This is a genomic window from Pseudomonas sp. MC6, assembly GCF_054790575.1.
In genome coordinates this window covers 5,557,142-5,672,484 of sequence record NZ_CP186504.1, presented here as the reverse complement: position 1 = coordinate 5,672,484, position 115,343 = coordinate 5,557,142, and the positions used below count along the sequence as shown (strand labels likewise).

95 protein-coding genes and 1 tRNA gene (2 of these 96 running past the window's edge) are annotated in these 115,343 nt (G+C 59.8%); 56 read left to right on the top strand and 40 right to left on the bottom strand.

Translation table 11 applies throughout. The annotated features are described in order from the left end of the window. A protein-coding gene (gene tsaD, locus ACOYXE_RS25380) for a tRNA (adenosine(37)-N6)-threonylcarbamoyltransferase complex transferase subunit TsaD (RefSeq protein ID WP_405122763.1) crosses the window boundary here: on the bottom strand, positions 1 to 672 show its 5' portion. It extends 354 nt beyond the left edge of the window; only the first 672 of its 1,026 coding nucleotides appear in the window; its start codon is at positions 670 to 672; its stop codon lies beyond the left edge, outside the window. A 199-nt stretch (positions 673 to 871) separates the two neighbouring features. Between tsaD and rpsU the strand changes: the two genes are divergently transcribed. The 16 genes from rpsU (at position 872) to ACOYXE_RS25300 (ending at position 21,685) form a co-directional block, all read left to right on the top strand. Next, positions 872 to 1,087 carry a 30S ribosomal protein S21 gene (rpsU, locus tag ACOYXE_RS25375; protein WP_002551877.1) on the top strand — a complete coding sequence of 72 codons (216 nt, stop codon included), beginning with the start codon at positions 872 to 874 and terminating at the stop codon, positions 1,085 to 1,087. Between the two features lie 486 nt (positions 1,088 to 1,573). Continuing rightward, positions 1,574 to 3,538 (top strand): DNA primase, encoded by a 1,965-nt coding sequence (dnaG, locus tag ACOYXE_RS25370; RefSeq protein ID WP_160059658.1) that lies wholly within the window; start codon positions 1,574 to 1,576, stop codon positions 3,536 to 3,538. Positions 3,539 to 3,605: 67 nt separating this feature from the next. Continuing rightward, entirely contained in the window at positions 3,606 to 5,450 is a 1,845-nt protein-coding gene (gene rpoD, locus ACOYXE_RS25365) for an RNA polymerase sigma factor RpoD (RefSeq protein WP_077574775.1), read from the top strand. A 126-nt stretch (positions 5,451 to 5,576) separates the two neighbouring features. Beyond that, positions 5,577 to 9,323, top strand: a complete 3,747-nt coding sequence (locus ACOYXE_RS25360; protein ID WP_160059659.1) for a bifunctional diguanylate cyclase/phosphodiesterase — start codon at positions 5,577 to 5,579, stop codon at positions 9,321 to 9,323. Positions 9,324 to 9,338: 15 nt separating this feature from the next. Then, positions 9,339 to 9,415 (top strand) — tRNA-Ile (locus ACOYXE_RS25355). 147 nt (positions 9,416 to 9,562) lie between these two features. Next, complete coding sequence (locus ACOYXE_RS25350) at positions 9,563 to 10,642, top strand: acyltransferase family protein (RefSeq protein WP_460926808.1); 1,080 nt, start codon at positions 9,563 to 9,565, stop codon at positions 10,640 to 10,642. A gap of 118 nt (positions 10,643 to 10,760) precedes the next feature. Further along, positions 10,761 to 11,222 carry an Lrp/AsnC family transcriptional regulator gene (locus ACOYXE_RS25345; RefSeq protein ID WP_160059661.1) on the top strand — a complete coding sequence of 154 codons (462 nt, stop codon included), beginning with the start codon at positions 10,761 to 10,763 and terminating at the stop codon, positions 11,220 to 11,222. A gap of 222 nt (positions 11,223 to 11,444) precedes the next feature. Then, positions 11,445 to 13,127, top strand: coding sequence for a flavin monoamine oxidase family protein (locus ACOYXE_RS25340; RefSeq protein WP_064388224.1), 1,683 nt, complete (start codon positions 11,445 to 11,447; stop codon positions 13,125 to 13,127). Between the two features lie 12 nt (positions 13,128 to 13,139). Continuing rightward, a complete protein-coding gene (locus ACOYXE_RS25335; RefSeq protein ID WP_160059662.1) occupies positions 13,140 to 13,934 on the top strand; it encodes a carbon-nitrogen hydrolase family protein in 795 nt (264 codons plus the stop codon). A gap of 38 nt (positions 13,935 to 13,972) precedes the next feature. Next, positions 13,973 to 16,387 (top strand): pyrroloquinoline quinone biosynthesis protein PqqF, encoded by a 2,415-nt coding sequence (gene pqqF, locus ACOYXE_RS25330; RefSeq protein WP_160059663.1) that lies wholly within the window; start codon positions 13,973 to 13,975, stop codon positions 16,385 to 16,387. A gap of 156 nt (positions 16,388 to 16,543) precedes the next feature. Continuing rightward, complete coding sequence (gene pqqA, locus ACOYXE_RS25325) at positions 16,544 to 16,618, top strand: pyrroloquinoline quinone precursor peptide PqqA (RefSeq protein WP_003422658.1); 75 nt, start codon at positions 16,544 to 16,546, stop codon at positions 16,616 to 16,618. An 81-nt stretch (positions 16,619 to 16,699) separates the two neighbouring features. Then, positions 16,700 to 17,611, top strand: coding sequence for a pyrroloquinoline quinone biosynthesis protein PqqB (pqqB, locus tag ACOYXE_RS25320; protein ID WP_160059664.1), 912 nt, complete (start codon positions 16,700 to 16,702; stop codon positions 17,609 to 17,611). Positions 17,612 to 17,751: 140 nt separating this feature from the next. Beyond that, positions 17,752 to 18,504: a pyrroloquinoline-quinone synthase PqqC gene (gene pqqC / locus ACOYXE_RS25315; protein ID WP_093429953.1), complete on the top strand. Its 753-nt coding sequence runs from the start codon at positions 17,752 to 17,754 to the stop codon at positions 18,502 to 18,504. After that, complete coding sequence (gene pqqD, locus ACOYXE_RS25310; protein WP_007910068.1) at positions 18,501 to 18,776, top strand: pyrroloquinoline quinone biosynthesis peptide chaperone PqqD; 276 nt, start codon at positions 18,501 to 18,503, stop codon at positions 18,774 to 18,776. Before pqqC ends, pqqD begins: the two co-directional genes overlap by 4 nt. Further along, on the top strand, positions 18,769 to 19,908 hold the full coding sequence (gene pqqE, locus ACOYXE_RS25305; RefSeq protein ID WP_228759287.1) for a pyrroloquinoline quinone biosynthesis protein PqqE: 1,140 nt from the start codon (positions 18,769 to 18,771) through the stop codon (positions 19,906 to 19,908). The genes pqqD and pqqE overlap by 8 nt, the downstream gene beginning before the upstream one ends. Further along, the gene (locus ACOYXE_RS25300) at positions 19,874 to 21,685 is read left to right on the top strand and encodes a S9 family peptidase (RefSeq protein ID WP_460926807.1); all 1,812 of its coding nucleotides are present in this window, start codon (positions 19,874 to 19,876) and stop codon (positions 21,683 to 21,685) included. The genes pqqE and ACOYXE_RS25300 overlap by 35 nt, the downstream gene beginning before the upstream one ends. Positions 21,686 to 21,796: 111 nt before the next feature. Here the strand turns inward: ACOYXE_RS25300 and ACOYXE_RS25295 are convergent, their stop codons facing one another. Both ACOYXE_RS25295 and ACOYXE_RS25290 read right to left on the bottom strand, forming a co-directional pair. Continuing rightward, a complete protein-coding gene (locus tag ACOYXE_RS25295; protein WP_003228885.1) occupies positions 21,797 to 21,955 on the bottom strand; it encodes a YqaE/Pmp3 family membrane protein in 159 nt (52 codons plus the stop codon). Positions 21,956 to 22,149: 194 nt separating this feature from the next. After that, positions 22,150 to 23,433: an aspartate aminotransferase family protein gene (locus tag ACOYXE_RS25290; RefSeq protein WP_160059668.1), complete on the bottom strand. Its 1,284-nt coding sequence runs from the start codon at positions 23,431 to 23,433 to the stop codon at positions 22,150 to 22,152. 169 nt (positions 23,434 to 23,602) lie between these two features. Between ACOYXE_RS25290 and ACOYXE_RS25285 the strand changes: the two genes are divergently transcribed. Continuing rightward, positions 23,603 to 24,517 (top strand): LysR family transcriptional regulator, encoded by a 915-nt coding sequence (locus tag ACOYXE_RS25285; RefSeq protein WP_077574788.1) that lies wholly within the window; start codon positions 23,603 to 23,605, stop codon positions 24,515 to 24,517. A gap of 227 nt (positions 24,518 to 24,744) precedes the next feature. Here the strand turns inward: ACOYXE_RS25285 and ACOYXE_RS25280 are convergent, their stop codons facing one another. The 10 genes from ACOYXE_RS25280 to bioB all read right to left on the bottom strand — a co-directional run bounded on the left by ACOYXE_RS25280 (position 24,745) and on the right by bioB (position 37,281). Next, positions 24,745 to 26,523: an acyl-CoA dehydrogenase C-terminal domain-containing protein gene (locus ACOYXE_RS25280; RefSeq protein ID WP_405122756.1), complete on the bottom strand. Its 1,779-nt coding sequence runs from the start codon at positions 26,521 to 26,523 to the stop codon at positions 24,745 to 24,747. A 211-nt stretch (positions 26,524 to 26,734) separates the two neighbouring features. Beyond that, the gene (locus tag ACOYXE_RS25275) at positions 26,735 to 28,531 is read right to left on the bottom strand and encodes an acyl-CoA dehydrogenase C-terminal domain-containing protein (RefSeq protein ID WP_460926806.1); all 1,797 of its coding nucleotides are present in this window, start codon (positions 28,529 to 28,531) and stop codon (positions 26,735 to 26,737) included. Between the two features lie 90 nt (positions 28,532 to 28,621). Then, positions 28,622 to 29,911: a GGDEF domain-containing protein gene (locus tag ACOYXE_RS25270; RefSeq protein WP_095050296.1), complete on the bottom strand. Its 1,290-nt coding sequence runs from the start codon at positions 29,909 to 29,911 to the stop codon at positions 28,622 to 28,624. Positions 29,912 to 30,210: 299 nt separating this feature from the next. Then, positions 30,211 to 32,016, bottom strand: coding sequence for a phenylacyl-CoA dehydrogenase (locus tag ACOYXE_RS25265; protein WP_077574793.1), 1,806 nt, complete (start codon positions 32,014 to 32,016; stop codon positions 30,211 to 30,213). Positions 32,017 to 32,291: 275 nt separating this feature from the next. Next, positions 32,292 to 32,588, bottom strand: a complete 297-nt coding sequence (locus tag ACOYXE_RS25260; RefSeq protein ID WP_160059671.1) for a pyrroloquinoline quinone biosynthesis protein PqqE — start codon at positions 32,586 to 32,588, stop codon at positions 32,292 to 32,294. Between the two features lie 107 nt (positions 32,589 to 32,695). After that, complete coding sequence (gene bioD, locus ACOYXE_RS25255; protein ID WP_460926805.1) at positions 32,696 to 33,376, bottom strand: dethiobiotin synthase; 681 nt, start codon at positions 33,374 to 33,376, stop codon at positions 32,696 to 32,698. Beyond that, a complete protein-coding gene (gene bioC / locus ACOYXE_RS25250; RefSeq protein WP_160059672.1) occupies positions 33,373 to 34,182 on the bottom strand; it encodes a malonyl-ACP O-methyltransferase BioC in 810 nt (269 codons plus the stop codon). The genes bioD and bioC overlap by 4 nt, the downstream gene beginning before the upstream one ends. Beyond that, positions 34,175 to 34,906, bottom strand: coding sequence for an alpha/beta fold hydrolase (locus ACOYXE_RS25245; RefSeq protein ID WP_160059673.1), 732 nt, complete (start codon positions 34,904 to 34,906; stop codon positions 34,175 to 34,177). Before ACOYXE_RS25245 ends, bioC begins: the two co-directional genes overlap by 8 nt. Continuing rightward, entirely contained in the window at positions 34,899 to 36,077 is a 1,179-nt protein-coding gene (bioF, locus tag ACOYXE_RS25240; RefSeq protein ID WP_137217376.1) for an 8-amino-7-oxononanoate synthase, read from the bottom strand. The genes ACOYXE_RS25245 and bioF overlap by 8 nt, the downstream gene beginning before the upstream one ends. A 148-nt stretch (positions 36,078 to 36,225) precedes the next feature. Next, positions 36,226 to 37,281: a biotin synthase BioB gene (bioB, locus tag ACOYXE_RS25235; RefSeq protein WP_460926804.1), complete on the bottom strand. Its 1,056-nt coding sequence runs from the start codon at positions 37,279 to 37,281 to the stop codon at positions 36,226 to 36,228. Between the two features lie 91 nt (positions 37,282 to 37,372). Between bioB and ACOYXE_RS25230 the strand changes: the two genes are divergently transcribed. The 5 genes from ACOYXE_RS25230 to rarD all read left to right on the top strand — a co-directional run bounded on the left by ACOYXE_RS25230 (position 37,373) and on the right by rarD (position 43,255). Further along, positions 37,373 to 38,107, top strand: coding sequence for a phosphoribosyltransferase family protein (locus ACOYXE_RS25230; protein ID WP_460926803.1), 735 nt, complete (start codon positions 37,373 to 37,375; stop codon positions 38,105 to 38,107). Between the two features lie 176 nt (positions 38,108 to 38,283). Next, positions 38,284 to 39,048: a TOBE domain-containing protein gene (locus ACOYXE_RS25225; protein ID WP_460926802.1), complete on the top strand. Its 765-nt coding sequence runs from the start codon at positions 38,284 to 38,286 to the stop codon at positions 39,046 to 39,048. Between the two features lie 70 nt (positions 39,049 to 39,118). Continuing rightward, the gene (locus ACOYXE_RS25220) at positions 39,119 to 41,020 is read left to right on the top strand and encodes a PhoX family protein (protein ID WP_160059677.1); all 1,902 of its coding nucleotides are present in this window, start codon (positions 39,119 to 39,121) and stop codon (positions 41,018 to 41,020) included. A 167-nt stretch (positions 41,021 to 41,187) separates the two neighbouring features. After that, the gene (locus ACOYXE_RS25215; RefSeq protein WP_016983182.1) at positions 41,188 to 42,162 is read left to right on the top strand and encodes a serine/threonine protein kinase; all 975 of its coding nucleotides are present in this window, start codon (positions 41,188 to 41,190) and stop codon (positions 42,160 to 42,162) included. Between the two features lie 205 nt (positions 42,163 to 42,367). Continuing rightward, entirely contained in the window at positions 42,368 to 43,255 is an 888-nt protein-coding gene (gene rarD / locus ACOYXE_RS25210) for an EamA family transporter RarD (RefSeq protein WP_160059678.1), read from the top strand. 223 nt (positions 43,256 to 43,478) lie between these two features. On the opposite strand, the gene ACOYXE_RS25205 is transcribed toward rarD, so the two are convergent. Then, a complete protein-coding gene (locus ACOYXE_RS25205) occupies positions 43,479 to 43,997 on the bottom strand; it encodes a glycine cleavage system transcriptional repressor (RefSeq protein ID WP_160059679.1) in 519 nt (172 codons plus the stop codon). A 504-nt stretch (positions 43,998 to 44,501) separates the two neighbouring features. On the opposite strand from ACOYXE_RS25205, the gene ACOYXE_RS25200 reads away from it, so the two are divergent. Continuing rightward, positions 44,502 to 46,679: a malate synthase G gene (locus tag ACOYXE_RS25200; protein ID WP_160059680.1), complete on the top strand. Its 2,178-nt coding sequence runs from the start codon at positions 44,502 to 44,504 to the stop codon at positions 46,677 to 46,679. A gap of 261 nt (positions 46,680 to 46,940) precedes the next feature. On the opposite strand, the gene ACOYXE_RS25195 is transcribed toward ACOYXE_RS25200, so the two are convergent. After that, the gene (locus ACOYXE_RS25195; protein ID WP_160059681.1) at positions 46,941 to 47,387 is read right to left on the bottom strand and encodes a response regulator; all 447 of its coding nucleotides are present in this window, start codon (positions 47,385 to 47,387) and stop codon (positions 46,941 to 46,943) included. A 258-nt stretch (positions 47,388 to 47,645) separates the two neighbouring features. On the opposite strand from ACOYXE_RS25195, the gene ACOYXE_RS25190 reads away from it, so the two are divergent. From ACOYXE_RS25190 to ACOYXE_RS25155, 8 genes are all read left to right on the top strand, one after another. Then, entirely contained in the window at positions 47,646 to 49,580 is a 1,935-nt protein-coding gene (locus ACOYXE_RS25190; RefSeq protein WP_342794316.1) for a putative nucleotidyltransferase substrate binding domain-containing protein, read from the top strand. After that, positions 49,577 to 50,284 carry a 3'-5' exonuclease gene (locus tag ACOYXE_RS25185; RefSeq protein ID WP_460926801.1) on the top strand — a complete coding sequence of 236 codons (708 nt, stop codon included), beginning with the start codon at positions 49,577 to 49,579 and terminating at the stop codon, positions 50,282 to 50,284. The genes ACOYXE_RS25190 and ACOYXE_RS25185 overlap by 4 nt, the downstream gene beginning before the upstream one ends. Positions 50,285 to 50,643: 359 nt before the next feature. Beyond that, a complete protein-coding gene (locus ACOYXE_RS25180) occupies positions 50,644 to 51,120 on the top strand; it encodes an RNA polymerase sigma factor (protein ID WP_460929885.1) in 477 nt (158 codons plus the stop codon). Next, a complete protein-coding gene (locus ACOYXE_RS25175) occupies positions 51,117 to 52,091 on the top strand; it encodes a FecR domain-containing protein (protein ID WP_460926800.1) in 975 nt (324 codons plus the stop codon). Before ACOYXE_RS25180 ends, ACOYXE_RS25175 begins: the two co-directional genes overlap by 4 nt. Before the next feature lie 208 nt (positions 52,092 to 52,299). After that, a complete protein-coding gene (locus tag ACOYXE_RS25170; RefSeq protein ID WP_405122750.1) occupies positions 52,300 to 54,726 on the top strand; it encodes a TonB-dependent siderophore receptor in 2,427 nt (808 codons plus the stop codon). A gap of 74 nt (positions 54,727 to 54,800) precedes the next feature. Continuing rightward, a complete protein-coding gene (locus ACOYXE_RS25165) occupies positions 54,801 to 55,931 on the top strand; it encodes a PepSY-associated TM helix domain-containing protein (RefSeq protein ID WP_460926799.1) in 1,131 nt (376 codons plus the stop codon). Then, positions 55,928 to 56,107 (top strand): hypothetical protein, encoded by a 180-nt coding sequence (locus ACOYXE_RS25160; RefSeq protein WP_160059688.1) that lies wholly within the window; start codon positions 55,928 to 55,930, stop codon positions 56,105 to 56,107. Before ACOYXE_RS25165 ends, ACOYXE_RS25160 begins: the two co-directional genes overlap by 4 nt. 196 nt (positions 56,108 to 56,303) lie before the next feature. Continuing rightward, on the top strand, positions 56,304 to 56,933 hold the full coding sequence (locus tag ACOYXE_RS25155) for a glutathione S-transferase (RefSeq protein ID WP_160059689.1): 630 nt from the start codon (positions 56,304 to 56,306) through the stop codon (positions 56,931 to 56,933). A 199-nt stretch (positions 56,934 to 57,132) separates the two neighbouring features. Here ACOYXE_RS25155 and creD read toward each other — a convergent pair whose 3' ends face one another. From creD to rloA2, 4 genes are all read right to left on the bottom strand, one after another. Then, positions 57,133 to 58,503: a cell envelope integrity protein CreD gene (creD, locus tag ACOYXE_RS25150; RefSeq protein WP_460926798.1), complete on the bottom strand. Its 1,371-nt coding sequence runs from the start codon at positions 58,501 to 58,503 to the stop codon at positions 57,133 to 57,135. 169 nt (positions 58,504 to 58,672) lie between these two features. Then, a complete protein-coding gene (creC, locus tag ACOYXE_RS25145; protein WP_460926797.1) occupies positions 58,673 to 60,091 on the bottom strand; it encodes a two-component system sensor histidine kinase CreC in 1,419 nt (472 codons plus the stop codon). Then, entirely contained in the window at positions 60,091 to 60,771 is a 681-nt protein-coding gene (gene creB, locus ACOYXE_RS25140; RefSeq protein ID WP_160059692.1) for a two-component system response regulator CreB, read from the bottom strand. The genes creC and creB overlap by 1 nt, the downstream gene beginning before the upstream one ends. A gap of 73 nt (positions 60,772 to 60,844) precedes the next feature. Further along, a complete protein-coding gene (gene rloA2 / locus ACOYXE_RS25135; RefSeq protein ID WP_007909997.1) occupies positions 60,845 to 61,348 on the bottom strand; it encodes a retropepsin-like aspartic peptidase RloA2 in 504 nt (167 codons plus the stop codon). Positions 61,349 to 61,654: 306 nt separating this feature from the next. Between rloA2 and ACOYXE_RS25130 the strand changes: the two genes are divergently transcribed. After that, positions 61,655 to 62,542, top strand: coding sequence for an acyltransferase (locus ACOYXE_RS25130; protein WP_160059693.1), 888 nt, complete (start codon positions 61,655 to 61,657; stop codon positions 62,540 to 62,542). Between the two features lies 1 nt (position 62,543). On the opposite strand, the gene ACOYXE_RS25125 is transcribed toward ACOYXE_RS25130, so the two are convergent. Next, positions 62,544 to 63,101, bottom strand: coding sequence for a DUF2780 domain-containing protein (locus ACOYXE_RS25125; RefSeq protein WP_160059694.1), 558 nt, complete (start codon positions 63,099 to 63,101; stop codon positions 62,544 to 62,546). A gap of 149 nt (positions 63,102 to 63,250) precedes the next feature. Between ACOYXE_RS25125 and ACOYXE_RS25120 the strand changes: the two genes are divergently transcribed. Together ACOYXE_RS25120 and ACOYXE_RS25115 are read left to right on the top strand one after the other, a co-directional pair. Continuing rightward, complete coding sequence (locus ACOYXE_RS25120) at positions 63,251 to 63,886, top strand: RNA polymerase sigma factor (protein ID WP_405122748.1); 636 nt, start codon at positions 63,251 to 63,253, stop codon at positions 63,884 to 63,886. Then, complete coding sequence (locus tag ACOYXE_RS25115; RefSeq protein WP_405122747.1) at positions 63,883 to 64,557, top strand: anti-sigma factor; 675 nt, start codon at positions 63,883 to 63,885, stop codon at positions 64,555 to 64,557. The genes ACOYXE_RS25120 and ACOYXE_RS25115 overlap by 4 nt, the downstream gene beginning before the upstream one ends. Positions 64,558 to 64,823: 266 nt before the next feature. Here the strand turns inward: ACOYXE_RS25115 and fdhA are convergent, their stop codons facing one another. The 8 genes from fdhA to ACOYXE_RS25075 form a co-directional block, all read right to left on the bottom strand. Continuing rightward, positions 64,824 to 66,023, bottom strand: coding sequence for a formaldehyde dehydrogenase, glutathione-independent (fdhA, locus tag ACOYXE_RS25110; RefSeq protein ID WP_093429915.1), 1,200 nt, complete (start codon positions 66,021 to 66,023; stop codon positions 64,824 to 64,826). Between the two features lie 175 nt (positions 66,024 to 66,198). Then, positions 66,199 to 67,056: a formyltetrahydrofolate deformylase gene (gene purU / locus ACOYXE_RS25105; protein WP_405122746.1), complete on the bottom strand. Its 858-nt coding sequence runs from the start codon at positions 67,054 to 67,056 to the stop codon at positions 66,199 to 66,201. 216 nt (positions 67,057 to 67,272) lie between these two features. Beyond that, positions 67,273 to 67,905, bottom strand: coding sequence for a sarcosine oxidase subunit gamma (locus tag ACOYXE_RS25100; protein ID WP_160059697.1), 633 nt, complete (start codon positions 67,903 to 67,905; stop codon positions 67,273 to 67,275). A 160-nt stretch (positions 67,906 to 68,065) separates the two neighbouring features. Continuing rightward, positions 68,066 to 71,083: a sarcosine oxidase subunit alpha gene (locus ACOYXE_RS25095; RefSeq protein ID WP_160059698.1), complete on the bottom strand. Its 3,018-nt coding sequence runs from the start codon at positions 71,081 to 71,083 to the stop codon at positions 68,066 to 68,068. After that, positions 71,080 to 71,409, bottom strand: a complete 330-nt coding sequence (locus tag ACOYXE_RS25090; protein WP_007913119.1) for a sarcosine oxidase subunit delta — start codon at positions 71,407 to 71,409, stop codon at positions 71,080 to 71,082. Before ACOYXE_RS25090 ends, ACOYXE_RS25095 begins: the two co-directional genes overlap by 4 nt. A gap of 14 nt (positions 71,410 to 71,423) precedes the next feature. After that, positions 71,424 to 72,674 carry a sarcosine oxidase subunit beta gene (locus ACOYXE_RS25085; protein ID WP_003206307.1) on the bottom strand — a complete coding sequence of 417 codons (1,251 nt, stop codon included), beginning with the start codon at positions 72,672 to 72,674 and terminating at the stop codon, positions 71,424 to 71,426. A 20-nt stretch (positions 72,675 to 72,694) separates the two neighbouring features. Next, positions 72,695 to 73,948, bottom strand: a complete 1,254-nt coding sequence (locus tag ACOYXE_RS25080; protein WP_007913117.1) for a serine hydroxymethyltransferase — start codon at positions 73,946 to 73,948, stop codon at positions 72,695 to 72,697. A 272-nt stretch (positions 73,949 to 74,220) separates the two neighbouring features. Beyond that, the gene (locus ACOYXE_RS25075; RefSeq protein WP_460926796.1) at positions 74,221 to 74,931 is read right to left on the bottom strand and encodes a TraX family protein; all 711 of its coding nucleotides are present in this window, start codon (positions 74,929 to 74,931) and stop codon (positions 74,221 to 74,223) included. 126 nt (positions 74,932 to 75,057) lie between these two features. On the opposite strand from ACOYXE_RS25075, the gene ACOYXE_RS25070 reads away from it, so the two are divergent. Together ACOYXE_RS25070 and ACOYXE_RS25065 are read left to right on the top strand one after the other, a co-directional pair. Further along, positions 75,058 to 76,098, top strand: a complete 1,041-nt coding sequence (locus ACOYXE_RS25070) for a threonine aldolase family protein (RefSeq protein ID WP_016772826.1) — start codon at positions 75,058 to 75,060, stop codon at positions 76,096 to 76,098. A gap of 174 nt (positions 76,099 to 76,272) precedes the next feature. Continuing rightward, a complete protein-coding gene (locus ACOYXE_RS25065) occupies positions 76,273 to 77,097 on the top strand; it encodes an SDR family oxidoreductase (protein WP_160059701.1) in 825 nt (274 codons plus the stop codon). Positions 77,098 to 77,305: 208 nt separating this feature from the next. Here ACOYXE_RS25065 and gbcB read toward each other — a convergent pair whose 3' ends face one another. Further along, positions 77,306 to 78,406: a glycine-betaine demethylase subunit GbcB gene (gene gbcB, locus ACOYXE_RS25060; protein WP_160059702.1), complete on the bottom strand. Its 1,101-nt coding sequence runs from the start codon at positions 78,404 to 78,406 to the stop codon at positions 77,306 to 77,308. A 296-nt stretch (positions 78,407 to 78,702) separates the two neighbouring features. Here gbcB and gbcA point away from each other — a divergent pair, with 296 nt between their 5' ends. Next, positions 78,703 to 79,998 carry a glycine-betaine demethylase subunit GbcA gene (gene gbcA, locus ACOYXE_RS25055; protein WP_016986282.1) on the top strand — a complete coding sequence of 432 codons (1,296 nt, stop codon included), beginning with the start codon at positions 78,703 to 78,705 and terminating at the stop codon, positions 79,996 to 79,998. Between the two features lie 802 nt (positions 79,999 to 80,800). Here the strand turns inward: gbcA and etfB are convergent. The 6 genes from etfB to ACOYXE_RS25025 form a co-directional block, all read right to left on the bottom strand. Then, a complete protein-coding gene (etfB, locus tag ACOYXE_RS25050) occupies positions 80,801 to 81,571 on the bottom strand; it encodes an electron transfer flavoprotein subunit beta (RefSeq protein WP_077574827.1) in 771 nt (256 codons plus the stop codon). Positions 81,572 to 81,580: 9 nt separating this feature from the next. Then, positions 81,581 to 82,801: an electron transfer flavoprotein subunit alpha gene (gene etfA, locus ACOYXE_RS25045; RefSeq protein ID WP_460926795.1), complete on the bottom strand. Its 1,221-nt coding sequence runs from the start codon at positions 82,799 to 82,801 to the stop codon at positions 81,581 to 81,583. Then, a complete protein-coding gene (gene dgcB / locus ACOYXE_RS25040) occupies positions 82,801 to 84,750 on the bottom strand; it encodes a dimethylglycine demethylation protein DgcB (RefSeq protein ID WP_160059704.1) in 1,950 nt (649 codons plus the stop codon). The genes etfA and dgcB overlap by 1 nt, the downstream gene beginning before the upstream one ends. A 112-nt stretch (positions 84,751 to 84,862) precedes the next feature. Next, entirely contained in the window at positions 84,863 to 86,923 is a 2,061-nt protein-coding gene (dgcA, locus tag ACOYXE_RS25035) for a dimethylglycine demethylation protein DgcA (protein WP_016983627.1), read from the bottom strand. A 15-nt stretch (positions 86,924 to 86,938) separates the two neighbouring features. Then, complete coding sequence (locus tag ACOYXE_RS25030; RefSeq protein ID WP_005792152.1) at positions 86,939 to 87,469, bottom strand: DUF5943 domain-containing protein; 531 nt, start codon at positions 87,467 to 87,469, stop codon at positions 86,939 to 86,941. A gap of 107 nt (positions 87,470 to 87,576) precedes the next feature. Beyond that, positions 87,577 to 88,554 carry a dipeptidase gene (locus tag ACOYXE_RS25025; protein WP_160059705.1) on the bottom strand — a complete coding sequence of 326 codons (978 nt, stop codon included), beginning with the start codon at positions 88,552 to 88,554 and terminating at the stop codon, positions 87,577 to 87,579. A 234-nt stretch (positions 88,555 to 88,788) separates the two neighbouring features. Between ACOYXE_RS25025 and ACOYXE_RS25020 the strand changes: the two genes are divergently transcribed. The 3 genes from ACOYXE_RS25020 to ACOYXE_RS25010 all read left to right on the top strand — a co-directional run bounded on the left by ACOYXE_RS25020 (position 88,789) and on the right by ACOYXE_RS25010 (position 90,062). Next, the gene (locus ACOYXE_RS25020; RefSeq protein ID WP_223027360.1) at positions 88,789 to 89,190 is read left to right on the top strand and encodes a lysozyme inhibitor LprI family protein; all 402 of its coding nucleotides are present in this window, start codon (positions 88,789 to 88,791) and stop codon (positions 89,188 to 89,190) included. Positions 89,191 to 89,292: 102 nt separating this feature from the next. Then, positions 89,293 to 89,616 (top strand): helix-turn-helix domain-containing protein, encoded by a 324-nt coding sequence (locus ACOYXE_RS25015; protein WP_460926794.1) that lies wholly within the window; start codon positions 89,293 to 89,295, stop codon positions 89,614 to 89,616. Between the two features lie 29 nt (positions 89,617 to 89,645). Continuing rightward, a complete protein-coding gene (locus tag ACOYXE_RS25010; protein WP_460926793.1) occupies positions 89,646 to 90,062 on the top strand; it encodes a DUF3010 family protein in 417 nt (138 codons plus the stop codon). Between the two features lie 122 nt (positions 90,063 to 90,184). On the opposite strand, the gene ACOYXE_RS25005 is transcribed toward ACOYXE_RS25010, so the two are convergent. Further along, a complete protein-coding gene (locus ACOYXE_RS25005) occupies positions 90,185 to 91,129 on the bottom strand; it encodes a GlxA family transcriptional regulator (RefSeq protein WP_460926792.1) in 945 nt (314 codons plus the stop codon). Positions 91,130 to 91,321: 192 nt separating this feature from the next. Between ACOYXE_RS25005 and ACOYXE_RS25000 the strand changes: the two genes are divergently transcribed. The 6 genes from ACOYXE_RS25000 (at position 91,322) to ACOYXE_RS24975 (ending at position 96,881) form a co-directional block, all read left to right on the top strand. Then, positions 91,322 to 92,266: a choline ABC transporter substrate-binding protein gene (locus tag ACOYXE_RS25000; RefSeq protein ID WP_460926791.1), complete on the top strand. Its 945-nt coding sequence runs from the start codon at positions 91,322 to 91,324 to the stop codon at positions 92,264 to 92,266. Positions 92,267 to 92,374: 108 nt separating this feature from the next. Further along, positions 92,375 to 93,262 carry a beta-keto acid cleavage family enzyme gene (locus ACOYXE_RS24995; protein ID WP_460926790.1) on the top strand — a complete coding sequence of 296 codons (888 nt, stop codon included), beginning with the start codon at positions 92,375 to 92,377 and terminating at the stop codon, positions 93,260 to 93,262. A 152-nt stretch (positions 93,263 to 93,414) separates the two neighbouring features. Further along, entirely contained in the window at positions 93,415 to 94,380 is a 966-nt protein-coding gene (locus ACOYXE_RS24990; protein WP_160059710.1) for an L-carnitine dehydrogenase, read from the top strand. Between the two features lie 227 nt (positions 94,381 to 94,607). Beyond that, the gene (locus ACOYXE_RS24985; RefSeq protein WP_460926789.1) at positions 94,608 to 95,084 is read left to right on the top strand and encodes a thioesterase family protein; all 477 of its coding nucleotides are present in this window, start codon (positions 94,608 to 94,610) and stop codon (positions 95,082 to 95,084) included. Positions 95,085 to 95,108: 24 nt separating this feature from the next. Then, positions 95,109 to 96,272, top strand: coding sequence for a gamma-butyrobetaine dioxygenase (locus ACOYXE_RS24980; RefSeq protein ID WP_460926788.1), 1,164 nt, complete (start codon positions 95,109 to 95,111; stop codon positions 96,270 to 96,272). A gap of 345 nt (positions 96,273 to 96,617) precedes the next feature. After that, positions 96,618 to 96,881 (top strand): hypothetical protein, encoded by a 264-nt coding sequence (locus tag ACOYXE_RS24975; RefSeq protein WP_160059713.1) that lies wholly within the window; start codon positions 96,618 to 96,620, stop codon positions 96,879 to 96,881. Between the two features lie 88 nt (positions 96,882 to 96,969). Here the strand turns inward: ACOYXE_RS24975 and gbdR are convergent, their stop codons facing one another. Next, the gene (gene gbdR, locus ACOYXE_RS24970) at positions 96,970 to 98,073 is read right to left on the bottom strand and encodes a choline metabolism transcriptional regulator GbdR (protein ID WP_007949927.1); all 1,104 of its coding nucleotides are present in this window, start codon (positions 98,071 to 98,073) and stop codon (positions 96,970 to 96,972) included. A gap of 514 nt (positions 98,074 to 98,587) precedes the next feature. Next, on the bottom strand, positions 98,588 to 99,964 hold the full coding sequence (locus ACOYXE_RS24965) for an L-serine ammonia-lyase (RefSeq protein WP_460926787.1): 1,377 nt from the start codon (positions 99,962 to 99,964) through the stop codon (positions 98,588 to 98,590). A gap of 437 nt (positions 99,965 to 100,401) precedes the next feature. Between ACOYXE_RS24965 and ACOYXE_RS24960 the strand changes: the two genes are divergently transcribed. From ACOYXE_RS24960 to choV, 3 genes are all read left to right on the top strand, one after another. Then, entirely contained in the window at positions 100,402 to 101,346 is a 945-nt protein-coding gene (locus ACOYXE_RS24960; protein ID WP_064119194.1) for a choline ABC transporter substrate-binding protein, read from the top strand. A 66-nt stretch (positions 101,347 to 101,412) separates the two neighbouring features. Continuing rightward, complete coding sequence (gene choW, locus ACOYXE_RS24955; RefSeq protein ID WP_460926786.1) at positions 101,413 to 102,258, top strand: choline ABC transporter permease subunit; 846 nt, start codon at positions 101,413 to 101,415, stop codon at positions 102,256 to 102,258. Beyond that, positions 102,255 to 103,433 (top strand): choline ABC transporter ATP-binding protein, encoded by a 1,179-nt coding sequence (gene choV / locus ACOYXE_RS24950; RefSeq protein WP_064119193.1) that lies wholly within the window; start codon positions 102,255 to 102,257, stop codon positions 103,431 to 103,433. The genes choW and choV overlap by 4 nt, the downstream gene beginning before the upstream one ends. A gap of 240 nt (positions 103,434 to 103,673) precedes the next feature. Here the strand turns inward: choV and ACOYXE_RS24945 are convergent, their stop codons facing one another. Together ACOYXE_RS24945 and ACOYXE_RS24940 are read right to left on the bottom strand one after the other, a co-directional pair. Further along, positions 103,674 to 105,614 (bottom strand): BCCT family transporter, encoded by a 1,941-nt coding sequence (locus tag ACOYXE_RS24945; RefSeq protein ID WP_238785357.1) that lies wholly within the window; start codon positions 105,612 to 105,614, stop codon positions 103,674 to 103,676. 120 nt (positions 105,615 to 105,734) lie between these two features. Continuing rightward, positions 105,735 to 105,929, bottom strand: coding sequence for a hypothetical protein (locus tag ACOYXE_RS24940; RefSeq protein WP_160059716.1), 195 nt, complete (start codon positions 105,927 to 105,929; stop codon positions 105,735 to 105,737). Positions 105,930 to 106,100: 171 nt separating this feature from the next. Here ACOYXE_RS24940 and betI point away from each other — a divergent pair, with 171 nt between their 5' ends. From betI to dbpA, 7 genes are all read left to right on the top strand, one after another. Continuing rightward, the gene (gene betI, locus ACOYXE_RS24935) at positions 106,101 to 106,694 is read left to right on the top strand and encodes a transcriptional regulator BetI (RefSeq protein ID WP_007918292.1); all 594 of its coding nucleotides are present in this window, start codon (positions 106,101 to 106,103) and stop codon (positions 106,692 to 106,694) included. Between the two features lie 88 nt (positions 106,695 to 106,782). After that, on the top strand, positions 106,783 to 108,255 hold the full coding sequence (gene betB, locus ACOYXE_RS24930) for a betaine-aldehyde dehydrogenase (RefSeq protein ID WP_008085772.1): 1,473 nt from the start codon (positions 106,783 to 106,785) through the stop codon (positions 108,253 to 108,255). Positions 108,256 to 108,433: 178 nt separating this feature from the next. Then, positions 108,434 to 110,137, top strand: a complete 1,704-nt coding sequence (betA, locus tag ACOYXE_RS24925; RefSeq protein WP_460926785.1) for a choline dehydrogenase — start codon at positions 108,434 to 108,436, stop codon at positions 110,135 to 110,137. A 280-nt stretch (positions 110,138 to 110,417) separates the two neighbouring features. Continuing rightward, entirely contained in the window at positions 110,418 to 111,860 is a 1,443-nt protein-coding gene (locus ACOYXE_RS24920; protein ID WP_160059719.1) for a TldD/PmbA family protein, read from the top strand. Then, the gene (locus ACOYXE_RS24915) at positions 111,860 to 113,197 is read left to right on the top strand and encodes a TldD/PmbA family protein (protein ID WP_405122736.1); all 1,338 of its coding nucleotides are present in this window, start codon (positions 111,860 to 111,862) and stop codon (positions 113,195 to 113,197) included. The genes ACOYXE_RS24920 and ACOYXE_RS24915 overlap by 1 nt, the downstream gene beginning before the upstream one ends. A 153-nt stretch (positions 113,198 to 113,350) precedes the next feature. Next, complete coding sequence (gene mdtD, locus ACOYXE_RS24910; RefSeq protein WP_405122735.1) at positions 113,351 to 114,778, top strand: multidrug transporter subunit MdtD; 1,428 nt, start codon at positions 113,351 to 113,353, stop codon at positions 114,776 to 114,778. Between the two features lie 80 nt (positions 114,779 to 114,858). Further along, on the top strand, positions 114,859 to 115,343 hold the 5' portion of the coding sequence (gene dbpA / locus ACOYXE_RS24905; RefSeq protein ID WP_077574844.1) for an ATP-dependent RNA helicase DbpA. Its footprint extends 901 nt past the window's final position; the window shows 485 of its 1,386 coding nt (coding positions 1-485); the start codon lies at positions 114,859 to 114,861; its stop codon lies off the right edge, out of view.

Below are 115,343 nucleotides of genomic sequence, written 5' to 3'. Positions count from 1 at the left end.
CTGCTGCCAGGCGTTGAGAGCAGAGGTTTTCAGACCACTGAAGCTGAATTGCAGACCCGGACGATCACACATCGGACGCGGGAAGGTAAAACGTCCTGCGCCCCCCTTCTCGGCCAGTTTGGCGATTTCCGGGCCACCCGGATAATTGAGGCCCATCATTTTCGCGGTTTTGTCGAACGCTTCGCCGGCGGCATCGTCGAGCGTTTCGCCAAGCAGACTGTATTGACCGATGCCATCGACCTGAACCAGCTGCGTATGACCGCCGGAAACCAACAAAGCGACGAACGGGAATTCTGGCGGTTTCGGCTCCAGCATCGGCGCCAGCAAATGCCCTTCCATATGGTGCACACCGAGCGCCGGAATGCCCCAGGCAAAGGCCAGCGCCTGAGCACAGGAAGCACCGACCAGCAGCGCGCCAACAAGCCCAGGACCCGCGGTATAGGCGATCGCATCGATCTCGGTCGGCACGCAGTCCGCCTCGGCCAACACCTGACGAATCAAGGGCAGCATGCGCTTGACGTGGTCACGCGAGGCCAGTTCCGGCACCACGCCGCCATAGGCGCGGTGCAGGTCGATCTGGCTGAACAGCGCGTCAGCCAACAGGCCACGCTCACTGTCGTATAATGCGACGCCGGTTTCGTCGCAGGAGGTTTCTAATCCCAGTACTAGCATGGGTTTGCGCCTTGTTTAGGCTGAATTCGAAGGCGCGCATAATAGTCCCCGCGTGATGCCCCGACCAGCGGTTTTCGATCAGAGGCTTTGCATTCCGAGCGATGAGGGGTTAACATCCGCAACCCTTAAAAACCGACGTCTTCAAGTGCTCTTTTGCCGCGAGGATGTTGACCCCGGTAATGAATGAAGGTAGCTCTGGATGCCAGCCGTCAAAGTTAAAGAGAACGAACCCTTCGACGTAGCTCTGCGTCGTTTCAAGCGCTCCTGCGAAAAAGCCGGTGTACTGGCTGAAGTTCGTAGCCGCGAATTTTACGAGAAGCCAACTTCTGAGCGTAAGCGCAAAGCAGCAGCCGCTGTTAAGCGTCACGCCAAGAAAGTTCAGCGCGAACAGCGCCGCGCCGTTCGTCTGTACTAATACACAGACGTTCGTTGCAAGCTTCTTTGCCTAAGCCCGGCTCTCAGCCGGGCTAATGGCATTTGCGTAAAACGCTTGATGCTTCAACGTCGAAGCCGCACACGCGACCTAGACGAATCTGCTTCACACGTCAGACCTGGCTCTTTTGCCAGCGGTGCACGTCTTTTCTGACGAGCCTTTCAAGGCTACTGACGAGCACACCCACTGATTCCTCTTACGACGATCAGCCCAAGGCACCTGCATGCGTGCCCGCTTTATTGAGCTATCCGAGGCCCCTAACCGGCCGTCAGCGGATTCAGCGCAACACTTTCAAATAGTCGAAGACTGATGAGTACTAACGTCAGGGGATTTTCGGCAGATACACTTCCCGACAGCGATTACGCAGACGACACCGGTCGAGCCGCATATTTTGCGCGCTTCAAACAATGACCCGCGTCCGGCAGCCTTACGCATCGGACTTATTACAGCGCAGACGACGAGTACGCCATGGCCGGGCTGATTCCCCAGAGCTTCATTGACGACCTGCTGAACCGCACCGACATCGTCGATGTGGTCAGTTCGCGCGTGCAATTGAAGAAGGCCGGCAAGAACTACACCGCTTGTTGCCCGTTTCACAAAGAGAAAACCCCGTCTTTCAGCGTCAGCCCCGATAAGCAGTTCTATTACTGCTTCGGCTGCGGCGCCGGCGGCAATGCCCTCGGCTTTCTCATGGATCACGACAACCTGGATTTCCCCCAGGCCGTCGAAGATCTGGCGAAAGCCGCCGGCATGGAAATCCCTCGCGAAGAAAGCGGCCGCCCGCACAAACCGCGCCAGCCAACCGATTCGCCGCTGTATCCGCTACTCACCGCTGCCGCCGATTTTTACCGGCAAGCCCTCAAGAGCCATCCATCGCGCAAAGCTGCGGTGGATTACCTCAAGGGCCGCGGCCTGACTGGCGAGATCGCCCGGGATTTCGGGCTCGGCTTCGCGCCGCCCGGCTGGGACAACCTGTTCAAACATTTGAGCAGCGACACGCTTCAACAGAAAGCCATGATCGACGCCGGCCTGCTGATCGAGAACGCCGAAACCGGCAAACGCTATGACCGCTTCCGCGATCGCGTGATGTTCCCGATCCGCGACACCCGTGGGCGCATCATCGCCTTCGGCGGCCGCGTACTCGGCGACGACAAGCCCAAGTACCTGAACTCACCGGAAACCCCGGTATTCCATAAAGGTCAGGAACTCTACGGCCTTTATGAAGCACGCAAGAACAACCGTAACCTCGACGAAATCATCGTCGTCGAAGGCTATATGGACGTCATCGCCCTCGCTCAGCAAGGGCTGAAGAATGCCGTCGCGACGCTCGGCACCGCGACCAGCGAAGAACATTTGAAGCGTCTGTTCCGCGTAGTGCCGAACGTGCTGTTTTGCTTCGACGGCGACCAGGCCGGCCGCAACGCCGCATGGCGCGCACTGGAAGCAACGCTTTCAAGCCTGCAGGACGGGCGTCGTGCACGCTTTCTGTTTCTACCCGAAGGCGAAGACCCGGACACCTTGGTTCGTGCCGAAGGCACTGACGCATTCAAGGCCCGGATCAATCAGCACGCTCAGCCGTTGGCGGATTATTTCTTCCAGCAACTGACCGAAGAAGCCGACCCGCGCTCGCTTGAGGGCAAGGCGCACATGGCCACCCTTGCCGCACCGCTGATCGACAAAGTACCCGGGGCAAACCTGCGCATTCTGATGCGTCAGCGCCTGACCGAAATTACTGGCCTGAGCAGCGAGACCGTCAGTCAGCTAGCACAAAGTGCGCCGCAGGAAGCACCGCCCGCCTACGATCCGGGTATCGATTACGACGCGATGCCGGATTACAGCGACTACCATCAGCCGCAGGCACAAGACATGTATGTGCCGCAGCAGGAGTGGACGCCAAAGAAACCCGGCGCTGGCGGCAAGAAATGGGACAAGAAACCCTGGGACAAGAACGGCAAACGTGGTGAGCGCGGCCCATATGTACCACCCCGCACCGAAATCGCGGTCGAACCTCCAATATTTACCGCAATTCGCACCCTTATCCACCACCCCGATATGGCTGCCAAGGTTGAGAGCGCCGACCATTTTGCTAATGAGGCAAACAAGTATGCGCAACTACTGGTAGCCCTCATTGAGTCCTTGCAGAAAAATCCTCAGCTAAACTCATTTCAGTTGATGTCCAGATGGCACGGTACTGATCAGGGCCGCCTACTCAAGCAGCTCACGGAAAAGGAATGGTTAATTCAGGGGGATAACCTTGAACAACAGTTTTTAGACACCATTACTAAGATATCCGCTGGCCAAAACATACAAACTCTGGACGAGCTCATCAAAAAGGCGAGCGACCCAGCAATGACCGCGGAACAAAAAATGCAGATAGCAATCCAGATGCGCGACCTATTTTCCGCATCAAACCCGACCTCAACTGGCGCGTGAGGTCATAGCTCAGGTATAATCCTCGGCTTGTTTTTTGCCCGCCAAGACCTTCAGTGGATAGGGTGTTATGTCCGGAAAAGCGCAACAGCAGTCTCGTATTATTGAGTTGATCAAACTGGGTCGTGAGCAGAAGTATCTGACTTACGCCGAGGTCAACGACCACCTGCCCGAGGATATTTCAGATCCTGAGCAGGTGGAAGACATCATCCGCATGATTAACGACATGGGGATCCCCGTACACGAGAGTGCTCCGGATGCGGACGCCCTTATGTTGGCCGACGCCGATACCGACGAGGCCGCTGCGGAAGAAGCAGCAGCCGCGTTGGCAGCGGTGGAGACCGATATCGGTCGCACCACTGACCCAGTGCGCATGTACATGCGTGAAATGGGTACGGTCGAGCTTCTGACTCGTGAAGGCGAAATCGAAATCGCCAAGCGTATCGAAGAGGGCATCCGTGAAGTGATGAGCGCAATCGCGCACTTCCCTGGCACGGTTGACCACATTCTCTCCGAGTACACCCGCGTCACCACCGAAGGTGGTCGCCTGTCCGACGTCCTGAGCGGTTATATCGACCCGGACGACGGCATTGCGCCGCCAGCCGAAGTGCCGCCGCCTGTCGAAGCGAAAGTGGCGAAAGCCGACGACGAGACCGACGACGATGAAGCCGAATCTTCCGATGACGAAGAAGAAGCCGAAAGCGGTCCGGATCCGGTCATTGCTGCCCAGCGCTTTGGCGCCGTGGCTGATCAGATGGAAATCACCCGCAAGGCCCTGAAAAAGCACGGTCGCAACAACAAGGCAGCGATTGCCGAGTTGCTGGCACTGGCCGAGCTGTTCATGCCGATCAAACTGGTACCGAAGCAATTCGAAGGCCTGGTCGAGCGTGTTCGCGGTGCCCTGGATCGTCTGCGTCAGCAAGAGCGCGCGATCATGCAACTGTGTGTACGTGATGCACGTATGCCACGCGCCGATTTCCTGCGTCAGTTCCCGAGCAACGAAGTCGACGAAAGCTGGTCCGACGCCTTGGCCAAAGGCAAGAGCAAGTACGCCGAAGCCATTGGCCGCGTGCAGCCGGATATCATTCGTTGCCAGCAGAAACTGATCGCGCTGGAAACCGAAACCGGTCTGACCATCGCAGAAATCAAGGACATCAACCGTCGCATGTCGATCGGTGAGGCCAAGGCCCGCCGCGCGAAGAAAGAGATGGTTGAAGCCAACCTGCGTCTGGTTATCTCGATCGCCAAGAAATACACCAACCGCGGCCTACAATTCCTCGATCTGATCCAGGAAGGCAACATCGGCCTGATGAAAGCGGTGGACAAGTTCGAATACCGTCGTGGTTACAAGTTCTCGACTTATGCCACCTGGTGGATCCGTCAGGCGATCACTCGCTCGATCGCCGACCAGGCCCGCACCATCCGTATTCCGGTGCACATGATCGAGACGATCAACAAGCTCAACCGTATTTCCCGGCAGATGTTGCAGGAAATGGGTCGCGAACCGACCCCGGAAGAGCTGGGCGAACGCATGGAAATGCCTGAGGACAAGATCCGCAAGGTATTGAAGATCGCTAAAGAGCCGATCTCCATGGAAACCCCGATCGGTGATGACGAAGACTCCCACTTGGGTGACTTCATCGAAGACTCGACCATGCAGTCGCCAATCGATGTCGCCACTGTTGAGAGCCTGAAAGAAGCGACTCGCGAAGTGCTGTCTGGCCTCACTGCCCGTGAAGCCAAAGTACTGCGCATGCGTTTCGGTATCGACATGAACACCGACCACACGCTCGAAGAAGTGGGCAAACAGTTTGACGTAACGCGTGAGCGGATCCGTCAGATCGAAGCCAAGGCGCTGCGCAAGCTGCGCCACCCGACGCGAAGCGAGCATCTGCGCTCCTTCCTCGACGAGTGATACCAGAACCCCCGGCCCAGGCCGGGGGTTTTGTTTATATGGCAGATTAAATCCTTCGCAACACCCCTCCCCCGCATACCCCGTCTACACTCGAAACAATCATCCCCGAGCCATAACGAGAGCGTTATGCCCAGATTGGCGTCCGTGCTTTTTTTGCTGTCACTGATGATCTGGACCGCAACGGCTGACGCGCTGACTCTGACTGATGAAGAACGTAGCTGGCTGGCGGCTCACCCGGACTTGCGCCTGGGTGTAGATGCTTCGTGGCCGCCCTTTGAATTTCGCGACGACCAGAATCGCTATCAGGGCTTGGCGGCCGACTATATCGATGTGATTCGCCAACGCCTGGCGATCAAGTTGACCCCCATTGAGCCAGTGAGCTGGACGGTGGTGCTGGAGCAGGTCAAATCGGGCAAAATCGATCTTCTCCCCGGCATCATGTCCACCCCTGAGCGCCAGACCTACCTGTCGTTCACCCGCCCTTATCTTGATTTCCCGATTGTCATACTTGCCCACATCGGCGGCGCGCAACCGCGCAAGCTCGACGACTTGTACGGTTTGAAAATCGCCGTGGTGGAAAACTATGCACCCCACGAACTGCTGCGCACCCACCACCCCGATCTGAATCTGGTGGCCATGCCCAATGTCAGTTCGGCGCTGCAGGCGTTGGCGACCGACGAAGTGGACGCCGTGGTCGGCGACCTCGCTTCGAGTGTCTGGAGCCTGCGCCAGCTCAAGCTCGACGGCCTGTACGTCAGTGGCGAAACCCCGTATCGCTACCAACTGGCAATGGCCGTGCCCCGCGATAACAAGGTACTGGTGGGGATTCTCGACAAAGTGCTCGCGGACATGAGTCCTGATGAAATCAGCAGCATTCAGGAGCACTGGGTCGGTAACGTCCTTGATCATCGGACATTCTGGTCGGATCTGTTGATCTACGGTTTGCCGGGGCTGTTGCTACTGGTGACGATCCTCGCCGTGGTGATCCGTATCAACCGCCGCCTGAGCTCGGAAATCGCCCGACGCATCGACCTCGAACAGGAGCTGCGCAGCAGCGAATATCACTATCGCGGACTGGTCGAGAGCCTGTCAGCCATCGCCTGGGAAGCGCGGATGAGCGACTTCACCTACAGCTATGTCTCGCCCCACGCCGAAGACTTGCTCGGCTATCCACAATCGCACTGGTTGATCCCCGGCTTCTGGCACAACATCATTCACCCGGCGGATCTGACCCGTACGCAGAGTTACTGCAAAGAAGCCCTCAGCGAGGGCCGTGATCACATCGTCGACTATCGAGTGATCACCGCCGACGGTCGCTGCTTGTGGGTGCGCGACATCGTCAGCCTGATCGAACATGGCCATGAGCCTGTGATGCGCGGTTTGATGATCGACATCAGCGAAATCAAGCGCACTGAAGAAGCACTGCAGCTCTCGGAGCAAAAGTTCGCCTCGGTCTTCCAGCAGTGCCCGGACATTCTGGTGATTGCACGGCTGTCCGACGGTTGCCTGCTCGAGGTCAACGAAGCGTTTGAAGAACAGATCGGACTGAAAGCTGAAGAAGTGCTGGGGCAAACGGCGACCGACCTGAATATCTGGGGCATTCCCGGCGTCGGTCCGGGGCTGCTGCAGCGTTTGCAGGCGGGCAGTATTCGCAATCTGGAGATGCCCTTTCGCCGCAACAACGGCCAGTTGTTCACCGGCCTGATCTCCGCCGAACCCTTCGATCTGGACACCACGCCAGCCCTGGTGGTCGTTGTGCGTGACATCACCCAGCTCAAGGAAACCCAACAGCAACTGCAAACCTCCGAGGAGAAGTTCGCCAAAGCCTTCCATGCCTCACCGGACGGTTTGTTGTTGTCGCGCCAGAGCGATGGTTTGCTGCTGGAGGTCAACGAAGGTTTCAGTCGCATTACCGGTTTCAATAGCGCCATGTCGGTGGATCGTTCAGCGCTGGATCTGGGGATCTGGGTCAACCTCAACGAGCGCAAACAGATGCTCGATCTGTTGCATCGCGACGGCTTCGTCCGTGACTTCACCTGCCATATCCGCCGCAGTGACGGGCAGATTCGCCTCTGCGAAGTCTCCAGTCGTCCGCTGCCGATCGGCGAAGAAGACTGCATGCTGACCATCGCCCGGGACATAACCGAGCGCCATTTGATGCAGGAAAAACTGCAACAGGCCGCCACCGTGTTCGAAAGCACCGCTGAAGGCGTATTGATCACTGACACCCAACAGCACATCAGCGCGGTCAACCGAGCCTTTACCGAGATTACCGGTTACAGCGAAAGCGAAGCGCTCGGCCATACACCACGCTTGCTCGCCTCCGGCCTGCATGACAGTGCGTTCTACGCGGCAATGTGGCACCAGTTGACCGACGAAGGTCACTGGCAGGGCGAGATCTCCAACCGGCGCAAGAACGGCGAGTTGTACCCGAGCTGGCTGACCATCAGTGCTGTGCGCAACCGCGACAAGTTCATCACCCACTTTGTCGCGGTGTTTGCCGATATCTCCAGCCTCAAGCACGCACAGGCCAAGCTCGACTATCAGGCGCACCACGACCCACTTACCGGCCTGCCGAACCGCACGCTGTTCGAAAACCGTTTGTTGATGGCGTTGAACAGTCAGCAGGAAAACGGCGGTCAGGGCGCGGTGCTGTTTCTCGATCTCGACCGCTTCAAACACATCAATGACAGCCTCGGTCACCCGGTTGGCGACCTGCTGCTCAAGGGCATCGCCGTGCGCCTGAAAGAGCAACTGCGCGACATCGATACCGTGGCGCGTCTGGGCGGTGACGAATTCATCATTCTGCTGCCCGGCCTGCAACAGGCCAGTGATGCCGACAACATCGCCACCAAACTGCTCAATTGTTTCGGTGCGCCGTTCCAGGCTGGCGAACATGAGTTCTTCATCAGCGCCAGCATTGGCACAAGTCTCTATCCTCGGGACGGCTGCGACGTCGCCACGCTGGTGAAAAACGCCGACGCGGCGATGTACCGCTCCAAGGCCAAGGGCCGCAACCGCGTCGAGAGCTACACCCGCGACCTCACTGCCCAGGCCAGCGAGCGCATTGCACTTGAGCACGAACTGCGCCGGGCCATTGAACGGGATGAGTTGTTCCTCTACTACCAGCCGAAAATCAGCCTCGACGACCACCGCCTGGTCGGTGCTGAAGCGCTGATCCGCTGGCGTCACCCAACCTTCGGCGATGTACCGCCAGAACATTTCATTCCGCTGGCCGAAGAAAACGGCATGATCCTGCAAATCGGTGACTGGGTGCTCGAGACCGCGTGCCGGCAGATGTTCGAATGGAATCAGGTCTACGACAGCCTCGGCCCACTCTCGGTGAACCTCGCCGGCGCGCAACTGCGTCAACCAAATCTGCTCGGGCGCATCGAACAACTGCTCAACGACAACCGCCTGCAGCCGGATTTACTGCAACTGGAAATTACCGAGAATTTCATCATGAGTCAGGCCGAAGAGGCGCTGGCCGTGCTGCACCAGCTCAAACACCTCGGCGTACAACTAGCGATTGACGACTTTGGTACCGGTTATTCTTCGCTCAGTTACCTCAAACGCCTGCCGCTGGACATCCTCAAGATCGACCAGTCATTCGTCCGCGGACTGCCCGACGACCCCCATGACGCGGCCATTGTCCGGGCCATCATCGCGCTGGGACGGAGCATGCAATTCACCGTCATCGCCGAGGGCGTGGAAACCCAGGCCCAACAACAATTTCTCGCTGCCGAAGGCTGCGAACAGATCCAGGGCTACATCGTCAGCCTGCCGTTACCGCCGGAAGAATTCGCGGCAACGTTTCTTCGTGTAACCGTATCGGATTTTTCGGATAGCACAGCCGAGAAACCGTCGCTATAATCCGCGGCCTACTGAGGGCCTATAGCTCAGTTGGTTAGAGCAGAGGACTCATAATCCTTTGGTCCACGGTTCAAGTCCGTGTGGGCCCACCAAATACGAAAGCCGTGCTAAATGCGCGGCTTTCGCGTTTCTGGCGTTTGAAAGTAGCCAGCCCACCCCACGCTGTCATACTTGCGCCCGTGAAGTGTAACTTCCAGAATGCCAGCACAGGATGTCTTTCGGATTAGGGATAAATAACCGTGTACAAACTCTCCTCGCTACAAGCTGCCAGAGGACTGGCGGCGCTTTTTGTCGTAGCGTTTCACTCACTCTTCATCAATGCCAAATATGTGCAAGGCGAAAGCCTGTTACCGGAGCTATTTGTTTTTGGCCAAACCGGCGTGGATCTGTTTTTTGTCATCAGTGGTTTTGTGATGGTTCTGGCTTTTCGCAACAAGTTTGGTCTTAAAGGCCAAGTCGCTGGCTTTCTCAAAGGGCGATTCCTGCGAATTTATCCGACCTACTGGGTTTATTTTCTCGCCCTCTTCTTTGTCGCTCAGATCAAACCTGAACTGGTAGGTGGCTCCCAAAATGGGACTGTCGACATGACGTCATCATTTTTCCTGCTCCCGGATTCAGCGTTACCGCTATTAATGGTTGCCTGGTCGCTTATCCACGAAGTCTGGTTTTATCTGGTGTTTGCCTTGATTCTTATGCTGCCGGCCAAGTGGATGACCCATGCATTTGCGTTCTGGCTAATCACGATCATCGGCGTTTCGATCTTCACCCTTACGTCAGACAACCCCTATCTTCGAGTGATGTTCCATGAGTTCTCCATTGAGTTCATCTTCGGCGCCTTGGCCGGAATCGCATATCTGCGGCTTTCGCTGGTTACCTCACCGCCCCTTTTCAGCATTCTCCTGATGGTACTGGCTGGACTGGCCGGCCTCGTCTACGCACTTGCTTCAGACGTAGTCGGCGACGCCGATGTCATTCAATCGATAACCCTGGAGCGTGCATTTGCGATCGGTGGCGGTTACACGCTTTTACTGTTGGCATTTGCACTGCTGGAAGCAAAAGGTAAATGGATGGCATCCGGTCTGCTCAGATCGGTCGGGGATATGTCCTACTCGCTATACCTGTCGCATGTTCTGACACTCAGCGTGTGCGGGCGCCTCTGGGTCATGACGGGACTTAACGGTAACAGCGTCTGGCATGCGCTATTGTTCTGGGCGGTGTCCTACACTGCAGTGCTTGTGGTGGCTTACTTCAGTTATCAGTTGATAGAGCGCAAATTGTTGAATCTCTCGCACCACTTTCGACTGCCTGTACGCGCGTAAAAAAACCGCGCTTTTGCGCGTTTTTTTAGGTCTGAGTTCAGCTTCATCACCTGCAAGCGGTCCGCAGACTGAGCCTGTAACATGCGCAGGCCAACTATCCGCGCCAATGGAGCCGCCCTTGCCAGACATCCGCCCGCCCGTGCTCGATGAAATCGATCGTCAGTTGATCGCCGCCCTGCAGATCAATGCCCGTGAGAGCGTGGCCATGCTCGCCCGGCAATTGGGCATTGCGCGCACCACCGTGACGTCGCGTCTGGCGCGGCTGGAAAGGGCTAAAGTGATCACCGGTTATGGCGTACGCCTCGGCCAGCGAGTGGTCGACGGCGGCTTGCAAGCGTATGTCGGGATCAAGGTACAGCCACGCTCTGGCAAAGAGGTGCTACGCCGGTTGAGTGCAATGGCGCAGGTGCAGCAGTTGTGTGCGGTGAGTGGGGAGTTTGACTATGTCGCCTGGTTGCGTACGGATTCGCCGGAGCAACTGGATCAGTTGCTGGATCAGATTGGCGGAGTGGACGGGGTGGAGAAGACCACGACGTCGATCATTTTGAGTAGCAAGATTGATCGAGGGCAGCCGGTCTAAGATTTTGATCGGGCTTCTCCGGTGAATTCCAGTGCCTCTTCGCGAGCAGGCTCGCTCCCACATTTTGGTCGGTGTGCAGTCTAAAATCGTCATATTGATCGTTAATCTGGCAAAACGACGACAATTTGCGTCTTATTAACGTGTTCTACGCTCCCTAGAATGGCTGGCATCTTTTCCTATACTCAGACGCGCATCCGCGTCGGGTCGCCAGCAAGGTCAGCCATGAACAAGAACAATCGCCATCCTGCAGACGGTAAGAAGCCAGTCACCATTTTCGGCCCGGACTTTCCGTTCGCGTTCGACGACTGGATCGAACACCCGGCCGGTCTCGGCAGCATTCCTGAGCACAATCACGGCGCTGAAGTGGCGATCGTCGGCGCTGGAATCGCCGGGTTGGTAGCCGCATACGAGTTGATGAAACTCGGCTTGAAACCGGTGGTTTACGAAGCCTCGAAACTGGGTGGCCGTCTGCGCTCGCAGGCTTTCAACGGCACCGACGGCATCGTCGCTGAACTCGGTGGCATGCGCTTCCCGGTGTCCTCCACCGCGTTCTATCACTACGTCGACAAGCTCGGTCTGGAAACCAAACCGTTCCCGAACCCGTTGACGCCAGCCTCCGGCAGCACCGTGATCGACCTGGAAGGCAAAACCCATTACGCACAGAAGCTGGCGGATCTGCCTGCACTGTTTCAGGAAGTGGCTGACGCCTGGGCGGATGCGCTGGAGGCCGGTTCGCAATTCGCCGATATCCAGCAGGCTATTCGCGATCGCGATGTACCCCGTCTGAAAGAGCTGTGGAACACGCTGGTGCCGCTGTGGGATGACCGCACGTTTTATGACTTTGTCGCCACCTCGGAAGCCTTCGCCAAACTGTCGTTCCATCACCGCGAAGTGTTCGGTCAGGTTGGTTTCGGCACCGGCGGTTGGGACTCGGACTTCCCCAACTCGATGCTGGAAATCTTTCGCGTGGTGATGACCAACTGCGACGATCACCAACACCTCGTGGTCGGCGGCGTCGAGCAAGTGCCGCAGGGCATCTGGCGGCATGTGCCGGAACGCTGCGTGCACTGGCCCGAAGGCACCAGCCTGAAATCCCTGCACCGTGGCGCGCCGCGCTCCGGCGTGAAGAAAATCGCCCACGCGCCAGATGGCCGTTTCGCGGTCACCGACAACAACGGCGACACCCGCGAATACGCCGCCGTGCTGACCACTTGCCAGAGCTGGCTGCTGACCACGCAGATCGAATGCGACGAAAGCCTGTTTTCGCAGAAGATGTGGATGGCCCTGGACCGTACGCGCTACATGCAGTCGTCGAAAACATTCGTGATGGTCGACCGGCCATTCTGGAAGGACAAAGACCCGGAAACCGGCCGCGACCTGATGAGCATGACCCTCACCGATCGCCTGACCCGTGGCACGTATCTGTTCGACAACGGCGACGACAAGCCGGGCGTGATCTGCCTATCGTACTCGTGGATGAGTGACGCGCTGAAGATGCTCCCGCATCCGGTGGAAAAACGCGTCGAACTGGCGCTGAACGCGTTGAAAAAGATCTACCCGAAAGTCGACATCGCTGCACGGATCATCGGCGATCCGATCACCGTGTCGTGGGAAGCCGACCCGTACTTCCTTGGCGCCTTCAAAGGTGCCCTGCCCGGCCACTATCGCTACAACCAGCGCATGTACGCGCACTTCATGCAGGACGAGATGCCGGCCGAGCAGCGCGGGATTTTCATCGCCGGCGACGACGTTTCGTGGACTCCAGCATGGGTCGAAGGCGCAGTGCAGACGTCGCTCAACGCGGTGTGGGGGATCATGAAGCATTTCGGTGGCTCGACACATAAAGCGAACCCCGGCCCGGGTGATGTGTTCAAAGACATCGGCCCTATCGCCCTGCCCGAGTAAGAGGAATCCCTGATGCGTGTAGCCCTTTACCAATGTCCACCGCTGCCACTGGACCCCGCCACCAACCTGCAACGCTTGCATCAACTGGCGATGGAGGCCAAGGGCGCTGACCTGCTGGTGCTGCCGGAGATGTTCATGACTGGTTACAACATCGGCGCCGAAGCGGTCAGCACATTGGCCGAGGTCTACAACGGTGAATGGGCGCAGCAGATCGGACGAATCGCCAAAGCCGCAGGTTTGGCGATTGTTTACGGCTATCCGGAGCGCACTGCCGACGGGCAGATCTACAACGCCGTGCAGTTGATCGATTCGCACGGCGAGCGCCTGTGCAATTATCGCAAGACGCATCTTTTCGGCGATCTGGATCGTTCGATGTTCAGCCCCGGCGATGATCATTTCCCCATCGTCGAACTCAACGGCTGGAAACTCGGCTTCCTGATCTGTTACGACCTGGAGTTTCCGGAAAACACTCGCCGTCTGGCACTCGCCGGCGCCGAACTGATTCTGGTGCCGACGGCGAACATGATTCCGTTCGACTTCGTCGCCGATGTCACCGTGCGTTCGCGCGCCTTCGAAAACCAGTGCTATGTGGCCTACGCCAACTACTGCGGTCACGAAGGTGACATCCATTATTGCGGGCAAAGCAGCCTCGCCGCGCCTGATGGCAGCCGCACCGCTCAGGCCGGACTCGACGAAGCATTGATCATCGGAGAACTGGATCGCCAGCTAATGATCGATTCGCGCGCTGCCAATCGCTATCTCAGCGACCGCCGTCCGGAGCTTTACGCCGCGCTGAATCAGCGCTAATCCGCTAGCATTGGCACTTCACTGTTCTGGAAGTGCCCATGCCTGCGCCGACTCACCCCCGCCCTCACACTGAAACCCTGGCCAACGGCTTGCGCGTGACCCTGCGTCATGCGCCCGGCCTGAAGCGTAGCGCCGCCGCTCTGCGCGTGGCTGCCGGTAGTCATGACGTGCCGTTGGCGTGGCCGGGACTGGCGCATTTTCTTGAGCATTTGCTGTTTCTCGGCACCGAGCGTTTCCCGGCGAATGAAGGGCTGATGGCTTACGTGCAAGGTCACGGTGGCCAGGTGAATGCCAGCACCCGCGAACGCACCACTGATTTTTTCTTTGAGTTGCCGACACAATCGTTCAGCGCTGGGCTGGAGCGTCTGTCAGACATGCTCGCCAGGCCGCGTAAGAATCTGGACGATCAGTTGCGCGAACGCGAAGTGCTGCAAGCAGAATTTGTCGCTTGGTCGCAGGATACTGCGGCGCAGCAGCAGTTTGCCGTGTACGAAGGTTTACCGGCAGAGCATCCGTTGCGCGGATTTCATGCAGGGAATCGTGACAGCCTGCAAGTCGAACAGCCCGCGTTTCAACAGGCCTTGAAGGACTTCCACCAGCAGTTTTATCAGACTGGGCAGATGACCCTGAGCCTGGTCGGACCGCAGAGCCTCGCAGAACTAAAAGCACTGGCTGAACAATTTGCGGCGGTTTTGCCCGTTGGGGATAAAGTTGCGCAGGCGGCATCCCTACCGCTGGCGGTAAAAAGTTATCAACAGCTCGGTGAGCGACGCGGCAACCTGATGTTTGCGTTCGATGCCTTGCCTGAGTCGTCTGTCGAGGCTTTGGCGTTTCTTTGCCATTGGATGAACAGCACCAAACCCGGCGGGTTACTGGCGCATTTGCAGCAGCAGAATCTGGCTGATGGTTTAAAAGCTGCGCCGGTCTATCACTTTGACAGCCAGGCGTTGCTGCATCTGGAGTTCATCGCAGCTTCCGAATCGTTAAACGCCATTGGCGCGCAGGTGCTGGATTGGCTGAGTTTCTTTGCTCAACAAGATTGGGCGCCACTGCGCAAAGAATACGCAACTCTGCTTCAGCGCCAGCAGCAAGTCAGCGGCGCGCTGCAGTTGGCGCGACTCGACAGTGAACAGTTGGAAAATGGCCTGTCTGAGGCAGGCGTTGAGGCCCTTGTTCACATCCTCGGTGAAATCGGCACTGTGGATAACTTCAGCGATCACTGGAGCCTGCCTGCTGCCAATCCTTTTCTGCGAGCCAGCGAACCCTTGGCCAACGCCGGACTGATTCGCGGCCAGACCAGCGCCCACCGGGGGCTGCGCACGTTCGCTCAGGATCGCTCACGCGGTCGTCGTGAGCGCTCGCCGATGCAATTCAGCCAGGCGCTGCCAGACACTGGCGATGAAGGTGCGATCTATCTGCGTTGGCAAGTAGAAGCCGCAGCCGGTGCTGATCTGCAATCGCGGTTGCAGCGCAGTCTGCAGCAAACTCAGCAAGACGCGCGGGAGGCCGGTGTCGGTCTGTCTTTCAGCGTCTCTGGCAATCAATGGCTGCTGAAGCTCACCGGCCTGCAAGAACCGATGCCCAGTGTCCTCGAACACGCGCTGAAATGTCTGACGCAAGTTGATGCGGATTCCCTGCGCAGCGAGCCGGAAACGCCGCTTGTCGCCATCCGCCAGCTGCTTAAAGCGCTGCCGGAACATGTTCTGCAATCAGCCGAAACCGGCGACGACGCTAAACACCTGTGGACAACTTCGCGCTGGGACGGCCTAGCTCTGGGACTTAACCAGCAGACGCAATCCGCCATGGGCCTGGCCTTGAGCCGTATTCCCGGGATCCCTGACAATCAGTTGGCTGCGCCGACGACGATTCCCGCGCAAAAACTCTGGCGACATATCGATACCGTCTCCAGCGAACACGCCTTGTTGCTGTGCTGCCTGCCCCCCAGCCGCGACATCACCGACGAAGCCGCGCGGCGACTATTGGCGCAGTTGTGCCAGACACCTTTCTACCAGCGCCTGCGGGTCGAATTGCAATTGGGCTATGCAGTATTCAGCGCACTGCGCCAGATTCACGGGCAAACGGCCATGCTGTTCGGCGTGCAATCCCCAAGCAGCGCACCAGGGGAACTGCTAGGCCACATTCAGCAATTCCTCGAAACCCTTCCAATGCGAATCGAACAATTGGATGAGGCGAGTTTTGAACAGCAGCGCAAGAGCCTCGCCGATCAATTCGACGACGCCAACCTGTCCAGCAAAGACGCCGCCGAACTGCTTTGGCAGGCCAGGCTTGCAGGTCACTCGTCGGATTATCTTGAGCAATTGATCGCCGCCATCGGCCAACTGGATAGCCAGACATTACTCAGCGCTGCTCAGCGTTTAGTCAACGCCGAAGGCGGCTGGCTCTGCCTTGCCAGCGATCCAGCGCCCGAAACCCCGTGGCAAGCGACAAATTGATCATTACCGAGGCTGCAAGGAGCTTTCTCAAAGATTCATGGGCATTTACCCGGAAATTTTGAGTAACATAGCAGCCTAACTATTTGGAACATCTTTGCGCTGCCGTGGACTATACCTATGGACAGCGCTATCCCACCCACCCTGAAGGAGACACCCATGTCCTGGACAAAACCTGCTTACACCGACCTGCGTATCGGCTTCGAAGTCACCATGTACTTCGCCAGCCGCTGAGTTCTGCTTACGTAGAATTGCAGTGCAACGCCTCGGCTCGCCGGGGCGTTTTATTTTCCGCGTTGAAATGATGGAGTGTTCATGTTCGTCCAGATTCTGGGTTCGGCCGCTGGCGGCGGTTTTCCGCAGTGGAACTGCAACTGCGTCAACTGCGCAGGCTTTCGCGACGGCAGCCTGAATGCCAAGGCCCGCACCCAATCGTCCATCGCGATTTCCGATGACGGCGTGAACTGGGTGTTGTGCAACGCCTCGCCGGATATCCGCGCGCAGCTGCAAAGCTTCGCCCCGATGCAACCGGGACGCGCCCTGCGTGACACCGGCATCAGCGCGATCATCCTGATGGACAGCCAGATCGACCACACCACCGGCCTGCTCAGCCTGCGCGAAGGCTGCCCGCATCAGGTCTGGTGTACGGACATGGTTCACGAAGACCTCAGCACCGGTTTCCCGCTGTTCAAGATGCTCACCCACTGGAACGGCGGGCTGGACTGGAACCGCATCGAACTCGACCAGAGCTTCACCGTGACCGCATGCCCGAACCTGCGTTTCACCCCGCTGCCATTGCGCAGCGCCGCGCCGCCGTACTCGCCGCACCGCTTCGATCCGCACCCGGGCGACAACATCGGTCTGATCGTTGAAGACCTGAACACTGGCGGTAAATTGTTCTATGCGCCGGGTTTGGGCAAGGTCGACGCGCCGTTGCTGGAGATCATGGCGGGCAGCGATTGCCTGTTGGTCGACGGCACGATGTGGGATGACGATGAGATGCAGCGCCGTGGCGTTGGCACTCGCACCGGTCGCGAGATGGGCCACCTGGCGCAAAACGGGCCTGGCGGCATGCTCGAAGTGCTGGAGCAGTTGCCTGAGCAGCGCAAGGTACTTATCCACATCAACAACACCAACCCGATTCTCGATGAAGATTCGCCGGAGCGTGCCGAGCTGGCGCGGCGGAATGTTGAAGTGGCGTTCGATGGCATGAGTATTGTGCTGTAAGCATTTGAGACCGCTGCGCGGTCTATCGCGAGCAGGCTCACTCCTACATTGGAATGCGATCACCTGTAGGAGTGAGCCTGCTCGCGATAAGGCCGGCACAGACACCAGATATTTCTAGGGTTGTTCCCCGGAGAACCGCAATGACCGACACCCCGCTGTCCCCGGCCGAATTCGAAGCGGCCCTGCGCGCCAAAGGCGCCTACTACCACATCCACCACCCGTACCACGTGGCGATGTACCAAGGCCGTGCTACTCGCGAGCAGATTCAGGGCTGGGTCGCCAACCGCTTCTACTATCAGGTGAACATCCCCCTGAAAGACGCGGCGATCCTTGCCAACTGCCCGGACCGCGAAATCCGTCGCGAATGGATTCAGCGCCTGCTCGACCACGACGGCGCTCCCGGTGAAGACGGCGGTATCGAAGCCTGGCTGCGTCTCGGCCAAGCGGTGGGTCTCGACCCGGATCAACTGCGTTCCCAGGAACTGGTACTGCCCGGCGTGCGTTTCGCCGTCGACGCCTACGTCAACTTCGCCCGTCGCGCCAGTTGGCAGGAAGCCGCCAGCAGTTCGCTCACCGAACTGTTCGCGCCGCAGATCCACCAATCGCGCCTCGACAGCTGGCCGCAGCATTACCCGTGGATCGACCCGGCCGGTTACGAATACTTCCGCACCCGCCTCGGTCAGGCGCGGCGTGATGTCGAGCACGGTCTGGCGATCACGCTGGAGCACTACAAGACGCGCGAAGGTCAGGAGCGCATGCTGGAAATTCTCCAGTTCAAACTGGACATTCTTTGGAGCATGCTCGATGCCATGAGCATGGCCTACGAACTGAACCGTCCGCCGTATCACAGCGTGACCGAACAACGCGTCTGGCATAAAGGAATCACCTTATGAGTTTCGACCGCAGCAAAGTCCCGACCTGGCGTCCCGGCTACCGCTTCCAGTACGAACCGGCGCAAAAAGGCCACGTGCTGCTGTACCCGGAAGGCATGATCAAGCTCAACGACAGCGCCGCATTGATCGGTGGTTTGATCGACGGTGAGCGCGATGTGGCGGCGATCATCGCCAAACTCGATGAACAGTTCCCCGGCGTGCCTGAGCTCGGTGACGACATCGAGCAATTCATGGAGGTTGCCCGTGCGCAGCACTGGATCGAACTTGCCTGATCTGCCGCCCAAACCTGAAGTCGGCCTGCCGCTGTGGCTGCTCGCCGAGCTGACCTACCGCTGCCCGCTGCAATGCCCGTACTGCTCCAATCCACTGGATTTCGCCGAGCAGGGCAAAGAGCTGAGCACCGAGCAGTGGATCAAAGTCTTTCGCGAAGCGCGGGAGATGGGCGCGGCGCAACTGGGCTTTTCCGGTGGTGAACCGCTGGTGCGGCAGGATCTCGCCGAGCTGATCCATGAAGCGCGACAGTTGGGTTTCTACACCAACCTGATCACCTCAGGCATCGGTCTGACCGAGCAGAAAATCAGCGACTTCAAGAAGGCCGGCCTCGATCACATCCAGATCAGTTTTCAGGCCAGCGACGAGCAAGTGAACAACCTGCTCGCCGGCTCGAAAAAAGCCTTCGCGCAGAAGCTGGAAATGGCCCGCGCGGTTAAGGCCCATGGCTATCCGATGGTGCTGAACTTCGTCACCCATCGGCACAATATCGACAAGATCGACCGCATCATCGAGCTGTGCATCGCGCTGGAAGCCGACTTCGTCGAACTCGCCACCTGCCAGTTCTACGGTTGGGCGCAGCTCAATCGTGTCGGCCTGTTGCCGACCAAGGAACAACTGGTGCGTGCCGAACGCATCACCAACGAATACCGCGCAAAACTGGAAGCCGAAGGGCATCCGTGCAAGCTGATTTTCGTCACCCCCGACTACTACGAAGAACGCCCGAAAGCCTGCATGAACGGCTGGGGAAGCATCTTTCTGACGGTCACGCCGGACGGCACCGCCCTGCCCTGCCACGGTGCCCGGCAGATGCCGGTGCAATTTCCCAATGTGCGCGATCACAGCATGCAGCATATCTGGTACGACTCGTTTGGCTTCAACCGCTTCCGCGGTTACGACTGGATGCCCGAGCCGTGCCGCTCCTGCGACGAGAAAGAAAAAGACTTCGGCGGCTGCCGCTGCCAGGCATTCATGCTCACCGGCGATGCGAGCAATGCCGACCCGGTGTGCAGCAAGTCCGAACATCACGGCGTGATTCTCAAGGCTCGCGAAGAAGCCGAGACCGCCACTCAAACCATCGAACAGTTGGCCTTTCGCAATGAACGAAACTCACGCCTCATCGCCAAGGGCTGAGCCTTTCAGCGCCTCGCAAGCCGTCGCTGCCGGCATGGACTTCGCCGAGCTGCAGCTCGGCGCTAATGGGCTGTTCTGGAATGAATATCGTCCGGAAGATGCCGCGTGCCGGATCTGGCATTGGCGCGATGGCGTGGCGAAATGTCTGACGCCGGATGGCTTCAGTGTGCGCAGTCGCGTGTACGAATATGGCGGTGGCGCGTTTTGTCTGACGCCGGATGGGGTGGTTTTCGTTGCTGAGGCGGATCAGCAGTTGTATCGGCAGAGGATGGATGGAAAACCTGAGGCGCTGACCTCGGGTGAGTGTCGTTATGGCGATCTGCATTTCGCTTTCGGTCAAGTGCTGGCGGTAGAAGAACAGCACGATCAGCATCGACTGGTAGCGATTGATCTGGCTGACGGCAGTCGACACTTGCTGGCTGAAGGTGTGGATTTTTATGCTGCGCCAACCCTCAGCCCGGATGGCCAGCGTTTGGCTTGGGTCGAGTGGAGTCGCCCGCATCAGCCGTGGACCTCGACTCGGTTGATGGTCGCTGAACGCAGGACCGACGGCGCATTCAGTTCGCCGCGATGCGTTGCCGGCGGTGAGATTGAAGAATCCATTCAACAACCACGATTTGATGCTCAAGGTCAGTTGTATTGCCTGACTGATCGCGGTGGTTTCTGGCAGCCGTGGGTTGAGACTTCCGACGGCTTGAAACCATTGCCCGCTGCTCAGGCCGATCATGCACCGGCGCCTTGGCAACTCGGCGGCTGCACCTGGTTTCCTGTTGGGGATTGCGTTCTCGCCAGTTGGAGCGAAGGTGGTTTTGGGCGCCTTACGCTTGGCGATGAAGATTACACGGGGGATTACTGCCGCTTCCGCCACTTGGCGCTGGATGCACAGAACATCTACTGCATCGCCGCGTCGCCGATCAGCCCTTCGGCGGTCATCGCTATTGATCGAACGAGCCGCGAAGTGAAAGTGCTGGCCGGTGGTGTTGCGCCCCTGCCCGCTGAGCGCATCAGCCGTCCGCAAACCCTGCGCTACCCAAGCGGTTCGGGCGAAGCGCACGGCTTCTTCTATCCAGCCATGAGCGGCGAGACAAAACCGCCGCTGGTGGTGTTCATCCACGGTGGCCCGACATCGGCCGGCTACCCGATGCTCGACCCACGCATTCAATACTGGACGCAACGCGGCTTCGCCGTCGCCGATCTCAACTATCGCGGCAGCAGCGGTTATGGCCGGGAGTATCGTCAGGCGTTGCATCTGAGCTGGGGTGAGGTGGATGTCGAGGATGCTTGTGGCGTCGTTGCGTATCTTGCCGAACAGGGCTTGATCGACGGGGAACGGGCATTCATTCGAGGTGGCAGCGCAGGCGGCTACACCACGTTATGTGCGCTGGCGTTCAAACACGTCTTCCGCGCCGGAGCGAGTTTGTACGGCGTTAGCGACCCGATTGCATTGGCTCGGGCAACGCACAAATTCGAGGGTGATTATCTGGACTGGCTGATCGGCGATCCCGAGCAAGACGCCGAACGCTACGCCGCCCGCACGCCATTACTGCATGCCGACGACATCCGCGTGCCGGTGATTTTCTTTCAGGGCGAACTGGACGCAGTGGTTGTCCCGCAACAGACTCGCGACATGGTCACGGCCCTGGAGCAGAACGGCATCCCGGTCGAAGCCCATTACTACCCCGACGAACGCCACGGCTTCCGCCGCGCCACCAATCAGGCGCATGCGCTGGAACAGGAGTGGAAATTCTATCGACGGGTGATGGGATTTACAGACTGAAACCCTCTCCCTGTAGGAGCTGCGGCACGCTGCGATCTTTTGATCCTGATCCTCGAATTAAAATCAAAAGATCGCAGCGTGCCGCAGCTCCTACAGGTTTATGCCGCTGACTCAGCGCTTGGCGATGATGTACACCGCATGCACGATCCCCGGAATATACCCGCACAACGTCAGCAGAATGTTCAGCCAGAACGCCCCGCCAAACCCGACCTGCAGAAACACGCCCAGTGGTGGCAACAGAATAGCGATGATGATGCGAATGAAATCCATGGGGCAGCTCCTGTATGGGGGTTGGCTCACTTGAGCCATACAAGCTAATCGACCTGCGCCGTTCGTCAGGGTTCAGTGCAACTGCCATTTGATCGCCATCACCTCACAAAAAAACGCCCCACGCCAAAAGAGTCAGGCGTGGGGCGTGCGTTATACCGCGAGACGGTTCTTGGAATCGGGTAGGAAACTTCAGTTCAAACTGCAATCCCCTTGCGGCATTGCAGTTGTGCGGTGCGCACTCGCGAGAAGGCGCGGCCCAGGCGCAGGAGCATTTCGTCGATGTTGGCTTTGCTGACCGTGAGTGCCGGGGTGAAGCGCAGGCAGTTGGCTTGCGGGGCGTTGAGCAGCAGGCCTTCGTGGAGGGCGGCGTGGACCACAGCTTCGGCGCAATCGTCTGACAGGGTCAGCCCGTAGAAAAGGCCTTGGCCGCGCAGTTCGCCGTGGTCGTAGCGGTGCGCCAATCGGGTAAGGCCTTCACGCAGATGCTGGCCGTTGTCGTTGACCTGCTGGAGAAAGCTGCGGTCGTGCACGCTGTCGAGTACCACTAAACCGGCCGCTGTCATCAGCGCATTGCCGTGATGCGTACCTCCGAGTTCGCCCGCCTCAAAACAGCATGCATTGCCCCGTGCCAGCAGTGCCGCCAACGGCACACCGCCGCCAAGCCCTTTGCCGAGCACGACGATATCGGCGCGCACGCCGTAGGATTGTTCTGCGAGCAAGGTGCCGCAGCGACCTAAGCCAGTTTGCACTTCGTCGAGAATCAGCAGAATGCCCAATTCGCGGCACAGTCGTTCGACACCTTTAAGGTAATGCCCGGTTGCCGGAACAACGCCGGCATCACTTTGGATCGGCTCCAGCATGATCGCTACAGTCTGCGCATCGACCGCCGCGTGCAACGCCGGCAAGTCGTTGAACGGTACCAGATCGAAACCCGGCAGCAACGGCGCAAACCGGTTGTGCAGGTTGCAGCTGTCCGAGGCGGAAATTGTCGCCAGACTGCGACCGTGACAACCCTGCTTCGCGACAATGATCCGCGAGGCGCCGCCGCGATGCAGCTGCCCCCACTTGCGCGCGAGTTTGATCGCTGCTTCACAGGCTTCGCTGCCGCTGTTGAGCAAGTAGGCCTGATCGCTGAAAGTGGCGGCGCACAGACGCTCGGCAAGGCTGAGCATGCCGCGATTATGCAGATTGAAACCGGGATTGATCAGCGCTTGCGCCTGACTGCTGATGGCTTTGACCAATGCCGAAGGGCTGTGGCCAAGGCTATTGGCACCGCCGGCCTGGGAAAAATCGAGGTAAGCGCGGTCGTTACTGTCCCACAACCATGAACCCTGCCCCCGGACGAACACCTGTTGCGGCCTTTCGACGCTGGGCATCAGCCTTTCAGCGCTAGGATTTTCGCTGCTTTCAGCGGGATCGGCCTCGAAGGCGAGGTCATCAAGACTCGGCATCTGGCGCCGCAAACTGAACAGATTCATTGGAAAAAGCCTCTTTCGAGGTTTTTTGAACTGCCTATGCAAACACTATCGAAGCGAACGCTATTCATCGCGCTTTCTGGCCCTGTAAGCCTTGTGAATGCGGTTAGACTAGGCTCACCCAGGCTTGCGGGCCATTTCGATTTATCAGCATTTTCGATAAGCGTTACTTATGGATTTCAAACAACTGCGTTATTTCGTCGCGGTCTACGAAGAAGGCCATGTCGGCCGTGCCGCTGAACGCCTGTCGATCTCGCAACCGGCGCTGTCGCAGCAGATCCGCCAGCTCGAACAGAACCTCGACGTCACCCTGTTCGAGCGCAGCAGCAAACGCCTGCTGCCTACCCTCGCCGCGCACACGCTGTACAACCACGCTTTGCCATTGCTCGACGGCTTGCAACGGGCGCGCGAAGCATTGGGCAACTTCAAGGGCCAGGCCTTGCGCACGCTGGCGATCGGCGTGCTGCAAACGGTGCACACAAGTCTGGTGCCGCAAATGCTCGAGCGGGTGCGCAAGGCGCAGCCGCATCTAGTGGTGCAGATTTATGAATTGACCGGACTTGAGATCGAGCGGCGTCTGCTCAACGGGTCGCTGGACATCGGCATCAGTTATCTGCCGCCGCGCCAACCGGGGCTGCATGGGGTGATGTTGTACGAAGATGAACTGACACTGGTGATCCCGGCGGATCATCCGTTGCGCGAATTCAAGAAAGTCTCGATGCGCCAGGCCGCTGAATTGCCGATGTTGCTATTGGGCGAAGAGTTTCAGATTCGCCAGATCTGGCAGGCGCAACTCACTGCCCTCGGGCGACGTCCGCAGGTGCAGGCCGAGCTGAATAATATGGTGGGGATTCTCGACAGTCTGCCGCACACCAAACTGGCAACGGTGCTGCCGGGCCGTTCGCAGAAGGAATACGACGATCAGGATCTGCTGTGGAAACCGCTGAGCGAGCCACGGGTGCCGCTGAAGGTTGGGCTGGTCTGTCGCGATGTGCAGCGCCAGCAGGCACCTTTGGCGCTATTGCAGACATTGCTGGAAGAAGTGATGGAGCGCGAAGTAAAGCCAGCGCTGGATCCGTTGGCCTGACTACTTTTCTACAGGCAAAAGAAAACCCCGCCGAAGCGGGGCTTTGCAGACTGTTTCCCTGACATCCATTTCACTCCGCCACCCTGGCAGAATCCTACGTGTCCGTGTTGTTGCTTTGCGCTTCCTGCGCGACGTCCATGAAATGTAGATTAGCCGTGGATCCAATCCGCGCATATGGGAGAACAGCAGCACGTCATGTAAGAGAATGCTTACATGACGCTATCGCATCAGAATTGCGCCGCATCCAGCAGGAACAGCGACTCGCTACCGGCCTTCACTGACGCGCTCAACGAGTGAATTCGCGGCAGCAGACGGGCGAAGTAGAAGCGCGCGGTGCCGAGCTTGCTGGCATAGAAATCGTCTTGCGCTTCTTTGCCCAGTGAGGCTTTGGCCATCAATGCCCACATGTAGGCGTAGGAAACGTATCCGAACGCTTGCAGATATTCGACCGAAGCCGCGCCGATTTCGTTCGGGTTGTTTTTCGCCCGATCCAGCAGCCACGAGGTCAGCTCGTCGAGGGTGTCGACGGCATCGTTCAGCGGTTTGGTGAATTCGCCCAGATCGGCGCTGGCCGTCGCGGTGAAATGACGGATCTCGTCAGCGAACAACTTGTAGAACGCGCCGCCGCTGCCGACGATCTTGCGACCGACCAGGTCCAGCGCCTGAATGCCGTTGGTGCCTTCGTAGATCTGGGTGATGCGCACGTCACGCACCAGTTGCTCCTGGCCCCACTCACGGATGTAGCCGTGGCCGCCAAAAATTTGCTGGCCGTGAACGGTGGTTTCCAGACCCAGATCGGTGAGGAATGCCTTGGCCACCGGCGTCAGCAGCGCGACCAGATCTTCCGCACGTTTGCGCGTGGTGGCATCTTCGCTGAACTTGGCGGTGTCGAGTTGCATTGCCACGTAGGTGGAAAACGCACGGCCGCCCTCGTTCGAGGCTTTCATGGTCAGCAGCATGCGCCGCACGTCCGGGTGGACGATGATCGGGTCAGCGACTTTGTCTTTGTTCTGCGCGCCAGTCGGCGAACGGCTTTGCAGACGGTCGCGGGCGTATTCAACGGCATTCTGGTAGGAACGCTCACCAGTGGCCAAGCCTTGAATGCCGACGCCCAGACGCTCGTAATTCATCATGGTGAACATCGCGGCCAGGCCTTTGTTCGGCTCGCCGACCAGGTAACCCACGGCTTCGTCGAAGTTCATCACGCAGGTCGCGGAGGCCTGGATACCCATCTTGTGTTCGATCGAACCGCAGTTCGCCGGGTTGCGCGCGCCCAGGCTGCCGTCGGCATTGACCATGAACTTCGGCACGAGGAACAGCGAGATGCCCTTCGGGCCCGCCGGGGCGTCCGGCAGTTTCGCCAGTACCAGGTGAATGATGTTTTCGGTGAGGTCGTGTTCGCCACCGGTGATGAAGATCTTGGTGCCGCTGACCTTGTAGGACCCGTCTGCCTGAGGCTCGGCCTTGGTGCGGATGATCCCCAGGTCGGTGCCGGCGTGCGGCTCGGTCAGGCACATGGAACCTGCCCAGACGCCAGCGTACATGTTCGGCAGGTACGCAGCTTTCAGCTCTTCGCTGGCGTGGGCGTTGATCGACAGGCAGGCGCCGGCAGTCAACATCGGGTACAGACCGAAGGACAGGCTGGCAGAGTTGACCATTTCTTCGACCTGCGCCGACACGGCTTTGGGCATGCCCATGCCGCCGAACTCGGGATCACCGCCCACGCCGACCCAACCGCCTTCGGCATAAGTCTGATAAGCCTGTGGGAAACCGGCCGGAGTGGTGACGGCGCCGTCGGCCCAATGGCAACCTTCTTCGTCAGCCGCACGGCTCAGCGGCGCGATGCTTTTGCTGGTGACCTTGCCGGCCTCTTCGAGAATGGCTTCAACGGTTTCGGCGTCGACAGTCTCGGCCAGCGCCGGCAGTTCGGCCCAGAGTTTGGCGACCTCGAACACTTCATTGAGGACGAAGCGCATATCGCGCAGCGGCGCTTTGTAGTCAGCCATGGCAAACCTCGCAAGATCTAAACGGTGATTCGTGGAAGGGTGTTTTCGTTGAGCCGGAGTGTACCTCAACAACTTTTGCGACACATAGGGTCAACCGGTGACTGCTTTGTTATTTTTAGTCACCAAAAAAGATCACAGCCTACGCCAGCGCCTACAGGTAAAACGCGATCCTATGTAGGAGCTGCCGAAGGCTGCGATCTTTTGATCTTCCTTAAAGCGCAAACAGTTCAGCAGGCAGCTTCATCAAACAATCACTCCCCGCCTCGATCGCCATCCGATGCGCCGCCGTACGCGGCAACAAACGCTTGAAGTAAAACTCGCACGTCGCCAATTTCCCGCGCAGGTAATCCGCCTCGCCCTCGCCCGCCTCCAGCTGCGCCTGCGCCACCAACGCCATGCGCAACCACAGATAACCGAGAATGATGTACCCGCTGTACATCAGGTAATCCACCGACGCCGCGCCCACTTCATCCGGATTCTTCATCGCCGCCATGCCGACCTTTATGGTCAGGTCGCCCCACTGCTGGTTCAACTCATTGAGTTGCGCAAGGAAACTGCCCAGTTGCGGATGCTCGGCGTTGGCTACACAGAATTTGTGGACGATTTTGGTGAAGCCACGCAGCAACTTGCCCTGACTGCCCAACACCTTGCGCCCAAGCAGATCCAGCGCCTGAATGCCGTTGGTGCCTTCGTAGATCGGTGCAATCCGGCAATCGCGCACCAACTGTTCCATGCCCCATTCGCGAATGAAGCCGTGGCCACCAAACACCTGCATGCCGTGGTTGGTGACTTCCAGCCCGGTGTCGGTCATGAACGCCTTGCAGATCGGCGTGAGGAACGCCAACAGGTCTTCGGCTTCCTGACGCGCCTCGGCATCGTTGCTCAGGTGCGCGACGTCGAGCATCTGCGCGGTGAAATAGGTCAGCGCGCGGTTGCCTTCGTTGAAGGCCTTCATGGTCAGCAACATGCGCCGCACATCCGGGTGGACGATGATCGGGTCGGCGGCCTTGTCCGGAGCTTTGGCGCCGGTCAGCGAGCGCATCTGCAACCGATCGTTGGCGTATTTGATCGCGCCCTGGAAACTTGCCTCGCCCAGACACAAACCCTGCATACCGGTGCCGAGGCGCGCGTGGTTCATCATGGTGAACATGCAGTTCAGGCCTTTGTTCGCCTCGCCAATCAGATAGCCCTTGGCGCCGTCGAAGTTAAGCACGCAAGTGGCTGACGCCTTGATGCCCATCTTGTGTTCGATCGAACCGCAGGAAACGCCATTGCGCTCGCCTGCTTCGCCCGCCGCATCCGGCAAGAACTTCGGCACGATAAACAGCGAAATCCCTTTAGTCCCGGCCGGTGCGTCCGGCAGTTTGGCCAACACCAGATGGATGATGTTGTCGCTCATGTCGTGCTCGCCGGCAGATATGAAAATCTTGCTGCCGGTGACTGCATAACTGCCGTCAGCTTGAGGCACGGCGCGGGTCTTGATGATGCCTAGGTCGGTGCCGCAATGGGCTTCGGTCAGGCACATGGTGCCGGTCCACTGGCCGGCGGTGAGTTTGTTCAGGTAGGTTTCTTTTTGCTCGGCGCTGCCATGGGCGTGAATCGCTGACATCGCGCCGTGAGTCAGCCCCGGGTACATGCCCCAGGACGTGTTGCTGGAGCCGACCATTTCGCTGATCACCAGCCCCAGCGAACTCGGCAGGCCCTGGCCGCCGTAGGTCGGGTCTGCGGCCAGACCGTGCCAGCCGCCCTCGACGTATTGTGCGAAAGCCTGCTTGAAGCCTGTAGGCGTTGTCACCACGCCATTGTCGAAATGGCAGCCCTCTTCGTCACCGCTGCGATTGAGCGGCGCCAGAATGTTCTCGCAGAACTTCGCGCCCTCTTCAAGGATCGCGTTGATCATGTCCGGGCTGGCGTCGTGCGCACCGAGGGCGGCGTAATTGGCGTGGAAGTCGAAGACGTGGTCGATCAGAAAGCGCATGTCGCGCAGGGGAGCTTTGTACTCAGGCATGGTGGCTTCTCCGTCAGCAGATTTCTCCAACCTACTGCCGGCCACCACGCCCCACAATCATTGTGCAGACGCTGAATGCGCCGTCATCACTCAACCTGCGGCCGTGTCCATGCGCACCGCGCCGCGGCGGTTCTGGCCGAATGCGACCACGCAGTTACGTCCTGCGCCTTTAGCCGCGTAAAGCGCTTCGTCGGCAGATTTCAGCACTTGTTCCGGATTGCGCTGCTCCACTCGTTCAGCGACGCCGATGCTCACCGTCACCGATACGCTGGAGGCACCCGAGCCGGCACGACGCTGACGACCCTGTTGGTCATCCTGCGGGCGGTTCTCCTGATTACGCAGCTGAATGCTGTAGGAAGCAATCGACTCGCGGATCACTTCAAGATGCGGCATGCACTCTTCAAGGGTTTTGCCTGCAAACACCAGGGCGAATTCCTCACCACCATAGCGATACGCCCTACCGCCACCGCTGATTTTCGACAGCTTGCTCGCGACCAGACGCAGCACCTGGTCACCGACATCGTGGCCGTGGGTGTCGTTGAATTTCTTGAAGTGATCGACATCGCTCATCGCCAGTACGTAATTGCGCCCGAGACGCTGCATGCGTTCGTTGAGGGCGCGACGACCCGGCAGACCGGTGAGTTCGTCGCGGAAGGCCATTTGATAAGCCTCGTGCGCAACTGCAGCGGCAATCATCAACATGACCTGACTGCACATGATGTTCAGGGTGAACGGCAGGATGAAGGTTTTCGGCAACATCCAGAACACGCCGAGCAGGCCGACCAGTTGCGCCGCGTGCAGCGGGCGCGGATTGCGCCAGTATTGCCAGGCGAGCAACAGGAATGCCGAGATAAACACCGGGTAGGACAGCTGGATCAGGCTCATCCACGCGCCGTGCAGCGCCGGCCAGCGGATTTCCGAGAGCCACATCAGCAGTGCCTGGGGATAACTTTGCTCAAGGCCCAACGCGACACTGCCAAAGGCCAGCAACACGGCGAAGCGCGCAACCATGTCCTGAAACAGATGCGTGCGCTCCTGCCACGCCGCGAACAGGCCGAACAGCAGCGGCAGCAGCAAACAGACGAGGTGGAACACCACGGCAGCGTCTTCGCGGACCTTGCCGTTGTCGCGGTAATAATCGGTCTGGGTATCGAGCAAGAAGTAGGCGATGTACACCGTGAGCATCAGAAACAGTTCGCGCTGACGTCGGTAAACCGCGCAATAAGCGCCACCCAACAGCAGCACCAAGGTCGGCAACACATTGAACAGCGAAGTGAAGAACACACTGAGGTCTTTGACGTACGCAGCCGCCAACCCCGCAAGTAACAACAGCAGTGATGGTAGGAAATGGCTGAAACGTACAGCGGAAGAACGCGGCAAGGGTAAAGCTCCGACCCGTCATATCAAAGAGATGGCATTGTGCCTGCAATGTGACCAGTTAAGCACACACAATGTGATCCAGATCACACGCAGTCTCTTTAACGGCCGGAAACGCTGATTTCTGAGCCTTCGGCCAAGGTTTTTTGCCCCCTTGGAGATGAAATCTCCTTCATGGCCATCATGCTTGATGGCCACGTCGGGAATTTCTTTCAGGAATACCCACGACCGGAGGAAATCCGCGCATAAAAAAACCGCTGCCCCCAAGGGAGCAGCGGTTTTTCAATAGACCGCGTTGAGGCTTAGTAGCCCAGTGCGAAGTCTTCCTCTTTCATGTCCATCAGGTTGTTGGCGCCCGACAGCATGGTCGCCACGTGCGTACGGGTACGCGGCAGGATGCGCTGGAAGTAGAAGCGCGCGGTTTGCAGCTTGGCGGTGTAGAACGCTGCGTCGCCAGTGCCTTCTGCCAGCTTTTCAGCGGCCAGACGCGCCATGTCGGCCCAGAAGTAAGCCAGGCAGGCATAACCGGAGTACATCAGATAGTCCACGGAGGCCGCGCCAACTTCTTCGCGATCTTTCATGGCGGCCATACCGACCTTCATGGTCAACTCGCCCCACTCTTTGTTGATGGCTGCCAGCGGTGCAACGAACTCTGCAACGGCTTCGTTGCCTTCGTTGTTCTGGCAGAACTTGTGAACGATCTTGGTGAAGCCTTTCAGGGCCTCGCCTTGCGTCATCAGCACTTTACGGCCGAGCAGGTCGAGTGCCTGGATACCGGTGGTGCCTTCGTACAGCATCGAAATGCGGCTGTCGCGAACGTTCTGCTCCATGCCCCACTCGGCGATGAAGCCGTGGCCGCCGTAGATCTGTACGCCGTGGTTGGCGGATTCGAAACCGACTTCGGTCATGAACGCTTTAGCGATCGGAGTCATGAAGGCCAGCAGTGCGTCGGCTTTCTTTTTCTCTTCTTCATCGACGCCGTATTTGACGATGTCGACCTGTTTGGCGGTGAAGTACACCATCGCGCGGTTGCCTTCGGCGAAAGCCTTCATGGTCAACAGCATGCGGCGTACATCTGGATGCACGATGATTGGGTCAGCGGCTTTGTCCGGCGCTTTCGGGCCAGTCAGCGAGCGCATTTGCAGACGGTCGCGAGCGTATTTCAGGCCACCCTGGAAACCGATTTCGGCATGGGCCAGACCTTGCAGTGCAGTCCCCAGACGAGCGGTGTTCATAAAGGTGAACATGCAGTTCAGACCTTTGTTCGCCGGGCCGATCAGGTAACCAGTAGCGCCGTCGAAGTTCATCACGCAGGTGGCGTTGCCGTGAATGCCCATCTTGTGTTCCAGCGAACCGCAAGTCACAGCGTTGCGTGCACCGACGGTGCCATCGGCATTCGGCATGAACTTTGGAACGATGAACAGCGAGATGCCTTTGGTGCCAGCCGGTGCGTCCGGCAGGCGGGCCAGCACGATGTGGACGATGTTGTCGGCCATGTCGTGTTCGCCGGCCGAGATGAAGATCTTGGTGCCGGAAACCTTGTAGGAACCGTCGGCCTGAGGTTCGGCCTTGGTGCGCAGCATGCCCAGGTCGGTGCCGCAGTGCGGTTCGGTCAAGCACATGGTGCCGGTCCATTCGCCGGAGACCAGTTTGGTCAGATAGGCTTCTTGCTGCTCTGGAGTGCCGTGCTCGGAGATGGTGTTCATCGCACCGTGCGACAGGCCTGGGTACATGCCCCACGACCAGTTGGCTTCGCCAACCATTTCGCTCACTGCCAGACCCAGCGACTCCGGCAGGCCTTGGCCGCCGTGCTCAACGTCGTGCGCCAGGCTTGGCCAGCCGCCTTCAACGAATTGCTTGTAAGCCTCTTTGAAGCCGGTCGGGGTTTTCACGCCGGACTCGCTCCAGGTGCAACCTTCGAGATCGCCCACGCGGTTCAGCGGTGCCAGTACCTGCTCACAAAACTTGGCGCCTTCTTCGAGAATGGCGTCAACCATGTCCGGAGTTGCGTCTGCGCAAGCCGGAAGGCTCTGATAGTGCGCTTCGTAGCCGAGCAGTTCGTCACGAACGAAGCGAATATCACGCAAGGGGGCCTTGTAGTCAGGCATAGCGATAAACCTCTGCTGATGTAACCGGGAATGAACGACCGTGTTGATTTGTTGTGACGGTCAAACAGTTGTTTGAAACATACGTTTACGCCGAAATCTTGTCAAGCATCGATCTTTTGCCGTTCGTCCCCGTATCTTTCAAACAGCGGACGCAGCAAACCGCCATAGACTTGAACGAGCCACGGGCGCTGAAAAAAGATTAGTTGAGGGAGAAGGACTTACAACGAAAAACGCCGCGACAAGGCGCGGCGTTCAAAATGCAGATTGGAAAAAGATCAGGCAAACGTATCGATGATTGTACCGAGCACTTCGTCGGACGCCTTGGCGACCTTCACGCCCAGCTCTGCCTGGATCTTGCCCTGGGACATCTCGACCATATTGCTGGCCAGATCCGATTGCTGGGCACGATCCACACCGCGTAGACGGTCAACCTGCACTTCGGACGACTGGCTGGTCACCGAGCGCTCGATAGTATTGTTGGCAATCTGGCTGGCAGCCTGATCGACGCGGTTCTGCCCGTTCTGAATCGAGCTCAGACCTGCATAAAAAGCTGTGTTACCGGAGATTTCCATAACATTTCTCATCCTTGGGAAGGATCAATGACGCCATTGAAGCAGAGGCGCCAGAAAAACACCCGTCAAAAACACTAATGGCACAGTGCCTGCCCATAGAGAAAAGCTTAGTCGAGCAGATCCAATTGCAAATGATCCGCCACCGCTTCCGCGCTCAAGGTCTTGAGTTTAGGCACGCGCCCCAGACACGGCGCCGGAATCCGCTCGGCCAGCGTCGCGAGGTTTTCTTCCAGCCGCGAAGTCTTCGAATCAATGATATTCGCCACCCACCCGGCCAACTGCAGCCCATCACGGGCAATCGCCTCGGCCGTCAGTAACGCATGACTGATGCACCCCAGCCGTACGCCCACCACCAGAATCACCGGCAGCTTCAGCGCAATCGCCAGATCCGATAGATTGTCCTGATCAGCCAACGGCACCCGCCAGCCGCCCGCGCCTTCGATCAGAGTGAAATCGGCATTCATCGCCAGAATCTCGCGCATCGGCGCCAGCAGCGATTGCACGGTCAACGCTACTCCGGCCTCGCGCGCTGCCAGGTGCGGAGCAATCGCAGGCTCGAACGCCACGGGATTGACCTGTTGATAAGTCAGCGGCAGCGAACATTCGGCCAACAGCGCCAACGCATCGGAATTGCGCAGCCCCTTGGGCGTCACTTCACACCCTGACGCCACCGGTTTGCCCGCCGCCGTACTCAGCCCCGCAGAACGTGCCGCATGCAGCAACCCGGCGGCAACGGTGGTCTTGCCGACGTCAGTGTCGGTTCCGGTGATGAAATAGGCTGCGCTCATACGGGTTTCTCCAACACGGCGTAGACCACCTGATAAGTCGCCGGCAACCCCGACGCCTCACGGAACTGCTCGTAAGCTTCCACCAGCCCGAGAATCCGCGCCCGCCCGGTCAAACCACCCGGCCTTCCGGGATTCAAATTGTGTGCACCCAAGGCTTTCAATTCATGGGTCAGACTGCGGACATCCGGGTAATGCAATACGTGCGGTTGTTGCTTCAGGCTCAACGCCCGTAAACCGCTGGAGGCACATAACTGCTCATAGCGGGCGAACTCGCGGAAGCGGTTGACGTGCACCAGCCCGTCGACCTGCCGCCAGCTGTCGCGCAACTCAAACAGCGTCCCTACACAAAGACTAGCAAACGCAAAAATCCCGCCCGGTTTCAGCACGCGAAAGGCTTCGCTGAGCACCGCATCGAAGTCCGCGCACCACTGCACGGCGAGGCTGGAGAAAATCAGATCGCAGGTTGAATCCTGCAACGGCAGCCGCTCCGCATCGCCAGCAATGAAATGGTCGGCGCCGCCCAATGGCCGCGCGTGATTGAGCATGCCCTCGGCAATGTCCAGCGCCAGACCGTGGCCCTCGGCAAACCGCGAAGCCAACGCGCGGGTGAAATAACCCGTGCCACAACCCAGATCCAGCCAACGCGCCGGCACGAATTCCTGCGGCAAACGCTCAATCAACTGTGTACCGACATCACGTTGCAACTCGGCGACGCTGTCGTAACTGGCCGCCGCGCGGGAAAAAGAGGCCGCGACCTGGCGTTTGTCAGGCAAGCCGCCAGGCAGCACAAGAGACAAATCAGTCATCACCGCACTCATGTAGAAAAGCCTGGATAGCACCCGCCAGTCCGTGGGGGTCTTCCAGAAGAAACGCATGACAGGCCTGTTCGATCAGACCTATTTCGATATCCGGCAACAGGGCGAACAACGCCCCCGCCGCTTCCGCCGGGACCAGAGCGTCCTGTCCGGCGAACAGATGAAATTGCGGACCGCGAAATGCTTGCAGTGCTTCGCGGGTGTCCAGTTGCGCGAGCAATTCCAGGCCCGCCATCAGCGCCGCCGGCGCGGTGTTCGGCGCGCCGCCCAACAGCAATCGCGACAAGCCGCGCGGATCTTGCGCGCCTTGAGCACAGAGCAGCGAGAACCGTTTGAGAGTTGTGCGCGGATCGGCCTGGCAACCGGCGAGAAACGCATCGAAGGTCTCGCCGGGCATCGCGTTCGGCCACTGTTCATGGGCAACGAAGGAAGGATTGCTCGCCAGCGTCAGCAAACCGCAGCAACGCTCGCCACGGCGCGCCGCCAGTTCGGACGCGAGCATGCCGCCCAGCGACCAGCCACCGAGCCAAACGTCTTGAGGAATACGTTCATCGAGTTCATCGAGCCAGTCTTGCAGGTCGCTGGAATCCAGCTCCGGCAGCGGCTCGATTTCCACGTTCAGATGCTCGTCGAGCCCTTGCAATGCTGCGGCCAGAGGCTCCATCGGCGACACACCGAGACCCCAACCGGGCAGCAGAATCAGGCGATCACGCATGGCTTGGCTCCGACGACAGTTGGGCAAAGCAATCGGCCAGTCCCTCTAACAATAGCTGCACCTGCGCCTCGCTGTGCGCGGCGGTCAGGGTTACGCGCAAGCGAGCGCTGCCGGCAGGCACGGTCGGCGGACGAATTGCGGTGACCATCAATCCGCGCTCGCGCAACATCTGCGACAGGCGCACCGCGCGCCCGGCATCGCCAATCATGATCGGCTGAATCGGCGTGAAGCTGTCCATCAGTTCCAGGCCGATCTGCTCGGCGCCCTGGCGGAACTGGCGAATCAACGTTTGCAGATGCTCACGACGCCAGTGTTCAGTGCGCAGCAGCTCCAGACTTTTCAGCGTCGCGCAGGCCAGCGCCGGTGGCTGGCTGGTGGTGTAGATGTACGGACGGGCGAACTGGATCAGGCTTTCGATCAGCTCTTCACTGCCCGCGACGAAGGCGCCTGCTGTGCCGAACGCTTTGCCGAGGGTGCCAACCAGTACCGGCACATCCTCCTGACTCAAACCGAAATGCTCGACAATCCCGCCGCCATTCGCACCCAGCGGCCCGAAACCGTGAGCGTCATCGACCATCAACCACGCGCCTTTGGCCTTGGCTTCACGGGCCAGCGCCGGCAGATCCGCGAGGTCGCCGTCCATGCTGAACACACCGTCGGTGACCACCAACGTATTGCCGGTGGCTTTCTCCAGACGTTTGGCCAGACTCACCGCGTCGTTGTGCAGATAGCGATTGAAACGCGCCCCGGATAACAGACCCGCATCCAATAACGAAGCGTGATTGAGGCGGTCTTCCAGCACCGTGTCGCCCTGCCCGACCAGAGCCGTAACGGCACCAAGGTTGGCCATGTAGCCAGTGGTGAACAGCAACGCACGCGGGCGACCGGTGAGGTCAGCCAATGCTTCTTCCAGTGCGTGATGCGGGCCGCTGTGGCCGATAACCAGATGCGATGCACCGCCACCGACGCCCCAGCGTTCAGCACCGGCGCGCCAGGCTTCGATGACTTGCGGGTGATTGGCCAGACCGAGGTAATCGTTGTTACAAAAGGCGAGCAACGGTTTGCCGTCGACCACCACTTCAGGTCCCTGCGGGGACTCAAGCAGCGGGCGCTGGCGATAGAGGTTTTCGGCACGACGAGCAGCAAGGCGTGCGGCGAGATCGAAAGACATGCAGGCCTCGACTTTTTTAATGACACACATCCTATGTAGGAGTGAGCCTGCTCGCGATGGCGGTGTATCAGCCGACATCAATGGTGAATGTCAGACCGCTATCGCGAGCAGGCTCACTCCTACAGGGGTTTTGCATTTCAAGTTGCGGTTAGACGGCGGCGTTATAGAACTGCTCGCTGCTCTTCTGCTCAACCAGTGCCTGCTCGATCGCGGCCTGGTGAACCTCATCGGAATGTTCTTCTCGGGCTTCCGGCTGGATGCCCAGGCGCGCAAACAGTTGCATGTCCTTGTCCGCCTGCGGGTTGGCGGTGGTCAGCAACTTGTCGCCGTAGAAAATCGAGTTGGCGCCGGCGAAGAATGCGAGGGCCTGCATCTGCTCGTTCATCGCTTCGCGGCCGGCAGACAGGCGCACGTGGGATTGCGGCATGAGGATGCGCGCTACGGCGAGCATGCGGATGAAGTCGAACGGGTCGATCTCTTCGGCGTTTTCCAGCGGCGTACCGGCGACTTTCACCAGCATGTTGATCGGCACCGATTCCGGATGCTCCGGCAGGTTGGCCAACTGGATCAGCAGATTGGCGCGGTCATCCAGCGACTCGCCCATGCCGAGGATGCCGCCGGAGCAGATTTTCATTCCCGATTCACGTACATAGGCCAGTGTTTGCAGGCGCTCGCTGTAGGTGCGGGTAGTGATGATGCTGCCGTAGAACTCAGGCGAGGTGTCGAGATTGTGGTTGTAGTAATCGAGTCCGGCCTTGGCCAGCGCTTCGGTCTGATCCTGATCGAGACGCCCCAGGGTCATGCAGGTTTCCAGACCCATGGCTTTCACGCCTTCAACCATTTTCAGTACGTACGGCATGTCTTTGGCCGACGGGTGTTTCCACGCCGCGCCCATGCAGAAACGCGTCGAGCCGATGGCCTTGGCGCGGGCAGCCTCTTCGAGGACTTTCTGCACTTCCATCAGCTTTTCTTTTTCCAGACCGGTGTTGTAGTGACCGGACTGCGGGCAGTACTTGCAGTCTTCCGGACAGGCGCCGGTCTTGATCGACAGCAGGGTCGAGACCTGCACGCGGTTGGCGTTGAAATGTGCGCGGTGCACCGTTTGCGCCTGGAACAGCAAGTCGTTGAATGGCTGTACGAAGAGTGCTTTGACTTCGGCCAGGGACCAGTCGTGACGCAGGGTGGCGGTGGTGCTCGCGCTCATGGGTAGTTCCTTGGTTATGCTTGGCTAGCGGCTGCGGGAACGGAATACCCACAGGCGCGACACGGATGTTCGGCATATTTAAGGAAGAGTCATGCGCTGTCAACCACGATACGAAGGACCGGTTTACATCTGTTTAAATAATGTACAGGTCTGCTTGCTTTGCGATGAGCCGGCAGAAGCAGAAATGCCAATCTGCGTGGCCTGCGAAACCGATCTGCCATGGCTCGGCGAGCAGTGCATCACCTGCGCTTTGCCGTTATCCACAGCGGACCTGACCTGCGGCGAGTGCCTGCTAGAGCCGCCGGCGTTCGAACAGGTGGTCGTGCCATGGCTGTATGGCTTCCCTGTTGACAGTTTGATTACGCGCTTTAAACACAACGCGAAATGGCCGTTTGGCCACCTGCTCGCCGACGTTCTCGGAGAATACCTGCTACATCGCTTCGATGAGGGTTTGCCAAGGCCGGATGCATTGTTGCCGGTGCCGCTGGCGAGTAAGCGCCTGCGTCAACGCGGATTCAATCAGGCTGCGATGCTGGCGCGGTGGTTGAGTCAGTCGCTGGATCTGCCGTGCGAAGAACAGGTTCTGCGGCGAGTCAAGGAGACCGACGCACAGCAGGATCTCGACGCCAAGGCGCGTAAACGCAATCTGCTGCAAGCCTTCAGCCTCAATCCCGATGCACAGGTGAAGGGCCGACATCTGGCGTTGATCGATGATGTGCTGACGACCGGCGCCACGGCCCAAGCGTTAGCTAGATTGTTAATGAATGCCGGCGCAGCAAGAGTTGACGTTTACTGCCTGGCCCGCACGCCAAAACCCGGAACCTGAAGCCAACACATCCCCCCTGTAGGAGCTGCGGCACGCTGCAATCTTTTGATCTTGTTTTTAAAGATCAAAAGATTGCAGCGTGCCGCAGCTCCTATAGGGGATTGGGTTTGGCTTGACTCTGGCGTTGCAAGCGGCGAACTTCACTTCCCACCGCCACAGCTAAAAAGCCCCCATTCATGTCCATGCCTTCCCTGTTGTCCCAGCACATCGTCCGCCGTCCGCAGCGCATCGCTTTGCTGCAACACATCGCCGAACAAGGCTCGATCACCCGCGCCGCAAAGACCGCAGGCCTGAGCTACAAAGCGGCGTGGGATGCCATCGATGAATTGAACAACCTCGCGCAGAAACCTCTGGTCGAACGCGCCGTCGGTGGCAAGGGCGGCGGCGGTGCAAAACTGTCCAGCGAGGGCGAACGCGTCCTGCGTCTTTATCAAAAGCTGCAAGCCTTGCAGGCCCAGGTTTTGGAAGCCGCTGAGGATGCCAGCGATCTGGATCTGCTCGGTCGCTTGATGCTCAGAACCAGTGCACGCAATCAGTTGCACGGCAAAGTCGTGGCGATTGAAGCGCAGGGCCGCAACGATCTGATCCGCCTCGGACTGGCTGAAGGGCTGCACCTTGACGCGCAGATCACCCACGACAGCACCCTGCATCTGGAGCTGCAGGCCGGCACCGAAGTGGTGGCCCTGATCAAGGCCGGCTGGCTGGAATTGCTGAGCAGCGAGCAATCTGCAACGTCTGGTCACAATCTTCTCAACGGCACCATCGAAGCGATTCTCGACGCCGAAGACGGCCCGAGCGAAGTGCGGATCACCCTGCCCAACGGCCATACCCTCTGCGCGTTGGCGGACCCGCTGGACTTGCGCACTCGCGGGCTGACAGTAGAGCAACCGGTGCAGGTGCAGTTTTCGCCGTCCAATGTGCTGATCGGCACGCCGCTGTAATCCGGCGCTGCAACGAAAGCGTCATCGACGCTCATTAAGGTAGCTGCCAAAACCAAGCAGGGAGCCTGATGTGAGCCTATTAGAAGAAAACCAATCCACTGACCTGGAAAAAATGGTCGGCCTCAGCCGTCGCGGTTTCATCGGTGCCGGTGCACTGTGCGGCGCGGCAATGTTCCTCGGCGGCAGTCTGTTGAGCCGTAGCGCACTGGCCACCGGTGTCAGTGCTGGCAACAGCCGCTTGCTCGGTTTCGAGAGCATTCCCGCCGCGACCACTGACGTCATCACGCTGCCCAAGGGCTACAAATCTTCGGTGCTGATCAGTTGGGGCCAGCCATTGCAAAAAAACGGCCCGGCGTTCGACCCGAGCGGCAACGGCACCGCGGCCGCACAGGAAGTGCAGTTCGGCGACAACAACGACGGCATGAGCCTGTTCGCCTTCCCCGACGACCGCAACCGCGCGTTGATGGCGATCAACAACGAATACACCAACTACCGCTACCTCTACCCGCACGGCGGCATGCCGCAATCGGCCGAAGACGTGCGCAAGGCGCTGGCCTGCGAAGGCGTTTCGGTGATTGAAGTGCAGCGCAAGAACGGTCAATGGCAGTTCGTTCAGGGCTCGCGCTACAACCGGCGCATCCACGGCAACTCGCCGCTACGTATCAGCGGCCCGGCGGCCGGTCATGACCTGATGAAAACCGCTGCCGACAAACACGGCAAGAAAGTTCTCGGCACCTTCCAGAACTGCGCCAACGGTAAAACCCCGTGGGGCACTTACCTGACCTGTGAAGAAAACTTCACCGACTGTTTCGGCAGCAGCAATGCCCAGCAACAGTTCGACCCGGCGCAAAAGCGCTACGGCGTCTCGGTCGCCAGCCGCGAGATCAACTGGCACCCGTACGACCCACGCTTCGACATGGCGAAAAACCCCAACGAACTCAACCGTCACGGCTGGGTGGTCGAGATCGATCCGTTCGACCCGCAATCGACCCCGGTCAAACGCACGGCGCTGGGCCGCTTCAAGCATGAAAACGCCGCACTGGCCGAGACCGACGACGGTCGCGCCGTGGTGTACATGGGCGACGACGAGCGTGGCGAATTCATCTACAAATTCGTCAGCCGCGACCGCATCAACCACCGCAACGCCAAGGCCAACCGCGACATCCTCGACCACGGCACCCTGTATGTGGCGAAATTCGATAATGGCGACAGCAACCCCGATCACCCGAAAGGCCAGGGCCAGTGGATCGAGCTGACCCACGGCAAAAACGGCATCGACGCCAGCAGCGGTTTCGCCGACCAGGCCGAAGTGCTGATCCATGCACGCCTCGCCGCTAGTGTCGTCGGCGCGACGCGCATGGACCGCCCGGAATGGATCGTCGTCAGCCCGAAGGATGGCCAGGTCTATTGCACACTGACCAACAACGCCAAGCGTGGCGAGGACGGCCAGCCGGTGGGCGGACCGAACCCGCGTGAGAAAAACGTCTACGGACAGATTCTGCGCTGGCGCACCGACCGCGACGATCATGCGGCGAAGACGTTTGCCTGGGATCTGTTTGTGGTCGCCGGTAATCCGGGCGTGCATGCCGGGACGCCGAAGGGCGGCTCGAAGAACATCACCCCGCAGAACATGTTCAACAGCCCGGATGGCTTGGGCTTCGACAAGGCCGGGCGTTTGTGGATTCTCACCGATGGCGACTCCAGTAACGCTGGGGACTTTGCCGGGATGGGCAATAACCAGATGCTGTGCGCCGACCCCAAGACCGGTGAAATTCGTCGGTTCATGGTTGGGCCGATTGGTTGTGAGGTCACCGGGATCAGTTTCTCGCCGGATCAGAAAACCCTGTTTGTCGGGATTCAGCATCCGGGGGAGAACGGTGGTTCGACCTTCCCTGAGCATTTGCCGAATGGTAAGCCAAGGTCTTCGGTGATGGCGATTACCCGTGAGGATGGTGGGATCGTCGGCGCCTGATCCATCGCCTTCGCGAGCAGGCTCGCTCCCACAGGGGAATTGCACTCCAAATGTGGGAGCTGGCTTGCCAGCGATGGCGCCAGCACAGACACCAACCAACTCCCCCGCAGCCATCTGCGCTACCATGCTGGGCCGGACGCGGCAGCCTGCTGCGCGCAGGAGTCAGCATGGCCCACCCGTTTGAAACCCTCACACCCGACCTCGTCCTCGATGCCGTTGAAAGCATCGGTTTCCTCAGTGATGCGCGCATTCTGGCGCTCAACAGCTATGAAAACCGCGTTTATCAAGTCGGCATCGAAGACTCCGAGCCGCTGATCGCCAAGTTCTACCGCCCGCAGCGCTGGACCAACGAAGCCATCCTCGAAGAACACAAGTTCACCTTCGAGCTGGCCGACGTCGAAATCCCGGTCGTGGCGCCGCTGATCCACAACGGCGAAACCCTGCACGAGCATGCCGGTTTCCGCTTCACCCTGTTCCCGCGTCGCGGCGGCCGGGCGCCGGAGCCGGGTAATCTCGATCAGTTGTATCGCCTCGGCCAGTTGCTCGGGCGGATTCACGCGGTCGGCGCGACCAAGCCGTTCGAACACCGTGAAGCCCTCGCCGTGCAGAACTTCGGCCACGCCTCGCTGAACACCTTGCTCGAAGGCAACTTCATTCCGAAAAGCCTGCTGCCGGCCTACGAGTCCGTCGCCCGCGACCTGCTCAAGCGCGTGGAAGATGCCTACGCCAACACGCCGCACCAGAACATCCGCATGCACGGCGACTGCCACCCCGGCAACATGATGTGCCGCGACGAGATGTTCCACATCGTCGACCTCGACGACTGCCGGATGGGCCCGGCGGTGCAGGACATCTGGATGATGCTCGCCGGGGATCGTCAGGAATGCCTCGGGCAGTTGTCGGAATTGATGGACGGCTACAACGAGTTTCACGATTTCGACCCGCGTGAGCTGGCGCTGATCGAACCGCTGCGCGCGCTGCGCCTGATGCACTACAGCGCCTGGCTCGCGCGGCGCTGGGATGACCCGGCGTTTCCGCACAGTTTCCCGTGGTTCGGCACCGAGCGGTATTGGGGCGATCAGGTGTTGGCGTTGCGTGAGCAACTGTCGGCACTGAATGAAGAACCGCTGAAACTCTTCTGATTCACCAATATCCTTGTGGGAGCGAGCCTGCTCGCGAATACGGACTGACATTCAACAGTGATGTCGACGGAAACGACGCCTTCGCGAGCAGGCTCGCTCCCACAATTGCCCGCTGTTCACAATTTCCCGACCTTTGCACTACGGCACTCGCCGACGAATCTCCTTACAATCCCTCCTTTGTCAGCTGCCTGAGCAAGGATTCTGCATGCAAGCCGCCAACCCGCGTCGCGGGTACATTCTGGGCCTGAGTGCCTACATCATCTGGGGCCTGTTCCCGATCTACTTCAAAGCCATTGCCGAAGTGCCGGCGGCCGAGATCATCATCCATCGGGTGTTGTGGTCGGCGCTGTTTGGTGCGCTGTTGCTGATGGTGTGGAAACACCCGGGCTGGTTGCGCGAGTTGCTCGACAACCCCAAACGTCTGGCGATTCTGGCCTTGAGCGGTACGCTGATCGCGGCCAACTGGCTGACCTACGTGTGGTCAGTGAACAACGGGCGCATGCTCGAAGCGAGTCTCGGTTACTACATCAACCCCTTGGTAAACGTGCTGTTGGGGATGTTGATCCTCGGCGAACGCTTGCGGCGGATGCAGTGGATTGCGGTCGGTCTGGCGGCGGTTGGTGTGGCGCAACAGGTGTGGCAGGTGGGCAGTCTGCCGTGGGTGTCGCTGGTGCTCGCGTTGACGTTCGGCTTCTACGGTCTGATCCGCAAACAGGCGCCAGTCAAGGCGTTGCCGGGGTTGGTGGTGGAAACCTGGATGTTGGTGCCGATCGCGATTGCCTGGCTGCTCTTCAACCAGACCGCGACCAGCGCTCAACCGGAGTTCTGGACCACGTCCCAAGCCTGGTGGCTGGTGGCGGCCGGTCCGGTGACATTGGTGCCGCTGGTGTGCTTCAACGCCGCCACGCGCCACTTGCCGTACACCACGATCGGTTTCCTGCAATACCTCGCCCCGACCCTGGTCCTGCTGCAAGCCGTGCTGTTGTTCGGTGAGCATCTCTCGTCCAGCACACTGATCGCGTTCATCTTCATTTGGGCCGGTCTGGCCGTTTATAGCGTCGACGCCGTGATCAGTTTGCGCCGGCGCAGCTGATCAAAAAACGCACAAACCCTCACAGGCCACGGTTCTCGTGGCCTGCATCGTTCCTTCCCAAGGTTATCCACAGCGTGATCCCCGCCGTTTGTGCGCAACTCACTGAATGTTGGCGGTTTTTTGATCAGCTGCAGCAAAGCCACGGCGGGCCTCGCGTTGCGGGGTGTCTCTACAGGTTATCCACAGGCAGGTGCACGTTTAAACTGGATAACCGCAGTCGCAGTTAAACGTCTGTGCGTAACACCAGGTCGACCATCAGATCGTCGGCCAGGGTTTCCAGACGCGACTGCAAGACATCGAGCGACAAGGTCAGCGGTACCGCGAGAATCGCCTCGGCATGGAACAGCGGCTCGCTGCTCATCGGTGCCGGGCGCACTTCGGTTACCAGCCGCTCAAGGTTGACGCCCTGCTCGCTCAGCAAGCGGGTGATGTCGCGCACAATCCCCGGCCGATCATTGCCCACCAACTCCATGGCGATCGGTTTCCAGGTGCAGGACTGCTCGATACCACTCTCGGCAATCAATACGCGGATGCCATGCGTAGACAGTGCTTGTAGGGAATCGACTAATTCGTCGTAAGCCTCCGCCGGTACGCCCACCCGAAGAATCCCGGCGAACTGCCCGGCCATCCGCGACATGCGGCTTTCCAACCAGTTACCGCCGTGTTCGGCGATGCATTGGGCGATGCGCTCGACCTGTCCGGGCTTGTCCGGGGCAAACACGGTGAGTACGAGATGGTCCATGGCGCAGCCCTCTTTTCATGACTTTTGTTATAGAAAGGGAAGTATAGGCAAGGGTCGATTTTGCGTTGAGGCGACCGATGCTTTCGCGAGCAGGCTCGCTCTCACATAAACCGCTGCCATAGCAGCCAAATACTATTTATGTGTACAACTTTTTATATTTAGCTGGAACAATCCAATGGTTTTTTGAGAACATCCCGTTCCGCGATGTGACCGCAATGCGACATGAGGTCGCAGAACGACGTAATTAGTCTGATTTTCACAAGCGCAACTCATCATGTAGTATGCCGCAGCGCGCACTACATAACGCCGGATCGATGTCTGCCCAAGGCCTGTTCGCAACCCTGAAAGCCCCGTCAGCAAGGCCCCAAGCCGTTGATTGGTCCCAGCCCAGCCGCCAGCAATGGCATGTACTGGTCGGCAGGTTTGTGGTTTAAATGGCCAGAGGCTTCATTGTCAAAATTGAAGAGCTGAAAAGCGAAATAGCTGAGCAGAGTGAGGCAAGCAATGACTGAACACGTTCAAGTCGGTGGCCTGCAGGTCGCCAAAGTCCTGTTCGACTTCGTGAACAACGAAGCCATTCCCGGTACCGGCCTCACCGCCGACAAATTCTGGGAAGGTGCCGACAAGGTCATTCATGACCTGGCGCCGAAGAACAAAGCCCTACTCGCCAAACGCGATGACTTCCAGGCTCGTATTGACGCCTGGCATCAGGAACGCAACGGTCAGGCGCACGACGCCGTGGCCTATAAAGCCTTCCTGCAAGAAATCGGTTATCTGCTGCCAGAAGCGGCTGATTTCCAGGCAACGACGCAAAATGTCGATGATGAAATCGCCCGCACCGCCGGTCCGCAACTCGTTGTGCCGGTGATGAACGCCCGCTTCGCTCTCAATGCTTCGAACGCCCGCTGGGGTTCGCTGTACGACGCCCTCTACGGCACCGACGCGATCAGCGAAGACGGTGGCGCGGAAAAAGGCAAAGGCTACAACAAGGTGCGGGGCGACAAAGTCATCGCCTTCGCTCGTGCCTTCCTCGACGAAGCTGCGCCATTGGCTGCTGGCTCTCACGTTGACTCGACCGGCTACAAAATCGCTGACGGCAAACTGCTGGTCACCCTCAAGGGCGGCAGCAACACTGGCCTGCGCGACGATGCACAACTGATCGGTTTCCAGGGCGACGCCAACGCGCCAATCGCGATCCTGCTGAAACACAATGGTCTGCATTTCGAAATCCAGGTCGACGCCAGCACCCCGGTTGGCCAGACCGACGCCGCCGGCGTCAAAGACATCCTGATGGAAGCCGCGCTGACCACCATCATGGACTGCGAAGACTCCGTGGCCGCCGTCGATGCCGACGACAAAGTGGTGATCTACCGCAACTGGCTCGGCCTGATGAAGGGCGACCTTTCGGAATCCGTTTCCAAGGGCGGCCAGACCTTCACCCGCACCATGAACCCGGACCGCACCTACGCCGCGCCGAATGGCGGTGAAGTGACCCTGCATGGCCGTTCGCTGTTGTTCGTGCGTAACGTTGGCCATCTGATGACCATCGACGCGATCCTCGACAAAGACGGTAACGAAGTGCCGGAAGGCATCCTCGACGGTCTGGTCACTTGCCTCGCGGCGATGCACAACCTCAACGGCAACACCTCGCGCCGCAACACCCGCACCGGTTCGGTCTACATCGTTAAGCCGAAGATGCACGGTCCGGAAGAAGCGGCGTTCACCAACGAGCTGTTCGGTCGCATCGAAGACGTGTTGGGCCTTACGCGCAACACCCTGAAAGTCGGGATCATGGACGAGGAGCGCCGCACCACGGTCAACCTCAAGGCTTGCATCAAGGCTGCCAGTGAGCGCGTGGTGTTCATCAACACCGGTTTCCTCGACCGCACCGGCGACGAAATCCACACCTCCATGGAAGCCGGCCCGGTTGTGCGCAAGGCTGACATGAAGGCTGAGAAGTGGATCGGCGCGTACGAAAACTGGAACGTCGATATCGGTCTGAGCACCGGCCTGCAAGGTCGTGCGCAAATCGGTAAAGGCATGTGGGCGATGCCGGATCTGATGGCCGCGATGCTCGAGCAGAAAATCGCGCACCCATTGGCTGGCGCCAACACCGCTTGGGTTCCATCGCCGACTGCCGCTGCACTGCACGCGCTGCACTACCACAAGGTCGACGTGTTCGCCCGTCAGGCCGAACTGGCCAAACGTGCTCGCGCGTCCGTCGACGACATCCTGACCATCCCGCTGGCGGTCAACCCGAACTGGACGCCAGAGCAGATCAAGAACGAACTGGACAACAATGCCCAGGGCATTCTCGGTTACGTGGTGCGCTGGATCGACCAGGGTGTTGGCTGCTCGAAAGTGCCGGACATCAACGACGTCGGCCTGATGGAAGACCGTGCCACGCTGCGTATCTCCAGCCAGCACATCGCCAACTGGCTGCGCCACGGCGTAGTCACCGAAGCGCAAGTGATGGAAAGCCTCAAGCGCATGGCGCCGGTGGTTGATCGTCAGAACGCCAACGACCCGTTGTACCGTCCGCTGGCACCGAACTTCGACAGCAACATCGCCTTCCAGGCGGCGGTCGAACTGGTGATCGAAGGCACCAAACAGCCGAACGGTTACACCGAGCCGGTGCTGCACCGTCGTCGTCGCGAGTTCAAGAAGGCCAACGGCCTGTAACTTGCGCTGAATGCCGGACATGAAAAAGCCCTGATCGAGTGATCAGGGCTTTTTTGTTTGTGTTGGATTGGATTTTGGTGGTGGGCTTGAGATCCATCCCCCTCACCCCAGCCCTCTCCCCCAAGGGGCGAGGGGGAAAGGGAGCAGATTGGGGAAGCTTCAAGTTCTGAGTTCGACTCGGTAATTTCAAGTCGGTGTACCTTGCACATTCACCGCGGTCAGTCCCCTCTCCCTCTGGGAGAGGGCTAGGGTGAGGGGCTCTTAGGGATCGATACCCAACTCGTGTTTGACCAGACCGAGCAACTTGCCCGTATCAATCGGCTTGAGCAAAAAATCCACCACGCTCAAATGCATTGCCGCAATCGCGTCTTTCACATCGGCATCGCCGGAAACAATGATGATCGGCATCGCCGCCCGCACCGACTCACGCACTTGGCGGATCAGCTCGAGGCCATCGACATTGCCCATGCGCAGATCCGTGATCACCAGCCCAATCGAGGGTTTTTCAGCGAGCATCTTCAGCGCCGTTTCACCACTGGCAGCGGTCATGCAACGAATGCCGTCCAACGCGAGAATCTCCGACAACAGCTCCCGGGCGTCCTTGTCGTCATCAACGATCAATACACGCTGAGGTGGAAGATCAGGTTCGAGCATGACTGCACTGAGCGCTTCTCGCTCGGCATCGCTCAAAATATCGTGGTCGGACATGGCGTTCTCTAAGTATTCAAAACAGTCCCTTGGCAAGTGGTCAGACATCGCGGGGCAGAGCTTCAATGTGCACTTCGTCGGATTTTTTTCCAAGGGGGCAAACAAGGGAATTTCCGACTGTTTGCGTAGGGCATCTCCGAAACTGCGCCAATGGTGGCAAAACCTAGACTTACGTCCAATGGGCACCCTGTCCGTAGGGGTCGACCATGGCCGTAACGATCCGACAACAACAATTCGAAAAAGACTGCGGTAATGGTTATGAGTAAAGCGGACGCCTTCACCCAGGCAGGGAAAACCGCGGTATTGCAGAACATTCAGGGCACCCTGCAATTCCTCCAGCGCTTCCCGCCCTTCAATCAGATGGAACACGCCCACCTCGCGTATCTGGTGGAGCAATGTCAGCTGCGTTTCTATGGCCAGGGCGAAAGCATCATCAAACCCGCCGACGGCCCGGTCGAACACTTCCATATCGTCAAACAGGGTCGGGTGGTCGGTGAACGTCAGCACATCACCAAGCCCGGCACCGAAACCACGTTTGAAATCACCACCGGCGAATGTTTTCCGCTGGCCGCGTTGCTCGGCGAACGCGCGACCCGCACCGAACATCTGGCCGGCGAAGACACCTTCTGCCTGCAACTGAACAAACTGGCGTTCATCAAACTGTTTGCCCTTTCCAACGCCTTTCGCGACTTCGCCTTGCGCGGGGTCAGCAGCCTGCTCGATCAGGTCAATCAGCAAGTGCAGCAGAAAGCCGTGGAAACCCTCGGCACGCAGTACTCGCTGAACACCCGACTCGGCGAACTGGCGATGCGTCACCCGGTAACCTGCAGCCCCGACACACCGTTGCGTGAAGCGGTGAAGCTGATGCACGAGCAGCAGGTCGGCAGCATCGTCGCCGTGGATGAACACAAGGCACCGCTGGGGATTTTCACCCTGCGCGATTTGCGCCATGTCGTGGCCGAAGGCATCGGCGATTTCAGTGAAGCCATCGAGCGCCACATGACGCCTTCGCCCTTTTATCTTTCGCCGGATCACAGTGCCTTCGATGCAGCGATTGCGATGACCGAACGGCACATCGCGCACGTCTGTCTGGTCAAGGATCAACGCCTGTGCGGCGTGGTTTCCGAGCGCGATCTGTTTTCGCTGCAACGGGTCGACCTGGTGCATCTGGCCCGGACGATCCGCAGCGCCCAGCGTGTCGAACAACTGGTCAGCCTGCGTGGCGAGATCGGCCAACTGGTCGAGCGCATGCTCGCTCACGGTGCTTCTTCGACGCAGATCACCCACATCATCACCCTGCTCAACGATCACACCGTGTGCCGGGTGATCGAACTGACCCTCGCGGAAAAAGGCGACCCCGGCGTGCCGTTCAGTTGGCTGTGCTTCGGCAGCGAAGGCCGCCGCGAGCAGACGCTGCACACCGATCAGGACAACGGCATTCTGTTCGACGCCCGGGACGCAGCACATGCGGCGGAAATTCGCGGCAAGCTGCTGCCGATCGCCCAGCAGATCAACCAGAGTCTGGCGCTGTGCGGCTTCACCCTGTGCAAGGGCAACATCATGGCCGGCAACCCCGAGCTGTGTCTGTCGCGAGCGGAATGGGCACGGCGTTTTGCGGCGTTTATTCGCGAGGCGACGCCGGAGAATCTGCTCGGGTCGAGCATTTATTTCGACTTGCGCGTGGTCTGGGGTGATGAACAAGGCTGTGAACAACTGCGCCGGGGCATTCTCGATCAGGTCGGCGACAACCGTTTGTTCCAGCGCATGATGGCCGAAAACGCCCTGCGCAACCGTCCACCAGTGGGGCGTTTCCGCGAGTTTGTGCTGGCGCGCAAGAATGGCGAAAAAGCCACGCTGGACCTCAAGGTGCAGGGGCTGACGCCGTTCGTGGATGGCGCGCGACTGCTCGCACTGGCCAACGGCATCGACGCCAACAACACCCTCGAACGCTTCCGTCAGTTGGTCGAGAAAGAAGTCATCGAGCGACTGGATGGCGCGGCGTATGAAGAGGCGTATCACTTCATTCAGCAAACGCGTATGCAACAGCATCAATTGCAGACACGGGAGAACCTGCCCTATTCCAACCGCGTCGACCCGGACAGCCTCAATCATCTCGACCGGCGCATCCTGCGAGAATCCCTGCGCCAGGCCCAGCGCCTGCAAAGCAGCCTGACCTTGCGGTATCAGCTATGAGCCTGTTCTCGTGGCTGCGCCCGGCGAGTGCGGTGGTGCCGGTGGATTTGCAGCAACGTCTGGCGAAGTTGCCGGCGATCAACGAGTTGAGCGAATGCACGTTGCGCGAACAGCGCTGGGTGGTGCTGGATCTGGAAACCACCGGACTGAACCTGAACAAGGATCGCGTGGTGTCGATTGGCGCGGTGGTGATCGAGGATGGCGCGATCGATTTCAGTCAGCAATTCGAACGCACGTTGCGGTGTCGTGAATTGAAGCTCAGCCCAAGCGTGTTGATTCACGGCTTGGGACCGAACGCGATTGCAGCCGGCAGTGAACCGGCCGAGGCATTGTTGGAGTTGCTGGAGTTTGTCGGTGACAGCCCGGTATTGGCGTTTCATGCGCCGTTCGACCAACACATGCTTGGACGTGCGCTAAAGGAGCATCTGGGGCACAAGTTGCAGCAGGTGTTTCTCGATGTCGCCGACATTGCACCGTTGGTGTGTCCGCAGGCGCAGATTCGTGAGGCCGGGCTGGATGAGTGGATCGACTGGTTCAAGCTTGAAGTGTTCGAGCGGCACAACGCGAGCGCCGATGCGCTGGCCACGGCGGAACTGGCGTTGATTCTGTTCAGCCGGGCGCGGGGGCAGCAGATTCATAGTCCGTTGAATTTGCAGCAGCGGTTGAGTCAGTGGAAGCGGCGGCAGCAGGCGCCTTCGTTCTGAAATTGAGTCAAGTCCAAGATCCATCTCCCTCACCCCAGCCCTCTCCCAGAGGGAGAGGGCGCCGACCGAGGTGTCTCGGGTTTTCCATCGACCTGAGAAACCGCGTCGATTATGGATTCAGCAGAAATCTTTCACGTCGGCGTATTGCGTCAATATCCCCCGATCAGTCCCCTCTCCCTCTGGGAGAGGGCTAGGGTGAGGGTGAGGGTCTGCCTTTAACCGCCCACCTGACCAGTGGCCAATTGCTAACCATTCCCACCTCTGCCACAATCGCGAACAATTCGCGTTAGTTAACATTTCCCAATCGGTGATGTCCGGTGTCGTCAGTCCCAAGCCCTAACAGTGAGCTCGTCGGTGCGATGTATCGCGACCATCGCGGTTGGCTGCTGGCATGGTTGCGGCGCAATGTGGCTTGCCCGCAGCGCGCCGAGGACTTGAGCCAGGACACCTTCGTGCGCCTGCTCGGTCGCGACGAAATGCTGACACCGCGCGAGCCACGCGCCTTTCTGGTGGCAATCGCCAAAGGCTTGCTGTTCGACTACTTCCGTCGCGCGGCGCTGGAACAGGCCTACCTCACCGAACTGATGCTGATCCCCGAAGGCGAACAACCTTCGGTGGAAGAACAGCAAATGATCCTCGAAGACCTCAAAGCCATCGACCGCTTGCTCGGCAAACTGTCGACCAAAGCCCGCGCCGCTTTCCTTTATAACCGCCTCGATGGCCTCAGCCATGCCGAGATTGCCGACAAGCTCGGCGCTTCGGTGCCGCGTGTGCGCCAGTATCTGGCGCAAGGCATTCGCCAGTGCTACATCGCCCTGTACGGTGAGCCGACGTGAGTCCGGCCAGTTCCAGACCAGTACCGGCGCATGTGCTGGACGCGGCGATTGCCTGGCAGTTGACCCTCGACTCGAGCAGTCCGCTGGAACGTGAAGAGTTCGCCAAATGGCATGCGGCCAATGAAGAGCACGCCCGCGCCTGGCGCCAACTGGGCATGCTCGATCAGCGTTTCAGCGTGGCCAAAGGCCCGGCTCGCAGCGCCTTGTTGCAATCGCGCGAAGGCATTCGCCGACGGGTACGCAAGCTCGGCAGTGGGCTGGCCAGCGTTGTGGTGCTGGTCGGTGTGGGGCTGTTTGCCAGTGAACGCTTTCTGCCGCTGGATTACTGGCTTGCCGATCAACGCACCGCGACCGGTGAGCAGCGCACTGTGCGTCTGGCTGACGGCACCGTGCTGAATCTCAACACCCACAGTGCGGTGGATGTGCGGTTCGATGACAAGCGCCGATTGATCGTGTTGCAGGAAGGCGAAATTCTCGTCGAGACCGGTCATGGCGATGCGCGGCCCTTTATCGTCGAAACCCGCGAAGGCAGCATGCGCGCCCTGGGTACGCGGTTCCTGGTCAAGCGTGAAGACCAAGGCACGCGCCTGAGTGTGTTGCAGTCGGCGGTCGCGGCGCGCCCGCAATCCAACCCTGAAGAGCAAATCCTCCATGAAGGCCAGCAAGTACTGCTGCGCAGTGACGGGTTGGGCTCGATTGTCGCGCTCAATCCCGGCGCCGATGCCTGGACGCGCGGCATGTTGGTGGTGGATAACGCGCGACTCGGCGATCTGGTGCATGAGCTGGGGCGTTATCGTCGCGGGCATCTGGGCGTGGCGCCGGAAGTGGCGGATCTACGGATAACCGGCAGCTTTCCGCTGCATGACACCGATAAGGCCTTGAGCGCATTGCTGCCGACCCTGCCGGTGCAGATCGAGCGGCATACGCCGTATTGGGTCACAGTCGCGAAGGCTGATATCAAGCCTGAGTAGTGGGCTGGTAGAACTATCGCTTTCGCGAGCAGGCTCGCTCCCACAGGAGAATGTATTCCAAATGTGGGAGCGAGCCTGCTCGCGAAGGCGTCATCCGCGGCAACACTATTTCCAGCTAATAAAAATTATTTTCATCCAGCCCTATCACTTTTTGCTTTTCATCCGGCACACAGGCAATTGAGAAATATTTCCATTCAGGAGCCGCCGTATGTCCCGTTCGCTAGACACCTTGTTGCGCCCCAGTCTGCTGGCCGTCGCCATCGCGCTCAGCGCACCGCTGATCAGCAGTCCGTTGCTCGCCGCGGAACAAGCGTCCAGCGTACGCGCCTACAACCTGCCGGCGGCGCCACTGTCGACCACGCTGAACCAGATCGCCAGCCAGGGCGGCATTGCGCTGTCGCTGAATCCGTCGCTGGCGGCGGGCAAGACTTCGGCACCGGTGAACGGCCAGTACGATGCGACTGGCGCTCTGCGTGCGGCCCTGCGTGGCACGGGTCTGCAACTGGAGCAAAGCAGCACCGGCACTTACACCCTGGTCGCCGTGCCTGAAGGAACGCTGGCCCTGCCGGAAACTTCGGTCATCGGCGTGGAAAACTTCGAAAGCGCCTGGGGCCCGGTCGAAGGCTATACCGCCACTCGCACCGCCGCTGGCAGCAAGACCGACACCGCGCTGGTCGAAGCACCGCGTTCGATCTCCGTCGCTACCCGCCAGCAAATGGACGACCGCAGCGTGCACAGTCTCGACGATGCTGTGCGCTACATGCCGGGCATCACCGCCAGCAGCTACGGCAGCGACACCCGCGCCGACTGGCTGCGTGTGCGCGGTTTCGAACCGACCCAGTTCCTCGACGGTCTGCCGCTGCCAAAAGGCGTGTACGCCAACCCGAAACAGGAAACCTGGAACCTCGACCGCCTCGCCCTGCTGCGCGGCCCAGCCTCCTCGGTTTACGGCCAGACCCCACCGGGCGGCCTGCTGGACATGGTCAGCCGTCGTCCAAGTGCTGAAGCCAGCAACGAAATCCAGCTGCAATACGGCAGCGACAACCACCGTCAGATCAACTTCGCCAGCACCGGCAAGATCGACGATGCCGGGCAGTTTCTCTACGGCCTCAGCGGCGTGGTGCGCGACAGCGGCACCCAGGTCGATCACGTCGACAACAAGCGCTACAACATCGCGCCGAGCCTGACCTGGAACATCGACGACGACACCAAGCTCACCCTGCTGAGCCAGTTCACCCGCGACGATACCGGCATCACCAGCCAGTTCCTGCCGGTGCAGGGCACCAAGATCAAGTCACCGTTCGGCGATATCTCCCATCACAAGAATCTGGGTGATCCGGACTGGGAATATTACGATCGCACCTACTACGCGCTGGGTTATGCCTTCGAACATCGTCTGAACGATGTCTGGCAGTTCAAGCAGAACCTGCGCTACACCAAGTCGGATCTGTCGTTCCAGTCGCTGACGCCGGGTTCCTATCCGTTCGCGCAAGTTGACGATCAGGGCAACGTAAACCGCACCAGCACCAGTGTCGACGAAGACATCAGCCAGTTCGCTGTGGATAACAACTTCCAGGCCGACTTCGCCACCGGTGACATCCGCCACACCCTGCTGTTGGGCCTGGATCACCAGCGCAGCAACACCAACTACACCTCGATTTTCGGTGACGGCCTGCCCACCAACGTCATCACGCCGATCTACGGTCAGCCGATCGTGCGCCCGGCGCGCTCCACGGCGTTTTACGATTATGACCAGAAGACCTACCAGACCGGCCTGTACATCCAGGACCAGATGGCCCTCGACCAGTGGCGCCTGACCCTCGGCGGCCGTGAAGACTGGGTGCACACCAGCACAAAGTTCATCAACAAGGGCGATGCCACCAACACCCAGCGCGACAAGGCCTTCAGTGGCAACGCCGCGCTCAGCTACGTGTTCGACAACGGTTTCGTGCCGTATCTGTCGTACGCCGAGTCTTTCCAGCCGACCACCGGTGCCGACGCCTCGTCCACCGAGTCGCTGAAGCCGACCGAAGGCAAGCAGTGGGAACTGGGCATCAAGTACCAGCCACCGGGCAGCAAAACCCTGCTGACCGCTGCCGTGTATGACCTCACTCAGAAGAACGTCTCGGTCAACACCTTCGTCAACAACGTCTCGATCACCAGCCAGACCGGCGAAGTGAAAGTCAAAGGCCTGGAACTGGAAGCGGTTTCCGACGTCACCGACAACCTGAAAGTAATCGCTGCCTACACCCTGGCCAAATCGGAAGTGCAGAATGGCGTCGACAAGGGCAATCGCCTGCAACTGATGCCGAACCAACAAGCGTCGCTGTGGACCGATTACACCTGGCACGCCGGCGTCCTCGACGGCTTCGGCATTGGCGGTGGCGTGCGTTACACCGGCAACACCTATGGCGACAAGGCCAACACCTGGCTGGGCAAGGCGGATGCCTACACCGTGTTCGACGCTTCGGTGCATTACGACCTCGGCCGTCTGGACAACAGCCTCAAAGGCGCGTCGCTGGCACTCAACGCGACCAACCTGTTCGACAAGGAATACATTTCCACCTGCGACAGCTTCTACTGCTACTACGGCGACACGCGCAGTGTCGTCGCCAGCGCCACCTACAAGTGGTAAGCGATTGAGCTGAAACAGGCCCTGTGACCAGGCCGTCCCTCGTGGACGGCTTTGGTGTTTTTGAAGGTCATGAAATGAAAAGTAAAACAATCCGCCGCTGGTCGTTCATCCACACCTGGACCAGCCTGGTCTGCACCGTGTTTTTGCTGATGCTGGCACTGACCGGTTTGCCGCTGATCTTTCATCACGAGATCGAGCACCTGCTCGGCGACGCACCCGAAGTACGCGAGATGCCGGCCGACACGCCGCGCCTGAATCTGGCGCAACTGGTCGAGGCCGCAGAAAAACATCGTCCCGATGAAGTCGTGCAGTACTTCGGTTTCGATGACGATGAACCGAATGCCGTGCTGACGATCATGGCGAAAACCGCCGGCACTGAGCCGAACTCCTCGCACACCTTCATGCTCGACGCGCGTACCGGTGAAGCACTGGAAACACCGTCAGCCAACGGTGGTTTGATGCTGTTTATCCTGCGCCTGCACGTCGACATGTTCGCCGGGCTGCCGGGCAAGTTGCTGCTGGCGTTCATGGGGCTGCTGTTTGTCGTGGCCATCGTGTCCGGAACGGTGCTGTATTTGCCGTTCATGCGCCGCTTGAAGTTCGGCACGGTGCGCCAGGACAAATCCACAAGGCTGCGCTGGCTCGACCTGCATAACCTGATCGGCGTTGTCACCCTGACCTGGGCGCTGGTGGTCGGCGTGACCGGTGTGATCAGCGCCTGCGCCGACTTGTTGATCGCGGCTTGGCGCAACGATGCGCTGAACACGTTGATCGCGCCTTATCGCGATGCGCCACCGCTGACCCACCTGGCACCGGCCACGCGTTTGCTCGATATCGCTGCTGAAGTTGCGCCGGAGATGAAACCGGATTTCATTGCCTTCCCCGGCACACGCTTTTCCAGTGAACACCATTACTCGGTGTTCATGAAGGGCGGCACGCACCTGACCTCGCATCTGTTGACGCCAGTGCTGATCGACGCCACCACGCTGCAGGTCACCGCCGTGGCTGAACGGCCGTGGTACATGGACGCCATGGGCATGTCGCAGCCGCTGCACTTTGGTGACTACGGCGGCATGCCGATGAAAATTCTCTGGGCCACACTCGATGTACTGACCATCATTGTGCTCGGCAGCGGCGTGTACTTGTGGGTGGTGCGGCGCAGAGCGGCGAAGCCTGTAGTGGAAACGGCGGAGGCCTCTGCATGAAGCCGCGTCAGTCGAATTTCTGGAAGGTGTTCAGCACGCCGATCGTGATTGCGTTGCTCAGTGCGGCAGGGTTGTTTGCGGCGTTGCTTGGGGACGGGATCTGGGATGCGTTGAGCTGGGTTGGTCTGGGTGTTCCAGCATTTCTGGCGATCAGGGGATTGTTGCTGCGCGGGTGAAATCTGTGTTGCCTGGGATGGCCCCTTCGCGAGCAAGCTCGCTCCCACATTTGAAATGCGTTCCCCTGTGGGAGCGAGCTTGCTCCGGGCGGCGTTCCGACGAAGGCGGCAGTAATTACACCATCAATTCCTCGCCAGCCTCGCCGCATCTGGCTAGGCTAACCTCCTGCTCTTCGACGATCACCGAGGTTTACCAATGTCCGCCCCCAGCATGACCCTGTACCACAACACGCTCTCCCCGTTCGTGCGCAAAGTGATGGTGTTGCTGCACGAAACCGGCCAGCAGGATCGCGTCGCCCTGCAAGACTGCGTGCTCAGCCCGGTCAGCCCGAGCCCCGAGCTCAATCTCGACAACCCGCTGGGCAAGATTCCCGCACTGCGTCTGGCTGACGGCAATGTCATCCATGACAGCCGTGTAATCCTCGAATACCTCGACCAGCAGCACGTCGGCAATCCGCTGATCCCGCGCGAAGGCGCGGCGCGCTGGCGGCGTCTGACCCTGGCCTCGATGGCCGACGGGATCATGGATGCGTCAGTGATGGTGCGTTATGAAATGGTCCTGCGTGCGCCGGAAAAACATTGGGACGAATGGCTCGAGGCTCAGCGCGACAAGATCCGCCGCGCTCTCGCTGTACTGGAAAAGGATGCGATTGCCGAGCTGACCAGCCATTTCGATGTGGCGGCGATCAGCGTCGCGTGTGCGTTGGGTTACCTCGATTTGCGTTTCCCGGATCTGGGCTGGCGTGATGCCAATCCGCAATTGGCCAACTGGTTCTTTGAAGTGAGTCAGCGACCGTCCATGATCGCGACCATGCCCAAACCTTAAATCGGCGGCGCCTGTTCCGACCTCTTCGCGAGCAGGCTCGCTCCCACATTGGTTTTGGGTGTGGCAGAGAACTCTGTTTCAGCACCAATCCTGTGGGAGCGAGCCTGCTCGCGAATGCACCACCTCGGTTCCGGCGGCAGCGCTGCAAAAATCAGTGTCACCAAAACCTCCACCTCTCGCTGATCTTCACGCAACCCGCTCATTGCATCGCCCCCACATCAAACTCCAATGGCTTCGCCGGTTTCTGCCCAATCCCGTACCAGTCCAGTTTGCGCGTCAGCACCATGAACACACCGAGCAGACCGAACAGCAACAATGAGCCCATCAACAGCGCGTAATCCTCAGCGCTCAGCAAGCCATAGAGCAGGCCATACAACGCCGCCAGCCCCGCCGAAAAACTCAAACCGTGACGCACACTGCGCAACACGTGGCAGACATAGAACCCGATCAACAGCACACAAGCACTGGCCGACAACAGATACGCTGGGGCAAAACCAATGTGCTCCGACAGCGACAGCAGCAACAGATAAAAGAACGCCAGCGCCACACCGACCAGCGCGTATTGCACCGGGTGCACGGCCAGACTCTTGAGCACTTCGAACAGGAAGAAACCGGCGAACGTCAGGACGATGAACAGCAGGGCATATTTGATCGCCCGGTCGCTCTTCAGGTACTGATCCACCGGATCGATGAAGCTCACGCCGAAGCTGCGACCATTGAACGCCTCGCAATCATTGCCGCTCACGCAACGGCTCATCGCATCTTGCAGGTTGGTCGAGAAGAAAGTGGTCTGCCAATCGGCGCTGAAGCCTTGATCATTGATCTCACGTTTGCCCGGCAGGAAGTTGCCGATGAAACTTGGATGCGGCCAATTCGCAGTGAGGCTGACGCTGCTGCTCTTGCCCACTGGCAACACTTGCAACGAACCGGTGCCTTGCAAGCGCAGGTCAAAACCAAAGCTCAACTCGATGCTTTTGCTGGTATCGAGCTGCGGCAACGTCACTCGCACGCCTTCACCGAGCCAGCCGACTTGAGTGCCCGGCAAGAAGTCCAGACGCTGGCCATCGAGTTCCAGTTTCAGCGCATTTTCGATGCCGCGAATGTCGCTGATACCGACCGCGAGAAACGGCGCATCGAACTGGTAGTCGCTGAAGTCTTCCTTGATGCCCAACTGCGCCGGCAACGAGAAATGGCCGTTGATGCGGTTATCGGCGTGGAATAGCCGCGCCTCATAAATACCCCGCGCACGTAATTCGGTCTGCACCTGGCCGTCGAGTTCAAAACGTTCCGGCAGGAAGTACAAACGCCCGCGCTCTTCGCTCGGTTCGTCGTAGCGCTGATTGGTTTTATCGTTGGTTTTCCAGTTGTGAATCACTTTGCGATACGGCACCACCATCACCGGCCCGCTCAGTTGCTGGCTGGTGCTGGAACTGCGGGCAATGTCTTCGAGCACGCCGGCGCGCAATTGTTGGCGCTCGTCGATGACGCCGTCGATCATCAGCAGCGGGATCAATAACAGCAGGATCAGCAGAGCGATGGCGCCGAGCTTTATCGTCAGATTCTTGTTCATGGGACTCTCCCTGTTTGGATGGGGAAAGTCTGGTGATCGGGTGTGGGGGTTTTGTGGGATGAATGTGGAGATTGTGTGGAAAAATCAAAAGATCGCAGCCTTCGGCAGCTCCTACAGTTGTACGCAATCCAATGTAGGAGCTGCCGAAGGCTGCGATCTTTTGACGATATCAAGGCAAGCGCAATGTCACTTCAACACCGTTTTCGACATTGCGAATCTGCATCGCCCCACCATGCAACTTGACCACCTCTTCAACGAAGTTAAGCCCCAGCCCCGTGCTTTTCCGCCCACTGTCCGGTCGCGGCAATGAGTAGAAGCGCTCGGTCAAACGCGGCAAGGCGTAATCGGGAATCGGCGCGGTTTCATTGAAGAGCCGGTAAACAATCTGCTCCTCTTCGCGCTCGGCACTGAAACGCAGCAGCCCCCGAACCGAAGTGAAATCCAGCGCATTTTCCAGCAAGTTACCCAACGCCTGGCGCAACAGAAACGGCTCGCCGATCAGCAGCAGATCCGCCGCAATCGTCTGCTCGATCCGCAATTGCTTGCCCTCGATCCGCGCCGCCTGCCCTTGCAACAGCTCATCGACCAACACCGTCAAAGGCACCGCGACCCGCTCTTCCAGGCCCTGACGTTGCTCCACCTGCGCCAGATTCAGCAGCCGTTCGATCAACTGCTGCATCCGCGCACTTTCGCTGTCGATGTTGCCGATAAAGCGCAATCGCTGAACCGGCGACATGTCCCCTTGCAGCAACTCCGCGGCGCCACGAATCGCCGCCAGCGGGCTCTTCAATTCATGGGTCAGCGTGTGCACATAACGTTCAACGTAGGCCTTGCCTTCCAGTTGCGTGCGCATCTGCTCCACAGCGTTAGCCAGTTGTTCCAGCTCGCCACCGCGATAGTGCGGCACTTCCACCCGCCGGCCTTCGCTCACCGCTTGGGCATAACCGGTCAAACGGTGCAGCGCGCGGCTCAGCCACCACGACAGCAACGCACCGAACAACAGACCGAGGCCGATCAATCCGGCACCGTAAAACAGCAATCGCCGTTCGGTGCGATCGACATAGGGCTGCAAGGAGCTGTTGGGCTTGGTCACGGTGACCACGCCGATGATCTGGCCATTGTCACGGATCGGCGCGCCGATGTGCATCACCGACGAGCTCGCGTCGTCCGGATCGCTGCGACTGGAACGCGCACCGTACTCGCCACGCAAGGTCAGGTAGACATCGTTCCAGCGCGAGTAGTCCTGCCCCACGGCCACGCCACTGGAATCAAGCACCACGATGCCCTTGGCGTCAGTCACGTAGATCCGGTGGTTGACCTGATTTTTCGGCAAACCCCAAATGGTCGCTTGCGGCTGGCGCTCACCATAGGCGCGCAGCAACTCGGGCCAGCGGTTCTCGCTGAGGGTGCCGGCCTTGAAATCATCCCGCAGGATTTCCGCCATCAGGTTGGCGGTATCGACCAGGGTTTCTTCGGTGGACTGACGCACGCCGGGGCGGATTTCTTCCATCACCGTGTTGAGCACGAAATAACCGGTGAGGCCGACAAACAGCACGTACACCAGAAAGATCCGCAGCCCCAGTGACATCAGCTGTGCCCCGGGCTGTAGCTGTAACCGAGGCCGCGATGGGTCTGGATCGGCTCGGCGTCGGCGCGCACCAGACGCAATTTGGCGCGCACGCTTTTGATGTGGCTGTCGATGCTGCGTTCATAACCGGCGTCGGCCGCCACGCCTAGCGCATCGAGCAATTGCTCGCGGCTGAACACCCGCTCGGGTTGTTCGAGCAGGCATTGCAGCAGGCGGAATTCGTGGCGGGTCAGGCTCAGGGTCTGACCGCGATAAATGATTTGAATCCGCTCCGGATCGATACGAAACAGCGCTGAACTGGTCTCAATCGCTGGACGCGGCGCCATGCGTTTCAGGATTGCCTTTACTCGCGCCGCGACTTCTCGCGGGCTGAACGGCTTGACCACGTAGTCGTCGGCGCCGATTTCCAGCCCGACCACACGATCAATCTCGGCATCCCGGGCGCTGAGGAACAGCACCGGCACCTCGCTGAAGCGCCGCAGCTGCTTGCAAGTCTCAAAACCGCTGATGTCCGGCAGGCCGATGTCGAGGATGATCAGATCGGCCGGGGTCTGCCGCTGATGCTCCAGCGCCGCCGCGCCGAGGCTCAGCCACGTGGTGGCGAAGCCCTCGCCCTGCAAGGCAAAAATCAGCGTGTCGGCAATCGCCGCTTCGTCTTCGACAATCAGGATATGAGGCATGGCGTCCGAGCCCGTGGGTTAAGTGCGCGAACGGTGCCCCAAGCCTGACGTTACGTCAATGAGACCACTTGGCTCAGCAGTCCGGCTTGTCGGCCGTGAAGCGCCGTGCCGGGTTTACTGCCGCGCCGAATTCGCGCAAGGCCTTGGCACCGATCAGCAGCGGATAGTTGAAGTTGCTGCGGTCGGTCAGGTTGACCTCAACGGTACGCTTGACGTTGCCCAGGCACAGCTCCAGATCGACCACCGGACGTTTGGCGACTTCGGTGCTTTCGCCCTCATCCTCTTCATCCGAGCGGCTCTTGATCTTGCTGATCCGTGCGACCTTGTGTTCGTAGACCTTGTTGCTGGCGTCCTTGGTGCCGAGGCGGAACCGTACCCATTCATCGCCGTCGCGGGTGAAGGTTTCGATGTCCTTGGCCGACAGCGAGGCGGTCAGTGCGCCGGTGTCCATCTTGGCCTTGAGCACTTCACCACCGATTTCCGGCAGCGCAATGTATTCATAGCGCCCGTACAGGGTCGGCTCGGCGGCCATGACCGGCAGGGCGACGAGGGCAAACAGTGCAAGGAGGGATTTCACGTAAGGGGTTTCCTTGGAAAATGAGGGCGGCAGACTGGGATTTTAGACACCCATTGAGTCATTCGTTCGCCTTGAATCGCTTTCGCGAGCAGGATCGCTCCCACAGGGTTTTGTGCTGAGCAGACATTTTTAATACACCTGAATCCAGTGTGGGAGCGAGCCTGCTCGCGAAGAGGACAGCACATTCAACACAACGCTTGAAGCAAAGCATACCGGCCCAAAAGTGAAACATTCGTCACCACCGATTTGGCCTGCCGCGCGAAGCTGCTTATCATGGCGCGCCCATCCGTTTGCAAAGAGTTGCTTATGCGCCGCCTGCTCACCGGCTGTTTCGTCACCCTGCTGCTGTTGCTCAACACCCTGATCCTGATCGGGCCGTTGTTGGTTTTCGCCCTGCTCAAACTGATCGCACCAGGCCGCTGGCGCGATTACGCGTCGGGGGCGGTGATGTGGATCGCCGAGACCTGGGCGGAAATCGACAAGCTGATTTTCCGCCTGTGCATTCCCACCCAATGGGACATTCGCGGTGGCGAAGATTTGCGCGGTGACACTTCGTATCTGGTGGTCAGCAACCACCAGTCGTGGGTCGATATTCCGGCGCTGATCCAGACCCTCAACCGGCGCACGCCATTCTTCAAATTCTTCCTCAAGAAGGAACTGATCTGGGTACCGTTTCTGGGGCTGGCGTGGTGGGCGCTGGATTACCCGTTCATGAAGCGCTACACCAAGGCATTCCTGGCGAAGCACCCGGAGCTGGCCGGCAAGGATCTGGAAATCACCAAACAGGCCTGCGAGCTGTTCAAGCGTCAGCCGGTGACTGTGGTCAATTATCTGGAAGGCACGCGCTACACCGCCGCGAAAAGCGCGCAGCAGCAATCACCCTTCAACCACTTGCTCAAGCCCAAGGCCGGCGGCGTGGCGTTTGTCCTGGCGGCGATGGGTGAACAACTGGATGCGATTCTCGACGTCACCGTGGTGTATCCACAGGCGAAGATCCCGGGTTTCTGGGATTTGATCAGCGGCAACGTGCCGCGCGTGATCATCGACATCAAGACCCGCGAACTCGACCCGGCGCTGTGGCAGGGCGATTACGAGAATGATCCGGCGTTTCGCCAGACGGTCCAGAGCTGGGTCAACCGGCTCTGGAACGAGAAGGATCAGCGCATCGCCGAACTGCGCAGCGAGCGCGGCTGAATCAGCTACCGGTGCCGGCGCCCCAGATGCTGCCCAGGCTGCTCAGCAGCGAACCGCCGACGCCCTGCTGACCGAGGTATTGCAACAGCACAGGGGCAAACTGGCCGATCATGCCGCTGTCCATGCCCAATGCGCTGAAGGCATTGTTCAGGTCATTGGTGTCCTTGACGTTGCCCAGCGCGTTTTCCAGACCGGCGGATTTGCCGGACGAACCGAGCAAAGCCCCCAACGCCGCCAGATTGCCGCTGCCACCCGACAGTTTGTCGATGCCCGGCACTTCCTTGGCCAACTGCGAATAATCGGTACTGCTCAATTGATTCTTCGCCAGACCAAGCATCGCACTGGTGCCGCCAACGGCTTGCTCCGGCGTGACATCCAGCGCACTGAGGGCACTGAGCAAACCGGCGGTTTCCGAGGTCGGCGCCGCAGCGGCCGCCTTGTCACCGCCCTGCATCCCCGAAACCGCACCAGCGACGTCGTTCAGACTGAAACCGGCAAACACCGGCCCGGCGGCCAGGGTCAGGAGCGATGCCAAGGTAAAACCGCGTGAAATCTTCATCAGACATCCTCTTGCGCTGTAAAAACCACCCGGTGAACGGGCAGTGAAACTGCCGGTTTGACCGGGTATCCGCCGGCATGTTCCGGCGCGGCGCATCCATTTTCATCCGGCTCACGTATATAAAACGTGAAATCCCGGACACCCTCGTGATGAATGGCACAACCGCTGTCGCTGAACTAGCCTGTGAACAGTCCGAGCCCAGCCCTCGTCGCCCGACCTTTGCCTGGAGAGTCGTCATTTCCATCGCCGACACCGATCAGCTGCGACAGTTGTTGGCCCAGTGTTCACTGGGTGATCGTCGCGCCTTCGAAACGCTCTATCGCAGTGTCGGCCCACGCTTGCATGGCGTTGCCCTGCGCTTTATGGGCCGTGCCGATCTGGCCGAAGAAGTGCTGCAGGAAGCCTTCGTGCGCATCTGGAACAACGCCTCGCGCTACGAAGCGCACCTGTCCGCGCCGCTGACCTGGATGATCAACATCACTCGCAATCAAGCCATCGATCAGTTGCGCAAACACCGTGACCGGCCACTGACTGACCTCGAACAGGACGCCCTGCCGGACGAAAGCCCCTCGGCTCACGACCAACTGAACAGCGCCCGCGAAGCTCATGCGCTGAACCGCTGCCTGGAGACCCTCGAAAGCATGCAGCGCCAGTCAATCACCGTGGCCTACTTTCAAGGATTGTCGTGCACGGAACTCGCCGAACATCTGGCCACGCCACTGGGAACGGTGAAATCGTGGATCCGCCGTGGCATGGAACGTCTGCGTCGGTGCCTTGAATCATGAATTACCAGACCCCTGCCCTGCGCCGCGCCCTCGCCGCCGATTACGCGATTGGCCTGATGTCTGCACCTGCGCGGCGGCGCTTTGAACAGTTGCTGCTGGATGACACGACATTAAGGGCTGAACTGGCGCAATGGCAGGAAAGCCTCGTCTCTCTCACCGAAGCGCTGCCGGAACATCCGGTGCCCGACCGCGTGTGGCAAGGCATCACCGCGCGCATCGAACCGCAGGTGCTGCATGTGCCTGAGAAACGGCCATTCTGGAACTGGCTGCGACTCACCGCTGCGATCTGCTCCATTGCCGTGCTGGTGCTCCTCGGCTCGCTGTACAACCGCGACGACGCCCGCTACCGCGCCACGCTGTTGACCGCTGATGCGCAACCGGCGCTGAAGGTCGAGGCGCATGCGGATTATCTGCAGGTCGAGCCGCTGACGCTGGCGGCGGTTGATGCGGATCGCAGCCTGGAACTGTGGGCGATTCCGGCTGACGGCAAACCGATCTCGCTTGGGGTCATTCCGGCGGGTGGCAAAGGCAAGGTTGAGTTGAACGAAGCGCAGAAGATGTTGATCGGCAAACCGATTGCTTTGGCGGTCAGTCTGGAACCTAAAGGTGGCTCGCCGACTGGGCAACCGACCGGACCGGTTCTGTATCAAGGGGCGCTGGCGGCGCTGTAAAGCAAAGCCCCTCACCCTAGCCCTCTCCCAAAGGGAGAGGGGACTGACCGTGGGATATTGACGTAATACGCCGACGTGAAAGACTTGCGTTGAATCCATAGTCGACTCGATCTTTCAGGTCGATGTACGACGCAAGACACCTCGGTTGGCCCCATCTCCCTCCGGGAGAGGGCTGGGCGGGCGGCGTTCCGATGAGGGTAGCTCTTGACCTTGGCTTGCAACAAAAACGGCGACCCTGAGGTCGCCGCTTTGTATTGCGCTTAAGCCTACGCCGCACTAAACAACTTATGCGGATCAATCACAAACTTCTTCGGCACGCCCGCATCGAACTCGCCGTAACCTTCCGGCGCCTGATCCAGACTGATCACCTGCACGCCCACCACTTCGGCGATATTGATGCGATCCCACATGATCGCCTGCATCAGTTGACGGTTGTACTTCATCACCGGGGTCTGGCCGGTGTGGAAGCTGTGGGATTTCGCCCAGCCCAGACCGAAGCGAATGCTCAGGCTGCCCATTTTCGCCGCGGCATCCACAGCGCCCGGATCTTCGGTGACGTACAGACCTGGAATACCGATTTTGCCAGCAACGCGAACCACGCCCATCAGTGAGTTGAGCACGGTGGCCGGCGCTTCGGCTTTGACGCCGTCGTGGCCGTGGCCGCGTGCTTCGAAGCCGACGCAGTCCACCGCGCAATCCACTTCCGGTTCGCCCAGCAGTGCGGCGATCTGTTCGTGCAGCGGCGTGTCTTTCGACAGGTCGACGATTTCAAAACCCTGGGCTTTGGCGTGGGCCAAGCGGATGGTGTTGACGTCGCCGACGATCACCACCGCCGCACCGAGCAAACGCGCAGAGGCAGCGGCGGCCAGACCGACCGGACCAGCGCCGGCAATGTACACGGTGCTGCCCGGGCCAACGCCTGCGGTGACTGCGCCGTGGTAACCGGTCGGGAGGATGTCGGAGAGGCAGGTCAGGTCGCGGATTTTCTCCATGGCCTTGTCGCGGTCCGGCAGTTTCAGCAGGTTGAAGTCGGCGTATGGCACCAGCACGTATTCAGCCTGGCCACCGGTCCAGTCGCCCATGTCGACGTAGCCGTATGCGCCGCCGGCACGGGCCGGGTTGACGGTCAGGCAGACGCCGGTGTGTTGCTCTTTGCAGGAACGGCAGCGCCCGCAAGCCACGTTGAACGGTACGGAAACCAGGTCACCGATTTTCAGGTTTTCGACGTCGGAGCCTTTTTCGATCACCTCGCCGGTGATCTCGTGGCCCAGCACCAGACCGGTCTGCGCCGTGGTACGGCCGCGCACCATGTGCTGGTCGGAGCCGCAGATATTGGTGGAAACCACTTTGAGAATGACCCCGTGCTCGATCTTGCGACCGCGCGGGTCCTGCATTTTCGGATAGTCGATTTTCTGTACTTCGACCTTGCCAGCGCCGAGATACACCACACCACGATTGCCAGACATGCTTTCACCTCGCTGTTGTTTTTATGGAACCGCGTTGCCCAGGCAGGCAGCGCGTTGAATGCTCGGGTATTGCTTGTTGGTTTTGCGTTGCTTGTTATGGCCCTATCGCGAGCAGGCTCACTCCTACATTGGAATGCGTACCCCTTGTAGGAGTGAGCCTGCTCGCGATAGCTATCTAAAGAACGACCGTGCGATTGGCGTTGAGGAAAACCCTTCGCTCAATGTGATACCCAACCGCCCGCGCAAGTGTCAGGCCTTCAATATCCCGCCCCTTGGCAATCAGATCCTCAGGGTAATGACTGTGATCCACCACCTCGACGCCCTGGGCAATGATCGGCCCTTCATCGAGGTCGTTATTGATGTAATGCGCCGTCGCGCCAACCAGTTTCACGCCCTTGTTGTAGGCCTGGTGATACGGCTTGGCGCCCTTGAAGCCGGGCAGCAACGAGTGGTGAATGTTGATCGCCTTGCCATCGAGCTTGCGGCACAGTTCCGGCGACAACACCTGCATGTAGCGGGCGAGAATCACCAGTTCGGCGCCGGACTCTTCGATCACTTGCCACACCTGACGCTCCTGCGACGGCTTGTCGTTGGGGTCGAGGGGGAAATGGTAGTAGGGAATCTGGTGCCAGTCGGCCAGCGGTTTCAGATCCGGGTGATTGGAGACCACCGCCGCGACGTCCATCGACAACTGGCCAATGCGCTGGCGGTAGAGCAAATCGTTGAGGCAGTGATCGGCCTTGGAGACCATGATCACCACTTTTGGCCGGTAGTTCGGCGCGGTCAGCTCGAAGATCATGCCGAAGGCCTGGCCGCGTTCGGCGAGGCCGGCACGGAAGGACTGTTCGTCGAAGCCGTCGGGCTGACGAAATTCCACGCGAATGAAGAAACGCCCGGAGAGGCGGTCATCGAACGAATGGTGCTCGGTGACGTAGCAGCCCTGCTCGAACAGGAAACGCGTCACCGCGTCCACGGTGCCGAGGACGCTGGGGCAGTCGGCGGTCAGAATCCATGTGTCTGGGGCGCGGCTCATGGTGCGGTGACTCCTGTTCTTTTGTGCGGGGTGTCAGGTTTTCCCTCACCCTAGCCCTCTCCCAGAGGGAGAGGGGACTGACCGAGGTGTTGTTTCGAGCTACGCCGACCTGAAATATCGCGGCGAACTCAGGCTCGAAAACTCCACAAATCTGCTCCCTTTCCCCCTCTCCCCCCTGGGGGAGAGGGCTGGGGTGAGGGGGTAGCTCTTGATCTTTCAGGCCTGAACGCTCAACCCGTACTCAGCCGATGCATCCTGCAACCACAACCACCAGTAATCCGAAAAGCTGCGACGAATCAGCAATTCCCAGGTGTCTTCAGCGGTATGTCGAATCATCAGCTGCGACTTGGCGAACACCGTGCCGACCGCTTTCCCGACCGGGAAGTTGTTCGGGTGCACGTCATAGCTGGTCGACTTCATCAGCACCTGACGTACATTCGGCCCGCTCAGTTCGAGCACTTGCTGGCCGCCGCTGACGTTGACGATCGCGATGTGCAGATCGCCGAGCGCTTCACGCAGTTTCTGTTCGGCGGCGTACTCTTCACCGCTTGGCACAATCAGCAGCCACTCATCCGGGCCCATCCATTGCAGGCTGGTTTCGCCTTTGACGATGACGCTCAGAGCGCCGGGCAATTCAATGCCCAGGGCTTTGTGCACACCGGCGGCGAACGCGGCATCGTGGCCATCGCCACGGATGGTCAAATGGCCGAGGAGTTTCTTTTCACGCACGATCACGCCGGCGTTCTTGCGGCCCTTGCCGACCAGGCTGGCGAGGTCGGCATGGTGCAGCGACGACTCGGCCTTGGCGCCGGTGGTCGGGCGTTGTTGGTAAACATTGGCTGTGGTCATAAAGCACCTTTGCTGAATTCTGACTTGAGCCCTGTGTAGGCAGATCTACCGCTATCGCGAGCAGGCTCACTCCTACAAGGGGTACGCGATCACCTGTAGGAGTGAGCCTGCTCGCGATGAAGTCACCGCAGCGCAACTGCACTCCCCAGGCGCCGAACCATCAAATATTCTGGCGATCACCCTTCGGATCGAAGAACACCGAAGAAACAATCTCCGCCTCGATCACGCTGCCATCCGCCAGCGGTGCAAACACCCGCTCACCGAGGCGCTTCAGACCGCCCTTGACCACACCCATGGCAAACGAATAACCGAGGGAGTTGTGCGCGTAGCTGGAGGTCACGTGGCCGACCATGGTCATCGGAATCGCCTGCTTGGTGTTGAACACCAACTGCGCACCTTCCGGCAGCCACACGTTCGGATCGATCGGCTTCAGACCGACCAATTGCTTACGCTGATCCTTCACGCAGTCTTCACGGTTCATCCCACGCTGGCCGATCCACGAGAACGGTTTGGTGCGACCCACGCACCAGCCCATGTTCAAGTCGTCCGGGGTCATCGAGCCGTCAGTGTCCTGGCCAACGATGATGAAGCCCTTCTCGGCACGCAGGACGTGCATGGTCTCGGTGCCGTACGGGGTCAGGTTGTACTGCTTGCCGGCCTCGACGATTTTCTCCAGCACGCCCATCGCATAGTCGGCCTGCACGTTGACTTCGTACGACAGCTCACCGGTGAACGAGATGCGGAACACCCGCGCCGGCACGCCGCCGACCAGACCTTCTTTCCAAGTCATGAACGGGAACGCTTCGTTGCTCAGATCAATGTCGGTCACGGCGCTGAGCAGCTTGCGGCTGTTCGGCCCGGACAGGGTCATGGTCGCCCAGTGATCGGTGACGGAAGTGAAGTAGACCTTCATGTCCGGCCATTCGGTCTGGTGGTACAGCTCCAGCCACTGCAGCACGCGAGCCGCGCCGCCGGTGGTGGTGGTCATGACGAAATGGTTGTCGGCCAGACACGCCGTGACACCGTCGTCGAAGACCATGCCGTCTTCTTTGCACATCAAACCGTAGCGAGCCTTGCCCACATCGAGCTTGGTCCAGGCATTGGTGTACACACGGTTGAGGAACTCGCGGGCATCCGGGCCCTGGATGTCGATCTTGCCGAGGGTCGAGGCATCGAGCAGGCCGACGCTGTCACGCACGGCTTTGCATTCACGCTTGACGGCGGCATGCAGGTCTTCACCGTTTTTCGGGAAGTACCATGGGCGCTTCCACTGACCGACGTCTTCAAACTCGGCGCCATTCTTCACATGCCAGGCATGCAGCGCGGTGTGGCGAACCGGCTCGAAGATGTGCCCACAGTGACGGCCAGCCACAGCACCGAAAGTCACCGGCGTGTAGTTCGGACGGAACATGGTGGTGCCCATCTGCGGGATGGTCACGTTCAGCGAACGGGCGGCAATGGCCAGACCATTGACGTTGCCGAGCTTGCCCTGATCGGTGCCGAAGCCCAGCGCGGTGTAGCGTTTGACGTGTTCGACCGATTCGAAACCCTCACGGGTCGCCAGTTCGATGGCGGCGGCGGTCACGTCGTTTTGCAGGTCGACGAATTGCTTCGGCGCCCGTGCGGTGTTCTTTTCATGCGGCACCTGGAACAGCGCCAACGTCGGTTCTTCGTGACGGCTCAAGGCTTTTGGCAACACGCCTTCGACGGTCTGGAAACCGGCTTCGGCAGCGGCGCGCACGCCACCTTCAAAACCATCGGCCAGCGAATCGCCGAGACCATAAACACCGTTGATGCCACCGACACACACGCGTTTCTGCGGTGCTTCGCCCGGCACGAAACCGAGGATGTCTTCGCGCCAGGTCGGCTTGCCGCCCAAGTGCGAGGCCAGGTGAACCACCGGGCTATAGCCGCCGGAGCTGGCTACCACGTCGCAGTCCAGCCATTCGCCCGGACTGGTCACGGCGTGCGCTTTGACATCAATCGCGGCGACGCGGGCAGCGGTGACACGCTTGCTGCCTCGGGTCTCGATCACGGCGCTACCGGTGAGGATGCGGATGCCTTTGGCGCGGGCCTCTTCTACCAACGCACCACGCGGATTGCTGCGCGCATCGGCGATGGCGACCACTTGCAGACTGGCATCGAGCCAATCCAGAGCAACGCGATAAGCGTGGTCGTTGTTGGTCGACAGCACGAGTTTCTTGCCCGGCGCTACGCCGTAACGGCGCACGTAAGTCGACACCGCACCAGCGAGCATGTTGCCCGGCACGTCGTTGTTGCCGTAAACCAGCGGACGCTCGCAAGCACCGGTCGCCAGCACCACACGCTTGGCGCGAACGCGGTGGATGCGCTGACGCACCTGACCGATTGGCGCACGGTCGCCGAGGTGATCGGTGAGGCGTTCGTGAATGGTCAGGAAGTTATGGTCGTGGTAACCGTTGACCGTGGCGCGCGGCAGGATCAGCACGTCCGGGGTGTTTTTCAGTTCGGTGATGACGCTGGCAACCCACTCCATCGCAGGTTTGCCGTCGAGGCTTTCGCGCGAATCGAGCAGGCTGCCGCCGAACTCTTCCTGCTCGTCGGCAAGAATCACTCGGGCACCGCTGCGCGCAGCGGCCAGTGCAGCAGAAAGACCGGCCGGGCCACCGCCAACAATCAGCACGTCGCAGTGCTGGTTCATGTAGTCGTAGGTGTCCGGATCATTCTCGGTCGGCGAGCGGCCAAGACCTGCTGCCTTACGGATGTACTTCTCGTAAGTCATCCAGAACGATTGCGGGTACATGAAGGTTTTGTAGTAGAAACCCGGCGGCATCAGCTTGCCGCCGACCTTGCCGAGAATGCCCATCATGTCGTTGTTGACGCTCGGCCAGCCGTTGGTGCTGGTCGCAACCAGCCCTTGATACAACGCCTGTTGCGTGGCGCGCACGTTGGGAATCTGCGTGGCTTCGGTAGCGCCGATCTGCAGCACCGCGTTCGGCTCTTCGGCACCGGCAGCGAAGATCCCGCGAGGACGCGAGTACTTGAAGCTGCGCCCGATGATGTCGACGCCGTTGGCGATCAGCGCGGCGGCCAGCGAGTCACCCTCGAAGCCTTTGTAGCTCTGACCGTTGAAGGTGAAGCTCAGCACTTTATTGCGGTCGATCCGTCCACCGTTGGACAGGCGATTGGTCTGGCTCATACCTTCTCTCCCAGCGCCGTCGTGGCTGTTTTCGCCGAATCAGCCTTGTCGGTGAATTGCGGCTTGGTGCCGATCTTGTAGGTTTCGAGAATCTCGTAGGTCACGGTGTCGCGGGTGACGTTGAAATACTGGCGGCAACCGGCGACGTGATCCCACAGTTCGTGGTGCAGACCGCGCGGGTTGTCGCGGAAGAACATGTAGTCGCCCCACTCCTCGTCGGTGCAGGCGCCAGGGTCGAGCGGGCGCGGAATGTGCGCCTGACCGGATGCGTGGAATTCCTCTTCGGAGCGCAGTTCGCCGCAGTGAGGACAGAAGATATGCAACATGGGGATTTCTCCTGTTAGTGGGCGACGGCAGCAGCGCCGTGTTCGTCGATGAGTGCGCCGTTGTGGAAACGGTCGATGGAAAACGGTGCGGCCAACGGGTGCATTTCACCCTTGGCCAGACTCGCGGCAAACACGTTGCCCGAGCCAGGTGTCGCTTTGAAACCACCGGTGCCCCAACCGCAGTTGAAGAACATGTTCGGTACCGGGGTTTTCGAAATGATCGGGCAAGCGTCCGGGGTGGTGTCGACGATGCCGCCCCACTGACGGTTCATGCGTACGCGCGACAGTACCGGGAACATCTCGACGATGGCCTGAATGGTGTGCTCGATCACCGGGTACGAACCGCGCTGGCCGTAGCCGTTGTAGCCGTCGATGCCGGCACCGATCACCAGGTCGCCCTTGTCGGACTGGCTGATGTAACCGTGTACGGCGTTGGACATGATCACGCTGTCGATAATCGGTTTGATCGGCTCGGACACCAGCGCTTGCAGCGGGTGGGATTCGATCGGCAGACGGAAACCGGCCAGTTTGGCCATGTGCCCGGAGTTACCGGCGGTGACCACGCCGACGCGCTTGGCGCCGATGAAACCCTTGTTGGTTTCAACACCGATGCACACGCCGTTTTCCTTGCGGAAACCGATCACTTCGGTCTGCTGGATCAAGTCCACGCCCAAGGCGTCGGCGGCACGGGCAAAGCCCCAAGCCACGGCATCGTGACGGGCGACGCCGCCGCGACGCTGAACGGTGGCGCCCATCACCGGGTAGCGAGTGTTTTTCGAGCAGTCGAGGTACGGAATCTCGTCAGCGACTTGCTTGGCGTTGAGCAGTTCGCCATCAACGCCATTGAGGCGGTTGGCGCTGACCCGACGCTCGGAATCACGGATGTCCTGCAGGGTGTGGCACAGGTTGTAAACGCCACGCTGGGAGAACATCACGTTGTAGTTGAGGTCTTGGGACAGGCCTTCCCACAATTTCATCGCGTGTTCGTAGAGGTGCGCCGACTCGTCCCACAGGTAGTTGGAACGCACGATGGTGGTGTTGCGCGCGGTGTTACCGCCGCCCAGCCAGCCCTTCTCGACCACGGCGACGTTGGTGATGCCGTGTTCTTTCGCCAGATAGTAGGCGGTCGCCAGACCGTGCCCGCCGCCGCCGACGATGACCACGTCGTAGACTTTTTTCGGCGTTGGCGTGCGCCACATGCGCTGCCAGTTTTCGTGGTGGCTGAGGGAGTGTTTGAAGAGGCCGAAGCCCGAATAGCGTTGCATAGTCAGTTACTCCAGAACACTCAGCGATAAACCGGGAAGTCTGCGCACAGGGCCGACACTTGCTGGGCAACATTGGCCTCGACATCGGCATCGCCGAGGTTGTCGAGGATGTCGCAGATCCAGCCAGCCAACACTTCACACTGGGTCACCTTGAAACCGCGAGTAGTGACCGCCGGGGTGCCGATGCGCAGGCCCGAGGTCACGAACGGCGATTGCGGGTCGTTCGGCACGGCGTTCTTGTTGACGGTGATGTGGGCGCGGCCAAGGGCGGCGTCGGCATCTTTGCCGGTCAGGCCCTGACGGATCAGGCTGACCAGGAACAAGTGGTTGTCGGTGCCGCCGGACACTACATCGTAGCCACGTTTGATAAACACGCTGGCCATCGCCTGAGCGTTGTCGATCACTTGTTGCTGATACGCCTTGAAGCCCGGCTCCAGTGCTTCTTTGAAGCACACGGCTTTACCGGCGATGACGTGCATCAGCGGGCCGCCCTGAGCGCCGGGGAATACCGCCGCGTTGAGCTTCTTCTCGATCTCTTCGTTGGACTTGGCCAGGATCAGCCCGCCACGTGGACCGCGCAGGGTTTTGTGCGTAGTGGTGGTGACCACGTCGGCGTACGGCAGCGGGTTCGGGTACAGACCGGCGGCAACCAGACCGGCAACGTGGGCCATGTCGACAAACAGCAGCGCGCCGACCTTGTCAGCGATCTGACGGAAGCGCGGGAAGTCCAGAGTCTTCGAGTAAGCGGAGAAACCGGCGACGATCATTTTCGGCTTGGATTCGACGGCGAGACGCTCGACTTCGTCGTAATCGATCAGCCCGGTGTCGGTGTTGATGCCGTACTGCACAGCGTTATAGAGCTTGCCCGAAGACGACACTTTGGCGCCGTGGGTCAAGTGACCACCGTGGGCCAGGCTCATGCCGAGGATGGTGTCGCCCGGCTGGATCAGCGCCAGGTAAACAGCACTGTTGGCCGATGAACCGGAGTGTGGCTGGACGTTGGCGTAATCGGCGCCGAACAGTTGCTTGGCCCGCTCGATGGCCAGCGCTTCGACTTTATCGACGTGCTCGCAGCCACCGTAGTAGCGCTTGCCCGGATAGCCTTCGGCGTATTTGTTGGTCAGGCCACTGCCTTGCGCTTGCATCACGCGTTTGCTGGTGTAGTTTTCTGACGCGATCAGCTCGATGTGATCTTCCTGACGTTGCTCCTCGGCATTCATCGCCGCCAGCAGTGCATCGTCGTAACCCTGGATCTGGTCTTGCTTGCTGAACATCGCGTCTCTCCCAGCGGCATCTGTGCGCCATTCGTCTCGGTAAGGCACTGGCAATCACGGCAGTGCCCTTTGATGCCGATGGTATGACCGGCGCAGACAGCTCAAATGCCTGCGCGCGCCACGCAAAGGTGCGTTTACGACATGGCCTGAAATGCCTTGTTGAATCTGCGCAGATCCCTGTAGGAGTGAGCCTGCTCGCGATGGCGGTGGGTCAGCTGAGCAAATGTTGGCTGATACGCCGCCATCGCGAGCAGGCTCACTCCTACAGGGGATTATGCGATCAACTGGCGAACCGTGAGCAGCAGGAGAAAATGCGCGGGATACAGGGCGTAGGCCCAGCGCCGCATTGGTGGCGGCTGGAGATGTCGCGCATGTCGCAACAGGAACATTCCGAGCATTGGCGCAAATAGGCACGTCGCAATACCGAGAATGGCGACGCTGCTACCGAACCTTGCCGAGTCGTAAAGCACTTGCCACTGATTCGCTGCGAGGCATATCAAACCCGGCAGCAAGCTGAAGTACCAAGGGCGGCGAAACATCAACAGCATCGCCAACGGGAGCAGAACCCCGAAGAAGCCGAACATCAGTCGTTCCGGGAAAACTATCGCCAGCACCAGCGCAGCAACGCCCAGCAATCGCGACATGATCGATGGATCCTGCCACCCCCGCGCCACCAGCAACCCCAGCGCCAGCGTTGGCATCACATTCAACGTATCCGGCTCTGGAATGTACAACCGATACGGTATTTCGCTCACCGCACTGAACAGCAACAACCAGCCCAGATAGCGCCATTCCATCCTCCGCGAACCATCGCGCGCCAGGTTCGCCGCCATCGCCAGACAAAACCACGGAAACGCCAACCGCCCCGGCACATACAGCCAATCGGCGGAGAACCCGACATATCGCAGGTGATCGAACAACATGCTCAACAGCGCCAGCCACTTGAGCAGATCCAGCGCGCCGTCACGTTTTCTCAGGTGCATAATCGGCCTGCGTCCATGTACTGTTCTGACAGCGACATCCCGTGTGCTCCCCGGAAGATCTTCGGTAAAGTGCGCACCATCATTGACCACGAGCCTTCACAAGAGTCTCGACCACGGAAGCCGGCCATGACCGACAAGAGCCAACAATTCGCCAGCGACAACTATTCCGGAATCTGCCCTGAAGCCTGGGCCGCGATGGAGCAGGCCAACCACGGCCACCAGCGCGCGTATGGCGACGATGAATGGACCGCGCGCGCGGCCGATCATTTCCGCAAACTGTTCGAAACCGACTGCGAAGTGTTCTTCGCCTTCAACGGCACCGCCGCCAACTCGCTGGCCCTGTCGTCGCTGTGCCAGAGTTACCACAGCGTGATCTGCTCGGAAACCGCCCACGTCGAAACCGACGAATGCGGCGCCCCGGAATTCTTCTCCAACGGCTCGAAACTGCTGATCGCCGGCACTGAAAACGGCAAGATCACCCCGCAATCGATCCGCGAAGTCGCGCTCAAGCGTCAGGACATTCACTACCCGAAACCGCGCGTGGTCACCCTGACCCAGGCCACCGAAGTCGGCAGCGTCTACACCCCGGAAGAAGTCCGCGCCATCAGCGCCACCTGCAAAGAGCTGGGCCTGCACCTGCACATGGACGGCGCGCGCTTCTCCAACGCCTGCGCATTCCTCGGTTGCTCGCCAGCGGATCTGACCTGGAAGGCCGGCGTCGACGTGCTGTGCTTCGGCGGCACCAAGAACGGCATGGCCGTGGGTGAGGCGATCCTGTTCTTCAACCACAAACTGGCGGAAGACTTCGACTATCGCTGCAAGCAGGCCGGTCAGTTGGCGTCGAAAATGCGCTTCCTCTCGGCACCGTGGGTCGGCATCCTCGAAAACGACGCCTGGCTCAAATACGCCCGCCACGCCAACCACTGCGCGCAACTGCTGGCAGAACTGGTCAGCGACATTCCCGGCGTCGAACTGATGTTCCCGGTGCAGGCCAACGGCGTGTTCCTGCAACTCTCGGAACCGGCCATCGCCGCCCTGACCGCGAAGAACTGGCGCTTCTACACCTTCATCGGCAAGGGCGGCGCACGCTTCATGTGCTCGTGGGACACCGAAGAAGAACGCGTCCGCGAACTGGCCCGCGACATCCGCGAAGTCATGTCCGCCTGACCTGACGCTACACCCTCCCCCTGTAGGCGCTGCCGAAGGCTGCGATCTTTTGATCTTAAAAAACAAAATCAAAAGATCGCAGTCTTCGGCAGCTCCTACACAGGTTGTGCTTCTGCTTGGTCTACATTGTCTGTCGAGCCCTCCGCTCAGATAACAATAAGCAGGAGCATCGGCATGTCGTTACAAGGCAAAACCCTGTTCATCACCGGCGCCAGCCGTGGCATTGGTCGTGAGATTGCGCTGCGGGCCGCCAGAGACGGGGCCAATATCGTGATTGCGGCGAAGAGCGCCGAACCTCACGCCAAGTTGCCCGGGACCATTCACAGCGTCGCGGCGGAAGTCGAGGCGGCGGGCGGCAAGGCTCTGGCCCTGCAAGTGGATGTGCGTGATGAAGAGGCTGTGCGCAAAGCGCTTGCGCAGGCCAATGAGCACTTCGGCGGCATCGATGCACTGGTGAACAACGCCGGGGCGATCAAGCTCACCGGTGTGCAACACATCGAACTCAAGCGGTTCGACCTGATGCACCAGATCAACACCCGGGCGGTGTTGCTGTGCAGCCAGGCCGCCCTGCCCTATCTGAAGAAGTCCGCCGGGCACATTCTCAACCTGTCGCCACCGCTGAATCTGGCGAGCAAGTGGTTTGCACAGTTCAGCCCTTACACCGTGACCAAGTACGGCATGAGCATGCTGACGCTGGGGATGAGTGAGGAGTTTGCCGGTTACGGCATCAGCGTCAATTCGCTATGGCCGCAGACGATGATTGCTACAGCGGCGATCGAGTTTCAGTTGGGGAATCGGGAGTCGTTCAAACAGGCGCGCCTGCCTTCGATCATGGCGGATGCGGCGCATGTGATTCTGGAAAGTAGTGGACGGCAGATTACCGGGCGGTTGTTGATTGATGAGGAGATTTTGCAGGAGAGCGGTGTAAGCGAGTTCGAGCATTACCGGTTTGAACCGGAGAGTAATGCGGCGTTGATGACGGATTTGTTTATCGACTGAAAAGCCCCTCACCCTAGCCCTCTCCCAGAGGGAGAGGGGACTGATTGGGGGATATTTGAGAATTACGCCGACGTGCAACTGCTCTACCGAATCCATAATCGATAAGGTCGTTCAGGTCGATGCAGGACGCCAGACACCTCGGTCGGCTCCCTCTCCCACTGGGAGAGGGCTGGGGTGAGGGGTAAGCCGAACGCATAAAATCGCCCAGTCAGAAATCGATTCGGACGTCGCCTTTAGGCACACTGCAGCACGACAAGATAAACCCTTCAGCCTCATCGTCCTCGGTAATCCCGCCGTTGTGCTCCATCTCCACCTCGCCGCCCAGCTTGAGCACCTTGCACGTCCCGCAAATCCCCATCCCGCACGCCTTCGGAATCATCAAGCCCAGCTTGGCCGCCGCCGCATGCACCGTCTCGCCCGGTGCCACACGAATGCTCTTGCCGGACGAGGTGAATTCGACCTGATGCAGATCCGCCGCATCGATTTCCGGTGCATCCGCAGCCTGCTCGGCTTGCTCCACCGCATCAGCACGGGCTTCCGGTGGCGTGGCGCCGAAGGATTCCTCGTGATAACGCGACATGTCGTAACCGGCCACTTCCAGCAACCGCTTAACCGCATTCATGTAAGGCGTCGGCCCGCAGCAGAACACTTCGCGCTCAAGGAAGTCCGGCACCATCAATTCCAACATCTTGTGGTTCAGGTAACCGCGATAACCGGCCCACGGTTCACCCAAGCCATGCTTCTCACAAATCAGGTGCAGGCTGAAGTTGTCGATCCGCGACGCCATGTGCTCCAGCTCGCGGTGGTAAATGATGTCTTTCGGTGAGCGCGCGCTGTGGATAAAGGTCATGTCGACGTTGGCGTTGGTGTCGTAGAACCAGCGCGCCATCGACATGCACGGCGTGATACCGACGCCGCCACTGAGATACAGCACTTTCGGGCTCGGGAAGTCGATGGCATTGAACAGCCCGACCGGCCCGTGCACCGCCAGCTCCTGCCCCTCATGAAGTGTGTCGTGCAGCCAGTTGGAAACCCTGCCGCCCGGCACGCGCTTGATCGTCACCGAAAAGCTGTACGGCACCGACGGCGAGCTGGAGATGGTGTACGAACGCATGATCGGCTGGCCTTCGATTTCCAGCTCCAGGGTCACGAACTGCCCGGGCTTGAAGAAGAACAGGATCGGCTGGTCAGCCATGAAGCAGAAGGTGCGCACGTCCCAGGTTTCCTGGATGACTTTGACGCAACGGACGATGTGTCGGCCATTGGCCCAGGTCTGGGTGGTGACCGGATTCAGGAAGCTGTTGGACATGCTGTTCTCCACGGCCGACTGTCGGCCTCATGTCGGCGATTCTGCGTATAGCGCGAACCGCCCGTTTACCTATCCGCGACATCGGCATACTTATCGCGACCAGCCCCCAACCACCGGGGGTTGCGCGTCGGGAACAGATTGCACCATGTCGCCCATGGATAAGGTTCCGCCCCGCGCCGGCCCCACACTCGCCCCAACACCAAAACAGATTCTTTACACCTTGCGTAGCACCTTCTAACAGCAGACCTGATAAGCCACTTTCGCCGGCCACGCAGATGGCCATGAGGATCACATCGATGGACGTCACCGCAAAAATCAGCCTGGGCGATCCGCTGGAACCCGCACGCAAGGCCACCGCACAAATGCTGCAAGAGCGCGAGCGCACCTTTTCGCTGCCGCAACCGTTCTACAGCGATGAACGGCTGTTCGATATCGACATGCAGGAGATCTTCCAGAAAGAGTGGTTGATCGCCGGCATGACCTGCGAGATCCCGGCCAAGGGCAACTACCTGACCCTGCAGATCGGCAAGAATCCGATCATCGTCATCCGTGGCGCCGAAGGCGTGGTGCATGCCTTCCACAACGTCTGCCGCCACCGTGGCTCGCGTCTGTGCACCAGTGAAAAAGGCAAGGTCGCCAAATTGGTCTGCCACTACCACCAGTGGACCTATGAGCTGGACGGGCGTCTGCTGTTCGCCGGCACCGAAATGGGCGCCGACTTCGACATGAAGCAGTACGGCCTCAAACCGGTGAACGTGAAGACGGCCGGCGGTTACATCTTCATCAGCCTGGCCGAGAACCCGCCGGCCATCGATGACTTCCTGTCGACGCTGAACCATTACATGGAACCGTACGACATGGAGAACACCAAGGTGGCGATTCAAACCACCTTGTTCGAAAAGGCCAACTGGAAACTGGTGCTGGAAAACAACCGCGAGTGCTACCACTGCAACGCGTCGCACCCGGAACTGCTGAAAACCCTGCTGGAATGGGACGACGTCACCGACCCGCGCGCCGATCAGGCGTTCAAGGATCACGTCGCTGCCTCCGCCGCGGCCTGGGAAGCCGAGAAGATCCCTTACGCCCACGCCAGCTTCGGCCTGCGCAACCGCATAGTGCGCATGCCGCTGCTCAAGGGCACCGTGTCGATGACCCTCGACGGCAAACAGGGCTGCGCGAAACTGATGGGCCGGATCAAGAACCCGGATCTGGGTTCGATGCGCATCCTGCACCTGCCGCACTCGTGGAACCACTGCATGGGCGACCACATCATCGTCTTCACCGTGTGGCCGATCAGCGCGCAGGAAACCATGGTCACCACCAAGTGGATCGTGCACAAGGATGCGGTTGAAGGTGTTGATTACGACGTCGAGCGTATGCGTCAGGTGTGGGATGCGACCAACGATCAGGACCGGCGTCTGGCGGAAGAGAACCAGCGCGGGATCAATTCGACGGCTTATCAGCCTGGGCCGTATTCGAAGACCTATGAGTTTGGCGTGGTCAACTTCGTCGACTGGTACAGCGAGCGCCTGCTGAACAACCTCGGCGCCGAGCCTGCGCCATACCTCAAAGGCGTCCCGGTTCAGGGCTAAAAGCAAAAGCTTCGCGAGCAGGCTCGCTCCCACAGGTGGAATGCATTCCAAATGTGGGAGCGAGCCTGCTCGCGAAGGCGTCATGAAAGTCATTACATCTCTGAAACCAGATTGCACAATTTTTGACCAACCACCCCACACCCTATACCCACCAAGCCCCCCAGCCTTCCGCAAACAAGTTATCCACACACCCACCCACAGCAAATGGGGGTAACTGTGGATGAACGAAAAAATAACTGACTGATTTGTGAAGAAAAATCGTGACTTATCCAGAAGCACGGTTTGCAAGACGCACTGGTTAATTTTTGATCATATTCATGGAGGCCACGTCCTGCATGGCCTGTAGAGGATGGCGAACACGTTATCCACAGAAGCGCCAACAGAGTTCGGGGGTAACTTTGCCTTGTCTGTGGAAAAGCGTTGGAGGCTGTGTGAAATCGGGGTTTTGCGCGGGAATTAAGTCCGGAAACTTACGAATTGACTGTTTTTTGATCACCCCTTCGAAAGCCACGGTTTGTATGGGCTTCAGCGGATAGCGAACATCTTATCCACAGAAGCGCCAACAGAGATTGGGGGCAACTTTCCAAGTTATCCTGGCGAAAAAGCCCTGAAAATCCGTGACTTAGGCTGGTTGTTTTTTGATCGGAGGGCTGTAGGGCTTGAATGGCGTGGGGTGTAGAGAGGGGCGAACACGTTATCCACAGATCCGCCAACAGGGATTGTGGGTAAAAGTGCTTGCCCTCATCGGAACGCCGCCCGCCCAGCCCTCTCCCGGAGGGAGAGGGCTAGGGTGAGGGCCTTTTCAGCGGACGACGCCTTCTTCAATCAGCAACTTGAGAATCGCTTCAGCCCCGGCCTGTGCGGTAACGCCCTTGAGCACCTGCCCCCCGCCACCACTGGCCTTGGCCGTCGCGGCCTTCATCCGGTCCGCCCCGCTTTTGGCCTTGATCACCTTCAAGCGTTTCGGCCGTGGCTTGGCCGCTTGCAAAGTGGCAACCGCGAGCAACTCATCGTCCACCACTTCGACGTCTTCAGCCTGCAAGACCCCACGTCGCGCGGGACCATACGCACTCTGCCGAGGCTTCGGCGCAGCGTTATCCACAGTCGCCAGAAACGGCAGTTTCACCTTCAACCGGCGCCGCTGTCCGCGCGGCAAGGCTTGCAGCACCAGCGCCGAACCATCATTGATCGACTCGACCTGAGCCAGCCCGACCACCAACGGCCAGCCCAGTCCTTCGGCGAGCAAAAACGGCAACATCCCCGAACCTTCACCGGTTTCCGCCTGGCTGCCGGTCAGGACAACTTGCGCACCGGCATCGCGCAGATACGCGGTCAGCGCCGGCAGCGCATCGGCGCCTGCCGGTTGCTCCAGCACATGCATCTGCTCAAGCCCCATGCCCAGATAGGCGCGCAACGCCGGTTCTGCAACGTCACCGGCATGCAGCACTTGCAGGTTATCCCCAGCCAGTTGCAAACCCAGTTCCACGGCGCGCGCGTCCTGATCAGCGCGGCGTGGCCGCCCGGAGGTCGGGTGGGCGCCGATTGAAACCAGACTGATTACTTTCGTGTTCATAAAGTTTCCTTAAGCCGCATCGCGCTTGGCTTCGTTGCGGTAAGCCGCGACCGCTTCGATCAACGCCTGCAGAATCTCTGCGCTTTCGCCGATCACCGACAAATCGGCACGCTTGATCATGTCGCAACCCGGATCAAGGTTGATCGCCACGACCTTGTCGCAGGCACCAATACCTTGCAGGTGCTGAATCGCGCCAGAGATACCCACAGCCACATAGACCCGCGCGGTGACCCAGGTACCGGACGCGCCGACCTGACGATCACGCGCCATGAAGCCATCGTCCACTGCAACGCGGGAAGCACCTTCGGTAGCGCCGAGTGCTGCCGCCGTTTCGTGGAATAGTGCCCAGTCTTTGACTCCATTGCCGCCGGAGAAAATGAATTCGGCTTCAGCCATTGGAATCGCCGCCGGGTCGACCGCCACGGCGCCGAGATCTTCGATCCGCGAGAGACTGCGCGCCACGCTTGTGGATAACTCCACCGGCAACGCTTCGTGGCGAGTGTCGCTGACTGGTTCGGCGCATTCGGCAGCGGCCAAAATCAACCGCGCAACTGGACGGGCAAGGTCTTGCAGCCCAGCGCCAGCGCGGCCGATGCACTCCTGATCCTTGACCTGCCAGACCCGTGTCGCCGGGCGTTCGCCCAGTGCAGCGGCAAAGCGTCGACCGAGTTCACCGCCACCGCTGCGGCTGTCCGGCAGCAACCAATGACGCGGGTTGAACTGGTTATCCACAGCGCGCAAACCTTGCACCCGTTGCTCCGGTGCATAACCGCTGAATTCCTCGCCTTCGAGCACCAGCAGGCGATCGACGCCAGCGGTCGCGAAAGCGTTTTCCTTATGCTCGCCAAAGACCACCGCCAACACTGCGCCGTCATTACCGGCGAGCTGATGGGCGAGGCCAAACAAATCACGGTCGTGACTGCTCAAGCGGCCACCGACCATGTCCGGTACCACGCTGATGTAGAACGCCGGCGCGGGCACCTGATGCAGCGGCAATTGCACTTCCACAGCCGCCGAGCGTTTGACCGCCCCGCCCTGTTGCGCGCCACTGCGATCGATCCGTTTGATGCCGTTGGGGCCGATAAAACCGATGCCGTGCAGGTTCTTGCGAATGACGCCGTTGGGGCCCATCCAGCTGTGTTGCGCCGGTTGCATCGCCGCGTGCAGCGGATGCAGGCGGTTACGGGCAATCCATTCGGCGCGCGGGTCGCGGCGGATAATGTCGCTCATCAGTGGGCCTCCGCAGGTTCACGTTTGGCCGGCGTGGCAGGCTTGTTCGGCGCGGCGTCTTCGAGCAGCGCGTCGGCCACCAGTTCTGCGATGTCCTTGATCAGCGGCCGCGGTTCGACCACGCCTTCGAGCATCGCCGTGCACTGTGGACAACCCACGGCCACCAGTTCGGCGCCGGTCTCGCGGATGTCTTCCATGCGCATGTCGGGAATCCGTTGCTTGCCCGGAATGTCAGTGATCGGCGCGCCGCCACCACCGCCGCAGCAGCGCGAACGGAAGCCGGAACGTTGCATCTCTTTCACTTCGATACCGAGGGCACGCAGCACTTCACGCGGCGCTTCGTACTCGCCGTTGTAACGACCGAGGTAGCACGGATCGTGATAGGTCACGCTGTTGCCTTTGTGCTGACCGAGGTTCAGCGCGCCGGCCTGAATGATTTCTGCCATGTAGGTGCTGTGGTGCTGCACCAGGTAGTTGCCATCGAACGCGCCGTACTCGTTTTTCAGCACGTGGAAGCTGTGCGGATCACAAGTAACGATGCGGTTGAAGCTGTATTTGGCCAGGGTCTGGATGTTGCGTTTGGCAAGCAACTGGAAGGTCGCTTCATCGCCGAGACGCCGGGCAACATCGCCGCTGTCACGCTCTTCGAGACCGAGTACGGCAAAGTCGATTTTCGCCGCTTTCAGCACTTTGACGAAGGCGCGCAGGGTGCGCTGGTTGCGCATGTCGAACGCACCGTCGCCGACCCAGAACAGCACGTCGGTGGATTTCTTCTCGCTGAGCAGATTGAGGTTCAAGTCCGCCGCCCAGTTCATCCGCCCGCCCGGGGCGAAACCGCCGGGGTTGTCGGTGGCGATGAGGTTTTCAAGGACTTCGGCGCCCTTGTTCGGCGTCGCGCCTTTTTCCAGGGTCAGGTGACGGCGCATGTCGACGATGGCGTCGACGTGCTCGATCATCATCGGACATTCCTCGACGCAGGCACGGCAGGTAGTGCACGACCACAGGGTTTCGGCGTCGACCAAGCCGTTGACGATCGGTTGATGTGGATTACCGCTATGCTCGCCTACAGGTTTGCCCGGATACGGGCTGCCGGCGAACTTGGCATCGGTGCCGCCAGCGAGGCCGACGACCATGTCCTGAATCAGTTTTTTCGGGTTCAGCGGCTGGCCAGCGGCGAAGGCCGGGCACGCCGCTTCGCACTTGCCGCACTGCACGCAGGCGTCGAAACCGAGCAGTTGGTTCCAGGTGAAATCCTTGGGTTTCTCAACACCCAGCGGAGCACTCGGATCGTTCAGATCCAAAGGTTTCAAGCCCGTGGAACGACCGCCGCCAAAACGCTCGGCGCGGCGGTGCCAAGCCAAATGCAACGCACCGGCGAAGGCGTGTTTCATCGGCCCGCCCCAGGTCATGCCGAAGAACAGCTCCGACACGCCCCACAGCACGCCAATCCCGAGAATGACTGCGAGCACCCAGCCGCCGAAGTTCTCCGGGAGGATTCCGGCCACCGGGAGGGTCAGCAGAAAGAACGACGCCGAGAACGCCAGCAGGCTTTTCGGCAGGCGCATCCACGGGCCTTTCGACAGCCGCGCCGGCGGGTTGCGCCGACGCAGATAAACGAAGATCGCGCCGACGAACATCACTGCCGTCATCAGCAGCAAGGCGTAACCGAGAATGCGGTTATGCAGGCCAAAACCGTGCACCAGCAGCGCCAGTACAATCGACGCCACCGCACCGCCGGCCGTGGCCACGTGGGTGTTGGCGATGTATTTGTCCCGCGCCACGACATGGTGCAAATCGACCATGTAGCGCTTGGGCATGGCGAACAGGCCGCCGATCAGGTCGACCTTCGAGGCCCGGCCCCGGCGCCACATCGCTACCCGCCGTAACGCGCCGAGGACACCAAGGCCGATAGCTGCGAACAACAGGATTGGAAGAAGGGTGTTCAACATCAGAGTCACCTCTGGCGAGGTGCAAGCTACAAGCTACAAGCTGCAAGAAAGAGCAGCAAAATCTGCCGGGCTTTTACTTGCGGCTTGAAGCTTATGGCTCGCAGCTGAGCCGTCAAAAATCCTTACAGAGCCGGAGTGCGTCATAAATGGCGGCGTGCGTGTTGCGCTGCGCCACGCAGTCGCCGATGCGGAACAGCAAGTAGCCGTCGCCCGCCTCGCTCAGCGAAGGTTGCGGCTGGATCGCAAACAACGCTTCGACGTCGATCTGGCCCTTGTTGCGCGAACCCTCTTTGAGCGCGTAATAGATTTCTTCATCCGGACGCACGCCGTTTTCCACCACCACCTGATCGACCACCCGCTCCTCTTTGGCGCCGGTGTATTCGTTCTCCAGCACCGCGACCAGTTTGTCGCCTTCGCGGTAGACCTTCTCCAGCATCATGTCGCCGGTCATGATCACTTCTTTCGGGTACATGCTGCGGTAGTAGGTCGGGAACGATGTACCGCCGATGGCCACGCCCGGCTTGATGTCGTCAGTGACGATCTCGACCTGGCTGCCCTTGTCGGCGAGGAAGTCGGCAACCGACATCCCGGTGAACTCACAAATGGTGTCGTAGACCAGCACGTTCTTGCCCGGCGCAACCTTGCCGTCGAGCACGTCCCAACTGCTGACCACCAGCCCTTCGGCGGCGCCCCAGTGTTCGTTCTGTTCCAGATACGGATGCCCGCCGACCGCCAGCACCACTACGTCCGGACGCAAGTCCATGATGGTGTCGGCATCGGCCGCCGTGCCCAGACGCAGATCGACTTTCAGTCGCGCCAGTTCCAGTTGGAACCAGCGGGTGATGCCAGCGATCTGGTCACGCTGCGGCGCTTTCGATGCGGTGGTGATCTGCCCGCCGATGAATTCCTTCTTCTCGAACAGGGTCACGTCGTGGCCACGTTCGGCGGCAACGCGGGCCGCTTCCATCCCGGCAGGGCCGGCACCGACGATCACCACTTTGCGTTTCGGCCCGGTGGATTTCTCGATGATGTGCGGCACGCCCATGTACTCCCGGGACGTCGCGGCGTTCTGAATGCACAGCACGTCGAGGCCTTGATACTGACGGTCGATGCAATAGTTGGCGCCGACGCACTGCTTGATCTGGTCGATCTGGCCCATCTTGATCTTGGCGATCAGATGCGGGTCGGCGATGTGCGCGCGGGTCATGCCGACCATGTCGACGTAACCGCCTTCAAGGATCCGCGTGGCCTGGTTCGGATCCTTGATGTTCTGTGCGTGCAGCACCGGCACCTTGACCACTTCCTTGATCCCGGCGGCCAGATGCAGGAACGGCTCCGGTGGATAACTCATGTTCGGAATCACGTTGGCCAGGGTGTTGTGAGTGTCACAACCCGAGCCGACCACACCGATAAAGTCGAGCATGCCGGTGTCGTCGTAATACTTGGCAATCTGCTTCATGTCCTCGTGGGACAAGCCGTCCGGGTGGAATTCGTCACCGCACAGACGCATGCCGACGCAGAAATCATCACCGACCTCGGCGCGCACCGCTTTCAGCACTTCCAGACCGAACTTCATCCGGCCTTCGAAGGTGCCGCCCCATTCGTCGGTACGCTTGTTGACACGTGGACTCCAGAACTGGTCGATCATGTGCTGGTGCACCGCCGACAATTCAACGCCGTCGAGGCCACCGGCCTTGGCTCGGCGCGCAGCCTGGGCGTAATTGCCGATCACCCGCCAGATTTCTTCCGGCTCGATGGTTTTGCAGGTGGCGCGGTGCACCGGTTCACGGATGCCCGACGGCGACATCAGGGTCGGCCAGTTGAAGCCGTCCCAGCGCGAGCGGCGGCCCATGTGGGTAATCTGAATCATGATCTTGGCGCCATGCTTGTGCATGGCGTCGGCCAGATTCTGGAAATGCGGAATGATCCGGTCGGTCGACAGGTTGACCGAGCTCCACCATTCCTGCGGGCTGTCGATGGCGACCACGGAGGAGCCGCCACAGATCGCCAGGCCGATGCCGCCCTTGGCTTTCTCTTCGTAATACTTGACGTAGCGGTCGGTGGTCATGCCACCGTCCGTCGCGTAGACCTCAGCGTGCGCGGTGCTGAGCACGCGGTTGCGGATGGTCAGTTTGCCGATCTGGATCGGCTGGAACATTGCTTCGAAAGCCATGGCGGGTTCCTCGACTTACAACGGCTTGACGGTGAACAGGCCGTCGTCGTGGCCTTCTTCGGAGCCACCGTAGACTTGCTCGGCGACGGTGCGAATCTTGCTGCCGCGTGCTTCAAGAATCTGATCCATGGCCCCGGCAAACCAACCGGTGAACATGTAGTCGACCTTGCGCCCGACCTTGCCGTACACATAGACGAATGCCGAGTGTTCGAGCTTGACGCTGGCGGTGCCTTTGTCGAGGTCGATGTCCTGGATCTTGAACAGGCCCCAGCCGCGTTGCGACAGGCGCTTCATGTAGTGCTCGAACACCGCGACGCCTTCCAGGCCGTGGCATTCAGCTTCTTTTTCGCACCAGTGCCAGGCGGATTTGTAGCCCGCCTTGTAGAGGATCTCGGCGTAGGCGTCAGCGCCCAAAACCTCCTCGATACCCATATGATTGTTGACGAAGAAGTGACGCGGCACGTAGAGCATGGGCAGGGCGTCAGAGGTCCAGACACCGGTCTCGCTGTCGACTTCGATTGGCAATTGCGGGGCGATCTTGGCCATGGAAACTTAACTCCAGAAAAAATAGTGGATTCAGTGGTGACCGCTGCCCTCACCCCGGCCCTCTCCCACAGGAGAGGGGGCAGTTCGGCGGCGGTCTTGAGTCAGCGTTATTCGCCCCAGACGTCTTTGAGGACGTTGACCCAGTTCTCGCCCATGATCTTGCGCACCACGCGCTCGGGATGGCCGCGTTTGAGCAGGGTTTCGGTCAGGTTCGGGAACTCGCCGACGGTGCGGATGCCCAGCGGGTTGATGATCTTGCCGAAGCTGGTCAGACGGCGGGCGTAGCCCTTGTCGTGGGTCAGGTATTCGAAGAAGTCCTGGCCATGGCCTTGGGTGAAGTCGGTGCCGATGCCGATGGCGTCTTCGCCGACGATGTTCATGGTGTATTCGATCGCCTCGGCGTAATCGTCGATGGTCGAATCGATGCCCTTGGCGAGGAACGGCGCGAACATGGTCACGCCGACGAAACCGCCGTGGTCGGCGATGAACTTCAGTTCTTCATCGGACTTGTTGCGCGGGTGCTCTTTGAGACCCGACGGCAGGCAGTGGGAATAGCAGACCGGTTTTTTCGATTCGAGGATGACTTCTTCGGAAGTCTTGGAACCGACGTGGGACAGGTCGCACATGACGCCAACGCGGTTCATCTCGGCGACGATTTCGCGACCGAAACCCGACAGGCCGCCGTCCCGCTCGTAGCAACCGGTGCCGACCAGGTTCTGGGTGTTGTAGCACATCTGCACGATGCCGACGCCGAGCTGCTTGAACACCTCGACGTAGCCGATCTGGTCTTCAAACGCGTGGGCATTCTGGAAGCCGAAGAGGATGCCGGTCTTGCCTTGTTCCTTGGCACGACGAATGTCGGCGGTGGTGCGCACCGGCATCACCAGGTCGCTGTTTTCGCGGATCAGCTTCTGGCTGGCAGCAATATTGTTCACGGTCGCCTGAAAGCCTTCCCACACCGACACAGTGCAGTTGGCCGCCGTCAGACCGCCCTTGCGCATGTCTTCGAACAGCTCGCGGTTCCATTTGGCAATGATCAGACCGTCGATAACGATGCTGTCGGCGTGTAATTCGGCTGGGCTCATCAGGCGTCCCCTTATTGGCGATTCATGCGCCGAATCGTCTGCCGGCGCTTTGGGGCCAGCATATGCCTCGGTGCCCGGGCGACCGGGTGCAAAAACGACAGGGGAATTGCCGAAAGCGTCAATCCGCGACAAAGGGTCGCCAGACGCTCCGATCAGCTACCTGTTCAAGCCCGCAAGCTTGAGCCAGAATCTCCGGCATCTTGGAAACACCACTGGATTAGAGCGGCGACAACAATGAAATCGATCTTCCTGGCTTTGGCTTTGCTTGCGACCGGCGTACACGCCGCCGAAGAATCCGACAACAACCCGTGCGACGCCGTCGAAAACGACGTCCAGACCCTGGAATGCTCGACCTACAGCCGCACCACCGCCGAAGACCTGCTCAAGGACAACTACGCCAGCCTGACCGAACGCATGCAGACCGCGTACGGCAAAAACGCGACGCAACTGGCGGACATCACTGCCAAGATGAAGACGGCTCAGCAGCAGTGGTTAAAGACCCGGGATGCGGATTGCGCGGTGGAAGCGTTTCCGGCGACGGCGGGGAGCAAGGCGTTCACGATTGCGCAGAATGATTGCGTGGCGCGGATGAGTGATGAGCGGTCGGAGTTTTTGGAGTCGATTGGGCAGGAGTGATCCTGACTTCTCGCAACATGCCGTCAAACTTGCGGATTGGTATTTGGGAGAAATATAAGCAAAGATTCTTAAATCTTATAAAAGACTTATATTTCTTCGTATATGAAGTTATCCACAGATATCCAAATCATCAACGATGCCGAGGGCAACCCAGCCTTCGTCGTCATCCCTTACGCGCAGTACGTCGCGCAGAAAATGCAGCCCGATCTGATTCCCCATGAAGTGGTCAGTCGGATGGTCGACGGAGCGACACCGATCCGTGCCTGGCGCGAACACCTCAACCTGACTCAGGAAGAAGTCGCTAAACGCATGGGTATTTCGCAACCGGCGTTTGCCCAGCAGGAAACAGTCGCCAAGCCACGCAAGGCCACTCGCGAGAAAATTGCGTCGGCGTTCGGCATCACCACCAATCAGCTTGAGCTGTAAGCTGCCCTCTTCACTTCAAGGAATTCCCCATGAACATCTGCGGCATCGAAATCAAAGGCAGCGAAGCGATCATCGCCGTGGCCGCTCTCGACGGTTCGACCCTGAGCCACATTCCCCTTGCCACCAAGAAGATCGCCCTCGAAGACGATGACGAAGCGGCAAACGTTAAGCTCTTTGCGGCGCAGGTGGCGTCGTTTGTGCGGGAGAATTCGGTTGACCGGATTGCGATCAAGAAACGCAGCAAGAAGGGTGAGTTTGCCGGTGGACCGACGACGTTCAAGATTGAAGGGATTTTGCAGCTGCTGGATGGGTGTGAGGTGACATTGTTGTCGCCGCAGACGATCAATGCGCAGGCGAAGAAGCATAATTTTGAACTGCCGGGGACGTTGAACAAGTATCAGCAAGAGGCTTATAAGGCGGCGTGTTCGGCGCTGCTGAAGAAGTAACCCGATCAAACTGTAGGAGTGAGCCTGCTCGCGATGACGAAGTGTCAGTCGACATCAGTGTTGTCTGACTTACCGCTATCGCGAGCAGGCTCACTCCTACAGGGGTTTTGGGTGCATCCAATTCAGGCCTGTGCGGTACGGCGGTCTTCGCGCGGGCAGCGGGCGAAGCGTGCGCGGTAGCTGCGGGTGAAATACGACGGTGATTCGAAGCCGCAGGCGATGCTGACTTCGAGCACGCTCATGTCAGTCTGGCGCAGCAGCTGTCGGGCCTTTTCCAGCCTTAGCCGCAGATAGAAATTGCTCGGTGTGTCGTTCAGATGCAGCCGAAACAAGCGCTCCAGTTGCCGTCGCGTGACCTTGATCGATTCCGCCAATTGCAGCGTGGTCAGCGGCGGTTCGCTGTGCTGCTCCATCTCGCCGATCACCTGCACCAGTTTCTTGTTGTTGATCCCGTAACGCGTAGCAACTTCCATACGCTGGTGGTCTTTGCGCGGGCGAATCCTCCCCAGCACAAACTGCTCACTGACCTGAATCGCCAGCTGCGGCCCATGGGCCTGAGCGATCAAATCGAGCATTAAATCAATGGAAGCGGTGCCACCCGCCGAGGTGATCCGTCGACGGTCGATCTCGAACAATTCCTGGGTCACGCTGAGCTGTGGATAAGATTCCTTGAAGGCATCGATCGCTTCCCAGTGCAGGGTCAGGCGATGGCCCTCAAGCAATCCGGCTTCGGCAAGGACAAAGCTGCCCGTGTCGATGGCGCCCAGCGTCACGCCATCGTTATCCAGCCGCCGCAGCCAATGCTCCAGGGTCGGCGTGGCAAATTTCAACGGTTCAAACCCAGCCACCACCAATAACGTCGCGCCTTTTTTCAGCGGCTCCAGCGCTGCATCGGCGTTGACCGACATGCCATTGCTCGCCAGCACCGCCCCGCCATCAGCGCTCAACACGTGCCAGCGATACAACTCGCCACGAAAGCGGTTGGCCACGCGCAGCGGTTCGATCGCGGAGATAAAGCCAATGGCGGAGAACCCCGGCATCAGCAAGAAATAGAAATCCTGGGACATAGGCGCACTCGGTCGGCGGGTAGCGTGGCTCGTTGATACGCCGATTGTCGTCGGCGTTCAAGGGCACAGGTCGCTACAGTGCAAATGCCAGTCGCCGCAGTGCGCTTTTACGGGGGCATAGTTGCGTAACTTGGCATCACCGGCGCATCAGACGCCGGGAACCACAATAAACCACCTGCCGAGGAACCCGACATGAAACGACTGATCAGCAGCGGTGTTCTTGCACTCAGCGGTACCGCTTTCTTGAGCGCCAGCGTCATGGCGGCCGAACCCGCCTCGTGCCAGAACGTGCGCATGGGCGTGGTCAACTGGACCGACGTGATCGCCACCAGTGCCATGACCCAGGTCCTGCTCGACGGCCTCGGCTACAACACCAAACAAACCAGTGCGTCCCAGCAAATCATCTTCGCCGGGATCCGCGATCAGCGCCTGGACCTGTTCCTCGGTTACTGGAACCCGCTGATGACCCAGACCATCACCCCGTTCGTCGACGCCAATCAGGTCAAAGTCCTCGAAGCGCCAAGCCTGAAAGATGCCCGTGCGACCCTCGCCGTGCCGACTTACCTGGCCGACAAGGGCCTGAAAACCTTCGCCGACATTGCCAGGTTTGAAAAAGAACTGGGCGGCAAGATCTACGGCATCGAGCCGGGCTCGGGCGCTAACACGCAGATCAAGGCGATGATCGCCAAGAACCAGTTCGGCCTCGGCAAATTCCAGTTGGTCGAGTCCAGCGAAGCCGGCATGCTCGCCGCCGTCGACCGCGCCGTGCGCCGCAAGGAAGCCGTGGTGTTCTTCGGTTGGGCGCCGCACCCGATGAACGTCAACGTGCAGATGACTTACCTGACCGGCAGCGACGATGCCCTTGGTCCGAACGAAGGCATGGCCACCGTGTGGACCGTCACCGCGCCGAAATACGCTGAGCAGTGCCCGAACATTGGTCGCTTGCTGACCAATCTGACGTTCACCGCCGAAGACGAGAGCCGGATGATGCAACCGCTGCTCGACCACAAGGACGCCTTCGAATCGGCCAAGCAATGGCTCAAGGATCACCCCGAAGACAAGCAGCGCTGGCTGGAAGGTGTGACCACGTTCGATGGCAAACCGGCGGCTGAAAACCTCCAGCTGACCAGCAAATAACACTCTCATTTAAAAGCCCCTCTCCCAAGGGGAGAGGGAACCGGACGAAGCTTCGCAGCCCCGAAAAGGGCTGCGGACAGACCCATCACGCCTGAAGGAAACCGCACCATGAACCACGACGTCATCATCACCTGCGCACTCACCGGTGCTGGCGACACGACCGCCAAGAGCCCGCACGTGCCGGTCACCCCGAAACAAATCGCTGCCGCCGCCGTTGAAGCAGCCAAGGCCGGCGCCACCGTTGTGCATTGCCATGTGCGCGATCCGCAGACCGGCAAGTTCAGCCGTGACGTGGCGCTGTACCGCGAAGTGATGGAGCGCATCCGCGAGGCCGACGTCGACATCATCGTCAACCTCACCGCCGGCATGGGCGGCGACCTCGAAATCGGCCCTGGCGAGAACCCGATGGAGTTTGGCACGAACACCGATCTGGTCGGCCCGCTGACCCGTCTCGCCCACGTTGAAGAGTTGCTGCCGGAAATCTGCACCCTCGATTGCGGCACGCTGAACTTCGGCGATGGCGACACCATTTACGTCTCCACACCGGCGCAACTGCGGGCCGGCGCCAAGCGCATCACCGAGTTGGGCGTGAAGGCCGAGCTGGAGATTTTCGACACCGGTCACCTGTGGTTTGCCAAGCAGATGATCAAGGAAGGGTTGCTCGATAACCCGCTGTTCCAGTTGTGCCTGGGCATTCCGTGGGGTGCGCCGGCGGATACCACCACCATGAAAGCCATGGTCGATAACCTGCCAGCCGACGCGGTGTGGGCCGGCTTTGGCATTGGCCGGATGCAGATGCCGATGGCTGCGCAAGCGGTGTTGCTGGGCGGCAACGTACGGGTCGGGCTGGAGGACAACCTGTGGTTGGACAAAGGCGTGCTGGCGACCAACGGCCAATTGGTCGAGCGCGCCAGCGAGATCCTCAGCCGCCTCGGCGCCCGCGTGCTGACCCCGGCTGAGGGCCGCAAGAAAATGGGCCTGACCCAGCGCGGCTGACCTATCCCAAAAACGAGCCTGACTGACCCCACTTTTAACCTGTAGGAGCTGCCGAAGGCTGCGATCTTTTGACTTTGATTTTTAGAAGCAAGATCAAAAGATCGCAGCCTTCGGCAGCTCCTACAGGGATCACCTTACTCGGGAAAAATCCAATGAGCTTTATCACCGAAATCAAAACCTTCGCCGCGCTGGGCAGCGGTGTCATCGGCAGTGGCTGGGTGGCCCGTGCCCTCGCCTATGGCCTCGACGTGGTGGCCTGGGATCCGGCGCCCGGCGCCGAAGCAGCACTGCGCAAACGCGTGGCCAATGCCTGGGGGGCGCTGGAGAAAAACGGTCTGGCGCCGGGCGCTTCGCAGGATCGCCTGCGCTTTGTCGCGACTATCGAAGAGTGCGTGCGCGATGCCGATTTCATTCAAGAAAGCGCCCCGGAACGTCTGGAGCTGAAACTTGATCTGCACAGCAAAATCAGCGCCGCAGCCAAGCCCAATGCGTTGATCGGTTCGAGTACGTCGGGCCTGTTGCCGAGCGAGTTCTACGAGAGTTCCACGCACCCGGAACGCTGCGTGGTCGGCCACCCGTTCAACCCGGTTTATCTGCTGCCTTTGGTAGAGGTAGTCGGCGGCAAGAACACCGCGCCGCAAGCCATTCAGGCAGCAATGAAAGTCTACGAATCCCTCGGCATGCGCCCGTTGCATGTGCGCAAGGAGGTGCCGGGGTTTATTGCCGACCGCTTGCTCGAAGCGCTATGGCGTGAAGCGCTGCACCTGGTCAACGACGGTGTCGCCACCACTGGCGAAATCGACGATGCGATCCGCTTTGGCGCCGGTCTACGCTGGTCGTTCATGGGCACATTCCTGACCTACACCCTGGCCGGTGGTGATGCGGGAATGCGCCACTTCATGTCGCAATTCGGCCCGGCGTTGCAGTTGCCGTGGACCTATCTGCCGGCGCCGGAGCTGACTGACAAGTTGATCGATGACGTGGTCGATGGCACCAGCGATCAGCTCGGCCGTCACAGTATTTCGGCGCTGGAGCGCTATCGTGATGATTGTTTGCTGGCTGTGCTGGAGGCGGTGAAGACCACCAAGGAGAAGCATGGGATGGCGTTCAGCGAGTGATATGTCTGCCGTGACATTGCAGCCCTCACCCTAGCCCTCTCCCAGAGGTAGAGGGGACTGACCGCGCTGATTGTTCGAGTTACGCCGACTTGCACCATCGAGCCGAACTCAGGACTCGAAAAGCTCGAAAATTTGCTCCCTTTCCCCCTCGCCCCCTTGGGGGAGAGGGCTGGGGTGAGGGGGTAGCTCTTGATCTTAACGACCCGCCCACTGCCGGAACCCAAACCATGCCCAACCTCACCACCTACCAAACCAGAATCATCCCCGACTGGGTCGACTACAACGGTCACCTGCGCGACGCCTTTTACCTGCTGATTTTCAGCTACGCCACCGACGCCCTGATGGATCGCCTCGGCATGGACAGCAACAACCGCGAAGCCAGCGGCCATTCACTGTTCACCCTCGAATTGCACCTCAATTACCTGCACGAAGTGAAGCTCGACACCGAAGTCGAAGTGCGCACGCAAATCATCGCCCACGACGGCAAACGCCTGCACCTCTATCACAGCCTGCACAAGGTCGGTGAGGATCAGGAACTGGCCGGCAATGAACAAATGCTCTTGCACGTCGACCTCGCCGGCCCGCGCTCGGCGCCGTTCAGCGCGGACACCCTGAGCCGCCTGCAAAGCATCGTCGCCGAGCAGAAAGACTTGCCTGCTCCCGCTTACATCGGCCGCGTCATCGCGCTGCCGCCTGCAAGGTAAATCCATCGATCGCAAGGAGCCGCCATGAACACCGCTGCCGCTGTTGCCGATTTCCGTACTTATCCGTTGATCAGCGCGCTCGGTGGCGTGCAGAGCCTGGCGGATCGTGTTGCCATTGAATGGGCTGACGGGCGCATCAGCCCGTTCCACCATGTCTGGTTGCGGGACAACTGCCCGTGTCCACAGTGCGTCTACAACATCACCCGCGAACAGGTCTTCGAGATTGTCGATGCCACTGAAGACCTCAAACCTGCTGCCGCGCATATCGATACCCACGGCTGCCTACGCATCGACTGGCAGGACGGTCACCTCAGCCGTTTCGATCCGGGCTGGTTACGCGCGCACGCCTACGACGATGAATCCCGCGCCGAACGCTTGGCCGCCAAGCCCAAGCCTTATCTTTGGCGTAGCGATTTGCAGTTGCCGGTGTTCGAATACGTGGCACTGATGAACGACAACGCCGTGCTGCTGCAATGGCTGCTCGCCGTGCGCGACATCGGCCTGACGCAAGTGCGCGGCGTACCCAGCGAACCCGGTTCACTGAAACTTATCGCGCAGCGCATTTCCTTTATCCGCGAAAGCAACTTCGGCGTGCTGTTCAACGTGCAATCCAAGGCCGATGCCGACAGCAATGCCTACACCGCTTTCAATTTGCCGTTGCACACTGATCTGCCGACCCGTGAGCTGCAACCGGGGCTGCAATTTCTGCATTGCCTGGTAAATGACGCCGAGGGTGGCGAGAGTATTTTTGTCGACGGATTTTCGATTGCCGATGCGTTGCGCAGTGAGGACCCGGCAGCGTTTCAGGCGCTGTGTGAAATCCCCGTGGAGTTTCGCAACAAGGATCGCCATAGCGACTATCGCTGCCTGGCGCCGATCATTGCTTTGGATGCCTTGGGACGAGTGGCGGAAATTCGCATGGCGAACTTTTTGCGTGGCGCATTTGATACCTCGGTGGAGCAGATGCCGGTGTTGTATCGGGCGTATCGGCGGTTTATCGCGATGACGCGCGAGCCACGATTCCGGCTGATACAGCGGCTCAATCCTGGAGAGTTGTGGTGCTTTGATAATCGCCGCACGCTGCACGCGCGCAATGCCTTTGACCCGGCCACCGGAGCGCGGCACTTCCAAGGCTGCTATATCGATCGGGATGAGTTGTTATCGCGGATTCTGGTGCTGCAACGCTAAACCATAAAAAGATCGCAGCCTTCGGCAGCTCCTACATTGGAATGCGTTCCCTGTAGGAGCTGCCGAAGGCTGCGATCTTTGCTTTTATAAGCAGGCAAAAAAAGCCCCGATACCAGCCGTGACTGGATCGGGGCTCAAGCTACTGTTGAGGAGCTGCCGTGCGAGGGTGACCAAACCTTCGTGTTGCAAGCTGAGTTCAGTGTGCCCACTCCCTTGAGCGGCGAGTTAGCCGAAAACGACCTGTTCATAGCCGTCGCAGCCACTGCGACAAAACGCCCTTGCCGTGCCCCGACGTGGCTACCAGAATCGAGCCACGACCTCCGTTACCGAAGAAGGATGCGCGTCATGATGTATGCCGATTTGATCGATCAGGAAGATTTGCTGGGCCAGCTCAAAGCGTTGGGTATTCAAGTGCCCAGTGGCACGACCGCCGATCAGGCCTGCCAGTGCGCGGTGCGCGGTCTGGATAATGTTCGCGCGTTTGAACTGCGCAAAATGGTCAAGGATATGTACACCAGCGGCGCCAGCATTCAGCCGGCGGTACGTCAGGCGATCGACAAACAATTACTGCCGGCATTGGCGGACTACCAGCAAAGCCATAGCGCCTGACAGCAGATCAAAAGATCGCAGCCTTCGGCAGCTCCTACATTGGAACGCATATCCCTGTAGGAACTGCCGCAGGCTGCGATCTTTTGCCTTACAGCCTTACGCTGGCAAACGTCGATTCATTACGCGCCTGACTCAACGCCGACATCGGCCCCGACAGCGGCGACATCACGATGGCCTGCGGCAGCGGCAGCATCGCCACTTGCTGGGTGGTGTTGGAGCCTACTCGCTCGTCCCGCGGCGGAATGCCGAAGTATTCGCGGTAGCACTTGGAGAAGTGCGGCGTCGAGACAAAACCACACACCGACGCCACTTCGATGATCGACATCGGCGTCTGCTTGAGCAACTGCCGGGCGCGGATCAGACGCAGCTTCAAGTAGTAACGCGACGGCGAGCAGTGAAGGTATTTCTGGAACAACCGCTCCAGCTGTCGACGCGACACGGCGACGTACACCGCCAGTTCGTCGAGGTCGATCGGCTCTTCGAGGTTGGCTTCCATCAGCGCGACGATTTCCTGCAGCTTCGGCTGGTTGGTGCCGAGCATGTGCTTGAGCGGCACGCGCTGGTGATCCTGTTCGTTGCGGATGCGTTCGTAGACGAACATCTCCGAGATCGCGGCGGACAGTTCACGGCCGTGATCGCGGCTGATCAGGTGCAGCATCATGTCCAGCGGCGCGGTGCCGCCGGAGCTGGTGAAACGGTTACGGTCGAGGGTAAACAGACGCGTACTCATCGCCACGCGCGGGAAAGCTTCCTGCATCGCCGCCAGACATTCCCAGTGCACGCTGCAATCGAAACCGTCGAGCAGGCCGGCGCAAGCCAGTGCCCAACTGCCGGTGCACACGGCGCCGAGGCGCTTGGACTGACGCGCCTGGCTTTGCAGCCAGGAAACGTGCTCACGGGTAACGGTGCGTTGAATGCCGATACCGCCGCAGACAATCACGGTGTCCAGTGGCGGGGCTTTGTGCATGGAAGCGTCGGGAGTGATTTGCAGACCGTCACTGGCCCACACCTGGCCGCCATCGACGGTGAGGGTGCTCCAGCGATACAGCTCGCGACCGGACAATTGGTTGGCCATGCGCAGGGGTTCTACTGCGGAGGCCAGAGAAATCAGCGTGAAATTGTCCAGCAGCAGAAAGCCGATGGATTGAGGCGCACGGTTCTGGGGTTGGGCCCCGGAGTTGAACGACGTCATCGCGGTATCTCCTCACACAAAGCGGGTGATGGCCTCAGGCGGAGGCTCTTGTTATTGCCAGCGTTCTCGCGTGGGAGACGGGCTTTGTTATGACAGAGCAATTGCCATGCCTAAAATTGGATGGCCGTTCAATAACTCCTGAAAACGACGTCGCGACGTGTCTATTCGAGACGTCCGACGAAAGGTATTTCGAAGTGCCATCAGCGTCGGTGAAAGCCCTGCCCCGCAGCGTGTGAGCAAATCGGTAGCACTTGTGGGAACTGGCCTGCGTGCAGTTTGTGGGGAGTGTCACCGCAGGCACGGGTGACGGACGGTAGGGATGCAGATCATATGTAACAGGTGGGAAAGACTCTTATCTGTTTGCGACGCGCTAAAAGGTGGCGTGATTTATTGTCTGTGTTCACTTGATGAGCAATTTTGACTGGTCTGACGCTATCGCGAGCAGGCTCACTCCTACAGGGGAACGCGTTCCAAATGTAGGAGTGAGCCTGCTCGCGATTGAGGCGACTCGGTCTCAGCACTCAACCGCACTGACCGCCAGGCCACCCCGCGAGGTCTCCTTATATTTGTCATGCATGTCAGCGCCGGTATCACGCATGGTGCGGATCACCCGGTCCAGCGAGATAAAGTGCTGACCATCGCCGCGCAACGCCATCTGCGCCGCGTTGATCGCCTTTACCGCGGCAATCGCATTGCGCTCGATGCACGGCACTTGCACGAGGCCACCGACCGGATCGCAGGTCAGCCCGAGGTTATGTTCCAGGCCAATCTCCGCCGCGTTGCACAACTGCTCCGGTGTAGCGCCAAGAATCTCCGCCAGCCCCGCCGCCGCCATTGCGCACGCTGAACCGACCTCACCCTGACAGCCAACCTCAGCGCCAGAGATCGAAGCATTCTTCTTGCACAGAATCCCCACCGCCGCCGCACCCAGGAAGTAGTCGACCACATTGGCGTCCGTCACCGCTTCGCTGAACTTCATAAAATAGTGCAGCACCGCCGGAATAATTCCCGCCGCGCCATTGGTCGGCGCCGTGACCATGCGCCCGCCAGCCGCGTTTTCTTCATTAACCGCGAGGGCGAACAGGTTGACCCACTCCATCGCGCTCAGCGTCGAGCCGATCACATTGGGCTTACCCAGTTCCTGCAGGCTGCGATGCAACTTCGCCGCACGCCGGCGCACATTCAAACCGCCGGGCAGGATGCCTTCGTGTTTCAAGCCCTGCTCGACGCAATCCTGCATCGCCCGCCACAGCTTCATCAGCCCGGCGCGGATTTCTTCTTCACTGCGCCAGACCTTTTCGTTGGCCATCATCAGTTCGGCAACGCGCAGGTTGTTGTTCTTGCACAGCTCCAGCAGCTCGACCGCACTGGAAAAGTCGTAAGGCAATTCAGTGCGATCCAGATCGACCACGCCGCTGGACGCCTGCGCTTGATCGACGACAAAGCCGCCCCCCACCGAGTAGTAAGTGTCGCGGTGCAGTTCGCCGTGATCGCCCTCGGCAACAAGGGTCATGGCATTGGGATGGAACGGCAGGTTCTCATCGATCAGACGCATGTCCCGAGCCCAGACAAACGGCACCGATAAACGACCATCCAGGAAAAGCGTGTGGGTTTCGCGCAGCGCCTGAATGCGCGGGCCGATTTGCGCCGGGTCGATTGCGTCCGGCCACTCGCCCATCAGCCCCATGATCACCGCGTTGTCGCTGCCGTGACCAATGCCCGTGGCTGACAGCGATCCGAACAGTTGCACTTCTATACGGCGCACCTGTTCCAACTGGTGCTTGTCGCGCAGCGACTCGACGAACAACGCCGCGGCGCGCATCGGCCCGACGGTGTGGGAACTGGACGGGCCGATGCCGATTTTGAACAGGTCGAAAACGCTGATAGCCATTGCTGCAGAGCTCCTGAGGATACCGGTCCGGGACGCAAAAGCGCCCGCTGGCGGAGCTGCTACGCTCAAGCTGCGTTCCGCCGGAATGCCCGCATCATCAGGCTTTTGTCGGGACGCACGGCGTCTGACACCGACGCACTCATGTCCACCAGCGCCGCGCCGTTTTCGCCCCGGTTTTTCGACGTTTTTGTGCGGTTCAGATGGCCATTCGGGGCAGAAAAAAGCTGTAAACGACGTCACTGACACTGGATGCGACCATCCCTGTACTGGATACGACCCCCCCTGTAGGCGTCAGATTTTCACTGGTACATGATCGTTATGACTCGATTGCAAGGCGCCGTGACAGAGCTGTCTCCAGAACGCCATCCAACCGCAACCTATAAGTGCGGTGGTCCACAGTCGGAACACTGCCAAAAAAAACACCAAGGAGTCCATCCATGAAAGGTTCCCCATCGTTGTTGTTGGCCGCCATGCTGAGTCTGCCGTTACTGGCGCAAGCTGCAGAACCGGCGCAGTGCAGTACCGTTAACTTCTCTGATGTCGGCTGGACCGACATCACCGCCACCACCGCCACCACCTCCGTAGTCCTCAACGCCCTCGGCTACAAGACCAAGACCACCATGATCTCCGTGCCCGTGACCTACAAGTCGCTGGCCGACGGCAAGAACATGGATGTGTTCCTCGGCAACTGGATGCCGACCATGGAAAACGACATCAAGGCTTACCGCGATGCCGGCACTGTGGAAACCGTGCGCACCAATCTCAAGGGCGCCAAGTACACCCTCGCCGTGCCGCAAGCCCTGTATGACAAAGGTCTGCATGACTTCGCCGACATCGCCAAATTCAAGAAAGAACTCGACGGCAAAATCTACGGCATCGAGCCTGGCAACGACGGTAACCGTCTGATCCAGAGCATGATCGACAAAGACGCCTTCGGCCTGAAGACCGCGGGTTTCAAAGTCGTCGAATCCTCCGAAGCGGGCATGCTCTCGCAGGTTGACCGCGCGCAAAAACGCGACACCGCCGTGGTCTTCCTCGGCTGGGCGCCGCACCCGATGAACAAGCGCTTCAAGATTCAATACCTGACCGGTGGCGATGATTTCTTCGGCCCCGATTTCGGTGCGGCGACCGTGGCAACCAACACCCGCAAGGGTTACGCCGCGGAATGCAGCAACGTCGGTCAGTTGCTGAAGAACCTGGAGTTCACCGTCGACATGGAAAGCGAACTGATGGGCAACATCCTCGACGACAAGATGAAGCCTGACGCGGCCGCCAAGGCCTGGCTGAAAAAGAATCCACAAGTGCTCGATACCTGGCTCGCTGGCGTGACCACCATTGACGGTAAACCTGGCCTGGAGGCCGTGAAAGCCAAGCTTCAGTAATCGCTTATGCCGGGTGGGCTCGCCCACCCGGGCTGTTTATTTCCTTGCATGCGGACGTTCACTACCATGCTGATTGATCAGAAAATACCTTTAGGCCAGTACATCGCGGGCTTCGTTGAATGGTTGACGCAACACGGCGCCAACACCTTCGACGCAATCGCCGTGACCCTGGAAACGATGATCCACGGCGTGACGTTTGCGCTGACCTGGTTCAACCCACTGGTCTTGATTGGCCTGATCGCCCTGCTCGCGCACCTGATCCAGCGCAAATGGGGATTGACCGCTTTCGTGATCGCCTCCTTCCTGCTGATCCTCAATCTGGGGTACTGGCAGGAAACCATGGAAACCCTCGCCCAGGTCATGTTCGCGACCCTGGTCTGCGTGGTCATCGGCGTGCCGCTGGGCATCGTCGCTGCGCACAAACCGATGTTCTACACTGTCATGCGTCCGGTACTCGATCTGATGCAGACCGTACCGACCTTCGTTTACCTCATTCCTACCCTGACCCTCTTCGGGCTGGGTGTGGTCCCGGGCCTGATCTCTACGGTGGTGTTCTCCATCGCTGCGCCGATCCGCCTGACCTACCTGGGCATCCGCGATGTCCCGCAAGAACTGATGGACGCCGGCAAAGCCTTCGGCTGCTCGCGTCGCCAATTGCTCTCACGGATCGAACTGCCTCACGCCATGCCGAGCATCGCAGCCGGCATCACCCAGTGCATCATGCTGTCGCTGTCGATGGTGGTGATCGCCGCACTGGTGGGCGCCGACGGACTCGGCAAACCGGTGGTCAACGCACTGAACACTGCTGATATCGCTCTGGGCTTCGAAGCGGGCCTGGCGATCGTACTGCTGGCGATCATGCTCGACCGTATCTGCAAACAACCCGACGCCAAAGTAGGGGGTGACGCATGAGCATAATTCGCTTCGAAGACGTTGACGTAATCTTCTCCAAAGATCCGCGCGAGGCACTCAAGCTGCTCGATCAGGGCATGACCCGCAACGAGATCCTGAAGAAGACCGGACAGATCGTCGGTGTGGAAAAAGCCACGCTGGACATCAACAAAGGCGAGATCTGCGTGCTGATGGGCCTGTCCGGTTCCGGCAAGTCGAGCCTGCTGCGCTGCATCAACGGACTCAACACCGTGAGCCGCGGCAAGTTGTTCGTCGAGCATGAAAACCGCCAGATCGACATCGCCTCCTGCACCCCGGCCGAGCTGAAAATGATGCGCACCAAACGCATCGCCATGGTGTTCCAGAAGTTCGCCCTGATGCCGTGGTTGACGGTGCGCGAGAACATCAGTTTCGGTCTGGAAATGCAGGGTCGCCCGGAGAAGGAGCGCAAGAAACTGGTCGACGAAAAACTCGAACTGGTTGGCCTGACCCAATGGCGCAACAAGAAGCCTGACGAACTCTCCGGCGGCATGCAGCAGCGTGTCGGTCTGGCGCGGGCGCTGGCGATGGACGCCGACATTCTGCTGATGGACGAACCGTTCTCGGCGCTCGACCCGCTGATCCGTCAGGGTCTGCAGGATGAACTGCTGGAGCTGCAACGCAAGCTCAACAAGACCATCGTGTTTGTGAGTCACGACCTTGATGAGGCGCTCAAATTGGGTAGCCGCATCGCGATCATGAAAGACGGCCGGATCATCCAGTACAGCGTGCCGGAAGAGATCGTGCTGAACCCGGCGGACGACTATGTGCGCACCTTCGTCGCACACACCAATCCGCTCAACGTGCTCTGCGGCCGCAGCCTGATGCGCACACTGGACAAGTGCAAACGTATCAACGGTTCGGTGTGTCTCGATCCGGGCGGCGATTCGTGGCTGGACCTGGCCGAAGGCAACACCATCAAGGGCGCGCGGCAGAATGGTTCGGTGCTGAACCTGCAGAACTGGGCACCGGGACAAGCGGTGGAAGGGCTAGAGCGCAAGCCGACACTGGTGGACTCGAACATCGGTATGCGCGATGCGCTGCAGATTCGTTATCAGACCGGCAACAAGCTGGTGCTGCACGATGACAATCATGTGGTGGGGATCCTGGGCGACAGCGAGCTGTATCACGCGCTGTTGGGCAAGAACCTCGGTTAAGGCGGGATAAAAAAAGGGATCGCGGTGAGCGATCCCTTTTTTATTGGGTCAGGGAAAAGCCCCTCATCGGAACGCCGCCCGCCTAGCCCTCTCCCGGAGGGAGAGGGGACTGACCGAGTTGTACTTTCGAGCTACACCGACCTGAGAAATCGAGTCGAACTCAGGTCTTGAAAAGCCCCCGATCTGCTCCCTTTCCCCCTCTCCCTTGGGGAGAGGGTTGGGGTGAGGGGGCTTTTGACTTTAGCTGTACACCCGGCCAAGGAGCTGCCGATGGCTTTCAAACTGATCGAGCACATCGCGTGTGATCTGATCCTGCGTGAAGCCCATCAGGTCGTAATCCTGGCTGCCGTTGTGCAGATAAACTTCAGCGCGGTAGTAACGCTGGCGCGCTTCATCGGACTGCGCCGATTCGGTCGGGGTCGCCAGATAGCCGTCAAGGCTCACTTCGTAAACGAAAGGGTTGCCCTCTTCCATCTCGACGCGCACGCCCATGCAGCGTTTGGATTTACCCAACAGCGTCTGCACTTGCAGACCCTGCGCACGCATCTGCGCGGTGGCATCTTCCAGCGCCGGGCTGACTTGCTTGTCCATGAAGCGCTGCACTACCGATTGGCTCGGTTGCAGGTCCAGTTGCGTCAGACGCTCGCTGAAACCACGACGACCGCGCTCCGCCAGTTGCGCCTGCTCCTGTTCGATCTGCACGTCCTGGCGCATCGCCTTGTGCAGGCCGAACATGAAGAACACCAGCACCACCGAGAACGGCAGACCGGCCAGCACCACCATGGTTTGCATGGCTTCGAAGTTACCGGCAAACAGCAGACCGATAGTCACCAGGGTGATCACCACCGACCAGAAGATCCGCAGCCAGTGCGGCGCATCTTCGTCGACGTTGCCGCCCTTGCAGGACAGATTCGCCATCATCACCGCGCCGGAGTCGGCCGGGGTCAGGAACAGCACGAAGCCAACAAAGATCGACACACCGATGACGACTTTCGACGCCGGGTAGTGTTCAAGCAACTGATAGATCGCCATCGACGGCTGTTCCAGCGCCGTCTTGCCGAGCTCCACCGCGCCATGGTTCATCACCAGATCCAGTGCCGAGTTACCGAAGATCGACAGCCAGGCCAGTGTGAAGCCCAGCGGAATCAGCAGCACGCCAGCCACCAGCTCACGGACGGTACGACCACGGGAAATACGCGCGATGAACATGCCGACGAATGGCGCCCAGGAAATCCACCACGCCCAGTAGAACAGAGTCCACAGGCCCATCCAGCGCTCGGACTTGGCGTTGTCGCCTTCGTACACATAAAGGTCGAAGGTTTTCAGCACGATGCCATTGAGGTAGTCACCGATGTTTTGCACGAAGCCGTTGAGCAGGTGCAAGGTCGGGCCGAACAGCAGGACGAAAATCAGCAGGCCGCTGAACAGCACGATGTTCAGGTTGGACAGACGACGGATGCCGTTTTCCACGCCGGACACGGCAGCGATGGTCGCCACGGTACTCATCACGATGATCACGATCAGCAGATTGGTGTTGCTGTGTTCCATGCCGAACAGGTTTTCCAGACCCGACGATACTTGCAGCGAACCAATCCCCAGGTTCGTCACCAGACCCAGCAGGGTCACGAACATGCCGAAGCCGTCCACCGCGTGACCGGCCGCGCCCTTGACCCAACGCTCGCCCACCAGCGGATACAGCGCCGAGCGCAACGCCAGCGGCTGGTTATGACGGTAAGCAAAATACGCCACGGCCAGACCGACCAGTGCATAGATCGCCCAGCCATGCAGGCCCCAATGCAGGAAGGTCAGCTGTACCGCCTGACGCGCGGCCAGGTTGCTGGCCGAGGCGCCTTCCGGCGGATTGAAGTAGTGATCCAGTGGCTCGGACGCGCCGAAGTACAGCAGCGAAATACCGATACCCGACGAGAACAGCATCCCCGCCCAGGCGCCGTAACTGAAATCCGGGGTGTCGTCCTTGCTGCCCAGTTTGAGTTTGCCGTAAGAGGAAAACGCCAGGCCCACCACAAACACCAGATAGGCGGCGATGACCACCATGTAGTACCAGCCGAAGCTGCGCGACAACCAGGCCTGAGCGATACCCAACAGTCTGCCGGCCTCTTGCGGGGCGATAATCAGAATGGCGGTCAACAACAGAATCAGCGCGGTAGAGGTGTAAAACACCCAACCGTTGACCGTCACCTTCTCGGGCGGGGTCTTTATAAGCGAGGCAGAACTCATGGCACAAATGCTCCAGGCAGTGCGAGAGAAGAACACAAGGCAACACGGAACCCGACCAATCGGTTAGTTGGCAGCCGACCGGCGGGTGATATAAAGACACCCCGAAAAATGCCCGAACCTGCCGAAATGGCGCTGCGAATCGCTTTCGTGGCCGAAGGTGGACGGACGTTCATCCGAAACCTGGCCCTGAGCGTCTTGCCCTTTCAACACGTCCATCGAATCGCGAACCGCGCCATGCCCCATAAAGGTTTCGAGCATTTTCGGATGTCGGTTTTATCGCCACTTACACGTAGGAAAAATCTGTAGGCAGCGACGATTTGTCGCAGATCTTATTCTTTGTTGATTGAACGTTCAATCAAAACAAAATAGACTGGCCGTCAATCCGATAGGCGTCATTCGTCGCTCGGAAGGCCTAAGGAGATGTGCAAGATGCCCAAGGTCGGTATGCAACCCATCCGCCGCCAACAACTGATCGAAGCCACTTTGCAGGCGGTCGATCAGGTCGGAATGGGGGACGCCAGCATTGCGCTGATCGCCCGTTTGGCCGGTGTCTCGAATGGCATCATCAGTCATTACTTTCAGGACAAGAACGGCCTGATTGCCGCCACGATGCGGTATCTGATGACCGCCCTCAGCGAGAGCGTCACCGCGCGCCGGCAGGCGCTGGCAGATGACAGCCCACGGGCGCATCTGCAGGTGATCATCGAAGGCAACTTCGACGCCAGCCAGGTCAATGGCCCGGCAATGAAAACCTGGCTGGCCTTCTGGGCCACCAGCATGCACCAGCCGTCTTTGCACAGGTTGCAGCGGATCAACGATCACCGTCTGTATTCCAACCTGTGCTGTCAGTTCCGCCGTGTGTTGTCGCTCGAAGATGCGCGCAGCGCAGCGCGGGGGCTGGCAGCGTTGATTGACGGCTTGTGGTTGCGCGGCGCTTTGTCGGGAGACGCTTTCGACACGGCGCAGGCGCAACAGATCGCTTACGAATACATGGATTTCCAATTGGCCAAGAAGGTGAGCTAGAGCACACAGAAAACGCTCGGCCCCTGAACGCCACCGCAGCCTCACCGCGGTGGTCAACGCCAACCACCAATGCACTTGCGAGGACACTATGGCCCGTTTCGAACTGCAAAAACTTTACATCGATGGCGCGTACTCTGACGCCGGCAGCGATGCCACCTTCGAAGCCATCAACCCGGCTAACGGTGAAGTCCTCGCACTGGTGCAACGTGCGACCAAGGAAGACGTCGAGCGCGCCGTGGTCAGCGCTGAAAAGGGCCAGAAAATCTGGGCCGCGATGACCGCCATGGAGCGCTCGCGCATCCTGCGTCGCGCCGTCGACATCCTGCGCGAGCGCAACGATGAACTGGCCGCGCTGGAAACCCTGGACACCGGTAAATCCTTCTCCGAAACCAAATACGTCGACATCGTTACCGGTGCTGACGTGCTGGAATATTACGCAGGCCTGGTGCCGGCCATCGAAGGCGAGCAGATCCCGCTGCGTGACACTTCTTTCGTCTACACCCGTCGCGAGCCGCTGGGCGTGGTTGCCGGCATCGGCGCGTGGAACTACCCGATCCAGATCGCCCTGTGGAAATCCGCTCCAGCCCTGGCTGCCGGTAACGCGATGATCTTCAAACCAAGCGAAGTCACCTCGCTGACCACCCTGAAACTGGCCGAGATCTACACCGAAGCCGGCGTTCCAAATGGCGTGTTCAACGTACTGACCGGCAGCGGCCGTGAAGTCGGCACCTGGCTGACCGAGCACCCGCGCATCGAAAAAATCTCCTTCACCGGCGGCACCGACACTGGCAAGAAGGTTATGGCCAGCGCTTCGGCTTCGTCGCTGAAAGACGTGACCATGGAACTGGGCGGCAAGTCCCCGCTGATCATCTGCGACGACGCCGATCTCGATCGCGCTGCCGACACCGCGATGATGGCCAACTTCTACAGCTCCGGTCAGGTCTGCACCAACGGCACTCGCGTGTTTGTTCCGGCGCACCTGAAAGCCGCTTTCGAAGCCAAGATCGTTGAACGCGTTGCACGCATCCGCATCGGCAACCCGGAAGACGAGAACACCAACTTCGGCCCGCTGGTCAGCTTCGCGCACATGGAAAGCGTGCTGGGCTACATCGCCAAGGGTAAAGAGCAAGGCGCCCGCGTGCTGTGCGGCGGCGACCGTCTGACCGACGGCGAATTCGCCAAAGGCGCATTCGTTGCTCCGACCGTGTTCACCGATTGCACCGACGACATGACCATCGTTCGTGAAGAAATCTTTGGCCCAGTGATGGCGATCCTCTCCTACGAGACCGAAGAAGAAGTGATCCGCCGCGCCAACGACACCGACTTCGGCCTGGCCGCCGGTATCGTCACCAAAGACCTGAACCGCGCACACCGCGTGATTCATCAACTGGAAGCCGGTATCTGCTGGATCAACGCCTGGGGCGAGTCCGACGCAAAAATGCCGGTCGGCGGTTACAAGCAGTCGGGTGTTGGCCGTGAGAACGGCATCAGCTCGCTGAACAACTTCACCCGCATCAAATCGGTACAGGTCGAGCTGGGCGATTACGTTTCGGTGTTCTAACCCGAGATTTGCATTGCCCGCGAAGGCCTCTTCGCTGGCAAGCCAGCTCCCACAGGTTTGGGGTCGTCCATCAAATCTGTGGCAGCCCCCAATCTTTGTGGGAGCTGGCTTGCCAGCGATTCGAGTGCGCAGCACTCGCCGAGGTCAGACCTGACCACATCTAAAGAGGGTGCATTCAATGTCCCAAGAATTCGATTACATCATCATCGGTGCCGGCTCGGCCGGTAACACCCTGGCGACCCGTCTGACTGAAGACGAAGGCGTCACCGTTCTGCTGCTTGAAGCAGGCGGCCCTGACTACCGTTTCGACTTCCGCACGCAAATGCCGGCGGCACTGGCATTCCCGCTGCAAGGTCGTCGTTACAACTGGGCGTACGAAACCGATCCAGAGCCACACATGGACGGTCGTCGGATGGAATGCGGTCGCGGCAAAGGCCTCGGCGGTTCCTCGCTGATCAACGGCATGTGCTACATCCGCGGTAACGCCATGGACTACGACGGCTGGGCGAAACTGCCAGGCCTGGAAAACTGGTCGTACCTCGACTGCCTGCCGTACTTCCGCAAAGCCGAAACCCGCGACATCGGCCCGAACGACTACCACGGTGGTGAAGGCCCGGTCAGCGTGACCACGCCGAAGGCGGGCAACAACCCGCTGTTCCACGCCATGGTTGAAGCCGGCGTGCAAGCCGGTTACCCGCGCACCGAAGACCTGAACGGTTACCAGCAGGAAGGCTTCGGCCCGATGGACCGCACCGTCACGCCGAACGGCCGTCGTGCTTCCACCGCCCGTGGTTACCTCGACGTCGCCAAGAAGCGCTCGACCCTGACCATCGTCACCCACGCCCTGACCGACAAGATCCTGTTTGAGGGCAAGCGTGCCGTTGGCGTGCGTTACCTGGTCGGCGACGCTGAAGAGCGCGTTGAAGTCAAAGCGCGCAAAGAAGTGCTGCTGTGCTCCGGCGCCATCGCTTCGCCGCAGATTCTGCAGCGCTCCGGTGTCGGCCCTGCCGAGCTGCTGAAGTCGCTCGACATCCCGGTCGTTCACGATCTACCGGGCGTCGGTGAAAACCTGCAGGATCACCTTGAGCTGTACCTGCAATACGCTTGCACTCAGCCGGTTTCGCTGTACCCGTCGCTGCTCTGGTACAACCAGCCAGCCATCGGTGCGGAATGGCTGTTCAACGGCACCGGCATCGGCGCCAGCAACCAGTTCGAAGCAGGCGGTTTCATCCGTTCGCGTCCGGAATTCGAATGGCCGAACATCCAGTACCACTTCCTGCCGGTAGCGATTAACTACAACGGCAGCAACGGTGTGAAAGAGCACGGTTTCCAGGCGCACATGGGTTCCATGCGTTCGCCAAGCCGTGGTCGCATCCAGGCCAAGTCGAAAGACCCGCGCCAGCACCCGAGCATCCTGTTCAACTACATGGCCACCGAGCAGGACTGGCAGGAATTCCGCGACGGCATCCGCCTGACCCGCGAAATCATGCAACAGCCTGCGCTCGACGCCTTCCGTGGCCGCGAAATCAGCCCGGGCATCGAAGTGCAAACCGATGAGCAACTCGACAAGTTCATCCGCGAGCACGCCGAAACCGCGTTCCACCCGTCCTGCTCGTGCAAGATGGGCACCGACGAGATGGCTGTGGTGGATGGCGAAGGTCGCGTGCACGGCATGCAGAGCCTGCGTGTGGTCGATGCCTCGATCATGCCGATCATCACCACCGGCAACCTCAACGCGCCGACGATCATGATCGCCGAGAAAATCGCCGACAAGATCCGTGGCCGCCAGCCGCTGCCGCGTAGCACCGCTGCTTACTATGTAGCGGGCGATGCGCCGGTAAAGGGCAAGCCGATGCGTGATATCACCCCGGTTGCTCAGTAAGACTTGGTACCGCATCAAGGCTGATCGCGAGCAGGCTCACTCCTACAAGGATCTCCAGTGAACACAAACTCTGTGGACACTGGAGATTAACTGTAGGAGTGAGCCTGCTCGCGATGAGGCCCTACAATTCAGCACAAATCCCTCTGCTTCAAGTAAATCCTCCTACACCCCCTCTTCACTTGATCCTACCCCCACGCAGGCCTACTCTAGACCTCGCGCAACCGTTTCACCCCCTCCCCGCCGCCGCTTTACCGCTTCCCCCTGACAAGGAGGTTCCCGAATGTTCGATTTCCACCCCCAGCTCAAGCAGCGCTTCGCTGCCTTGCGCACGGGCGCTGAGTTCTTTTCCCTGCGGTATGTACGCGAGTCCGGGCAGTACCTGTCAGTGCGTAAGAACGTCGCCGAACCGCCGAGCCTGAGCCGCGACGAAGGCGCAATGCTCACCGTGCGCGTCAATGGCGTTGAGGCCTACGCGGCGACCAACGATCTCTCGCAACAAGGCCTGCAAGCCGCGCTTGAACGCGCTGAGATTCAGGCTCGCCGCCTGAAGCCGCACGCCTTGCTCGACCTGCGCGATCAGCCAGTGTCCAGCGATCGCGCTGATTACTTTTCGCCCAATCTTGAACAACCCTTCCCGTCCCTGAGCGAATGCTTCGAGCTGCTCGGCGCGGAATCCGCCTCGGTGCCAAAGGATGAGCGCCTGGTGAATTGGCAAGTGAGCATCGGCATTACTCACGTCGAACAGATCTATCTGAGCAGCGCCGGGGCTGAATTGCGTCAGGCCCAGCGCTTCGTCTACCCGGGCCTTGACGTCACCGCTTACGACGGCAACGACAGCCAGACCCGCAGCCTCGGCCGCGAGAACTTCGGCCAACAGGGCGGCGCAGACGTTATCAGCCGCTGCGGTTTGATCGGTGCCGGCCCACAGGTTGCCGATCAGGCGCTGCAACTGCTGCTTGCACCGAATACCCCGCAAGGCCCGCGCGACCTGCTGTTGATGCCCGATCAAATGATGCTGCAAATCCACGAATCCATCGGCCACCCGCTGGAACTCGACCGCATCCTCGGTGATGAACGCAATTACGCCGGCACCAGTTTCGTCAAAGCCAGCGACTTCGGCAGCCTGCAATACGGCTCGAAACTGCTCAACGTGACGTTCGATCCGGGCATTCCCGAAGAACTCGCCAGCTATGGCCACGATGACGATGGCAGCAAGGCCAGCAAACAATTCCTGATCCGCGATGGCCTGTTGTTGCGCCCGCTGGGCGGTGCGCTGTCGCAATTCCGCGCCGGTCTTGATGGCGTTGCCAACAGCCGCGCTTGCGGCTGGAACCGGCCGCCGATCGACCGCATGGCCAACCTCAACATCGAGCCGGGCGATCAGCCGCTGAACAAACTGATCGAAGGCATCGAGCACGGCATCCTGATGAGCACCAACCGCTCATGGTCGATCGACGATGCGCGCAACAAATTCCAGTTCGGCTGTGAATGGGGCCAGTTGATCGAGAACGGTGAACTCAAAGGTGTGGTGAAAAACCCGAACTACCGGGCAATTTCCGCGCACTTCTGGAAAAGCCTGCGCGCCGTCGGCGACGCCAACACCGTCAAGGTGCTGGGCACGCCGAACTGCGGCAAGGGCGAACCAAACCAGGTGATCCGCGTCGGCCACGCTTCGCCGGCCTGCGTATTCAGCAACGTTGATGTATTTGGGGGAGACGCCTGATGAGCATTTCGAAGAGTCAGTCCGACGCCTTCAAGGTCATGGTCAATTGGCTGCGCGACAGCGTGCGCGAGCCGGAGCAGTTCACCCTCAGCTACGCCGCCGAATCCTCGGCGTTCGTGCGTTTCAACCACGCCAAAGTGCGTCAGGCCGGGCAAGTACAGCAAGCCAACATCGTTCTGAAGCTGATCAACGACGGGCGTCACGCCGACCTGCAAGTCACCCTGTCCGGCGATCAGGAAGGCGATCTGCGACGCCTCGCCGAAGGCCTGCAGCAACTGCGCGAAACCCTGCCGCTGCTGCCGCAGGATCCGTATCTGTTGCTCAACCACACCGGCTGGCAGAGCCAGAACGTGCAGGAGCATCCGCTGCCGGACACCGAACAGGTTGTCGATGAAATCTGCGCCGCTGCTGAAGGTCTGGACTTGGTGGGCTTCTATGCCGCTGGCCCGATCAGCCGTGGTTTCGCCAGTTCTTCAGGGGCGTTCGGTTGGCATCAGGCCAACAGCTTCAACTTCGATTTCAGCCTGTTCCACGACAACGGTGAAGCGGTTAAGGCCAGCTACGCCGGGCATGACTGGAGCAGCGAAGGTTTCGCCAAGCGCTTTGCTCAGGCACGTGAGCAACTGGAGTTTCTCGGCCGTCCGCTGCGCACCTTGGCGCCGGGGCAGTACCGCGCGTATCTGGCACCGGCAGCGCTGGAAGAAATCATGGGCATGTTGAGCTGGGGCGGTTTCTCGGCGCAGTCGATTGCCAGCAAAAGCAGCCCATTGCAGAAGTTGTATGTCGGCGATCAGGCATTCAGTCCGCTGGTGTCGCTGGATGAGAAAGTCAGCGAATCGTTGAGTCCGGCGTTTTCCGGCGAAGGTTATCCACGCAGTGATTTGCGTTTGATCGTCGAAGGCAAGGCTGGCGATCAACTGGTCGGCTCACGCAGTGCCGCTGAATACGGTCTGGCCGCCAACGGTGCCGGCGGCGGTGAAATGCCCAGTGCGTTGAACATGGCGGCGGGGGAGCTGTCGCAAGCAGAGATCCTCAAGCAGTTGGGTACCGGGCTGTACATCAGCAACCTGTGGTACCTGAACTACTCGGATCAACCGGCGGCGCGCATGACTGGCATGACCCGCTTCGCGACTTTCTGGGTCGAAAACGGCGAGATCCAGGCACCGGTCAGCACCATGCGTTTCGATGACAGCGCCTACAGCCTGCTCGGTTCGCAGCTCGAAGCGCTGACCGCCGAGCGCGAGTTGCTGCTGTCCGCGAGCACCTACAGCCAGCGCAATACTTCCTCGGCGTTGCTGCCGGGGGCGCTGGTCAGCCGTTTGACCCTGACCCTATAAACGCAAGACCTGTGGGAGCGAGCCTGCTCGCGAAAGCGGTAGCTCAGTCGACATCAATGTGTTGAATGAAATGGCCTCTTCGCGAGCAGGCTCGCTCCCACACTGACCGTGCTCGACCTTGGATTTGTATTAACTCCAACGACAAGAGGTTCCATGCCCAACCGCCCGCCTCTCGACGCCATCACCGCCCGCTGGTTGCCGTGGGTCGTCGCTATCGCTTTCTTCATGCAGTCCCTCGACGGGACCATCCTTAACACCGCGCTGCCGGCCATGGCTCGCGATCTGGCCGAAGATCCGTTGCGCATGCAAGGTGTAGTGATCTCCTACATGCTCACCGTGGCGTTGCTGATCCCGGCCTCTGGCTGGATCGCCGATCGCTTCGGCACCAAGAAAATCTTCTTCGGCGCGATCCTGCTGTTCAGCTTCGGCTCACTGCTCTGCGCCTTGTCGAGCAGCCTGAGCATGCTGATAGGCGCCCGTGTCATTCAGGGCCTGGGCGGCGCACTGATGCTGCCGGTCGGGCGTTTGGTCGTCCTGCGCGCCTATCCGCGATCCGAACTGGTGCGGATCATGGGCTTCATCACCATCCCCGGCCTGCTCGGCCCGCTGATCGGCCCGACCATGGGCGGCTGGATGGTCGAATACCTGACGTGGCACTGGATCTTCCTGATCAACCTGCCGGTCGGCGTGATCGGTTGCTACGCGGTGTGGAAGTTCATTCCCGACCTGCGCGGCACCGAGCGCACCCGCTTCGATAGTCTCGGCTTCCTGCTGTTCGGCGCGGCGATGATTCTGATCACCATCGCCATGGAAGGCCTCGGCGAGTTGCACCTGCCGCACCTGCGGGTGATGTTGCTGCTGTTCGGCGGCATGGCCTGTCTGGCCGCGTACTGGTTGCGCGCCGGGCACATCGAAAACCCGCTGTTCGCACCGTCGCTGTTCAAGACCCGGACGTTTGCCGTCGGCATTCTCGGCAACCTCTTCGCGCGTTTGGGCAGCGGTGCTCTGCCGTTTCTGGTGCCGTTGCTGTTGCAAGTGGCGCTCGGTTATTCACCGTCGCAGGCGGGGATGAGCATGCTGCCGCTGGCCGCGGCGGCGATGATCGCCAAGTGGGTCGCACGGCCGCTGATCGAACGGCTCGGTTATCGCATCGTCCTCACCGGCAACACCTTGGCACTGGGGATCATGCTGGCGAGCATGGGCCTGGTCAGCGAGCAGACGCCGTACTGGCTGCTGTTGTGTCTGCTGGCGATTCTCGGCGCGATCAACTCGCTGCAATTCACCGCGATGAACACCGTGACCCTGATCGACCTCGACGATGCGAGCGCCAGTAGCGGCAACAGCTTGCTCTCGGTGGTGGCGCAATTATCGTTGAGCCTGGGGGTGGCGTGCGCCGGTGCGTTGCTCGGCGGGTTTACCGCAGAGATCGGTAACGATGGCGTGGAGACCGTGCTCGGTGCGTTCCAGCTGACCTTCGTCACCGTCGGCATCATGGCGATGCTCGCTGCGACGATCTTCTCGCAACTGTCGAAACAAGACGGTCGGCGTGCCAAACGCCCGGAAGAACACATCGAACATTAACCACTGTTCGTCCAGAACTTTCGAAGAAAGTGGCACGGGGCTGCTACACTGCGCGACATTTTGTTTTGCAGGCCAGTCCCGTGACCACCATCGCCACCGCTTTTAATACTCTGCCGCTGTCCGCCGCCATGCTGGCTAACCTCGAATCCCTCGGTTATGCCCAGATGACGCCGATCCAGGCGCAGAGCTTGCCGGTGATCCTCAAGGGGATGGACCTGATCGCCCAGGCCAAGACCGGCAGCGGCAAGACCGCCGCGTTCGGTATCGGCCTGCTGAACCCGATCAACCCGCGTTATTTCGGTTGCCAGGCGCTGGTGATCTGCCCGACCCGTGAGCTGGCCGACCAGGTCGCCAAGGAAATCCGTCGTCTGGCCCGTGCCGAAGACAACATCAAGGTCCTGACCCTGTGCGGCGGCGTGTCCTTCGGCCCGCAGATCGCCTCGCTGGAACACGGCGCGCACATCATCGTCGGCACCCCGGGCCGCATTCAGCAGCACCTGCGCAAGGGTTCGCTGGTGCTTGATGGCCTGAACACTTTGATCCTCGACGAAGCCGATCGCATGCT

What these genes read in the sequence shown, in the direction of transcription:
- rpsU (WP_002551877.1), top strand. Translation starts at nt 872, where the DNA reads ATGCCAGCCGTCAAAGTTAAAGAGAACGAACCCTTCGACGTAGCTCTG.
- dnaG (WP_160059658.1), top strand. Translation starts at nt 1,574, where the DNA reads ATGGCCGGGCTGATTCCCCAGAGCTTCATTGACGACCTGCTGAACCGC.
- rpoD (WP_077574775.1), top strand. Translation starts at nt 3,606, where the DNA reads ATGTCCGGAAAAGCGCAACAGCAGTCTCGTATTATTGAGTTGATCAAA.
- ACOYXE_RS25360 (WP_160059659.1), top strand. Translation starts at nt 5,577, where the DNA reads ATGCCCAGATTGGCGTCCGTGCTTTTTTTGCTGTCACTGATGATCTGG.
- ACOYXE_RS25340 (WP_064388224.1), top strand. Translation starts at nt 11,445, where the DNA reads ATGAACAAGAACAATCGCCATCCTGCAGACGGTAAGAAGCCAGTCACC.
- ACOYXE_RS25335 (WP_160059662.1), top strand. Translation starts at nt 13,140, where the DNA reads ATGCGTGTAGCCCTTTACCAATGTCCACCGCTGCCACTGGACCCCGCC.
- pqqF (WP_160059663.1), top strand. Translation starts at nt 13,973, where the DNA reads ATGCCTGCGCCGACTCACCCCCGCCCTCACACTGAAACCCTGGCCAAC.
- pqqB (WP_160059664.1), top strand. Translation starts at nt 16,700, where the DNA reads ATGTTCGTCCAGATTCTGGGTTCGGCCGCTGGCGGCGGTTTTCCGCAG.
- pqqC (WP_093429953.1), top strand. Translation starts at nt 17,752, where the DNA reads ATGACCGACACCCCGCTGTCCCCGGCCGAATTCGAAGCGGCCCTGCGC.
- pqqD (WP_007910068.1), top strand. Translation starts at nt 18,501, where the DNA reads ATGAGTTTCGACCGCAGCAAAGTCCCGACCTGGCGTCCCGGCTACCGC.
- ACOYXE_RS25300 (WP_460926807.1), top strand. Translation starts at nt 19,874, where the DNA reads ATGAACGAAACTCACGCCTCATCGCCAAGGGCTGAGCCTTTCAGCGCC.
- ACOYXE_RS25295 (WP_003228885.1), bottom strand. Translation starts at nt 21,955, where the DNA reads ATGGATTTCATTCGCATCATCATCGCTATTCTGTTGCCACCACTGGGC.
- ACOYXE_RS25290 (WP_160059668.1), bottom strand. Translation starts at nt 23,433, where the DNA reads ATGAATCTGTTCAGTTTGCGGCGCCAGATGCCGAGTCTTGATGACCTC.
- ACOYXE_RS25285 (WP_077574788.1), top strand. Translation starts at nt 23,603, where the DNA reads ATGGATTTCAAACAACTGCGTTATTTCGTCGCGGTCTACGAAGAAGGC.
- ACOYXE_RS25280 (WP_405122756.1), bottom strand. Translation starts at nt 26,523, where the DNA reads ATGGCTGACTACAAAGCGCCGCTGCGCGATATGCGCTTCGTCCTCAAT.
- ACOYXE_RS25275 (WP_460926806.1), bottom strand. Translation starts at nt 28,531, where the DNA reads ATGCCTGAGTACAAAGCTCCCCTGCGCGACATGCGCTTTCTGATCGAC.
- ACOYXE_RS25265 (WP_077574793.1), bottom strand. Translation starts at nt 32,016, where the DNA reads ATGCCTGACTACAAGGCCCCCTTGCGTGATATTCGCTTCGTTCGTGAC.
- ACOYXE_RS25260 (WP_160059671.1), bottom strand. Translation starts at nt 32,588, where the DNA reads ATGGAAATCTCCGGTAACACAGCTTTTTATGCAGGTCTGAGCTCGATT.
- bioD (WP_460926805.1), bottom strand. Translation starts at nt 33,376, where the DNA reads ATGAGCGCAGCCTATTTCATCACCGGAACCGACACTGACGTCGGCAAG.
- bioC (WP_160059672.1), bottom strand. Translation starts at nt 34,182, where the DNA reads ATGACTGATTTGTCTCTTGTGCTGCCTGGCGGCTTGCCTGACAAACGC.
- ACOYXE_RS25245 (WP_160059673.1), bottom strand. Translation starts at nt 34,906, where the DNA reads ATGCGTGATCGCCTGATTCTGCTGCCCGGTTGGGGTCTCGGTGTGTCG.
- bioF (WP_137217376.1), bottom strand. Translation starts at nt 36,077, where the DNA reads ATGTCTTTCGATCTCGCCGCACGCCTTGCTGCTCGTCGTGCCGAAAAC.
- bioB (WP_460926804.1), bottom strand. Translation starts at nt 37,281, where the DNA reads ATGAGCGCGAGCACCACCGCCACCCTGCGTCACGACTGGTCCCTGGCC.
- ACOYXE_RS25230 (WP_460926803.1), top strand. Translation starts at nt 37,373, where the DNA reads ATGCGCTGTCAACCACGATACGAAGGACCGGTTTACATCTGTTTAAAT.
- ACOYXE_RS25225 (WP_460926802.1), top strand. Translation starts at nt 38,284, where the DNA reads ATGTCCATGCCTTCCCTGTTGTCCCAGCACATCGTCCGCCGTCCGCAG.
- ACOYXE_RS25215 (WP_016983182.1), top strand. Translation starts at nt 41,188, where the DNA reads ATGGCCCACCCGTTTGAAACCCTCACACCCGACCTCGTCCTCGATGCC.
- rarD (WP_160059678.1), top strand. Translation starts at nt 42,368, where the DNA reads ATGCAAGCCGCCAACCCGCGTCGCGGGTACATTCTGGGCCTGAGTGCC.
- ACOYXE_RS25205 (WP_160059679.1), bottom strand. Translation starts at nt 43,997, where the DNA reads ATGGACCATCTCGTACTCACCGTGTTTGCCCCGGACAAGCCCGGACAG.
- ACOYXE_RS25200 (WP_160059680.1), top strand. Translation starts at nt 44,502, where the DNA reads ATGACTGAACACGTTCAAGTCGGTGGCCTGCAGGTCGCCAAAGTCCTG.
- ACOYXE_RS25195 (WP_160059681.1), bottom strand. Translation starts at nt 47,387, where the DNA reads ATGTCCGACCACGATATTTTGAGCGATGCCGAGCGAGAAGCGCTCAGT.
- ACOYXE_RS25190 (WP_342794316.1), top strand. Translation starts at nt 47,646, where the DNA reads ATGAGTAAAGCGGACGCCTTCACCCAGGCAGGGAAAACCGCGGTATTG.
- ACOYXE_RS25185 (WP_460926801.1), top strand. Translation starts at nt 49,577, where the DNA reads ATGAGCCTGTTCTCGTGGCTGCGCCCGGCGAGTGCGGTGGTGCCGGTG.
- ACOYXE_RS25180 (WP_460929885.1), top strand. Translation starts at nt 50,644, where the DNA reads ATGTATCGCGACCATCGCGGTTGGCTGCTGGCATGGTTGCGGCGCAAT.
- ACOYXE_RS25170 (WP_405122750.1), top strand. Translation starts at nt 52,300, where the DNA reads ATGTCCCGTTCGCTAGACACCTTGTTGCGCCCCAGTCTGCTGGCCGTC.
- ACOYXE_RS25165 (WP_460926799.1), top strand. Translation starts at nt 54,801, where the DNA reads ATGAAAAGTAAAACAATCCGCCGCTGGTCGTTCATCCACACCTGGACC.
- ACOYXE_RS25160 (WP_160059688.1), top strand. Translation starts at nt 55,928, where the DNA reads ATGAAGCCGCGTCAGTCGAATTTCTGGAAGGTGTTCAGCACGCCGATC.
- ACOYXE_RS25155 (WP_160059689.1), top strand. Translation starts at nt 56,304, where the DNA reads ATGTCCGCCCCCAGCATGACCCTGTACCACAACACGCTCTCCCCGTTC.
- creD (WP_460926798.1), bottom strand. Translation starts at nt 58,503, where the DNA reads ATGAACAAGAATCTGACGATAAAGCTCGGCGCCATCGCTCTGCTGATC.
- creC (WP_460926797.1), bottom strand. Translation starts at nt 60,091, where the DNA reads ATGTCACTGGGGCTGCGGATCTTTCTGGTGTACGTGCTGTTTGTCGGC.
- creB (WP_160059692.1), bottom strand. Translation starts at nt 60,771, where the DNA reads ATGCCTCATATCCTGATTGTCGAAGACGAAGCGGCGATTGCCGACACG.
- ACOYXE_RS25130 (WP_160059693.1), top strand. Translation starts at nt 61,655, where the DNA reads ATGCGCCGCCTGCTCACCGGCTGTTTCGTCACCCTGCTGCTGTTGCTC.
- ACOYXE_RS25125 (WP_160059694.1), bottom strand. Translation starts at nt 63,101, where the DNA reads ATGAAGATTTCACGCGGTTTTACCTTGGCATCGCTCCTGACCCTGGCC.
- ACOYXE_RS25120 (WP_405122748.1), top strand. Translation starts at nt 63,251, where the DNA reads ATGAATGGCACAACCGCTGTCGCTGAACTAGCCTGTGAACAGTCCGAG.
- ACOYXE_RS25115 (WP_405122747.1), top strand. Translation starts at nt 63,883, where the DNA reads ATGAATTACCAGACCCCTGCCCTGCGCCGCGCCCTCGCCGCCGATTAC.
- fdhA (WP_093429915.1), bottom strand. Translation starts at nt 66,023, where the DNA reads ATGTCTGGCAATCGTGGTGTGGTGTATCTCGGCGCTGGCAAGGTCGAA.
- purU (WP_405122746.1), bottom strand. Translation starts at nt 67,056, where the DNA reads ATGAGCCGCGCCCCAGACACATGGATTCTGACCGCCGACTGCCCCAGC.
- ACOYXE_RS25100 (WP_160059697.1), bottom strand. Translation starts at nt 67,905, where the DNA reads ATGACCACAGCCAATGTTTACCAACAACGCCCGACCACCGGCGCCAAG.
- ACOYXE_RS25095 (WP_160059698.1), bottom strand. Translation starts at nt 71,083, where the DNA reads ATGAGCCAGACCAATCGCCTGTCCAACGGTGGACGGATCGACCGCAAT.
- ACOYXE_RS25090 (WP_007913119.1), bottom strand. Translation starts at nt 71,409, where the DNA reads ATGTTGCATATCTTCTGTCCTCACTGCGGCGAACTGCGCTCCGAAGAG.
- ACOYXE_RS25085 (WP_003206307.1), bottom strand. Translation starts at nt 72,674, where the DNA reads ATGCAACGCTATTCGGGCTTCGGCCTCTTCAAACACTCCCTCAGCCAC.
- ACOYXE_RS25080 (WP_007913117.1), bottom strand. Translation starts at nt 73,948, where the DNA reads ATGTTCAGCAAGCAAGACCAGATCCAGGGTTACGACGATGCACTGCTG.
- ACOYXE_RS25075 (WP_460926796.1), bottom strand. Translation starts at nt 74,931, where the DNA reads ATGCACCTGAGAAAACGTGACGGCGCGCTGGATCTGCTCAAGTGGCTG.
- ACOYXE_RS25070 (WP_016772826.1), top strand. Translation starts at nt 75,058, where the DNA reads ATGACCGACAAGAGCCAACAATTCGCCAGCGACAACTATTCCGGAATC.
- ACOYXE_RS25065 (WP_160059701.1), top strand. Translation starts at nt 76,273, where the DNA reads ATGTCGTTACAAGGCAAAACCCTGTTCATCACCGGCGCCAGCCGTGGC.
- gbcB (WP_160059702.1), bottom strand. Translation starts at nt 78,406, where the DNA reads ATGTCCAACAGCTTCCTGAATCCGGTCACCACCCAGACCTGGGCCAAT.
- gbcA (WP_016986282.1), top strand. Translation starts at nt 78,703, where the DNA reads ATGGACGTCACCGCAAAAATCAGCCTGGGCGATCCGCTGGAACCCGCA.
- etfB (WP_077574827.1), bottom strand. Translation starts at nt 81,571, where the DNA reads ATGAACACGAAAGTAATCAGTCTGGTTTCAATCGGCGCCCACCCGACC.
- etfA (WP_460926795.1), bottom strand. Translation starts at nt 82,801, where the DNA reads ATGAGCGACATTATCCGCCGCGACCCGCGCGCCGAATGGATTGCCCGT.
- dgcB (WP_160059704.1), bottom strand. Translation starts at nt 84,750, where the DNA reads ATGTTGAACACCCTTCTTCCAATCCTGTTGTTCGCAGCTATCGGCCTT.
- dgcA (WP_016983627.1), bottom strand. Translation starts at nt 86,923, where the DNA reads ATGGCTTTCGAAGCAATGTTCCAGCCGATCCAGATCGGCAAACTGACC.
- ACOYXE_RS25030 (WP_005792152.1), bottom strand. Translation starts at nt 87,469, where the DNA reads ATGGCCAAGATCGCCCCGCAATTGCCAATCGAAGTCGACAGCGAGACC.
- ACOYXE_RS25025 (WP_160059705.1), bottom strand. Translation starts at nt 88,554, where the DNA reads ATGAGCCCAGCCGAATTACACGCCGACAGCATCGTTATCGACGGTCTG.
- ACOYXE_RS25020 (WP_223027360.1), top strand. Translation starts at nt 88,789, where the DNA reads ATGAAATCGATCTTCCTGGCTTTGGCTTTGCTTGCGACCGGCGTACAC.
- ACOYXE_RS25015 (WP_460926794.1), top strand. Translation starts at nt 89,293, where the DNA reads ATGAAGTTATCCACAGATATCCAAATCATCAACGATGCCGAGGGCAAC.
- ACOYXE_RS25010 (WP_460926793.1), top strand. Translation starts at nt 89,646, where the DNA reads ATGAACATCTGCGGCATCGAAATCAAAGGCAGCGAAGCGATCATCGCC.
- ACOYXE_RS25005 (WP_460926792.1), bottom strand. Translation starts at nt 91,129, where the DNA reads ATGTCCCAGGATTTCTATTTCTTGCTGATGCCGGGGTTCTCCGCCATT.
- ACOYXE_RS25000 (WP_460926791.1), top strand. Translation starts at nt 91,322, where the DNA reads ATGAAACGACTGATCAGCAGCGGTGTTCTTGCACTCAGCGGTACCGCT.
- ACOYXE_RS24995 (WP_460926790.1), top strand. Translation starts at nt 92,375, where the DNA reads ATGAACCACGACGTCATCATCACCTGCGCACTCACCGGTGCTGGCGAC.
- ACOYXE_RS24990 (WP_160059710.1), top strand. Translation starts at nt 93,415, where the DNA reads ATGAGCTTTATCACCGAAATCAAAACCTTCGCCGCGCTGGGCAGCGGT.
- ACOYXE_RS24985 (WP_460926789.1), top strand. Translation starts at nt 94,608, where the DNA reads ATGCCCAACCTCACCACCTACCAAACCAGAATCATCCCCGACTGGGTC.
- ACOYXE_RS24980 (WP_460926788.1), top strand. Translation starts at nt 95,109, where the DNA reads ATGAACACCGCTGCCGCTGTTGCCGATTTCCGTACTTATCCGTTGATC.
- ACOYXE_RS24975 (WP_160059713.1), top strand. Translation starts at nt 96,618, where the DNA reads ATGATGTATGCCGATTTGATCGATCAGGAAGATTTGCTGGGCCAGCTC.
- gbdR (WP_007949927.1), bottom strand. Translation starts at nt 98,073, where the DNA reads ATGACGTCGTTCAACTCCGGGGCCCAACCCCAGAACCGTGCGCCTCAA.
- ACOYXE_RS24965 (WP_460926787.1), bottom strand. Translation starts at nt 99,964, where the DNA reads ATGGCTATCAGCGTTTTCGACCTGTTCAAAATCGGCATCGGCCCGTCC.
- ACOYXE_RS24960 (WP_064119194.1), top strand. Translation starts at nt 100,402, where the DNA reads ATGAAAGGTTCCCCATCGTTGTTGTTGGCCGCCATGCTGAGTCTGCCG.
- choW (WP_460926786.1), top strand. Translation starts at nt 101,413, where the DNA reads ATGCTGATTGATCAGAAAATACCTTTAGGCCAGTACATCGCGGGCTTC.
- choV (WP_064119193.1), top strand. Translation starts at nt 102,255, where the DNA reads ATGAGCATAATTCGCTTCGAAGACGTTGACGTAATCTTCTCCAAAGAT.
- ACOYXE_RS24940 (WP_160059716.1), bottom strand. Translation starts at nt 105,929, where the DNA reads ATGCTCGAAACCTTTATGGGGCATGGCGCGGTTCGCGATTCGATGGAC.
- betI (WP_007918292.1), top strand. Translation starts at nt 106,101, where the DNA reads ATGCCCAAGGTCGGTATGCAACCCATCCGCCGCCAACAACTGATCGAA.
- betB (WP_008085772.1), top strand. Translation starts at nt 106,783, where the DNA reads ATGGCCCGTTTCGAACTGCAAAAACTTTACATCGATGGCGCGTACTCT.
- betA (WP_460926785.1), top strand. Translation starts at nt 108,434, where the DNA reads ATGTCCCAAGAATTCGATTACATCATCATCGGTGCCGGCTCGGCCGGT.
- ACOYXE_RS24920 (WP_160059719.1), top strand. Translation starts at nt 110,418, where the DNA reads ATGTTCGATTTCCACCCCCAGCTCAAGCAGCGCTTCGCTGCCTTGCGC.
- ACOYXE_RS24915 (WP_405122736.1), top strand. Translation starts at nt 111,860, where the DNA reads ATGAGCATTTCGAAGAGTCAGTCCGACGCCTTCAAGGTCATGGTCAAT.
- mdtD (WP_405122735.1), top strand. Translation starts at nt 113,351, where the DNA reads ATGCCCAACCGCCCGCCTCTCGACGCCATCACCGCCCGCTGGTTGCCG.